The following is a 115,343-nucleotide window of genomic DNA, read 5'->3' on the forward strand; positions in this document are numbered from 1 at the left end:
CCGAACTCAGAAGTGAAACCTCTTAGCGCTGATGGTAGTGTGGCATTTGCCATGTGAGAGTAAGTCATCGCCAGCTTTTAAATCTAAACACCCCTAACCTAATGGTTAGGGGTGTTTTTTATGTTACATTTGTTTTAATTATATGATTGTCATTGATTAAGAAGATGTTATGGATGAAATCTCATCAGAAAAAATTAAATCAAATTTTAAACAAGTAAAAAATATACTATCTAATTCTACCCGTGTACACATTGATCGAGTTGAATATAGGACTTTCGATGAAGGGATGTGTGATGCCATCTATTTTATTTGTAAAAAATCACAAGGTTTGAATTCATTAGAAGCATTTATAATACTGGTTATTCATCAACTTCATTTTTATGAAGAATAGGATATTCTTGAAACAACTACAACAGATTTAAAAAAGATTTTTGATATTTGGCTATTACCTATATTAGAGAAAGCTAATTTTAAAAAACTAACTGAATTAGAAGTACAAGAACAAACACAATGGATAGTGTATTGTATCCAAAAATTGATAAAGAAAAATCAGAATGCGAAAAATCTAAAATATTCTGATCGTTGGGGAATTTATCATAACGGTGTGGAGGTTACTCCAGTTGAAAGTTTTACTTTACCTATTTCTTCAGATATAAAATTAGCATTAGGATTAACAGCAGATTGGAATGAGATAGAGATATTTTATGAAACGTCCGATGAGTATGTGTTTTTCTCATGGTTTACGGGTGCATAATCGGTGAAGAAAGCTATAAATATGGGAAAAACTTTTCATAAATCTTAACGTTTTCTACTTTCCTCCTAAGTTCACAAGCCTATAATGCTTAAGAATCATTCCAAATCTAATAAGGAAATAACATGTCGACTGATCAACAATTTCCAACACCTGCAAACTTAGGTATCGCAGTATATTCAAACAATGCCGAAGCGATTGGTAATACGCCTTTAGTTCGTATCAATCGCTTGATTAAATCAGATGCTACAGTATTGGCAAAAGTGGAAAGCCGTAATCCTGCATTTTCAGTAAAATGCCGTATTGGCGCAGCGTTGATTGCGGATGCGGAAAAACGTGGTGTACTTAAAACGGGTATGCATATTGTTGAACCGACTAGCGGTAATACAGGTATTGCTTTAGCGTTTGTTGCAGCGGCAAAAGGTTATCCTATTACTTTAACTATGCCAGCAAGTATGAGCTTAGAGCGTAGAAAAGTACTGAAAGCTTTAGGCGCAAATCTTGTTTTGACCGAGCCAGCAAAAGGTATGAAAGGTGCGGTGGATGAAGCTGTTCGTTTAACCACTGAAAATCCTGAGCTTTATTTCCTACCACAACAATTTGAAAATCCAGCCAATCCACAGATTCATACAGATACTACAGGTCCTGAAATCTGGAATGCCACAGGGGGTAATGTTGACATTTTAGTGGCGGGTGTGGGAACTGGCGGCACCATTACAGGGATTTCACGTTATTTTGAGCAAGTGCAGAATAAGCCATTGTATTCAGTGGCAGTTGAACCAGCTGAATCACCAATTATTACCCAAACTAAAAATGGTGAGAGCATTACACCTGCACCGCATAAAATTCAGGGGATTGGTGCCAACTTTATTCCTAAAAACCTGGATTTGGACCTGGTTGATGAAGTCCTGCCAGTGAACAGTGCGGATGCGATTGACTGGGCAAGAAAGTGTGCAACGCAAGAAGGAATTTTAGTGGGTATTTCAAGTGGTGCGGCATTGGCGGCAGCGGCCCAGATTGCTGAACGTCCAGAAAATGCAGGGAAAACCATTGTGGTGATTTTACCTGACAGTGGTGAGCGTTATCTATCTTCAGTGTTATTTGAGGGCTTGTTTGACGAGGCTTAATCAGTCGTTGAATATAAAAAAACCATGCCTTTAGCGCATGGTTTTTTTATTGTCCAATTTAAAGTGCTTTCTTTAAAGCCTTTTCATGTCGCTTCACCGATCTTGCATATTTCTTGCCTTTGTGTCGTGTCCAGAAACTGCGTTGATAACCTGTTGGTCCAACATTGTAATAGGCAACGGCTTTTGACCAGTTTCCCGCAGATTTATAGTAGGTCGCAAGGACCTGGGTGCCACAGTTGATATTGACACTTTCATCATAAAGATTGCCAGGACAGGCCTGACGCCAATGACTTGGAATGATTTGGGTCAGTCCCACTGCGCCCGTCGGTGAGCGTGCGGCACTGTTGTAGTTGGATTCCTGTCGAATAATCGCCGCAATTAAAAGTGGCGAAACATCGTAACGCTCTGAGCTTTGAATGATGATGGGCGATACGCGATTGGCGGTACTAGGTGAAACAGAATAAGCGGTTTGTAATCCTGATGAGAGTTGATTGGAACGATTGGCAAATGATCCGCTTAGACTGCTGCATGCAGACAGGGTGATAGCGCTCAGAACCAGACCGATTCTTAAAAGCAGCAAGATGGGTTTTTCAAGAATGTATTGTTGAGTTGTTAGGATTTGCAAAGCAAACAATCAGAAAAATAAAATGATGAGTCATGGTATTAAGCCAAATTGAGGGAGTCAATAGCGATTATTTTATCGTTCTATGTCTATGCGAATTAAACACCAGGGCAATAAAAAAGCCCCGACATCCTGTCGAGGCTTTCTCATATTTGGTTTCTTACCGCCAACTCCTGTCAACGACCACGTCCTGTGCTTCTTGTTGTTCTGAATGAGACTTCCTGTCTCTCTATGATTTGTATATTAGGGGATAAACCTGCTATCAGCTATTCGCCAATCACCGCAACCTGTGTACGCTTTAACCTACAAAATACAGGATTATGGCCAGATAGTTACATTTTATCAGTGGGGGTTGAGGCAAGCAGCAGTATGTCCCGCAGAAAATTATATGCAATGCCCAACGTTTCAGGTTTTTTTAAAGGTGGTCATTACAGGGAGTCTAAAAAAGACTAAAATCAAATCAGACCTGTAGAAAAAGCTGATTTATGTCGGACATTGTCAAAACCCATATCGAATATGGTTCAAAATCGTTTACTGCGATTTTATGGTCTTTATTTTTTGCTGGTTTTGCATCCTTTTCATCGTTGTACTGTGTACAACCCATGATGCCAATTTTTGCAAAATTCTTTCAGGTTACACCGACGCATAGTAGTTTTCCTTTATCCTTTTCTACCGTCGCCTTAGCAATTGGTCTGTTATTCACAGGTTTTATTTCTGATCGTTTTGGACGTAAACCGATCATGGTTTGTGCCTTATTCCTCGTTTCGATTCTCTTATTGATTAGTGCTTCGTTTCCAATTTGGGAGATTTTTCTCAGCACCCGTATTCTCATTGGTTTAGCCGTGAGTGGGGTCGCAGCCGTTGCAATGACTTATATCGGCGAAGAAATTGCGCAGAAAGATATCGGTTTTGCGATGGGATTGTATATCTCTGGCACAGCGATTGGCGGCATGGGTGGACGTTTAATTGCAGGGGTATTGGTTGACTTTATTTCTTGGCAATCTGCAACCTATATCATTGGTTTTCTAAATTTTATTATTGCTTGTCTATTTTATTTATTGTTGCCCAAATCACAGCATTTCAAGCCATTTCCATTCCGATTTTCACGTTTTAAAGCCGCGTTTGAGCAAAATTTAAAAGACTCGAAACTACGAATTTTATTTGCCCAAGGCTTTATTTTAATGGGCTGCCTAGTCACAGTTTTTAACTATATCAGTTACCACTTATTAGAAGCGCCATTTCATTTATCACAAACATGGATTGGTTTGATTTCGATTGCTTATCTTGCTGGAATTTATAGTTCACCGAAAGCTGCGCAATGGGGGTATCAATATGGTCGAGCAAAAGTGCTGCCTTTTTTATTATTTAGCATGATGGTTGGTCTGTTCATTACGCTTATTCCTTCGCTTTGGGCAATTTTACTGGGATTGACGATTTTCACTTTTTCATTTTTTGCTGCACATTCAACTGCAAGTAGTTGGGTCTCCGTTCAAGCGGTACAATATCGGGCAGTAGCTTCTTCGCTGTATTTATTTTGCTATTACATCGGCTCAAGTTTGCTTGGGAGTAGTGGTGGTTTGGTCTGGGAGCATTTTGGATGGATTGGAATTAATTTGAGTGTCGGAGTGGTCTTAGTGATTGGTTTTGCGCTCGCGATACACTTAATGAAGAATGAAAATAAAACGACAATTAAAGTCGCATAAACTTGATAAAAGTCCTGAAAATTTAGTAATTTAAACAAGCACCTATTTGGGTGTAGAGATAATATTAAAATTGGGGGAGATAAGATGGAATTACATAGTCGTGTTTATTATAAGCATCCTGACTCAACAATCATGGGACAATTAGAGGTCTTATTTACCACACATCATGGAGATGAAGAAAAGTTCATTCAGACAGCTTTACTCATCAATCCGCAAGCGGATGAGATTACTCAAGAGCTAGTTGATTTGATTGATTCGATTGAACATGATCTTGCGCCAGAGACATTGCACTATGTTGATGGATTTGCTGTCCTAGATTTTACCCATGGCTCAAATGGCGATGAAAACATTGAAAATATTTTATTATTTTTAAAAGGATTATTACCTGATATTCATGCACAAGCTTGGGGCTGTGGTGATGATGATCCATGGGAGTTTTGGTTCAAATTTGATGGCGATGAGCTTATTCGTGAAGATGATGAACCATTGAATGATCCTGATGAAGATGAAGAAATTAAAGCTTCTATTTATACGTGGTGGCATCAAGATTTACCTTCTGAAATTAAAGAAGGCTTCTTGAACGAAGAAGTATAATTATCAACATTTTATGATGCTATTTCCTCAATAAGTTACAAATACTTTTTGGGGAAATGCTTCTGTTTGTTTTTTGATCTATAAAAATGAATTGAATTCATGCTAAAATGATCGGCTTTCATCTTTAGATGTCTCTCCTCCATCTGCTAGCCGAGATTCGCAAGCCATGTCTACTGCCTATACTATGCAGACCGCGCCAAAAGCGTTGTTTGATTACGACAAATATTGGGCGTCGTGTTTTGAACCCGCACCATTTTTGCCGATGTCACGAGAAGAAATGGATCAACTCGGCTGGGATGCGTGTGACTTTATTTTGGTTTGTGGTGATGCCTATATTGACCATCCGTCTTTTGTATCAGGTGTGATTGGGCGTGTACTTGAAGCACAAGGCTTCCGTGTCGGAATCATTGCACAACCAGATTGGACCAACGCAGAGAGCTTCCGTGTTCTAGGCAAGCCAACCATTGCATGGGGTGTGACCGCAGGGAATATGGATTCAATGATCAACCGTTATACGGCAGATCGTAAAATTCGTTCCGATGATGCCTATTCGCCAAACAATGAAGCAAATAAGCGTCCAGACCGTGCAGCAACAGTTTACTGTCAGCGTTGCCGTGAAGCTTTTCCTGACGTTCCTGTCTTGCTTGGTGGTATTGAAGGCAGCTTGCGTCGTATTGCACATTATGATTATTGGTCTGACAAAGTTCGCCGCTCTATTTTGATGGACTCAAAAGCTGATCTATTGATGTATGGTAATGGCGAGCGTGCGATTATCGATGTGATGCATCGTTTAGCCAAAGGTGAGAAAATCCACGAAATTACAGATGTTCGTGGTACAGCATTTATTATTAATAAGCATAATAAAGCATCTAAAGCCAAATTCGTTGAAATTGCCAGTAATGACGTGGATACCATTGGACGTGTCGATCCAATTATTAATCCTTATGTCATGACTGAAGATATTGATGGCTGTGAAGTTGAAAAAGAAAAAGGTAACTCATTAGCGCAGTATCAAAATTTCCAAAAAGAAATCGTTGCCAATCCAATCGTGCGTGAAGGCGACCAGCTCGATCCAGATACACAGATTGTGCAGTTAAAGCCTGCGCCATCAAAAGCGATTAAACATAAATTACCTCCACGTGAATTGGCCGTGATTCGTTTACCGTCTTTTGAAGCCGTTGCTGATGATCATGTGTTGTATGCCCATGCCAACCGCATCTTGCACCTTGAAACCAATCCGGGTAATGCACGTGCCTTAGTGCAGCGTCATGGTGAGCGGGACGTCTGGATCAACCCACCACCAATTCCTCTGACCACTGAGGAAATGGATTATGTGTTTGATTTACCGTATGCACGTTTACCGCATCCTTCTTATGGAAATGCACGTTTCCCAGCCTTTGATATGATTAAATTCTCGGTCAATATCATGCGTGGTTGTTTTGGCGGATGTACCTTCTGTTCAATTACTGAACATGAAGGTCGTATTATTCAAAACCGTTCTGAAGATTCGATTTTGCGTGAAATCGAAAAAATTCGTGATACGGCACCTCAATTTACAGGCATTATTTCAGACTTAGGTGGCCCAACTGCAAACATGTATCGTTTGCACTGTAACGACCCTGAAATTGAAAAAAATTGTCGTAAGCCATCTTGTGTTTATCCAGGGGTTTGTCAAAACCTACATACCGATCATGCACCTCTTGTTCAGCTTTATCGTAAAGCGCGTGAAATCAAAGGTGTGAAGAAGATTTTGATTGGTTCTGGTCTACGTTATGACCTTGCGGTATTGAACCCTGAATATGTGAAAGAATTGGTACAGCATCATGTGGGTGGCTATTTAAAAATTGCACCTGAGCATACTGAACAAGGCCCATTGTCGAAGATGATGAAACCGGGAATTGGGACGTATGACCGCTTTAAACAAATGTTTGAGCGTTTCAGTAAGGAAGCAGGTAAGGAACAATATCTCATTCCATACTTCATTGCAGCACATCCGGGTACCACCGATTATGACATGATGAACTTGGCGATTTGGTTGAAGAAAAATGGTTTCCGTGCTGATCAGGTACAAACCTTCTACCCATCACCAATGGCCACTGCGACCACGATGTACTACACAGGCAAAAATCCGTTGTCTAAAGTGGCACGTTATACTGAAAATGTCGATATTGTGAAAGGTGAAAAGCGTCGCCGTCTGCATAAAGCATTCTTGCGTTATCATGATCCAAATAACTGGCCTTTGTTACGTGAAGCACTGAAAGAGATGGGGCGTTCGGATTTAATTGGTAATTCGAAGCAGCATCTGATCCCAACCTATCAGCCACAAGGTACGGCTGAAGGTGAATATAAATCTGCACGTAAAAAGAACTCCACTGTTGCAGGTGATTCAGCGAAGCGTGGTCAAGCGCAATCTCAGCCACAATCAGGTCAGAAACGTCCACAAAAAGGGCAAATCTTAACGCAATATACAGGTTTACCGCCACGTGAAACAGGTGACAAAAAACCATTCTCAGGAAAATCAAAACCTAAAGTGAAACCAAAGCGTTAAATCAATAAAAAGAAGGCATCAGTCATGATGCCTTCTTTTTTATATATAAATGGTAGGGTAGTCGCAATCTGGTTATAAAAGTACAATTTATCGAAACATATACTGACAATATCCGCTTGAATATTTGCCTACTGATGATTATAAATATATATGCAGGATGCTTTTACGACTTTGGTCGACGAGTGAAACACGATTAAAAAAATTTAAGTTACACTGCTAAAATGACTTTAACTATCGTTGTTACTGATTAAAAAAATGGCTCAAAGCCAAAATGATTATAAAAAATCTAAAGGGATTCGTTAGAAATGTATTATTTCATAACAATAGTTGGATTGCTGTTGATTACAGCACTTGTGTTTCGACGTCTACATCCTAATCGGCGTCAAGATAGTCCATTAAAACGCCGTGGTATTCTCAATATTTCTGAGCAAATTACCTTGATGCGTTTACAAGCTGTATTACCTCGTCATACGATTTTGGCGCATGTTTCTTTTGATGCGCTATTAACGACAAAATTTGCACATACGCGTCGTAAGTATCAAGGTTTAGTTGCTGATTTTGTTGTACTTGATCAGCAACATCAAGTGCTTGCAATTATTGAGATTGCAGACGAGTCATATGTGAATCGTCTACATCAAAAGCATTATCAAGACAGCTTATTAGAATTAGCCGGTTATCGAGTATTGCGCTATAGCAGTATTCCAACGGAGCAAGAGTTACGTGAGAACTTAGTTCCTGATCTATTTGAACCGATCATGCCTGTTTCAATCACAGCAACCACAATGCCGCAAACGGAACGAGTTATGAAATATAATGTTCTAGCAGCAAAATCATCTTAATTGATTATGGACGTACTGCTGTCACGGTCATTTCAACCAAAACATCTGGCGTATACAGTTTAGACTCTACGCAGGTACGTGCTGGGGGATGACCTTCAGCAATCCATGCATCCCAAACCGCATTCATTGCTGCATAATCTTGTTCAATGTCTTTTAGAAAAATAAGGACAGATAAAATATGCGTTTTGTCTGTACCTGCTTCTGCGAGTAAACGATCGATATTATCTAAAGTTTGTTGTGTCTGTGCAGTAACATCGACACTGGTATCATCTGCCAGTTGACCTGCCAAATGAACTAGATTTCCTGAAATTGCGACTTCGCAATAACGTGAAGTGACATGCAGTCTTTGCACAGACATAATGGTAACCTAATGAAAAAAACATAGGCTGATTGTACTGCATGGCCCCTAACTACAGTGTAATTTTGTATAAATCAGGCAGCAAAGCTTTCCATGCGAACCAGCCTGCGTTGCTGGAAAAATAAAAGGCTTTAATCCTTGCCACAATTTCTCGTGCGCTAAAAGGCTTAGTACAATAATCATCAGCGCCGATTTCTAAACCGACAACCCGATCAATTTCATCATCGCGAGCGGTTAAAAATAATAAAGGTGTTTGATATTTTTGACGTAGTTGTTTGCAGACTTCAAAACCATTGAGATCAGGTAAACCCACATCTAAAATAATAAAATCAAAAGTCTGTTGAGAGAGTAATTCGAGTGCTTGCGTTCCTGTACTTGCCCAACTGACACTCCAACCTTCACGTTCAAGCGCGTAACGTAGTGGTAACACAATTGCGGCTTCGTCTTCAATACAGAGAATTTGTTTTTGATTCATAATAATCAGTAATCAATATTTTCTAATTTTATGATATTAGTTTAACTGAAGTCTGGATCGAGAGAACTAATGTTGAGAATTTTTATAAAAGATAAATAAGAAAAGGACACCTGAAGTGCCCTGTAATATTCGGATTTGATCGTCACGCTAACCACAGGAGCAAATGCTAAAAGCGAGGATTTCTTTAGCAAGGGCAAGCAACAAGGATAATGTTACCGCGCCGACTAGAGTACTGAAAACCGCATAAAAAGCAAACATAAATTTTAGTTTGGGATATGCTTTTGTGTAAAAAAACGCCACTACCACAAAGAAAGTTGAGATTCTTGTTGCATGGGCTGTAATTGATAGACGCCAACACCGACTAAACGGAATTGAAAAGTCGGGTCAATATGCATTTCATTCAGCAGTTGAAAGATGACTTGTGCTAAGTCTTGTTCAGATTGTAGCGCTTGTTTGAAACTTTTACTGTGTTGTAAAACCTGAAAATTTTTAAGTTTAAGTTTTATATTGACTCCCCGAGCAGTTAATTGTTTTTTATTCAGACTACGCCACACTTGCCCAGCTAGGGGCTGCCAAGTGTGATGACATTCTTCAAGTGTATAATCATCATCAAAAGTGGTCTCTTTTGATATTTGTTGGCGTTCTCGCTCAGCTTTGACTGGACGATGGTCAATCCCTTGAGCATATAAATACAGTTGTTTTCCGTATTTGCCAAAATGATGAATAAGTATATTTTCTTCTATTTTTTGTAGGTCACCGAGCGTGTGTAAATTCAGTTGACTTAATTTTTCTTGAGTGACTTTACCGACCCCTGGAATTTTATTGAGAGCTAAATCCTGAATAAAATTGAGTACCTGATGGGGTTTTATCACAAATAAACCATTAGGTTTGTTCCAATCAGAGGCGATCTTTGCCAAAAATTTATTGGGAGCTACACCAGCGGACGCAGTGAGTCCTGTTACTGCAAAAATATCAGCACGAATGTGTTCAGCGACCTCAGTCGCACTCGGAATGTTTTTTAGATTCTCAGTCACGTCTAAATAAGCTTCATCTAATGATAGCGGTTCAATCAGAGGAGTGTATTGTTGGAAAATCTGATGAATTTGAGCTGAGACTTCACGATATTTTTCAAAATTAGGCTCAATCACGATGACCTGAGGGCAGAGTTTTTTAGCTTGCCCCATCGACATGGCAGAGCGTAGGCCAAATACGCGAGCGGGGTAGGATGCTGCAGCAATTACAGCACGAGGGTGGTGTGATGAAATCACCACAGGCAAGTTTTTGAGATCAGGGAGCTCTCTGAGTTCAACCGATGCATAAAAGGCATCCATATCAATATGGATGATTTTGCGCAGTTCACTTGGCATCTACGATGCCTTGTTGTTTTAAAAAGATTCGCCACTGTTTTGGCGATTCTGCATAGACATTTAGATCAACAGGTTTTGGAATACCCTCTATCTTTCCACTTTGGCTATGTTGCCAAAAGAGCCATTTTCGGCCATCTTTTAATTCAGGTTTACCCTCATAATCCCTCACCCATAATGGGGTATTGCTAAAATTACCCATCAAGACAATGTGGTAAAAAGTCTTGGAAATATAAAAAATAGGTTGTTTGCCATAATGTTTATGGAGTTGATCATTCATGATCTGAATTTCTTTGAGTAACTGCTCTTTGGTATAGGTATTAATGCAACTACTGTCATATTCAAGATCAATCACAGGTGGTAAGGCATCTGCTTTCTTTGGCACAGTAGCGATAAAATTTTCAGCCTGAACGGTGCCATCACGGCAGAGACGGTAGAAATGATACGCACCGACATGTAAACCTCTTTCACGTGCTTTGAGCCAATTCTGCTGAAAATTTTGATCTTTGAAATCGCCACCTTCGGTGGCTTTGAGATACACGAATTGGTATTGCATCGGAGAGATCTTTTTCCAGTTAATCTCACCTTGATGATGCGATACATCAAATCCACGGATTGAATAATCTTGTGCTACGGCTTTTTGTTGATAGAACAAACCGAAATAACTCACAAGCCCAAGCATCACTGTTAAAGCGATGCTAGTCACCGTTGGGTAATGTTGAGAGAGCGAGTGCTTCAAGAGTTTCTTTGCCATATTTTATGCTATGCAAGATCGAGTTGCGTATTGGATTTACAGTATTGATCATGCAGAGATTGTACTCGGTTTAGCTTTTAGATTGATCATCTGATGGCTCAATTGTTCCACAAATTTACATGATGTATTGAGAGTAATCCTAGACATTCTCTTATGGAGACTCATCCGTAGTTTCTTTCGGAATCTGCCAAAAGATGATTGCAGTAATGATGTTAATACAACCCAGTGTAATCAATGTGGCATGGAAAGCACTGCTAATCGATGTCGTTGAAAAGTGCTGACTGAATAGATTAATCAATGTGCCTGCCATTGCGACACCAATACTCATAGACAGCATCATAATCATTGATAAAAAACTATTGCCACTGCTGGCATCGTGTTGTGGCAAGTCTTTGAGAGTGAGGGTATTCATGCCTACAAACTGTAGTGAGTTTAATGTACCAAAAATAAACAGATGTAAGACTTTCAACCAAAGTGGTGTAACTGCTGTCATTAATGAGAAGCTCGCAATACATAATCCGACCAAGATGGTATTGGTGAGTAGAAAACGACGATACCCTACACGTTGAATTAATGGACGAATAATTGGTTTCGAAAATAATGAACCCAAGACCAATGGAATCATCATTAATCCTGTAATGAAAGGTTCAAAGCCAAAGGCCACTTGTAACATCAAAGGTAAAATAAAAGGAATAGCATTGCTGCCCAAACGTGCGAAGAAATTACCTAATACACCGATCGAGAAGATTTTGTAACGGAATAAACGTCCATGAAATAGCGCATTTTGATGGGTATGCGCATGGTAGGCATAGCTAACGGTGGCAATTATGCCGATCAACAATAAGCTGATACTCACAAGATTTGAATATTGTGAGGAGGCCATATTTTCAATGCCTAAGGACAAACCGACCATCGCGACCATTAATAAGATAAAACCGCTGAAATCGAAAGTTTTCACTGTCGGCTCTTTTTGATTGGGCATGATCTTAAATGTCATGATCATACCGAGAATACCCATCGGAAGATTAATCAGAAAAATCCAATGCCATGTTGCGACTTCAACTAACCAACCGCCTAATGTAGGTCCCATCAGTGGACCGATTAACCCTGCCAAACTCATGAGACTCATGGCTGAAAGAAATTGGGAGCGTGGAATTAGTTTTAATAAAGCCAAACGACCTACAGGCATCAGTAATGCACCGCCGATACCCTGAATCACACGGAAAAACAACAGTTGCTCTAGGTTTTGCGATAAGCCACATCCCAATGAGGCCAAGCTGAAAATCACCATAGAGCTGAGATAAATATTACGAATCCCAAAACGATCGGCTAACCAGCCACTCAAGGGAATACAGGCTGCAACAGATAATACATAGGCGACAATTACACTATGCATTTGTAATGGATTTTCATTCAGTTGAATCGCCATGGCTGGTATTGCAGTATTCACGATGGTGGTATCTAAGGCTTGCATAAAAAAGCCAATCGAAACCAATATGACCAACCATCGAAATTCAGGCTGTACAGCTTGGTGTGTTGTCGTTGTCATGAGTTCTGACACATAAGAAATCGGTTCTAGTTTAATGCAACCCTATTGGAAATAAAGACCAAAATTGTCAAAGAGTGGTCATGGAACTGACATTAAAGTGTCATCTAACTTGCATCTCAAATCACTAAATTAACCATACAAAATAAGGGTATGGAATTTGATGATGAAATTTAAGATTTCAGTTTTATTGACAACATTGTTGTCTGTAGGGTTGGTTGCCTGTAATGAGAATGATAACGCTACGAGCTCAACAGAGGTTGTAGAAGCAACGCCTGAAACAATTAAGTTAAGTCTGTTAGGGCGTTATGAAACCAAGGTGTTTGTTAAAAGTGCAGCTGAGATTCCTGCGTATGATGCGGCAAGTAAACGCTTATTTGTAGTCAATGCACAAAAAGGTTTAGTCGATGTTTTAGATGCATCTAAACCAGCACAGCCTGTACACATTGCAGAGCTTTCAGCACGAACGTATTTAGCAAATTCTGAAGTAAATAGTGTTGCTGTGAAAAATGGCATTGTTGCGATTGCAGTACAAGCTGAGAATAAAACGGATGCAGGAATGGTGGTGTTTTTTAATGCCAAAGATCTCAGTTTTATTAGCAAAGTGAGTGTGGGTGCTTTACCTGATATGCTGACTTTTAGTCCAGATGCTAAAACGGTTTTAGTCGCAAATGAAGCAGAACCGAATGATGATTATTCGGTTGATCCTGAAGGTTCAATCAGCATTATTGATATCAGCAATATCCAACAACCTAAAGCCAGTGTGGCAGGTTTTAGTGCATGGAATAATCAAAAGTCAGATTTATTTGCCAAAGGAGTAGGTATCTTTGGTCCAAATGCCAGCGTTGCTCAAGATTTAGAACCTGAATATATAACCATTTCAGCAGATAGCAAAACCGCTTGGGTCACGTTACAAGAAAATAATGCAATTGCGAGAATAGATATCGCACAACAGAAAGTCACCGATATTTATCCATTAGGCTATAAAGACCATAGTTTGGTTGAGAATGCTTTAGATGTGAGTGATCGGGATTGTGATCCAAAAACGGATTGTAATGGTGATGGTGTTATTGATACCAAAGATAAAGATAAGGGAATGATCAATATCAAACCGTGGGCAGGTTTAGTGGGGATGTATCAACCAGATTCGATTGCGAATTATCAGGTGAATGGCCAAACTTATTTGGTGACTGCTAATGAAGGGGATTCACGAGCTTGGTTAAAAGATGCTGAGGCATATTTTGGTGGTGATACCAGTAAGGGCTTTGTAGAAGAAATTCGCATTAAAGACCTGTTTAAGAGTAGTGGTTTTACCAATAAAGTCAAAGATGAGTATCCAGCGCATTTACAGAAAATCGCTGTAGGCGTAAAAGGTGCACGATTAAATGCATCAACTTTTGCTTATTGTGGCGCAACGGCAACAGATGCAAAAGGCTGTCGTGAAGATGGTCAATTAGGTCGTTTAAAAGTGACGTGGACCAAAGGATACCAAGTGAATCAAGACGGTACACCAAAACTGGATGCAGATGGTTATCTGGTTTATGACAAACTCTATGCCTATGGTGCACGTTCATTTAGTATCTGGAATACCCAAGGTCAACTTGTTTGGGATTCGGGTAGCGAATTTGAAAAGAAAATAGCAGAGTTATTCCCTAAATACTTTAATAGTGATCATGAAGAAGTCACTTTTGATAAGCGAAGTGCTGCCAAAGGCCCAGAACCAGAAGGTATTACTGTGGGGACAATCGGGAAGAAAACCTTTGCTTTTATTGGTTTGGAACGTATGAGTGGTATCATGGCGTATGACATCACTACGCCGAATAAACCTAAGTTTATTGAATATTTTACTACCCGTAACTTTGTAGAAACCGATATTGCGCAGCAGGGTGATTTAGGACCTGAGGGGTTGATCTTTGTCTCTGCAAAAGACTCCCCAAATGGCAAGCCATTACTCGTGGTTGGTAATGAAGTCAGTGGTTCAACGGCTGTTTACCAAGTTAATCTTCAATAAACTCTTGGCATAAAAAAAACGGATCAATTTGATCCGTTTTTTTTATGTTGAGTATTTTAGACTTCGATACGTGTAGGACTATTCAAATTTTTAATTACATTGGTAATTTGTTCAAGCGAATCACAAATAATCACTTTGGCACGATGTTGAGGAGGTAAAAATCCTTCTTCAACAGCATGATCTAGTTGAGCAATCAAGGCATCATAAAAACGATTTACATTATAAATAATCATCGGTTTTTGGTGCTGATTGAGTTGGCCCCAAGTCGCTATTTCTAAAATCTCTTCAAAAGTACCTAAACCACCAGGTAAAGCAATAAAAGCACTGGCACGTTCTGCCATCAATGCTTTACGTTCATGCATGGTTTCAACAATATGAAGCTCTGTTAATTTATTGTGTGCAATTTCATAGTCCAACATAAACTCAGGAATTACACCGACTACTTCACCACTATGTTCGAGTACAGTATCTGCAACTTGACCCATTAAGCCAATACTTGCCCCGCCATAGACAATTCCAAGACCTTGATTCGCGATGTGTTGAGCAAGTTCGATGGCTTTATCTCGATAAATAGGTTTGTTACCTGTACGAGAACCGCAATATAACGCAATAAGAGATTGGGTGGTTTTTCTGGGAGTAGAAGAAATGGTTTTTTTATCTGTCATTCTAAATACACTATTCATTCGGTTTATTTTCACCTTATCATTTTCATTGTGCTTGTCTAGGTTAAATGACTTTTATGACAGTTTTATGCACACTTTACGTACAAAACAATATCATGAATTTTAGAAAAAATTTGAAAACAACAAGCACATAAAAAAGATGAATTTCACTGCAATCTTGCCTATACTGAAAATCCTTTTATTAATTTATGTACCTCTATGAGTAGTGGTTGTTGTCGCTCCGCTTTGTTCTTATTTCCTAAAAAAAATGTTTTGGCTATTTGTGCCGACCTTTTAAAATTTCAACTACATAACGATATTGCTGATTTTGCAGAGGAGTCACATCAATGATTTTTGAATGGATGTCTGATCCTGCTGCATGGGTTGGCTTAGCTACATTGGTGGTGCTTGAAATCGTACTAGGCATTGATAACCTAGTATTTATTGCAATCTTGGCAGAAAAACTACCACCAGAACAACGTAATGCTGCTCGTAGAGTTGGTTTGATTCTCGCCTTAATCATGCGTCTAGGATTGCTTGCTGCAATTGCATGGGTTGTGACTCTAACTGAACCACTGTTCCATATTTTTGACCATGCCTTTTCTGGTCGTGACCTGATTTTACTGTTTGGTGGTGTGTTCTTACTCTTCAAAGGTACGATGGAGTTACATGAACGAATCGAGGGTCACCAAACACTGAAAGAAGAAAATCCTGTACATGCGACTTTTTGGATGGTGATTGTTCAGATTGTAGTTTTAGATGCCGTATTTTCTTTAGACAGTGTGATTACCGCAGTTGGTATGGTGAAGCATCAAAGTGTCATGATGCTGGCAATGATTATTGCTGTTGGTATTATGCTTTGGGCATCCAAACCGCTGATGGATTTTGTGAATAAGCATCCAACGGTCGTGATTCTGTGTCTTGGCTTCCTGATGATGATCGGTTTCTCGTTAGTGGTTGAGGGCTTTGGTTTCCATATTCCGAAAGGTTACTTGTACGCTGCGATTGGTTTCTCTGTCTTAGTCGAAATCGTGAATCAGACCATGCGTCGCAATCAAGAGAAATTGGTGACGACGACTGATTTACGTTATCGCACAGCTTCTGCGGTATTACGTATGTTGGGCAGTAAAGGTAATGGTAGTGAAGGCCAAAATAAAGAAGCCGAAGATGTTTTAGCGACTCAAGCCTATGCCAAAGAAGTTTTTGACGAAGATAATGGGGTCTATCACAGCGTATTGGTACAGGGTGTTTTAGGCTTATCTGAACGTCCTGTGAAATCGGTGATGACGCCGCGTCCTGAATTAGAATGGTTAGATTTAGACGCTGATCCGGCAGAGTTGAAAGAACGTTTAATGGCAATGACCCATTCGCGGTTGATTATTGCGCGTGGTGAATTAGACAATATTGAAGGTGTTGTTTTAACGCATAAAGTGTTGAATGAATATATTGAAACAGGTGCAATTGATTTCAGTAAACACTTACGTGAGCCTGTGATTGTGCATGAAAATGCACAAGTATTAATGGTGATGGAGCAGTTACGTCAGGCTCCATTACAAATTGCCATCGTTTTAAATGAATACGGTTCTATCGAGGGAATTGCAACGCCGATAGATGTATTAGAGGCGATCGCAGGTGAGTTCCCTGATGAAGACGAATTGGAAGCTGTGGCTGCCAGTTTGGATGATGGTTCAATGTTATTAGAAGGTTCAACGGACATTCGCCATGTATCACTGTTATTAGGTAAAGATCTGGTTGATGAAAGTGAAGAATATTCAACTTTATCTGGTTATGTGTTATTCCATTTAGGTCGTTTACCTGAAAATGGGGAAATGGTTGAAGCTGATGGCTATCGTTTTGAAGTCGTCACAATGGATGGACACAAAATTGAAAAAGTGCGTATTATTGCCAAAGAAAAGTTAGCCGATACATAATTAAGTTTGTTTTAAATAGCCTCTGAGTTTTACCATCGTGATTACGGTCGTTTTGCTCAAGGCTATTTTTATTTGAGTATTGAAATGACATTGACAGAGAATTGTCCATGTGGAAGTGGGCTATATGTAACATGTTGCCAGCCTTTGCATTTGAAACAACAATTTGCTCAAAATGCAGAGCAATTAATGCGTTCGCGTTACAGTGCTTTTGCTTTACAACAGATTGATTATATTTTGGAAACTACCGCTTTGGGGCAGCAAGCCGCTTTGGATCGAGATGCGATTGCAGATTGGAGTCAATCCAATCAGTGGCTAAAATTAGAAGTCGTGCAGCACCAGCCAAAACTGGATAAAACCCATGCCTTGGTAGAATTCAAGGCCCATTATTGTGATAAAAATCAGGGTGACAAACAGGCGCATATTCATCATGAAATTTCACATTTTGTTTTGCATCAACAACACTGGTACTTTCTTGATCCAACCTTGGATCTGCAAATCACTATGAAACAACCCTGTATTTGCGGTTCAGGGAAAAAATTTAAACAATGTTGTGCGCAATTCATTTAAGTTTGCCTTAAAATAGCGCACACTTTGATGCCTGATTTAGGGATGTCGGCAGATGTTACTCACCGTGATTTATATTATTGCCATTACTGCGGAAGCGATGACAGGGGCGTTATCAGCAGGACGACGTAGTATGGACTGGTTTGGGGTAACGCTGATTGCTTGTGTGACCGCTTTAGGTGGTGGTTCTGTTCGAGATGTTTTGCTAGGCCATTATCCTTTAACGTGGGTCAAACATCCTGAATATTTGGTTCTGACTTGTTGTGCAGCGTTTGTCACCATTATTATCGCCAAATGGATGAAGCATTTACGCAGTGTATTCTTATTGCTCGATGCCATGGGTTTAATTGGTTTTACGATTATTGGTTGTCAAATTGCATTATCGATGGGGCATGGTTTTGTAGTTTCTGCCGTGGCAGGCGTGTTAACAGGAGTTTCAGGCGGTATCCTACGAGATATTCTCTGTAATGATGTGCCTTTAGTGTTCCGCCGTGAGTTGTATGCTAGTATTTCTTTTGTTGCGGTGATCTGTTATTGGGTCTGTTTAGAGATCGGATTGCAGCACGATCTTACCGTGATTTTCACCTTAGTATTTGGTTTTACTTTACGTGTAATTGCCATTTATTTTGGCTTGGAAATGCCGAAATTTATTTATAAAGAGGATGATGCTGAGTCTGCTTCTTCAATAGATGAGCATTGATTAATAAATAACAAAGAGAGTAGAGCATTTTAGGTTGAAATACCTCAATTTCCCTTACAACACATCAATTAACCGTTACTTGAATCTTAAATTAAAAATGAATCTTTTATCTGTACAAGAAATGGCTCCTGATGTTATGGAGTTCGATATAGGTCAACAAATAATGATAGGTCTTGATTATTGTCTTGGACGCAATAATAGAGGCAAAAATCTTTTGTTGGGTAGGAATTGGCTATGGATTGCAGCAACTTATAATAGATCGCTTGTTGCTGAATATAATTGGGCTTCAACTTGGATGGAGCAACCCGAATATAACGAAAGTGATGTTATCTATATTGAAGATATCGAGGTAATTGCTGAGCAAGGCAATGCAGCCGCTTTGTATCTATTGGGAGTTTATCATTCTGGTTCAAATGAAGATAAGCAGGTCGATATTGATCTTGCATTGAAATATTATGAGAAAGCCGCACAGCAGCAATTCTATCCTGCTATTAATAATCTTGCAGATAAATATGAAAATGGCACTGGTGTTGCAAAGAATCTAAAAATAGCCTTTGAGTTTTATTCTACGGCAGCCGATCAAGGAATTGCAGCATCTCAGTTTAGTTTGGGTCTTTTTTACTTAAAGGGACTTTATGTCGAAAAAGATGAAGAATTAGCTAGAGAGTGGTTAAAAAAGGCGGAGAAAAATGGCTGGTTTCCCGCATCAGAAATTCTATTGAATATGTTGCATTAAGCTTAACAAGACACCATTTGACGTTTAAACAACAACAAGGGCTTGTCACAAGGCATTCATCCACATAGCATACAAAGCATTGACGATAACAATGATTTTGGATGACTTGCTGAAATGACCAGCCTTGCACATCATGCAACCGAAAACCGCTCCGTAGCCGAATTCACAGAACAAGCTTACTTAAATTATGCCATGTACGTGATTATGGATCGTGCATTGCCGCATATCAGCGATGGTTTAAAACCTGTACAACGTCGTATTGTTTATGCAATGAGTGAGCTGGGTTTAAAATCCACTGGTAAGCCGAAGAAGTCAGCCCGTACTGTTGGTGATGTACTCGGTAAATATCATCCACATGGTGACTCAGCCTGTTATGAAGCGATGGTGTTGATGGCACAGCCATTCAGCTACCGTTATCCATTGATTGAAGGTCAAGGCAACTGGGGTTCACCTGATGACCCTAAGTCATTTGCTGCAATGCGTTATACCGAAGCCAAATTGTCTGCTTATAGTGAATTATTACTGAGTGAGCTTGGGCAAGGAACGAGTGAATGGCAAGATAACTTTGATGGTTCGATGAAAGAACCGATTACTTTGCCTGCAAGGATTCCCAATATCCTACTGAACGGTACGACGGGTATTGCGGTGGGAATGGCAACTGATATTCCACCGCATAACTTACGTGAAGTGGTCAAAGGTACGATTGCGCTGATTCGTAACCCTGAAACCACTGATGAAAAATTAGCAGAATATATTCCAGCACCCGATTTACCGACCAAAGCTGAAATTATTACGCCACCAGAAGAATTACTGAAAATCCAAACTACAGGGCGTGGTAGCTATCGTGCGCGTGCAGTGTATACGGTCGAAAAAAATGAGATTGTGATTACTGAGCTACCTTATCAAGTTTCAGGTTCAAAAGTCGTCACGCAAATTGCAGATCAAATGATTGCGAAAAAGTTGCCTTTGGTGGCAGATATTCGTGATGAATCAGATCATAAAAATCCAACACGCTTAGTCATTGTATTGCGTTCTAATCGTGTAGATGCTGAAACGGTGATGAGCCATTTATTTGCGACCACTGATTTAGAATCAAGCTATCGCGTTAATTTGAATATGATTGGTGCAGATGGTCGTCCTCAAGTCAAATCGATTCGCCGTATTTTGTTGGAATGGATTGAGATCCGTAAGCAAACCGTAACACGACGTCTACAATACCATTTAACTAAAATCGAAAAGCGTTTGCATATCTTGGCAGGCCTTTTAATTGCTTATTTAGATATTGATACCGTGATTCGGATTATTCGTGAAGAAGATCAACCAAAACCTGTTTTGATGCAGCACTTTGGGATTGATGATATTCAGGCTGAGGCAATTTTGGAGCTCAAGCTTCGTCATTTGGCTAAACTTGAAGAAATGGAAATCCGCCGTGAACAAGAAGAACTGGAAGCAAAAGCAGCGATTATTCGCGAGCAACTTGCAAATCCTGAATCATTGAAGAATTTAATTATTGGTGAGTTAAAAGAAGACGCGAAAAAGTTCGGTGATGATCGTCGTTCACCGATTGTGACACGTGCAGATGCGGTACAAATCAAAGAGCAAGATTTAATGCCTGCGGAAACAGTAACTGTGGTCTTGTCAGAAGCAGGCTGGGTGAGAGCCGCTAAAGGTGGTGACGTTGATGCAGCAAATCTAAATTTCCGTGCAGGTGATCAATATTTGAGTCATGCAGTTGGGAAAACTAATCAGAGAGTCTACTTTTTAGATGAAACAGGGCGGAGTTATGCGCTGCCGATTAGTAGTCTCCCTTCTGCACGTGGTTTAGGCGAGCCATTGAGCTCAAAGCTTGCACCAGCCAGCGGCGTGTCATTTATTCAAGTATTTGTTGATGAGGACAGTAATGAGTTACTTGCTGTCAGTTCAAACGGATATGGATTTAAAACGCAAGCGGCGCAGTTAGATACCAATGCGAAAGCAGGTAAAGCCTTTTTGACAGTTGCAGACAATGCAACTGCTTTACCTTTATTGCCAATTCAACAAGCCACACATGTTGCAATTCTCAGTTCATCAGGGCGCTTATTGATCATAGATTTGGCTGAATTACCTGTTCTGAATAAAGGTAAAGGTAACAAGTTGATACAACTTGATGAAAAAGAGCAAATTTTATCCATGACAACACTGAGTTTAGATGAAATAATCCAAGTCGCTGCAGGACAACAACACCTAAAACTGAAAGGGGACGATCTCCAAAAATATATAGGAAAAAGAGCAACAAAGGGGCAACTTTTACCACGGGGATATCAAAAAGCAAATAGACTCCTCATTCAGAGATAAGGCTAGTATTCTGTGATAAAAATACGTTATATATGACAAGGTATTCATATTATTTGAATAGATTGACAGGGCAATTCCAAAAGTTAAAAAAAAGTTTTGTCATGGAAAGTAACGTCGTTACATTTTTAAGGATTACTACTCGGAGATAATGGCATTATGGAAAAGATTTGGTTTGCAGAATACCAAAAGACAGGAATCCCAGAAACAGTTGCGCTGCCTGCTGAAAACACCTCACTTGTTGATATTTTTGAACGCAATTTCCAAAAATTTGGTTCACGTGATGCCTTTATCTTCATGGATAAAGTTTTAACGTATAATGAATTAGAAGTCGCCAGCCGTAAATTTGCCACCTACCTGCAAGGTCTGGGCTTGAAAAAAGGATCGCGCGTTGCGGTGATGATGCCGAACGTATTCCAGTACCCAGTAGTTGCTCTAGGTGTATTCCGTGCAGGCTTAGTATTGGTCAATGTAAACCCACTTTATACTTCACGTGAGCTTGAGCATCAGTTAAATGACTCTGGGGCAGAAGCTCTTGTAATCATCGAAAACTTTGCTAGTGTTTATCAAAGCATTATTGGTAAAACACCAGTGAAGCATGTTGTGGTTGCTTCTGTCGGTGACATGCTCGGTACACTGAAAGGTACGATTGTAAACTTCGTTTTACGTAAAGTACGTAAACAAATTCCAGCATGGAATATTCCTGGCCACGTTAAATTTAATGCAGCGTTAGGTAAAGCGAATCCAAGCAATTATAAACGCCCAAGTTTGACCTTAAGCGATACTGCTGTACTGCAATATACAGGTGGTACGACAGGTGTTTCTAAAGGTGCTGAGTTAACACACCGTAACTTGGTTTCTAACCTATTACAATGTGATGGTATTTTCTCAAGTAAATTTGGCACAGGTGACGGTTCTAAAGATGATCGTATCGTGTGTGCATTACCGCTTTATCACATCTTTGCATTCATGGTGTGCGCGCTTTACGGTATGTATAAAGGTCAAGCGAATATCTTGATTCCGAACCCACGTGACCTACCAGCAGTCGTTGGCGAATTACGTAAATACCAACCTTCTTTCTTCCCAGCAGTAAACACCTTGTTTAATGCCCTAGTGAATAACGAAGAATTCAAACAGCTTGACCATAGCAAATTGAAGATGGCAATGGGTGGTGGTATGGCTGTATTACCATCTACGGCTGCTGCTTGGCAGAAAGTAACAGGTACGATCATTATCGAAGGTTATGGTTTATCTGAAACATCGCCAGTGGCGACTGCAAACCCGCCTGCAACAACAGAGTTTAGTGGTACGATTGGTATCCCATTACCATTGACTGAAGTTGCTTTACTTGATGATGATGGTAACGAAGTGGCATTTGGTGAGCAGGGTGAAATTTCGATTCGTGGCCCACAGGTAATGAAAGGCTACTGGAATCGTCCTGATGAAACTGAGAAAGTCATGACCAAAGACGGTTTCTTCCGTACGGGTGATGTTGGTGTCATGGATTCACGCGGTTATTTCAAAATTGTAGACCGTAAAAAAGATATGATCTTGGTTTCAGGCTTTAACGTTTACCCGAGTGAAATTGAAGAAGTGATTGCGAAGCATCCAAAAGTATTGGAAGTTGCTGCGATTGGTGTGCCAGATGAAAAATCAGGTGAAGTGCCTAAATTATTCATCGTGAAAAAAGATCCTTCATTAACAACTGAAGAAATTATTGCTTATGCAAAACAAAACTTAACAGGCTATAAATGCCCACGTTATGTTGAGTTTATGGATGATCTACCAAAATCAAACGTAGGTAAGATCTTACGTAAAGATTTACGTAAACCAGCTTAAGAATCCCACTTAGCCTCCGTTTAAAATAAGGGAGCTATTGGAAATAAAAAACGCCACAATTGTGGCGTTTTTTTTATTTGGGCTTATTGAGTACTATTTGACTTCATTAACCAACGATCAATATAAGGCCGTCCAATCCCAACAATGCCGACAAATACAAGCATGGTCGCAAGTTGAAAACGTAACCGAATTGGGTCAATTCCATTAAAGCTGAAGTAATTGTCCGCAAAAACGTAGAGAACAACTATCGTTAGCCAATGCCAAAGTGTGAGCCTTTTAATTCCAACCGCATAAAATGCAAGTGTGAGAATCGCGAAAGTCCCCAAAGTTGATTGCCAATTGAGGTTTGCACAAATCACGCTGAGTAGAAATGCGATGATGGGCAACACTACTTTGAGAACGCGGTCAACTAAAAGCTGATGCTCTCGTTGTTGAGCAAGAACATCAAACAATTTGTTTTGATCTTGAGCTGGCATAACATGACCTTGAGATTGAATCAAAGAAAACTACTTTTAAAACTAGCAAAATATATAAAAGCAGTGCTTGTTGAACAAGCACAAATGAAAGTTTGATAAATTATAAGTTATGATAGCATGATCACAAGAACTTCAAATGATGGATATCAGCATGCAAGGTATTAGCGGCATTATATTGATTCTTATCGTTGCGTGTTTATTGCCATATGCTTTTACCTTAATTGCAAAAGCAAAAGGTGGCTTCCAAGCAAAGGATAATCAGAATCCGCGTGATTTTTTGGCGAAAACGACAGGTCTAGCTGCAAGAGCCAATGCAGTACAACAGAATAGTTTTGAAAGTTTACCCTTATTTATCGCTGCAATTTTAATGGCTGAATATATGGTTGTGCCTGAGAAATTTATTCTGAGCTTAGGCTGGGCGTATATTATATTTCGCATTATTTATGGTATCTGTTATTTAGCGAATCTAGCCACTTTACGTTCGATTATTTGGTTTTTTTCAATATTTTGTCCAATTTTACTGTTTGTGATTACGATTAAACTGACCTAAATCGATGTTGAGTATAAAATTCATTAACGCTCAACATATCTAGCATCATTTTTATGGTATTCACGCTATAATCTGTCGGATTTACATCTAAGTTCACAAGATAAACGAGTGTTGATATGAGTTATAGCAATATTCCTGCGGGTAAAGACGCACCAAATGACATCTATGTCATCATTGAGATTCCTGCAAATGCAGCGCCAATCAAATACGAAATCGATAAAGATTCTGATGCGTTATTTGTAGACCGTTTTATGGGTACAGCAATGTTCTACCCAGCTAACTATGGTTATGTACCAAATACATTATCTGAAGATGGTGACCCATTAGACGTACTTGTTGTAACTCCACATCCTGTTGCTGCGGGTTCAGTGATCCGTTGCCGCCCAGTGGGTAAATTAAAAATGGAAGATGATGGTGGTATCGATGCGAAACTCATCGCAGTTCCACATGAGAAGTTATCTCCTCTCTATAAAGATGTGAAAGAATATACAGATCTTCCACCTTTATTGATTAGCCAAGTTGAGCACTTCTTTGCTCACTATAAAGATTTAGAGCCAGGTAAATGGGTAAAAATCAGCGGGTGGGAAGGTGCTGACGTTGCAAAAGCTGAAGTATTGAAAGCAATCGAAGCTGCTAAGAAGTAATTTTCTGAGTAGATTCAGCTAGATTTTATGATTTAAAGTCTAGCTGATAAAAAACCTCCATTCAATTGAATGGAGGTTTTTTATGACTTAAATAAAGCTGTGAATTAGAACAGTTTCACAGGAATATCAAGGAACAAACGCCATTCATTGGTTGAGCCAATGACATTGCTGACATATTGACCAGAAACATTATTATAGGTATCACTTGAACGTAAGTAAGAATAGCGAACACGTAGGCTTGCATCTTTCAATGTACCTGTTTGAACTGTATATTTGACTTGGTTAAAGAGCTCATGTTCTTCAGCTTGGTCAATGATTTTTGAGCGATCTGTTATTTTAGCGATATCAATATCCCAGCCATAAACAAATGCAGTTGTCCAGTTTAGACCAGGTAAACCGTGATTTTTAAAGTTGTAGTTATATTGTAGCCCGACAGATTTTTCATCATTACCATTAAAGTCACCTAAATAGGAATTAGGGACATAGATACTTTGTAAACCATCAGCATTATAGCCATAGTCATATCCAGTATTACCTGTGTTATCTTGATAAGAAAGCATGACATTATGTACATCTTTGCCATAGCCCACTGAAACAGCCCAAATCGAGTTTTTACGGTTTGCTAGATCATCTGTGGTATGTGAATCAGTGAGTGCATCTTTATCCCATTTTGTATGATAACCCATGGCATCAAGTGTTAAGGTACTCTTGTCTTTTAAGCTTTGGGTAAAGTTTACATTAGCATAATGACGTTCTAACTTATCTTGAACATCTAAGCCATAATACGATGAATTGAGTTGATCATTAAATTTATATTTAGCACCCCAAACTACTGCACGATCAAGCCCTTGACCTGTCACATCTTTATCGGTACTAATTTGGTTTGACATTTGGTTTTTTGTGAATTTACCTGCAACCACATTTAGATTTGGAATTTCATTACTTTGAATGAAAACACCTGTGTAATACTCAGGCACTAAACGGGCTTGATTACTTGCCATGACAGGAAGTGTTGACACCTGTGTACCATAAGTCACGGTTGTGTTGGAAATACGTGCTTTCACATTGGCACCACCACGAGCCCAATGATCATAAGCAAATCCACGATCATCTACAGGAATCATTTGATTACCCGTATTATTATTCGCACCAAGCTTGAAAGATGCATCACCTACTAGGCCAACACCAAAGCCAACAACACCCTTTGTAAAGCCTGATTGAAGATCAAAAATGGCAGTTTGCGCTGTTGAGCTTGTATCATTTGTTAAACCGTCTTTTTTATCACGATTTAAAAAGCCTGTGCGGAACAATACTGAACCATTTGCATCCTCAACAAAACCTTTAGCTTCGCTTTGTTCGCTTGCATATGTTGAGGAGATCAATGCGGCATTAATCAAAACCGCTAATGTTAGTTTCTTTGCCTTTGGCATAGGTGGCCTCATAATAAATAAGATCAATTTCGATCAAATCGAAATTTTGACCAATTGTATAAGTTATACATAAAAAATATAGATTTTTATTAAAATATTTTAATTAAATTTACACAAAAACAGGATAAGATTTTTTGTTTTTATTCTTGTATAAAAAATAGTTTAATTAAAATTAAATATTTGTTTTTTATATAAAAAATAAAATATAATTCCTGTAATTAAAATTGATTATTTTTTGATATTTTCTTTTTAAAATATGTGACAATATTAATAATTTCTTTTCAAATTTAATTAGTTATTTTGTAATTGATTAAAAAATGATTGAGTTGATTTGCAAAAAATGACATCCCGATGAGTGGTAAGATTTTTGTATCAAAAAGCGCTCGTTTTTTAGAAGTTGCACTTATGTTGTGCGAATTTTCCTCGCTTTTTAAGCCAATACTTTAAATGTTTAACAATGATCGATTGTCGAGCAGTATTGTTGCGTTATTTTTGTGCGGTTTAATTACTAATCTTATTTTTTGCTTAAAAATGGATTAAAAAATCTATTTTAAAACGCTTAAATAGCCCTTTTTTATTCTCTTTATATATTTCATGACAAAGCGGTGACATCAAACCTAGGTTTTATAGTGCTTTAAAGAAGTTGGCATAGCATTTGCTACTCACATAATGATGCAACTTAAAACATAAATTCAGTCGAATATCCATCATGGGGGAGATCAATATGATGAAATTTGCATGTAAAGCGATCGCGTTAAGTATTTTTGCTGTGACTTCGACTTTTGCTATGGCAGAAGATAAACCTTCATTATATGGTATTACTGCATCGGGCAATGTTTCAGCTGTAACAGATTATCGTTTTCGTGGTGTGACACAATCTTCGAATAATCCTGCGATTCAAGGTGGATTTACATTTTCACATACTTCAGGTGCGTATTTAGCACTTTGGGGTTCAAGTGTAGATTTCGGTATTCCTGGTGTTTCAACTGAAACTGACGCTACATTAGGTTTTACTAATAGTTTTGCCTTAACAGATAAAATTAAACCAACCTACGATGTAGGTGTAATTCATTATGGATATATAGGTTCTAAATCTAATGCTGTAAATGGATATAATGGTAAGAAAGGTTTAGCTTTTACAGAAGTATTTGGTAAGCTGACTTTCCCTGAAACATTATTAGCAGGTGATGCTCTAAGTGTAGGCGTGAATTATTCACCTGATTACTGGGGGAGAACTGATGATTTTTGGTATTTTAACTTAGGTTACTCAGCACCAATTGCAAGCACAGGTTTAACAGGTTTAGCATCTGTAGGGTATAATAAATTAAAAAATAAAGACGCTTTAAGTGTTGTTGCTGGTGGTCCTGGAAAAGATGATAATTATATCGACTATAAAGTTGGTGTAAATTATAACTTCTTAGGTATCCTCGCTGAAGTTGATGTTGTTGGAACAAATGTAAGTACTTCAGGTATGAGCGATAATGCTAAAAAACCTTATGATACGGGTGTTTTATTTAGTTTGACTAAAACATTCTAATTTAAAAAACATTTATAAACCTTTAAAAAGCCAGCAAATTGCTGGCTTTTTTTATTCATTCTTAGAAAAGAAAAACGAAAATTTCATATTAAAAATAGGTGCTAATTATGTGCGTCTCTATATTTAAAGATGCATTTTATTATCACATTTTAATCCTGAGCGGTTGATTGATTAATAGAAAAATAAAATAAATATATTTAAAATATAATTATAATCAATAGTTTATATTTAATTTTAATTTTAATTTAATTTTTACTTTTGGCACAGCATTTGCAAATTTCATGATGATGCAATTTAGAACTTAAATCAGTTGAATATCTAAATCATGGGGGAAATCAATATGATGAAATTTGCATGCAAAGCTACAGTTCTAGCGATGGTATTTACAGCATCAACTTTAAGTTTGGCTGAAGAAACAAAGCTACCATTTCCAGGAACGATTACAGGCAATGTAAACGTAGTATCTAGTTATAATCTACGTGGTATGACAAATTCACCTGAAAGTGATACACCTGCAGTACAAGGTGGGCTTGATTATGCACATGATAGTGGTTTTTATTTGGGTTATTGGTTTTCAACATTGACAGCTGCTTATGCAGATTTTAATACCTCACCGACTTATGTAAAAGAAGAGAAGAAGTCATTTGAAAATGATTTGTATGCAGGATACAAAGGAAAAATCACAAAAGATTTGGGCTATCAAATTGGTGGGACTGTTTATTATTACTATCCAGGCTGGGAATCAACGGGTTATGAAACAATTGTCGGACTGAGCTACAAAGACTTTAATATTACTGCTCAGACATTATTAAATAATGTGACTTTTGGTAATAAAGGTGACACCTATTTCTTGGCAACTTATGCACCTAAATTAGCTGGCGGATTTACAGGTAAAGCACAAGTTGCGGCTTATTATTATGGTGATGATGATGAGTACTTGGCTTACCAAGCTAAAGCAGGAGATGTCACCAAAACTGATTTTGCTTTCCGTCACGCAACTCTTGGATTGTCACATCCTTTAGGTAATACTGGTGCAACTTGGAGTCTAGACTATATCTTCGGTGGCTATACTCGTGATGAAACAAAGCAAAAAAATAAAGTTGTTTTGGGTTTAGGTTACGCTTTTTAAAGACATTTTATTTAATAAAAAGGTTGAGATATCTCTCAGCCTTTTTTATAGGTTTGATTATTTGGAGAAAGTAAATCTTTCTCCAAAATCATTTTCAATACTTATTACATTGTATTCTTTGCCATTTTCTATTTTTCGATAACCCCTTAGAAATACATCTGTTCCTCCCCCCAGCATCTTTTCTTATCGCTCACCATCACTGCTCCTTGAGGGTATACTTATTGGACGGCACCATCAAATATAAATCCATGTGGAATATATAATCCTTTGTGAATTTCTTGTTTAGTTACTTCCATAAAAAATGGATTATTTTTATCAATAATTTTAGTATCCGTTAATACACTGGATGTACGTTGATTATAAAAATCAATAATGTTTAATTCTTGTTGGTGTATGCTAAAAGCATCTTAATACTTTGTAAGTTCAGATTTTTATTTTGCCCTAAGAGAGCATGATACTCTTCAAGTAACAACGATGCTTGTGATGGAGTAATGTCATTAATAATAATACAGTCTTCACCATTACCGAGGGCTGCTTGCCATGCAGAGTCAACCCCATTATAAAAAAACAACACCTCTGCCTTGCTTAATTTGTTGACCTGAGTAACAACTTTGCGATGGAAAAATCAGTGCTTCACCGCCATCCAATAAGGCAGGAACAAAAAATGAAACGTTTCGTACGAATGACGACTTTCAGTCCATGTTCAATGTCGCTAGGTTTTAGTTTTAATAAAGGCAATTTTTGATTCATGTAATTTTCTATCTAGCCTCGATAAGACAAGGCTTCTGTTAAATGGGTTGTTAAAATGATATCGCTTTCGGCTAAGTCGGCTATAGTTCGTGCAACACGAAGTACACGATGATAGGCGCGTGCTGAGAGATTAAGTCGCTGTTGAGCCATTTCGATGATTTTGGTTGAATTTTCATCTAATTGAGCATATTGTTCTAGCAAATTTGGAGAAAGTGCCTGATTCAAACATTGCTGTCTTAACATTTGTTTATCATAAGCTTTCATCACGCGTTGCCGCACAATTGTAGAACTTTCTGTCGGACTTTGATCTTGTAGTTCTTTGGTCTGCAAAGGTGGCACATCAATATGTAAATCAATACGATCTAGTAATGGACCTGAGATACGGTTTTGATAGCGCTGAATATTTTCTGCTGAGCACTGGCAGCGGCTATCTTGGTTAAATGCGTAACCACAAGGACATGGATTCATTGCTGCAATAAATTGAAAATTCGCTGGAAATGTCATTTGTCTTGCCGCACGGGAGATGACGATCTCTTTCGACTCTAGCGGTTGTCTGAGAACCTCCAAAACTTTGCGGTCAAATTCAGGTAATTCATCTAAAAATAATACGCCTAAGTGTGCAAGTGTAATTTCGCCTGGTTTAGGTTGTGAACCGCTGTTATTTACAAAGAACTATGCGACAATATAAGCTAGGGTCAAAGACTTAGACCACCTTTTATAAAGAACTATGCGACAAATTTTATAAAGAACTATGCAACGGAACCTAGAATGAACAATCAATCATGCGACACCGTTAACATCGTACCAGCTCGAAGAAAAATTGGTAATACACGTATCAGTGTATCTGGTTTATATCCTTTTAAAAAAGATTCCGCAGTTGCCTTTGAATCAACTCTTGAACGGGATTTCCTTATTCGATTAGAGGTTGATCCCAATGTTCTTGCTGTTGAGTCTCAACCATTTACCATTGAGTATTTTGATAATGGACAGAAACGAGTTTACACCCCTGACTACCTAGTAACTTATAAGCATAATGATTTTATTCCATTTATTGCACCTAAACTGGTTGAAGTAAAACCTACAGATGAATTGCAACTTAATTTGCATCTATGGAAAGCTAGATATCGTGCTGCCATGAGGGTATGCAAAGAAGAGGGTTGGAAATTTCATATTGCACATGAGGGGCGTATTCGGGACCAGTTATGGTCGAATGCCATGTTTTTACAAAAGTACCGAAAGATGGAATTTCCCCCTGCTGATTCAAAGCACTTATTGGATTATGTGAGAGATCGAGGAGCAGTAACTTTTGAGACTCTATTAGCCAGACATTTTCTTGGAAAATGGGACAGAGCCAATGGAATTAGTCAAATCTGGTATTTAGTTGCTCATGGTTATCTGGTTTGCGATTTAAGTATGCCTTTACAGCCATCTACTGAACTTTGGGTAAATGGGAGTTGTCATGAATGATAGACGTGTGAATATCAAAATAGCTGCTGGGGAGCCGGTTCAGATAAAAGGGATTCCCCATACGATTATTGAAGTCATTGACCTAAAATCGGTTTTTGTTGAAAACAATAATACTGGCAGGAAAAGTATCGCGGCTATCAGTGAATTAAGGCCATCAATAGCTGTGGAACAGTATGAAGATCTAGAGCTCATCGCTGATAAAGACTGGATTGAGGCTGAAAGACGTTTCAACATCATCCGACCTTTCATTGAGGGAGGCGTGAGTGGTCGTAAGGAAGTAGAGTTACGAGCCCAAGAACATGATATTAATCCAGCCACTATCTATAGATGGTTAAAAATCTATAAGGCATATGGAACTATTGATGGATTGCGGCCCAGAAAAGAGGGATTGCCACAAGGCAAGAAGATAATTAATAAACATGCTGAAGCAATCATTGAAAAAGCCATCAAGGATTTATACCTAACTAATCAAAGAATAAGTGTTCAAAAAGTTGTACTTGAAGTGAAACGCTTATGTCATGAATACCATATCCTAGAGGTGCCTCATGCCAATACAGTAAGAAATCGTATTGCAGCGATTAGCCAGAGAGACTCTCTTCGTAAGAGGGGACATAAGGAAAAGGCCGATAACAAATTTACACCTGCCGCAGGGAAATTCCCTCATGCTGATTATCCACTTGCCGTCGTACAGATTGACCATACGCCTGTTGATCTTATTCTGGTTGATGATTTTAGCAGGTGTCCTATAGGACGACCTTTTCTTACGTTGGCAATTGATGTGCGTTCAAGGGTAGTTGTGGGATATTACTTATCATTAGATGCCCCCTCTGTTATGTCTATTGCAATGAGCGTTTCTCAAGCTGTACTGCCCAAAGAGAAATGGCTAGCTTCGCGCAAGATTCAAGCTGAATGGCCTGTCTGGGGAATTATGAACACCATTCATGTCGATAATGGACCTGAGTTTCACTCAGAAACTTTCAGAAATGCTTGTATGGCACATGATATTCGTCTGGAATACCGACCAGTTAAAAAACCACGTTTTGGCGGGCACATTGAACGTTTGATGGGAACATTTGCAACCGATATTCACGCAGTTCCAGGAACAACTTTTTCAAATATTTTTGAAAGAAAAGGCTATAACTCAGATGCGGAAGCAGTTTTCACATTCTCCGAATTTGAGGACTGGCTGATTGATTTTATCTGTAATGTTTACCACAAAAGGAAACACTCTGCTTTAGGTACTTCTCCACTACATGCTTTTGAGTTAGGTATCTTTGGTGATAAAAACACGTTAGGTTCTGGGGCTGCTAGATTGCCTGCAAATGATCATAATTTCTTTCTTGATTTTCTACCAAGTTTTGAAAGGACGATTCAAACAACAGGTGTAACAATTGATGGTCTTGCTTATTATGCTGATGTACTAAGAGGTTGGATTAATGCTGTAGACCCTGATAATCAAAAGGAAAAACGTAAATTTATCTTTAGGCGTGATCCAAGAAATATTAGTGAGATATGGTTCTTTGATCCCGAAATCAAAAATTATTTTAAGGTTCCTTTAGCGGATCAAAGTATTCCACCATTTAGTATTTGGGAACACAAAAAGATTCAGGAACTGAAAAAGGAAACTGGCGAATATCTAAAAGATCATGAACTTGGACAGGCTCTAGCTAAACTTCGGGAGCGTGTTCAGGAGGCAAGTACTAAAACTCGACGGGCTCGCAGATCACATCAGCGCAGTACCCAACATCAACAGAGTGTTAACCCTGCTTCAATTCAGGGCAAAAAACCTCAACAAGAGAGTACGATTTTGGAGCAACAGCTTGAAAACGTATATGGTTTATTGCCTCTCGATGAGCTGGAAAATGATGAGGATATTTCATGAGTAACTATTCACATGTTTTTCAAGAGTTTCGCCCTATTGTGGAACAGTCTAATGAGGACAGACTCTACTTCCTGGAAGAGGACCGATGGATTGGGTATCCAGCAGCCAATGACTTGTTAGACCAATTGAAAGGATTCCTGACACTTCCTAAGCGGAGCCGTATGCCCAACTTACTGGTATTGAGTAAGCCAAATAATGGTAAAACCTCAATTATTAACCAGTTCTTTAAGCTGTATGGGGAGGGTTATGTCAATGCAGAAAATAATGCAGTAAAACCTGTAATCATTGTACAGGCACCTGTTTCCCCTGATGAAAAAGCTCTGTATATGGCTATTCTTGATAAGTTCTGGGTTCCTTTTCGAGAAAGAGATCCCGTTGCGAAGCTACGTTACCAAGTGGTCCATTGCCTTAAACTTTATGAGGTAAAGCTCCTCATTATCGACGAAATGAATTCTCTATTATGTGGCAGTCCGATTAAGCAAAGAACAGTAATGAATGCGATTAAGTATTTGTGTAATGAAACACAGATACCCATTGTTGGGTTTGGTACAGAAGAAGCAATTAGTGTTCTGCGTACTGATCCACAGCATGTCAGCCGTTTTCGTGTGGTTAATTTGCCCTTATGGAAACTAGATAAAGACTTTCAAGCTATGGTAAATAAATTTGAGAAAGTTCTTCCCCTCAAACAGGCTTCAAAACTGGCTGAACCAGCAACAGTAAAATATCTGCATGATATTACAGATGGAAACTTAGGTAATCTGCGAACGATTTTACGGGACGCCGCAAAGAAAGCTGTTGTTTCTGGTCAGGAGTTTATCGACCGTAGCTTGCTAGAAAGTGTGAAATAAGCAATGTGGAGGACTAGGTATGATAAGTGCAACAGAAATCCATTCATGGTTTATTCCCACGGACTTAAAGCAAGATGAGGCATTATCTTCTTGGTTGATACGTGCCGCACTTGACAGTGGTTGTGACCCATTAAGTTTAACTGGAGTACTTTGGCCCAAATGGCGAATCTGGTCTGTAGATGTAGATCGTGGTTTAAGTGCAGAGCAAGTACAGGTATTGATCAATACGACAAAAATTGATGAAAGCCAATTTAATTCTGCTACGCTTCGCAATTTTTTAATTAAATATAATCTGGATAATCAAACTCTTGATGCATGGTACTTGGTATTAGGTACAAGAAACCGTAAGCATCGAGGTGGCTGGCAATATTGTCCTGAGTGTCTATCTGAGGATAATGTTGCCTATTTCCGTCTGCCTTGGCGTTTTGCCTGGCATACAGGTTGTATAAAACATAATCAGCATTTACATGATCAATGTCCTCATTGCCATAATGCTATTCAACCTAGACGTCTTGAAGCCCCTGATCAGGTTATGACTTGCTGTTCAATATGTAAAAAAAGTCTATTGGAGGTTAATAAAAGCCTTGTGGATTGTCATGCCTTGGCATTCCAAAAAATCTTTGATCAATTCCTGGAACAAGGCTGTGCAACCTATCAAGACAAGTTGATTTCAGTAACTGATTGGTTAACGGTGATTAAGTTATTTTCACAATTTATTAGAAAAGCTTTAGCTGGCTCAGTAAATGGAAAAGGATGGGCTTTTCTTGAACAACTCAGAATTCAGGTGCCCCATCCTGAGCTTATATCGAATGGATTGGCTGTTAACCAACTTCCAGTTACCGAGAGAGAACGGCTATTTTCCTGTATTTATCAATTACTCATTATTCCCCAGGAAAAGTTTATTGAAACAGCAAAATCTTTAAATATGAACAGGTCTTCATTTTGGGATAAGAGAAACCAGTTGCCAGCCATATTAAGGCCTGTTGAAGAACAATTAGGCTCGATTTATCGGAACTACCCTCCAAAGAGAGCATTGGTAGCTACCTTTAAACCTAAAAGTAAGGAGACTGTAATACGCAAGTTTTTAAGATTAAAAAGAAAACTAGGGTAACTTTTGGGGGGACAACACCATGCCTCAGTGTGATGAATGTGGTGATGCGGTTGAAAAGATACACCGACTTTATAAACAGCGTAACTATTGCCATAAGTGCTATGTACGAGTTTTTAAAAAACAGGATTGTCCGTCGTGTGGTAAAAGTTCCAGATTATATAAAGCTGATAACTTGGCCGTTTGCCAACAATGTGAAACCAATAGACCTTGCATTAGATGTCAGCGTATTGATTACCCTATAGGAAAAATAACGGAGCAAGGCCCTGTTTGTAATAGTTGTTCAGTTTATTTTAGAGAGTTTCAAGCTTGTGAACGGTGTGGTGTGACATCACAACGCTTATCTCGTATCAGCCGTTTTGGAGATAATTTAAGAGTTTGCCCAAAGTGTGCAACCCGTGATTACCAGACATGCCAAAGTTGTAGAAGATATAGGTTGATTGAACAGGATGTTGTGTCAGGCAAAATGCTTTGTAAGAAATGTTTGACCTGTCCACCACTTCAATGTCTAACTTGCCAGCAACAGATTCCTGCTGGATATGGGAAATACTGTGAATTATGTACATGGCGAAGAATATTGGGGAATAGGATTAAGGAACTGGTTAATACATTAGTAAATCCAAGCCTCAAAGGTTACTTTAAAGATTATATGAATTGGCTTGATCATGAGGTTGGACCGCATAAGGCTGCATTACTAATTCGTAAACATATTCATTTTTTTGAAAAGACCAGTGATCTTTGGGGAGATCAGATCCCAGACAATGACTCTTTATTACATAGACTAAGAACAAGTGGTTTACGCAAATATGAGCTGCCCATCCGGTGGTTGGTTGCAGTACATCACCTGCATATAGATACCCAATCTAAAGGCCACTGTTCTGAATTTGACCAACTGAGAAAACTGGCGAACTCATGTCCTGGTTCATCGCTTTCAGCCCAAATTCTTCAGAACTATTATCAGGTTTTAATAAATAAAATGGATTTAGGGAAAACGAGTATACGTTCTGCCCGTTTAGCCATGAAACCAGCATCTGCTTTAATGCTGTTGGTAAGTCAATCACGATTAGATTTACCAACAATGTGGCATGTAAAATATTACTTATTTAAGTCCCCTGGACAAGCTTGCGCTATTGTTGGCTTTCTTAATTTTTTAAACAAGAATTATGATACGAACCTTGATACGTCATGGGTACTAGATGAAAAAATAACAGAAAAAAGTAATATGAAGAAACTGGAAAAACAATTGTTGGCCATCATGAAAGCCCCAGAGGAAAATTTTAATGAACTAGAGTGGATAAAGTTAGGATTGATGTATTTTCATAATTTGGATAAATCCTTTTTTAATCAAATGGATAGTATTAATTATAGGGGGCTGAATGATGGCTTTGAAGTGAGGTTTGGTGATCAGCAATATTGGATACCTAAATTGCTTGTATAACTGGACCATATAACGCTAATGTAGCTACATAAAGTTAAAACTGAATTTTGGGCTTCCAGAGGGTATGTATGGGGCAATTAGGTCATGAATATTGTGTTCATAATGGATTCAATAGGTCTCATGCAGGGAAATATGTTTATTCACTTGCTACGTTTATATCTTGGATATTGATTTACTTTTTACTGAAGTTCTTGGGTGGATTGTCTCCTTATTGGAATGTCATCATTTCTAGTGCTATCACTGCTTTATTATTTCTTACTTTTTATTTTCTATTTGATAAATGGATATGGAAAACAGGTTTATTTTTCAAGATTCTGAAATATCCTGATATTTCGGGAGAATGGTCATGTAAAGGTATCTCTGATTACCAAGAAGAAAATTCTGAAATGATTAAGCACAATAGAGAGTGGATTGGAAAAGTAACAATTTTACAAAGTTGGGATAAAGTAAGAATCAGATTAGAAACAGAATTTTCCACATCTGACAGTATTTCTGCTGCAATTATTTATGACGAAATTGAAGAATACAAAGTTCTTTATAGTTATGAAAACAAACCAAAAGATTTAGATCATGAAGAGTTACGTATCCATCGAGGATTTGTAGAGCTGACACTTCATAAAGACAATAAAAGTGCCAGTGCTAAATATTATAATGTTACTGGTCGAAGAACCATGGGAACAATGTTATGGGAAAAATTAGATAACTAATGGATAAGAGCCAATGGTTTCGTCATATAGGTAACCCAAATCTTTACGTATTTCCGTAACGAGTTTATCTAAGGCAATGCTCATTGTTGTGAGAGAGGTTTCTTTCTGATAACTATCAAATATTTTTCTGGTCATATCAGGTGTATATAAGCTATTTCTATAGTTTGGGTTATGATACAGATAATCAAAAAATCTTTTTGTTTCAAGAACTATTGCTAAAGCATTTGTTCTACCTTTCTTTAAATTTTCTAGATTGGAATGATACATAATAGAGGCTAGATCAAAACTACTTAAGTAAATTACTTTGCCCTCTTCAACTAAATCGGCTTTTATTGTTTTACAAAGGCGGATAGATTTTTTCAATCCTCCATCAGCATAGTATTTACATTTGTAATCTATATAAAAAATATGCTTGAAAGGTAAGTTCATCAATGTAGTAGGAGTTTTATTATCTAGAATATTGACTCCTCTTAAATAAAGGTGCTTTTGTTGTTGGTACTCATATGTTTCTACCCAATGAGAGGGTACAACATCTACATCCCGAGGAAGTGATCCACCTGTTAAAGTTATAGATTTAGCACCAGTAGTATCAATTGTTACGGCAGGATATGCTTGTCTTAATTCATAAGTGCACGCGTTCCTGAGTTCTCTTAATATTTTTATATCATCATGACGTAAAGTACCTAAATAACCCTCTGTACGATAATGTGATTTGTTAAGTACAAGTAAATCAACATCACTTACACCTTTGATATGAATATTTAGGGGAACTGACCCTTGTAATCTGTATTCTGTGACAATGTTATGATTATTTAGTAGCCTAGGCTCTAATTGTTTTTCAATTCTTTTAGCAGTTTCAATACTGATTTCTGTGTAACGTTTACTAACTTCTTGCATTGCTCCTACTGCATAACGGATAGATGGTTTGTCTGATACAATCTGCCATTTTTCTATTGTACGTTTTAATTCATCAAACTCATTAAATGAAGTTACGCCTGCTGTTACACTATCAAAAGCATTGTATGTAAGGTCAGTACCTTTTCGTCTTTTCTCTAATCTGTTCAATCTTTTATAAAAATCAATTTCAGACATTGTGAAACTCAAAAAATAGTAGTTATGGTTAAAATAATTATACCTTAATAATTATTTTAAGGTTTTAATAAATAAGGTTTTATTGTCATAAATGCTCAAATTTAAGATGGGAAGTAAGATAATTTTTAAGTATAAAGTTTGAGAATGTTTGTAGTCTTTTGTAGTGCATCCAATAGTCAAATAAATAATTGTGAAACCATGAAGACACATATCACATTGATATTTATATAAAAATATTATTTGTGATTGGAGGTGATTTTTTTAATTCTATTGATTATTGTGACTCACTACGGAGTTAATTGTCTTTAAGTATTTGTTTTTAATTGTTTTATTCTTTTAATTATTTTTATTTGATTAGGTGTTGACCTTACCATAATTGGAAAGAATAGAGTTGCTACATCAAGGGTAATGATGTACCTGATATGAAAGAATAACTTCCGAGCTTATTACCCATTATTTTTTCATAATTGTAGTAAGAGGATAACTCCATGAAACACTTTGTTCCAATGTTAATGATCGGTGCGATTGTATTTAGTGCGGGGTGTTCCTCTTCTGACGCTCCAAAGGAAAATTCAATGAGTGAGAATAAACATGAAAGCCATTCAATGCACCATGATATGAATGGTTCAGCTAAAACAGATAATCCATCTACAAATGCCTATATGGAAGTAAATACTCGTATGCACAGCGGAATGGGTATTGATTTCACGGGAAATGCAGATACTGACTTTATGTTGGGTATGATTCCTCACCATCAGGGTGCGGTTGATATGGCAAAAGTAGTTCTTCAATACGGTTCTGATCCAGAAGTGCGTCAGCTTGCCGAGAACGTTATCTCTGCCCAAGAGTCAGAAATCAAGATGATGAATGAATGGTTGGCAAAAAACAAAAATCATTCTGGCAGCAAAAATGAAGATAGCCCATCAACTCAAGCATATATTAAGATCAATGATGAAATGCACGCAGATATGATGGTTCCATTTACAGGAAATGCTGATGTTGATTTCATGAGAGGCATGATCCCCCATCATCAAGGTGCAATTGATATGGCAAAAGTAGTTCTTCAATATGGTTCTGATCCAGAAGTACGCCAGCTTGCTGAAGATGTTATCTCTGCCCAGGAATCAGAAATCAAGATGATGAATGAATGGTTAAGTAAACATAAGTAGATACTTCTCTATTCGATATTCTTTTAAATGAGGGGCTTTTTAAAGCCCCTTGTTTTATCTATAAATTTGATGAATTGAGGATTATGTTATATGCCAAAAATTATAGTTATTCCGCATGAAAAGATTTGTCCAGAGGGTGCGGAACTTGAAATTGAAAGCGGAAGTAATTTATGTCGAAGTTTATTGGATCATGGCATTCCCATAGAACATGCCTGCGATTTATCAGGTGCATGTACAACATGCCATGTTGTTCTGAAAAAAGGGTTCGACAGTTTAGAAGAAATGGATGATGTAGAGGCGGACTTACTGGATCGTGCCTGGGGGCTTACGGCCCAATCAAGACTATCTTGCCAGGTTAAGGTCCAAGATGAAAACTTGGAGGTAGAAATACCTAAGTACACAGTCAATTATATATCTGAGGGACATTAATTTTACTTTTAATGCTTGACCTTACAATTATGGCAAGGTTTATATTAAACACATCCTGAATAGTAATAGTGGAGTTAAATATGGAATTTCATGTTGAAGATATGACTTGTGGTGGCTGTGCCCGTGGTGTAACCAGAGCAATTCAAGCAATAGATGCCAATGCAAAGGTCATCACCGAACCACCCAATCGTAGTGTAAAAGTTGAAACAACTGCAACACAGCAGCAAATCGTTGAGGCTTTAACCGAGGCTGGTTTTCCTCCTCGTTAAAAACGGACGAAATGATAAAGCGACTCTCTATTGAGTCGCTTTTTTGTGGGCAATGAATTATAAGCTCAATATTTAGGAATGTTTGTGATGTTAAATTAGCAGTTATTTGACAATGTAAGTATCTAAAAGAAATGACATATTTTAGTTCATAGTTATAAATATAAAAAATAGGGAGAAGTAAAATTAATTTTACTTCTCCCTATATCCTATTGCTATTTCTTTCGGGTTAAAGGTGAAACGGAAAGCAGGTCGTTATGATGGTGAACGTCCTTTATTTCATTGTGAGGTTCTTGCAAGCCTTCAAGAATCGGACAGTCGGGTCTATTATCACCAGCACAACAGTCGATTAAGTCCTTGAGGGTATTCGCCATTTGCTGTAGGTCATTGATACGTTCTTCCAGCTTTTCACTATGACCCTGAGCAAGGCGTTTGACATCAGCACTCTGTCTACCGCGGTTATTCCATAAATCAAGTAAGTCTGATATTTCTGCTACTGAAAAACCGAGTTCACGACTTCGCTTGATAAACTTTAAACGTTCAACATCATTTGCTGAGTAAGAGCGATAACCTGCATTATTACGTCCCGCAGCAGGAATTAGGCCAATCTGCTCATAATAACGAATCATCTTGGCGGTAACTCCCGAAGCTTTAGAGACTTTACCAATGTTCATCATATCCTCCTTAGCCTTGACTGACGGATGGTGGCTGGAATCGACGTAAACGTAATGCATTGCCAAGTACAAATACACTGGACAAAGCCATTGCTCCTGCTGCAAAGATTGGGGACATCAGTATTCCATAGGCTGGGTACAATATACCAGCAGCAACAGGAATCAACATGGTGTTATAGGCAAATGCCCAGAATAAGTTCTGGTGAATATTACCAATCGTTGCTTTGGACAAGGCAATCGCATTGGCAACACCTTGTAAGTTTCCTGACATTAACACGACATCGGCAGATTCAATTGCAACATCTGTACCTGTACCAATCGCAAGTCCGACATCAGCTTCAGCCAAAGCGGGTGCATCGTTAATCCCATCACCCACAAAAGCGATATTGCCGTATTTTGCTTTCAGCTCTTTAACCGCACTGACTTTACCCTCTGGTAGAACTTCAGCAATCACTTCATCAATACCCAATTGTTTGGCAATTGCCCGAGCAGTACGAGCATTGTCACCCGTCACCATTGCTACCTTGAGACCTAATTGGTGTAGAGCCTTAATCGCTGCTGGCGTTGTGGTTTTGATTGGGTCAGCAACTGCAATAATTCCTGCCAGTTCACCATCGACAGCAACATAAAGTGGTGATTTACCCTCATCACCCAGACGCTGAGCTGTGGCAACAAATGGAGCAACATCAATACCAAGTTGAACCATATAACGGTCTGCACCAATATTGATTTCTTCATTACCATTGATGGTTGCACAGACACCCATGCCTGTGACTGAATCAAACGTATCAACTTTAGGTAAAGTCAGGTTTTCACTTTTTGCCGCATCAACAATTGCTTTAGCAATCGGATGTTCAGAACGGGATTCAACAGCCGCAACCATGCCTAGGACATAATCACGCTCAAAGAATTGAGTCACTTCAAAGTCAGTCAGTACGGGATGACCCTCTGTTAATGTCCCTGTTTTATCGACTGCAACAACTTTGGCATCCTTTAACAGTTGTAAGGCTTCGCCTTTGCGGAACAGTACTCCCAACTCTGCACCACGACCTGTACCGACCATAATTGAGGTTGGTGTCGCCAATCCCATTGCACAAGGACAGGCAATGATCAACACTGCCACCGCATTAACCAATGCAAAAGTTAAGGCTGGTGATGGACCAAAAATCAGCCAGACCAGGAATGTAAGCACTGCGGCAATCATCACCGCAGGTACAAACCATAAGGTCACTTTATCCACCACAGCCTGAATCGGCATTTTAGAACCCTGTGCCTGCTCAACCAAACGAATGATTTGAGCCAGCATAGTTTCGCCACCCACCGCCACAGCGGTAAAAGTCAACGTGCCATTCTGGTTAATGGTACCGCCCACTACATCACTGCCGATGCCTTTTTCCACAGGGATTGGTTCACCTGTAATCATGGATTCATCGACAAAGCTTTTTCCATCCGTGACTTGACCATCAACAGGGATTCTTTCCCCTGGTTTTACAATGATAATGTCACCTGCAACCACTTGGTCTATTGCAATATCCACCATTTGACCATTGCGTAAAACATGGGCAGTTTTGGCTTGTAAGCTGACTAAACGCTGGATTGCTTCAGAGGTTCGCCCTTTGGCTTTTGCTTCAAGGAAACGACCCAGTAAGATTAATGCGACAATCACCGCAGCCGCTTCGTAATACACATTCACCGTTCCTGATGGGAGGATGTTTGGTATGAATGTGGCAACAATAGAAAACAAATATGCTGCTGATGTTCCCACAGCGACCAAAGAATTCATATCAGGAGCTAGACGGAATAATGCAGGAAAACCTTTCTGATAGAATCTTCGTCCTGGAATAACCAAAACCAGTGTGGTCAGTATGAATTGTAAATACCAGCTATTCTGCATCCCAATAGTTTGATCAATCAGTTGATGTACACCAGGGATAAGGTGAGATCCCATTTCCAGAATAAATACAGGTAAAGCCAACAGGGAGGCGAGAATCAAATCACGTTTAAGTTCAGCACGTTCCTGATCTTTTTTCTCAAGCTGCTCTGTCTGGTCAGGAATAGAAGCCTGAATTTCTGTGGCATCGTAACCAGCTTTATCAATTGCGGCAATCAAGGCATCGACATTTGCTGTACCACTGACCGTTGCACGCTCAGTTGCAAGATTGACATTGGCTTCTTTTACACCTGCAACGGCTTTAAGGGCTTTTTCGACACGACCTACACAACTGGCACAGGTCATGCCTTTAATTGATAATTCAATATTATTTGCAGGCACGTCATAGCCTGACTGTTCAATGGCATGAACCAGTACCTGACGATCCACAGGCTGATCAAGTACAATATCTGCACGTTCTGTCGCCAGATTGACCGAGGCTGACTGTACACCATCAACTTTTTTGAGGGCTTTTTCAACACGTCCAACACAACTGGCACATGTCATACCTTCAATTTTTAATGTAACTTTCATATTATTAGAAAGCTTATTTGTTGCTGTTCCCATAAGATATACCTATAGAGCTTATCCAGTTGCTAAGAGCATAAACCTTGCCATTATGGAAAGGTCAAGGGTAGAATATGTAAACATCTATATTTTCGCTAATGACTGGAATTTAAGTATAAATATGAGTTTTAAAGATCACCCTACAGAATTATCTCAAGAGGAGATTATGTCTTTAGCTGAAACATTTCGGCTATTGGGTGATGCTTCACGACTTAAAATTCTACTTTTTTGTATGCGTGGACCTAGTTCAGTAGGTGAAATCAGTGATGCCCTTGATTTATCCCAGTCCTTGGTCAGTCACAATCTACGTTTATTGCGTTCAGCCCGTTTAGTCAAAGGTGAACGTCAAGCTAAACAAGTCTTTTATGAAATAGATGATATTCATGTAAGTCAGGTTCTATCGGATATGGCTAAGCATATTTCAGAGTAATGTAGCAAACACTCATTTTCTTCACTCCTTTTTCTTCTTAAAAATATATACATATGATCATTTATTCATATTTGCTATTCAAGTAGCAATATTTAAGTTATTTTAGCACTAAACATATGAATGATTAAACATATGTTAATTTGTTATGTATTTTTAAGGCTGATCTATTGATCTTCCAATTATTGGAAACTCTAGCATACAGGCAACTGCTACAGAAACCTTATTGAGAGCGTGTTGTAGCATTGCATGAAAGGTAAGCACCATGAAAAAACAAATTACAGTAATTGCTGTTGCAGTGGGGGTGGCTATATCTGGTGGTTTGCTCTACACAGCAACGAATAAACCAGATGCACCCAATCCACAAGCTGCCGCAGCTCAAATGCCAGTCCCTCAAGTTCCTGTTGCGGAAGTGATTACACGGGAACTTAACCCAACCGCAGAATATACAGGCTACTTATCAGCACCACAAAGCGTTGAAATCAAGTCCCGTGTTGGTGGTGTCATTAATAGTGTTAGTGTTCCCGAGGGCAGTTATGTTCGTAAGGGACAGGTATTATTTAAAATTGATCCTGAACCTTTTCAGGTTGCTCTGAATACAGCCCAGGCACGACTGAAAGCAGCAGAGGTTCAGTACAGCCAGGCTGTTCTGGATTTTAATCGAGCAAATAAACTGGTCGAAAGTGGTGCCGTCTCCAATAAGGTTTATGACGATGCACTGGCAACCAAAAATAACCGCCAGGCTCAGGTACAGGAAGCTCAGGCAGCCGTCAGTGCAGCGAAGCTCGATTTATCTTATACCAATATTACAGCACCGATTTCAGGACGTATTGACCGTGTTCTTGTCACCAGTGGCAACTTGATTGCAGGTGGAAATACAGGCAATGCCACAGCCTTAACCACCATCGTTTCCGTCAATCCACTGTATGTTTATTTTGACCTTGATGAAAAAACCTTTCTCAATCTAAAGGGACAAAATAAATCTGGACAATTCAACTTGCCAATCGAAATGGGATTGGCAAATACAGAAACTTATCCTTATACAGGGAAATTAAACTTTGTAAGTACTCAAATTGACCAGCGTACAGGGACGCTACGGGTTAGGGCATCTATTGCCAATGATTCAGGTGAATTAGCACCAGGTATGTTTGCCAGAGTTAAGCTGACCACTGGAAATAAACAGTCCACCATTCTGATAGATGATCAGGCGGTGGGTACAGATCAGGGCAATAATTTTGTTCTGGTTCTTGGTTCGAATAATACGGTTGAATTTAGACCTGTAACACTTGGCTCGGTCTTTGATGGATTGCGGATTATTAGCAGTGGTCTGCAAACTGGCGATAAAGTCATTATTAAGGGACTGGTTCGTCCAGGAATGCAGGTCAAGCCAAATATCATTCCAATGCAAGCCCCTGTTCCGTCTGAAAATGCTGCTCAGGGGAAATAAGCCATGAAGAACTTCCCCCATTTCTTTGTCAATCGGCCAATATTTGCGGTCGTGATCTCTGTGCTGATCGTCATTCTAGGTGCTTTATCACTGTTTAAATTACCATTGAGTGAATACCCGGCAATTACACCCCCAACTGTACAGGTCATCGCAAGTTATCCTGGTGCCAATCCCAAAATCATTGCCGAAACGGTTTCTTCCCCCTTGGAACAAGTCGTGAATGGTGTTGAGAACATGTTGTATATGAGTTCTCAAACCGCAGCCGATGGCAAGATGGTACTGACCGTTACCTTTAAACAGGGTACTGACCCTGATAAGGCACAGATACAGGTGCAAAACAGGGTTTCTCGCGCATTGCCACGCTTACCTGAAGAAGTTCAACGAATTGGTGTTGTAACTGAAAAAACTTCCCCCGATGTTCTCATGGTCATCAATTTGGTGTCATCCAACAAGAACCATGATCCCCTGTATTTATCCAACTATGCACTCTTGAATGTTCGTGATGAGCTTGCACGTTTACCAGGCGTTGGAAATATAGAAATTTTCGGTGCTGGTGAGTATTCGATGCGTGTCTGGATTGATCCTGAAAAAGTAGCTGCCCGTGGTTTAACGGCCAATGACGTGGTTGCCGCCATTCGTGAACAAAACATGCAGGTTGCTGCAGGTTCTGTTGGTCAACAGCCAAATACAACATCCGCCTATCAGGTGACGGTTAATACGCTGGGACGTTTAACCACTGAAGAACAGTTCAGTGAGATCGTAGTCAAGGCTGGGGATGCTGGACAAATCACCCGTCTAAAAGATGTTGCACGAGTTGCACTGGGTTCTGATGCCTATAATATGAGAGCTTTATTGAATGGTAAACCGGCTTCTGCCTTACAAATCTTTATGACCCCAGGTGCTAATGCGCTGGATGTTTCAAATGAGGTCCGTAAAACGATTGCAAAATTGAAGAAGGGTTTCCCTGAGGGTATGGATTATAAAATTCCCTATGATCCGAATATTTTCGTAAAAGCTTCTTTAAAATCAGTCATTACTACCCTGTTGGAAGCCATTGCACTTGTTGTCATTGTTGTCATCCTCTTCCTGCAAACATGGCGCGCATCCATTATTCCTTTAATTGCCGTTCCAGTTTCCCTAATTGGTACGTTTGCAATTATGTATTATTTTGGCTTCTCCCTAAATACCCTGACATTATTCGGGCTGGTTCTCTCGATTGGTATTGTAGTTGATGATGCAATTGTAGTAGTGGAAAACGTTGAACAGCATATTAAATTAGGCGAATCGCCAAAAGAGGCGGCTCGTAAAGCAATGTCTGAAGTCACAGGACCAATTATTGCGATTACTGCGGTTTTATCTGCTGTATTCATTCCCTCGGCATTTCTTACAGGATTACAGGGTGAGTTTTATCGCCAATTTGCTTTGACTATCGCTATTTCAACTATCTTATCTGCAATCACCTCTTTGACACTTTCACCAGCTTTAGCAGGCATATTACTTAAACCTCATCAGGCTGGAGATAGAAAACGTGATTTGACTGAGCGCTTATTCGGCTGGTTCTTTAGAAGATTCAATCGATTCTTTGATAAGGCATCAGACAAATATGTGGACGCAGTACGCAAGAGTATACGTTTAAGTGCCATCATGCTCATCTTGTATGTAGGTTTCCTTGGCCTAACCTGGTTAGGTTTCAATAAAGTGCCGCAAGGGTTTGTTCCTGCCCAAGACAAATATTATTTGGTTGGTATTGCCCAATTACCTACAGGTGCATCTTTAGACCGAACAGAAGCTGTGGTTAAACAGATGACGCAGATTGCTTTGAAAGAGCCTGGCGTCGAAAACGTTGTGGCTTTCTCAGGACTTACGCCAAGTGGTCCAGTCAATGTACCCAACTCTGCCTTAATGTTTGCCATGCTTGATCCTTTTGAAGCCCGCCAAGACCCATCATTGTCAGCACAAGCAATTGCTGGAAAATTAATGGGCAAATTCAGTCAGATTCCTGACGGATTTGCGGGCATCTTTCCACCACCACCAGTACCTGGCTTAGGTTCTATGGGCGGATTCAAGCTACAAATTGAAGATCGGGCTGGTTTAGGCTTTGAAACACTGGCACGTGTACAGGGCGAGATTATGGCGAAAGCCTCTCAGACGCCTGAACTTGTCGGTATGCTTGCGAGTTTCCAGGCAAATGCTCCACAGATTGAAGTTGATATTGACCGTGTAAAAGCGAAGTCACAAGGTGTACCACTGACCGATATTTTTGAAACACTACAAATCAATCTGGGGTCAATCTATATCAATGACTTTAATCGGTTTGGTCGTACTTATCGTGTAATTGCTCAGGCAGATTCCCCATTCCGTATGCAACCAGAGAATATTAATCTGTTAAAGGTGAGAAATGCAGCGGGAGACATGATTCCACTTTCGACCTTTGTCACGATTAAGCGTAGTTCTGGCCCCGACCGTGTTATGCACTATAACAGTTTCCCATCAGCCGATATTAGTGGTAACGCTGCACCAGGTTATTCATCTGGTCAGGCAACTGCCGCAATTGAAAAAATTGTGCAGGAAACATTGCCACAAGGCATGACCTATGAATGGACCGATCTGGTCTATCAGGAGAAGAATACAGGCAATACTGCGGTCATGGTTTTTGCTCTGGCAATTATTTTGGCGTTCCTTTTCCTTGCAGCTCAATACAACAGTTGGTCAATGCCTTTTGCAGTATTACTTATTGCACCAATGGCCTTGTTATCTGCGATTGTGGGTGTTTGGGTAACTGGTAGTGATAACAACATCTTTACCCAGATTGGCTTTGTTGTTCTGGTGGGACTTGCTGCAAAAAATGCCATCTTAATTGTGGAGTTTGCCCGAGCCAAAGAGGATGAGGGTTTGAATCCTTTTGATGCGGTACTTGAAGCAGCCCGATTAAGATTACGCCCAATTCTGATGACCTCAATTGCATTTATTGCTGGTGTGATACCACTGGTATTAGCCACAGGTGCTGGTGCAGAAATGCGTCATACAATGGGTATCGCTGTTTTCTCTGGAATGCTAGGCGTGACGATCTTTGGTTTACTGTTTACACCAATTTTCTATGTCGTCATTCGTAATTTTATTCTGCGTAGAGAACAGGCCAAAGCAATCGTACAGGAGGGTTCAAAATGAAAAATTTAACACTTCATTTAAACCGATACACTTTCCTCAAGAAAATGAGTGTACTAACCATTGCCACTATTCTTGCAGGATGTTCAATGGCACCAATATATGAGCGACCTGTCTCTCCTATGTCGGAACACTATCCAACAGGAGAAGCTTATCCAGGGCGGCAAGTGAACAATGGAAAGCAAACAGTCGCAGCCGATATTGGCTGGCGTGACTTTTATACCGATCCTGTCTTGCTCCAACTCATCGATCATGCATTGAAAAACAATCATGATTTTAAGGTGACAGCTTTAAATGTTGAGGCGATAGAAGCACAGTATCGTATTCGTCGTGCTGACCGTTTACCACATGTGAGTGTTACCGCAGAGTCAGCCAGTCAGCGTTTACCGTCTGATCTTGCTTATAACCCCCGCATGTATCAGGTTGGTGTTACTTCGGTCGCATGGGAAATCGATTTATGGGGCCGAGTACGCAGTCTGAGTGATCAGGCTTTACAGAACTATTTGGCTTCTAAAGAGGTCCAGACAGCATCACAGTTAAGTCTGGTATCCGCAGTTGCTAATGCTTATCTGGTCTATAAGGCCGATCAGGAAACGTTAGGTTTAACCAAGGCGACTTTGGCGACACAGCAGAAATCCTATGACTTGACCAGGAAACTTGTTGATGTTGGTAATGCAACCCGATTTGACTTACGTCAAGCTGAAATAGGACTGCGCACAGCACAAATCAATTATGCAAAATTCTTGCGTATTACTGCACAGGATCGTAATGCTCTGGTGTTACTTCTGGGTTCGCCATTAACACAGGAACTTGCGGTCCAATTGGACCAGTCCCCAAAAATTCCTGATCAGGTTGTCATACAGGATATACCAGTTGGTTTACCATCGGATCTACTTCAACGTCGTCCAGACATTCGTGCCGCAGAACATAAGCTTCAGGCTGCGAATGCAAACATTGGAGCAGCCCGTGCAGCATTTTTTCCATCCATTACCCTAACGGGTTCGGCGGGTACGGCAAGTTCCAGTCTGGATAATCTATTTAATGCAGGTACAGGTGCATGGAGTTTTATGCCCAAGATTAACTTGCCCATATTTAGTGCAGGTTTAAATCAGGCAAATCTGGATCGCTCACATATCATGAAGCAGATTGAAGTCATCAACTATGACAAATCTATTCAAACAGCTTTTCGTGAAGTTGCTGATGGGCTGGCTGGCAAATCTACGCTAGATGAACAGATCAAATCGCAGCAGCAAATGATTGCGGCCAGCCAGGATGCTCATAAGTTGGCAACCTTACGTTTTGATGCTGGTGAAGATAATTATCTCGCAGTCCTCGACTCACAACGAACACTGTACGCATCTCAGCAGGCACTTATACAGACCCGCCTGGAACGCCTGAATAATCAGGTCAACCTCTACAAGGCATTAGGTGGAGGCTGGAATGAACATACCGTACAGATTGAACGTAAATCTTTGAAATAGCACATCGATGGAGTTCATCTTTTGATGGAAAGAGATGAATTCCTGAAAAGATGAAACAGAATATGAGGTCATGTAAATGAAATTTATTATCCATGATATAGAAAACTTCCCATTTGTTGAGTTTAAGCAAGATCAGGCAGTTCCAGGCTATTCACCTCAATGGCAGTTGGAAATGCAGGAGTTCCTGGAAATGAGTAGTCCGTTTGTGATTGTTTATGATCAATTATCAATGCAAGAAACACCTGAAGACTTTAAACAACGTGGTCTTTGGCTTAAAAACCATAAAGATGAACTTAATCAGTTGTGTAAGGCAATTATCTGCATTGAACCTGATCAGGAAAAAAGAGTTGCCATCAGAAAGATGACGGAAATGGCTGTAAAGGCATTTGGCATACCTTATGAAATCGTCGATACCAGGGAAGATGCCGAACGGATCGCTGATGAACTTACTCAAGTCTAAGGTGAATGTGATGAACATTATTTATATCAATCAATTGAAGCAAGATTTTGATGGTCAAGAGGAAAAATCAAAGCCTTTTTTCATGACATTCTTACTCATTCTTATGACGTTAGGATTAGCTTCAATTTCGCATGCAAAAGCACCGATCAATACAGCTTTGGAAACCGTGGAGAGCTATCTTAATATCTGGAATGGTACGCAGCCAGATGACCTGACTAAAGTTCTTGACCCGAATGTTGAGTATTTCAATACAAGTAATGAAGAAACCCGTAAAGGTACAGCATCTGTAATTGAGGTACCCAAGTTTTTATTAACAGTCATTCCTGATCGGAAGATGACGCTTACATCCCCGCCACTCATTGTTGGTGATAAGGTTGCTGTCGAATGGCAGCTTCAGGGAACCCTCAATAAAAAAGACCAGTCTGGTAAAAAAGACGCAAAAGTAATCACTTTTAAAGGTGCTTCATTTTTTGAGGTTAAAAATAATAAGATTACATACATCGGTGATTACTACAACAATCATCCATTGCGTAGTCAGTTAGAGCCATAATCAGGAATGCTATAAAATGTCTTCGCACAACCATACACAAGATCACAAGCATAAACACTCTGAACATGATCATTCTGGGCATAAGCATAGTCATGGTAACGGCCATAAACACAACCATGATCACTCAGGACACCATCACGGTCATGGTGGTCATCATCATGATCACGACCACAGCCATATCCCGAGTAATAAAAAAATTCTGACCATAAGTTTTTTACTGATTACCATTTTTATGGCAGTGGAATTTATAGGTGGTTTTATTACCAATAGTTTGGCCTTGATTTCGGATGCTGGCCACATGCTGAGTGACTCTGTTGCACTTGGTATTGCACTTGCAGCAGTCTTTATCGGTCAAAAACAGATTACCAAAAATAAAACATACGGCTATCAACGCTTTGAAATACTGGCTGCTGCATTGAATGGTATTACACTGGTTGGTATCGCACTGTACATCTTTATTGAGGCAATTCTACGGTTCCAGCAGCCACAACATATTGAAGTACAAGGGATGTTGATCGTTGCCAGTATTGGATTGCTGATTAATATCATTGTTGCAGTAATGATTTTTAAAGGTAGTGATACCGAACACGACTTGAATATGCGAGGTGCTTACCTGCATGTACTCAGTGATTTGTTAGGTTCTATTGGCGCAATTGCTGCTGCGCTATGTATCTACTTCTTTGGATGGGCCTGGGCAGATACTTTAGCCAGTGTTCTAGTTGCAATACTTGTTCTTCGCAGTGGATATTCAGTTGTAGTAAAGGCTTCGCATGTTTTAATGCAGGGTACACCAGAAAAATTTGACTTGGCAGAAATCAAAGAAACCATTCTTCAAGACCAGCGAATTCAAGGTGTACATGATTTACATATATGGAGTCTGACAAGTAAACGTTATATTTTATCCTGCCATATTGTTGTAAGTGAAGAAATGAGTATGCAGGAAGTGCAGATACTCTTACATGATCTGGAGAATGTCATACAAAATCTAGGTATTGAGCATGTCACTATTCAGGCTGAAACATCACTCAACAATCACGATGATATTCATCATTGCATTATTGAAAATATACCAAAGGATTCAGAACACTGAGTTTAAAAAGGTTAAATATTCCTAATATAGGTGCTTATCTAGTCACAAGTGGTACCCAAGTTTAATGGCACTTAAAAGTGCCATTAAACTATATATAATTCAATTTGATATGTAATAAAATTACCCATAGGAAAGAATTATGGAATAGGCTAAAAGAAGATGGTCACAATTGTAAGATTCGAAAATTATTTTTCCTCCTTTTCCTCCTTTTCCTCCTTTAACTTGATATTCGTAATTCCAATTTTTCTTAGAGCATTCAATAACGTTGATTCACCCTCTGACAAGCCAGCAGATTTTGAATGTCTAAAAACAAATAATTGAGTAACCAAATTGGAGCCTAGGAGAGTTGTCGTATAAGAGCCCTCTGACAAAGGCAGGCTCTCCATGAGCCCAGAAATATACTGCTCAAATTGTTCTACGGTTCTTGACCTAAATATTAGACCAGCATGCCCACGCTCCTTGAGAACACTTTCCCCATCTACAGTTGAAACGTAAGTCGCTGGTTGTATATCGAAAAGATAAACTGGAGGGCAATTTACAAGAGATAATCGGATGACCAATGCTCCACGAAGTGCTGTTTTATTTGAGTTTGCATAACACCAATTTTTATAAGTTTGTTTTTCTCCATCTGTAATATCTTTATTATTTAATGTTTCTGAATTAACGAAAAAAGCCATGAGAGTGGGTTTATCGCTGTAATCAAACTCTTCCTCAAAAGTATAATAGTGGACTGCATTGACAATACTGGGATTTAACGAGCGTGCCTTTAAACATGCATTCCATAGGCCCATGATTCTTCCATGATATGGAGCTTCAAACTCTGTATCTCCATTAGTGGTCGGGTTAATTTGGACATTTAGAACTTCCTTAGAGCTATCAGGTTCTCCTGTACCAACTGTATTGGTTTCTTTAGTATTTTTCTTTCTCTGTGGTTGGGTGATGGTTCTTTCATACTTTGTTTTACTTTTTTCCCCGATAGGGCCTGAACCTAACCATGTAAATTCATGACCTAAAATAACCGATTGTAATAATGGTTTGCGCCCTCCTTGATCTTCAGATACGTTAATCTGACCAGGACCTAGTTGCAACTGAGGAGGATTAGGTGAGTTGACATCTACAGGTTTCTTAATGCGGTGAATTACCTTTGGAACACGTCTGATAAGTGTTTGATCAGGTAGTTCTATTCCAAGAATTGTCAAGGCTAAAAAAGCATTGGTGTCAGGAATACAAAAACCTGAAACCCTAATTTTTCTCGTTTCCTTATGCCACGGCATTACTTTAGGGTATATATGGTTTCTTTGGATAAAATCATCATGTTTTGCAATACTGCTAAATAAGATTCTTACGGCATCTTGGGTATATTCGCTATATTTATAGTAGGCAATAAATACATGATCATCTGATGTGAGACTATCACCTATAAGGATAGTCCATGTATTTTCTTCTTCTGGATGAGGGGTGTAGAGCCTTTCATGTCTTTCGACCTCATCATATGTTGTTAGAATTCTAGGAAGTTCTGTAGAGAGGCCATATCCTCTCACCAGAAACTCAAAACAAGGTACGAGAAGCTCCTTATATTCCTGATCCTTTAAAGAGAAAGAAATACAATTTTCACGTTGGCTTGGGTTAATATAAAACTTATTCCTGTCTGAGAAGAAATGATCTATTTTTCCTGTCTTTTCATCTCGCTTATATGCTTGAACAAAGGTATGTTTAAAATTTGTATGATCAATATCAAATTCCCGTATTTCCAAAGGAAGATAGTCAACTAATCGTTCATGGTGCCAAACTGTTCCAATAGGCCAAGACATCAAATCTGTTATATTTGCATCAATAAAAATAAAATTATCTGTGGGTGTGTAATCTTCCAGAAGTTCCCTAAAAGCCACATGAACTTTAGGTTGAGCATTTCTACGATCAGCTTTTGCTAACGCCCCATACCACCAAACCATTAAGAACTTTTCAGCATTGGATTCAAGGACTTTGAATGCGGGTGATTTTTTATCTGAAGAGTTATCAGTATTTTCTTCATTAGAATGATTGTTCATGATCAACCTCTCTATTGGTAATATTATCGAATAATCAATTCTTCTTATAAGTTCAGTTCGGCTGTAGGGATATATTGCCCATCTACCCAATCGTAAAGCTGGATATCGCAAATACCATTCAAGCGATGTCCCAAGACCATTGCAAAAACTGAGGGTGCTTTAATAAAGAGGTGTAATTTAGATAACTTATTTTCGGATTTAAATGAAACTAAAGCAGATTTTGCCTCTCTCACAGCAAGATTTAGAGTCTCCATATTATCAATGGCATGAGAGCTTTCTAAATTCAATCTAGGCAAGCTCTTTACTTCATTAATCGTAGAGTCAATGTCTTTACCTATAGCTGTAGGAAATCCGATAGCGACTATGGCTTCAGTTTCACCCTGTGGTTCAACAGCTTCGATTTTAGTAAAAAATTGTCCCTCTTTCTGTTTATGGTCATCAGTGCGATAAATGAGGCCATTATGTTCTATTTCGAGTAGGAAATTACGTGTGGCACTAAAAACATAGCCAAGCATACATGCAGTGGACATTCTTTGTTTGCCATCTATAAGGAGGGTTCTACGGTCACCACTGTTATGAATGAAATCCCCAATCGATACTGCTTTTTTGATTAGGCTGTTCCAGTCGCTGGAGGTTTTTTGAGCACGATCAGGACCATTGAAATCACTAATATCTAAGTTTAAGTCTTGATACTGACTGGATGATGCTGAAAGATTAATTTTAATAGGATCTAATAGCCACTGGCTTCTATCTTCTTCAAGAGCATGGCAAATAAAATTTTCAAAGTCTTTGCGATATATTGGACCAAAAGAAGAACGAGAAATCAGGTTTTTAAACTGATCTTTTAGTTGTTTGACCTGACTCCTGAGCAGTTCAATATTTATTGTGTCTTGAATTTCACTTAGAAATATAGACTCACTATTCTCAGAATTAAAAGTTATGAAACCAACATAATCAAGAGCAAATTCAGCTAAAGAGAAATCAATTTTTTTACCAACACACCAATCAAGGTATTCCGAGCGCCCATTCACTGAAACTGAAGAGTCGTCATCATAAGAAGATCCAACCCCTCTTAATCGGTCTATTTTTGAAATTAATGGTGAGATAGCGGTGTTATAACTTGGGCATACTAAATTAAACCAAATAAAGTTTTTTGGGTGGGTATCAAAAAGACTTTTAAAACGCCTTATTTCATCCCAAAATTCCGTAGCCGTTAAGGAGTGATTTTTTGCTTCATACATTACATGTAATGACTTTTCCGAAGAAAAATAACAAACTTCTATATCACTTAATGCTTCACTCACTATATGGCTAAATGCACTTTGTGAAAGCCATAGCGGTAAGCTCCTTAATACAAATGCATCCTGATATTCAAATCCTACTCGTGCAATCGCACCACCAGTTGATTGTTTTTCTAACAGACTCGCACTCATTATTATCTCTCTAAATCTAGGGTGGATCGGTAACAGGAACCATCTGGTAGGTAGGTGTGAGCACTGCCATCAAGATGATTGTTTTTTAAATGAAAAATCAGTAAGACTACAAAATTTGCACCCACTTTTGGATCGGACACCAATTCCCTCATGGTGTGATGGTCTTTACTGCTGGGTTGTACACTGAAGAGAGGATGGCTATGCCATTCACCTAAATAGTTAAATTTTTGATAATTATTGTTTGTTGATTTATGAAAAAGACGGATTGCTTTAATAGCATCCGTAATTCCACGTACAAAGGATGCTATCGTTCCACTCTTTTGAATAGTTAATGAGTTAACTCTAAAATGGTTTGTACCAATATGCTCACCCATTAAAACACCGCCACATTCGTGGGTTCCAGACTTCAATAGGGCTTTTACCAGTAAAACTTGTATGTCAGTAGGAATGGATATTTTCAGCATCAGTATTAACCTTTCATCGGTTCAGGCTCTTCAATAGAATTGCCATTTTCCCTTTCAAATATTTCTTTATCCGTAGGAGATTCTGCTACTAAAGCACCCGAACAGTCGATAGGACGAGTATCAAAAGGACATTGAAACATCCAATATCTACGGAACCCTATTAAATATGCTGAATATGGATAAGAGGATTGCTCATCAATTGTACATAAAGTATCTAATGTGAACTGCGTCATAGATGCTGCAAGAGCTGTTACATCTGCATCTGATGCTATATATGTTTGGTTTTGTGTTTGAAAGCCGTAATTATTAACTTTGCCCTCTGGAATTGGTTCCAACGTTTGTAAGACACCATAAATATGATTGCGAAGTTCTAAGGGGGAGGCATCTAACGTTGGACGACTACGGGCCATCATTGCTCCACCACCGCCACCAAAAATTTCACCCCATACCATGGGAATGTGTTTTCTTTTAGCAATTGCAGCTAATGTTAAGAACGTATGGGTATTTGCTGTCGCATCAACAATCAGATTACATGTGGCAATGGCATTAGCGATATTGGAATTTAAATGAGGATTTTCCTGTCCACCAATTTGCATTTCATACGTTTCAACTTGTATGTCTAATGCTGTTCGTTTTAATGCTCTTTCAACAGCATAGGTTTTAGCAAAGCCAACATCTAACCAGTTGAGTTCATTACGGACAAGATTGTGGGGGAGCAGAATATCATCATCAATAAGTAGAAAGTTTTTACAACCCGACCGTGCCAGTGAAATTGCAATTTTACTTCCTAACGATCCAAGACCTACTATTGCTACCCTTATATCATTGAGATGGCTAAATTGTGCTGGCAATCTTTGGCTCTGATCATCATGTAGATTAATAGCAGGATAACTTACGAAAAGTGGTGCTGTATTATTAACCAAGAATAGTTCCAAGTTACCCTTTATGTCATATAACAATATAGGCTGTATGGAACTTGTGAATTCCTCCTGAGCAGGCCATAAATTGCCTAAAAAGGATTCTAATGAAACTCGGTCATTTACGGATTCCTTTAATTGAGGAACAGAATCAATTCGTATTGCCCATCCAGACAATTCAAATCTTTCATTAGAAAATGATGGTACGATGTCAGGTAGAGGTTTGTTCTGAATATTTGTTGGAACAATAACGGTTTTGTCTCGAAAGCTTGAGATGGCAATCTTAAAGTCCATTTTCTCGGAATCACTACCCAAGAGTATGTGACGTAACATAGGTGTTTCAATGAACCTTTCTGAAACACTTCTTAATTTTTGACCTATTGTTTCAGAATGCCTAGATGGTACAGGTTCTACATTCATCTCCAATACAGTCATTGCATCTGTTAATAAAAGAAGCTGGGCACTTCTAACTAGATCCACTCCACTGATATTGGTATTCCAATTATCTGGGCCATATTCTAGACACAGCACTCCTGAACCACCATACTGGTGCAAGATACTCCATCTTTCACCAGATTTTTGTGGGCGTATATATGCTGGTAGCTCTGGGAAAAGCTCTGGATATACTAAAACACCATTAAAATCTATAGTTCCTATCTTTAGAGAGAAGTTCAAATGCAGTTCATTTGTGTCTGTTGAGTTCCATTCCTGAATCTTAAAACTATTTTTCTCTTTCTCAAGATCAGTCAATAACTGCCGTTCTTGAGCTAGGCGTTCTAATGGTGTTTTTAGCAGTTCCATTACGCAAAGCCTCCTGGTTTATTTGGATAAACAGGGGTTGATGGAAATGTTAATCCCGCACCTAGAGCAGAACGGATTAAAGAGCTGGCCATATCAGCAGAGTTTGCACTTTTGTGTGAAGCCGAACGTGGAAAACGATTACCCAGAACCTGCCGCCATAGGGCTAATGCTTTATCATCATCTGTTTCATTTAAGGCGTTTCGTGCAATAGCAGCTTGTTCTTCTACCTTTTCAAAAAAAGTTTTGAACTCATCTGCTGTAACCGCAGAAAAAACATTATTGCCTGCAACACCAGGATCTTCTAAATGTGGAATTATGCCTAGTGACGCATAAATCCCATAAGAATCCCTGATCGTTTCTAAAAGATAAACAAACAACTTTTCATAGTTGGATTCGTAGTAATTCATATGCTTGGCAACCAGGCATTCTAAAATGAATCCTTTTGGTCTTTTTAAATCAGACAAGTTCTCACGACGCCACCATTTAAATAGCTTCACAAGAGGCTTAAATCGACCATTTGCATTTTTATTCACCTCAACAGTCCACTCGGTATGAGCTGGAGGGTTGGTAACTAGCCATTCTTCAAGATGAATGTCTGGAATCAGATAGCCGCCATATCCATCTGAAATGATAGGGACAACATCCATATCAACTTTTTTCAACTTAACATTTACTGAACGACGGTTAACGGTAAGATCGGTATATCCAATATCCTTTAATGCCGTATGTACTGCATCAAGGACAATTTGAGGGTCATCATTAATTGTGTGATTTGTAAGGGCAATAATATCTACATCTGGCCTTTGTGTGATTCCGCCTATGGTAGTCGGACGTACTGCCGTATTTCTTTTATAAGAACCTGATAAGAATGTATGCACATGTACTTTGCTGAATTCATTATGCACTTTTAAAGCATCACGAAGCGTATTATGTGCGCTTGAACAATCATTAACCGTTGTTGTAGAGGGTTCAATATCGGAAAGTAGGTCAAGAAACTGCTGTTGAGTTGTCATAATTCTCTCTGAGCCCATGTACTAAAATGGGGCATAAAATTAAGTGCGATCAGAAAAATTAAGTAACCTACTACTGTGAACTTTGTTGCATAGCAGTAGGTTATTTAACCTTGTTTACGATATTGAGTTTGAGTTATCAGGATCATCCGATTTTTTATTACGGATAGTATCCTTTTCTTCTTTCAATGGCCGAGTTCTGGGAAATTTAAAATATCCAGTTGGATGGACAATAATTTTTCCAGATTTATGGCGATAAGATTTACAAAACACGAAGTCTTGATTTTCGGTAGGCATTGTTAGCCCTCCTATTTTGGCGGCTCGTTTTTCAGGGCGCATACCAAAATAAGCGGGTAAATCTTGAGATTTACGGGCCTAAATGTTAGAATGGGGTTCTGACAGCCAGATCTAACATGAGGTATGCGTAGGGCTTAGAGCCATATGCCTTTCCTGTGTGAAAATCTATCAAGCCGACTCTACCCAATAGAGTCGGCTTTTTAATTTATGAAACCATCTCAATAGTCTCCATTGAATCTAGGTCAAAATAATATAGTTTTTTAAAGTCATCTTCATATAAGTCAAATAATTGAGATAACTCACTAATGACAGATGTTGATGTTTTTTTTGCATCTATTGCGTAGTCAAAGAGCATGGAAGCTACTCTATATGTCGGTTCTCGATCCAATTCATTTGGTTCAACTTTACGATAACCACGCATAGCCATCTGCCGCCATAAATTGGCACTTTGACTTGAAGTTATAGTTCCTAACTCTGACGCCCTATAGATTAAGGCCGCCATTGAGGTTTTCCATTCCTTTTTAAGTCTTAGATAATGAGCTAAATTGGTTGAACCTAATTGATCAATAATTTTTTCTTCTGGCATTAAGAATTCGGCAGCAAAGTCATTTGCTTCTTTTTCCATGAATTCAGATGGCTCTTCATGGAGGACCAAATGCCCAAGTTCATGTGCTAATGTGAAGCGTATTCTGTCATTTGGCTGGTTTGCATTTAGAAATACGCATGGAGACACGCCATGCATTTTTAAGGATACGCCATCAACATTGTTATCTTTAAAGTCGCATAAAAAGACTAAAACCCCTGCATCTTCCACAGTGGCAGTTAGGTTTTCAAGAGGTTCATTTCCTAGCACCCACAATGATCTAAGCTTTTTAGCCGCTTCTTGAGGGGTGTTTACATCTATGCCAATTTTAAAAGTTGGTAAGGAGTTTTTTCTTTTTGGTACATTTGTGAGCAATTCTAATGTTTGTACATGGCCCATTTTTAACATCATTTCAGCATTCATACGGCTCAATGCTTTAGCTGTGGTAGAGCTTTTTTTTCTGTATGCATGCAAACTAATCGGCAGTGCATTTAGCTTTTCAATATGTTCAAAAAATCGTATAGGGAAATGTAGGGCATTAGATAGATTTTGGATAACTTCATCGGAAGGTTTTAAGTCCCCACTTTCAATTTTAGATAATGAAGCCTGAGTAATAGACTGTCCCATTCCAGCAATTAGTTCAGTTTGACTAAGGCCACGAAAGTTTCGTGCAATACTAAGCATATCAGGATTGAAATGAGTCATATTCACCTCCAAGATCATTGACTTACAGATCAAGTTAAATGAATAATAACTGAACAGTAAAGAGTATGCAAATTTTTCTACAAATTATTCCTAAAATGTTTCTATTTTTAATAACCACTATATATAGTGGTAGTTCTTTGAATTTTGATACCATATATTGTATTTTATTGTTTTGCAATCTTAAGAAGATAAATTGAAATGGCTCTACTTGATTTAGTGGTTTTGAGAGTTATACGATTAGACAATTAAATTTGTAGTACGGTTGGTTTGAGAAAGGGGAATATCCTGTTCTAACTATCTTTATTCATATTTCTTAGTAAAGTATCATACTTAAGAGATTGAAAAATATAATATTCAGTTGAAAACGATATCGATTGTTATCTTAGGTATCTAACATATCCCATTCGTCACCTAATACCCAACGTAGAGCTGACAATTTACCGTTAATCATACCCCATTCAAAGTCATTCCAAGGGCCAACATCTTCACATGTCTCTTTAACTTGTTTGGCAGATTTGATTGCACCTTCAAGAATATCTTCGTGAATAAAATGATTACCATAGTGTTTCGTACCTTTAGGAACAATTTCTATCTCACCTTCATTTATTTTCCAGATTAGATTTTGATGACGGTTATACCAAATTTTATCCACTAGCTCGTCTAATACATCGAGAATTTCTCTTAAACCCCGAGTTTCTTCTGTAAAGTCATATTCAAACTCTATTTCAGCTAAGTAATTATTATCAATCTGGTTGATTGCGGATGCTAAGTTGTTAAAATAACAAGTATTACCATTGAAAATATTTTCAAAATCAGTATGAGGCTTTCGATGGTCTTTGGCAGAAAAGTCGTTATGATTATGTGTTATGAAAAAACAACTATCTGCCGTATTGACACCTAATGAAAATTCATAAAATTGCTCAATAATTACAGCATCAGCTACTGAGTTTTTACTGATATGGAATGGAGCTTTTTTATCTAAGCCTCGTTGAATGGCTGCAATCTTTGAGCGCTCGCTAATACTTATTTTTTCCGCTGATTCAATTAGTCTCTCAACTCTGTTAATGGTTGCATAGTTAGCATCAGTCAAAAGAGGAAGTCTTGCATTTATATCGTTTAGTACTTCAATGGTTTGAGCTTTATTTTTTTTTGCAAACTCACTTACAACTGCTTTGACTTGTTTAAATTCTTGAGATAATCGTTTTGCTGTTTTGTTTGCGACCTCTTCTTTGTTTCTTTCATATTCTTGAGCTACTAAGTCAATTACGACTAACTTTGCTACTTTAGTACGAACAAGTTCTTCCAATGCAGAAACTAGTGGTAATTCTTGTTTCTTAGTAGAAATATCTAAAAAAACACACGTATCAAGAAATATATAAAACATACTGCCTCATTGATTATTAAAAAGTTAAATTTATTGACCCTCATTAATGTGCTTATAGGTAATTCTATAAATACATCTAAAGTAACATTTTCTATAGAGGCAATATATATTGATTTATTTTGCGTTCTAAGCGTTCAATTTCTATCTTGCACTTTTGGTAATAAGAATCGTTAGGGATATTACTCTTAGCGATATTTAATGATATGGTTGCGTGCTCTATATCTCCATCTGCTAAATAAGCATATATTTTTTGTAACTCACATAGGTGCATAGATTTCCCGAGTTTATGAGCTAAATCTAAGCACGTTATAGATTCTTTGGTTTTATTTTTAATTCTGGCTAATATTTTACCTTTAGTAAATTGGAGTTCTGAGTGATTAGGATCAATGTTAGTAGCTTTATTGATTTTTTCTAATGCTGGTAGAAAATCTTTATATATAAATAGAGTGTTTGAATACTTCTCTAATAACCAAATATTTGTTGGATCCTCATCTATCGCTAATTCATAGTATGAAATTGCTTGTTCTTTATTACCCTCATTAAAGAATTTTCTAGCTGCCCGTGCAAACCTACTTAAATAAGCTTTTTGATCATTATCTGATATTTCTACTTCAATATGTTTTAAAAACTCTATATATCTTTTTTGGATTGTTTCTAGATCTTTTTGAAGAGGATGTGTTTGATCATTAAAATTTACAGTTCTATCTTTACAAAATTTCATAAAATCATTGTTGAAAGTAATCTGAAGTTGGCCATCAATACTACTAAGTTGACAAATCCCTTTACTACCTTCTAATGTGCTCTGAGCTAAAGAAAAAGTTAAATTAGCTTTATCAGAAGCTAATTGCATAAAATATTGATCATGATCAGGACCAAAATAGGTTAAGAGAAGTAAAAAGTGCTTTTCTTTTTCATTAAATCTTTCCCAAACATCAGAAAACAAGAACATCCCTAAGTCTTTTTCCTGTAATCTTTTCACTTTATCTAATGCGCTATTAAGTGAGCTTTGTAGTTCATTTGCAAATTGAATGAAAACATTCAAAATCAATGGTTTATTATTGAGTTCTCGAGTGATTTTTTTTAAAGTAGGTATGCCAGCCTTTTTTATTGCATCAATATTTAATATATCTCCTCTTTTTTGAATATATTCTACACCTTCTTCATCGGACCATTTAGTTGTTTCAATTGGTCTTGCTTCAAGTCTTTCTGTACGACGAGAAGTAAGAATTACTCTTCCAGCATAACGGGAAAGTAAGTGTATTTGTTTACCTAGATTAATAATATCATCATCATTTTCAGCCATAGTTTCTGTATTATCTAAAATAATGAGATGCTCATTTTTTTTAATCTTCTCTTTTTCAAGTAAGCCTTTTAATTTTTGAATAATAGTTTCTGCATCTTTTTGATACCAACTATTGTCAAGTTTGACTTCTAATAGTTGTGCTATATGTAAAGCGACATCTGCAACGCCTAGATTGTTGTTCGTGAGTGATTCTAAACCATGTATTCCCCAACGAGTCTTTTTTGCTGTGTAAAAAGTAATAACACTGGGTTTCCATTCGACCTCAATAGAACCTTCAAGGACACGATGCATAAATTCTAAAATGAGAGTTGTCTTTCCAATGCCACCATCACCATATACAAGACATCGTTTTGAGTCTTCTGGATCATTAAACCAGTCAATAAGCTCAGTGATTTCTTTTTTTCGTCCTGTAAAGTCAGCTACTGATATAGCTCTCTCTGGTAAAAAAATTAGCGGATTCCAATCATTATATTCATATACCTCATAAGTTTTTTTTGTAGAAATATTAAAAATTTTATTTGGTACTTCATAAGATTGATCGGTAGCGTTTGTTAAGGATGTTTGAACTTTAGCAGTAACATGAATCATCCCATTATTAGTTTTTTTGATTTTTCTGTAACACGTAGGATTTCCATCAAATAATCTTAATGTTTGAATAGGAGTAGAGATATTAAAATTTTTAGGAAAAAATAAAAAATCGTCGCCTTTACTTTCTGGTAGATAAACTTTTAATTTTTCTAAAATATATTCAATAATATCGATATCTAAAAATAAATTAGTTGATGAAATACCATGACCAAAGATACTTTCATTTCGATCTTCAACATATGTATGTAAGATATTTCTTAAAGATATTTCTTTGATTTGTAGCCATTCTACTAATGCAGGTTCGTTTGAAATATCTTTATCTTCAAAGTAGAATCTAGCTAAAGAGCTGTTTTTCAATTTTGCTATCTGTGTTAGAGAGTTACTTATAAAATCAACGCATGTTCCATCGGCCGGTTGAGATAGCTCAATAAAACTAATATCAATTTTTGACATGTTTTCAGAACTTTCTTTAGCTAAAATATTTATATATTCTGCATTTGAAATACAAATATGTTGAATAAGCATTCTAAAAATACTCAGACTTACTTCAGCAATATTTTTTTGTGTTTTTAATTTACGTGCTGCTTTAATATTATTTAAAAAGATATTATACATTGCAAGATCCAAATATATAGTTAGTACTTTGATATTGTTTTAAATTATATTAAATTATTTTTTATATTCAATGATTTATTTCAAATAAAGATTACTGTAAAGATAAAACCTGTAATTTATCGCATAGTTGTTTGGAATGTCGCATAGTTGTTTGTAAATGACAACCGCCTCCAACTAATGCAATCGCTGACGCAGTATGGTGTGGTGCACGGAAGGGGCGTTGTCCAAAAGTATGTTGAGCATTTGCAACCGAATAAATACTTGCGACTTCTAAATTTTCTTGGGCATTGAGTGGTGGCAAAATAGAAGGTAGCCGAGAAGCCAGTAATGTTTTACCTGTACCAGGTGGACCTTTGAAAAGTAAAGAATGTCCACCCGCTGCTGCTATTTCTAGTGCACGACGTGGACGTAATTGACCTTTGACATCTGCAAGATCAAATTGATACTGAGTAGTAGTTAAATTTTCATGTTTGGGTGATGCTGATAAATGAGAAGTGCCCAAAAAGTGTGCACATACATCTTGTAAATGATTGGCAGCATAAACTTCAAACTGCGGAAGTTGATTGGCTTCTTCTAGATTATTAGTAGGTACCCATAAGCGGTGTTGGGCTTGTTGGCAAGCCATCGCAATTGGCAATATTCCAGTAACAGGGCGTAAATGTCCATCTAATGCAAGTTCACCAATAAATTCAAAGCCGTCAGTACAATTTTCAGGAAGTTGACCTGAAGCAATTAAAATTCCTAGTGCGATCGGTAAATCTAGGCGGGAGCCATCTTTAGGAAGATCTGCAGGTGCTAAATTAATCGTTAAACGTTTGGTTGGAAACAAGAAACCACTGTTGATAATTGCTGATCGAACACGATCTTTACTTTCCCTTACAGCGGCTTCTGCTAAACCTACAATGGTTAAGGAGGGGAGTCCTGAACTGATATGAACTTCAACTTCGATTTGAGGGGCATGTAAACCTAATAAACCCCTCGTGTAAATTTTTGCGAAAGACATTTTATTATTGTTCCATCATGGTGCTTTATTTTTAATCATTTTTTGTTGATCTCTGCGCTAAACTGGTGCTTATTTTTGATCTTGCACCATTTTTTCTAGGGTGCTCATTTGCTGTTGTAACGCAGCGAGGCGTTGGTTTGCCAAATTTAGCGCTATTTTCTGGCGCTCCAGCTCTTGTTTAGAGACTAAATCTAATTTTTCGACGCTTTCATTGAGCAAAGCACGTAAATTTTTTTCTAAATCTTTTTTAGGTTGATCAACTTGTTCAAGAATGGCTTGTAAAAGAGTTTCAATCATGAAGCGCTCAATAGGTTATATGTATTTGTAGGCAAGTGTACCATTGCTTGTAGTAATCCCATAGCCCTGTTCAACGCATTGATGCCATCGATATCTAAATTCAGTTAAACAGGAGCAAATGAAACTTATTTTCGATTGAATATCTACATCTTGACGTCCAAATAGGTTATAAAGAAAGCTCTTGCTGATGGTTTGAAAATCCCCAACCTTCAAATATTGGCATGAAAATTGAACATAAAACCTTACTGGTGAAAATAAGCCGAAGGAAAACACACATGAAGCTTGTAACTGCAATTGTAAAACCATTCAAACTCGATGATGTGCGTGAAGCACTCTCTGATATTGGTGTTCAAGGGATTACCGTAACTGAAGTAAAAGGTTTTGGTCGTCAAAAAGGTCATACTGAACTGTATCGTGGTGCAGAGTATGTCGTTGATTTTTTACCGAAAGTAAAGATTGAAATTGCGATTAGCGATGAAATGGTCGATGCGGTTATTGAATCTATCACTCGTGTTGCAAGCACTGGGAAAATTGGTGACGGTAAAATCTTTGTCACGAATTTGGAACAAGTCATCCGTATTCGTACTGGTGAAACTGGACCAGATGCTGTCTAAATTGGCACAAAGTTTGCTGAGTTAGAATTAAGAGAAATAGCTCACAAAATAAGGTTGGGGGACACGAATGAAAAAAATGCTTATGGCGCTCAGTCTATCTGGCGCACTCTTAGGTGGTTCAGCGATGGTTTGGGCAGAAGATGCTGCATCAACACCAGTTGCTGAACAAACTGTAGCAGCGTCTGATACGGCGGCTGCATCAACTGTGACTGTCGCAGCAGAAGCTCCTGCTCCTGTAGAAGCCACTCCAGCTCCTGCACCAGTTGCAAAAGTTGATACAGGCGATACAGCTTGGATTCTCGTTTCAACAGCACTGGTTCTGTTGATGACTATCCCTGGTTTGGCTCTATTCTATGGTGGTATGGTTCGTAAGAAAAACGTACTCAGCACCATGATGTTTAGCCTTTCTGCGGCAATTCTAGTCAGCTTAATTTGGGTTATCGTTGGTTATTCGCTTGCATTCTCTGGTTCAGGCGCCTATGTCGGTGACTTTGCCAAATCAATGCTAAATGGTGTGGCATTTGATGCCTTAAGTGGAACTATTCCAGAAAGCTTGTTTGTTATTTTCCAAATGACTTTTGCGATTATCACTGTTGCAATTATTAGCGGCTCGATTGCTGATCGTATGAAATATTCAGCATTCATGGCGTTTATTGCAGTTTGGGTAATCTTGGTTTATGCACCAATTACTCACTGGGTTTGGGCTGCTGATGGCTGGTTATTCAAAGCAGGTGCTTTAGATTTCGCTGGCGGTACAGTTGTACACATCAACGCAGGTGTAGCTGGTTTAGTGGCTGCGTACATGTTGGGTAAACGTGCTGGTCTAGGTCGCGAATCAATGGCACCGCACAATCTTACGCTCACTGTGATTGGCGCAAGCTTAATTTGGGTAGGTTGGTTTGGCTTTAACGGTGGTAGTGCTTTAGGTGCTGGCGCTCGTGCAAGTATGGCAATTCTTGTAACTCAAGTTGCTGCTGCTGCCGCTGCATTCTCTTGGTTGATTGTTGAACGTCTCGTTCGTGGTAAGGCTTCAGTACTTGGTGGTGCATCAGGTGCGGTTGCTGGTTTGGTTGTAATCACTCCTGCTGCTGGTTTCGTTGGTGTGGGTGGTGCATTAATCATGGGTTTAATCGGTGGTGTAGTGTGCTTCTGGGGGATTACAGCACTTAAACGTCTGCTTAAAGCAGATGATGCATTGGATGCTTTCGGTCTACATGCAGTTGGTGGTATCGTTGGTGCGATTCTTACTGGTGTGTTCTACAGTGATGAAATCATTAAAGCTGCTAACGTTGCGCTTGCTCCAACATTTGCAGGTCAATTATGGGTGCAAGTTGAAGGTGTACTCGCAACGATGGTATATAGCGCAGTAGTAACTTTCATTATCCTTAAAGTGATTGATCTTGTGATTGGTATCCGCGTAAGTGCTGATGATGAGCGCATGGGTCTTGACCTTAGCCAACATGGCGAGCGTATCGAATAATTCATTATTCTTTGAAGTTTAAAAAACAGCCGAATAAGGCTGTTTTTTTATGCCTTTGGTGTGCTAGTTCAGCAATTGCAGAAACTTTGCTACACTTAAGCAAAGTGAGTAAATAATCGCACCATTATGCATTGTCCATTTTGTAACGCTGCTGATAGTAAAGTCATCGACTCTCGCCTTGCGGCTGAGGGTTGTCAAATCCGTCGTCGTCGAGAATGCACGATTTGTGGTGAGCGGTTTACCACCTTTGAAAGTTATGAAATGGTGATGCCGCGGGTCATTAAATCTGATTCAAAAAGTGAACCATTTGACGAAGCAAAATTGCGCCGCTCATTGATGCATGCTTTACAGAAACGTCCAGTAACCCAAGAGCAAATTGAAACGGTTTTAAGTGATATACAATCACAAATTCGACGTTTAGGTGAGCGAGATGTGAAGTCGAGAACCATTGGTGAAATTGTCATGCAGGCATTGTTTGCGCTAGACCATGTTGCCTATGTTCGTTTTGCCTCTGTTTATCAAGATTTCCAAGATGTTGAAGCATTTCGTCGTCAGATTGAGCAAATGCAACAACGTGAAAATGAAGCATAAGTTAGAGAAATCATGTCTGAGTTCACGCAAAATCATTTATCCCAAGATCAATATTGGATGCAGCAAGCAATTGAGTTGGCTCGACTAGGGCAATATTCAACCAAGCCGAATCCTAATGTGGGTTGCGTTATTGTCAAAGATGGGCAGTTGATTGGAGAGGGTTATCACCCTAAAGCGGGTCAACCCCACGCAGAAGTTTTTGCACTTCGCCAAGCGGGCGAACATGCTAAAGGCGCGACAGCTTACGTGACTTTGGAACCATGCGCACATTATGGTAGAACGCCGCCTTGTGCAGAAGCATTGGTTAAAGCTCAGGTGAAGAAAGTCGTGGTCGCTTGTTCAGATCCTAACCCATTAGTCGCGGGAAAAGGCGTTCAAATTTTAAAAGCAGCGGGTATTGAAGTTGAAACAGGAATTTGTGTAGAAACTGCAAAAACGCTCAATTTGGGCTTTTTAAAAGCGATGTCTACGGGTTCACCGTATGTGCGTTTGAAAATTGCATCAAGTTTAGATGGCCGTACTGCAATGGCTTCAGGAGAATCAAAATGGATTACTGGAGCAATCGCTAGACAAGATGTACAACATTGGCGTGCAATTTCGGGTGCTGTGATTACAGGGATTCAAACCGTTTTAGCCGATGATTGTGAATTGAATGTACGTGCATTGGACGGTATTGAGCTAAGTACCGTGGTTCAGCCGAAGCGTATTGTATTGGATCGCCAAGGACAGTTACCACTTTCAGCGAAGATTTTGAAAAATCCTGAAACAGTGATGGTGATGACACCATTTCGTCAAGAACTTGCTGATTTAGGCGTGATACAATTGGCGCCGCAACCCTTAAGTCAATTATTACAAACTTTAACTCAGCAGTATCAAATTTATGATGTTTTGGTTGAAGCGGGCGCAACTTTATCAACGGCTTTTTTACAGCAAGGTTTAGTTGATGAAATGATCAGTTATGTTGCACCGACTTTACTTGGTCAATCTGCTCGTGCAATGTTCAATGCTGAATTGAGTACAATGGCAGAACAATTGCGTTTTGATTTAGTCGATGTAACCCAACTTGGGCAAGATATTCGCCTAAGATTGCTCCCTATCCAAGAGATGATATGAATCCAGAACCATCGGTTTATCACAAGCGTCGTCATGCAGCACGTACGACTGACGAATATCTTTTTCATCAGCTAGTACCTTATTTAGGCAATAAGCGTCGACTGCTTCATCTCATTTTGGAAGCACTTGAGATTACGGGCACACTGAATAGTAAGAAAAAGAATCCACCGATTTTTGCTGATTTCTTTGCAGGGAGTGGCGTGGTCTCACGTTTAGCACGTCAAAACGGCTATCGTGTTATTGCAAATGACTGGGAACCGTATAGCCATGCATTGAACAACGCGATTTTAGCCTGTGTTGATGCACCCGCATTTAAAGAATTAGGTGGCTATCAAAAAGCGATCGACTATTTGAATCGATTGCCAGAAGTCAAAGGCTGGGTGACACATAATCTTTGTCCACGTAATGACGATGTGTATGATCCTGCTCGTGACCGTTTGTTTTTCAAACGCCGCAATGGGATGCGTATTGATGCAATTCGTCAACAGATCGCAACTTGGCAAGCACAAGGTGCAATCAATGATGTGGAAATGAGTGCTCTATTGGCACCACTTTTATATTCAGCAAGTTTTGTTAGTAATACCAGTGGTGTATTTAAGAGCTTTCATCAGGGTTGGGGTGGTCGAACTCAAACGGCGCTAGAACGAATCGAGTCATTAATATGGCTTACACCGAGTCGTTTCTGTGAGATTGGAGATCCCAAACGACCTGCGGCTGAAATGTGGTGTGTCGATGCACAACATTTAGCTAACCAAATGAGTGGTTTCGAAGTTGATGTTGCCTATCTTGATCCACCTTATAATCAGCATGCCTACAGTAGTAATTACCATGTTCTCAATGCCCTGACTTTATGGGATCAAGTGGATTTACCATCACCTGATACCAAAGGCTTTAAGAGTGGAATTGATCGAGCATGGCGTAAAGAGCGCCCAAGTCCTTATAACTCTTCTAAATATGCCAAAGAAGCTTATGAAAAGTTATTGGAAACAATTAATGCACGCTATATTTTGACTAGTTATTCGACTGATGGAAATATTGAGCCTAAAGATTTGCTGACTGCTAATTTAAAGCGCGGCAAAGTGACTTTGCTAACTCAAGATGTACCGCGTTATCGAGTGAGTAAACAGCGTCAATCAGAACGTGCACGTGTGCTTGAGTTTATTGTGATTACGGATACCCATGCGAAGTCTGGCCCGCCATTACGACAACTTTTAGGGCAGTTATATCATTTTGCTGAGTTAGGTGGTGTTGATACGACAGGCAATAGTACTCAGCTTGCACTTTGGTAAATTAAAGTAGACACCATTTTTGGATAATGTGGTGTCTATTTTCTATTTTTTTCACTTTCTTGTTAATACATATAATTTTATAAAATAAATGATTGTTTTTACATGAATTGTCATTGAATTTAAATAAGTTTTTCTGAATAACTATTTACCTTTAAATTAATTAAAAACAATTGCTTATATACTTTTATTGCGTGGCTTAATCTTTTTTATTTACAAAAAATATTTTACTATTTGGTTGAAAAACTACCAGAAGAATATTGCTCATTTTCGAAAATGAATATATTTTGCCGAGCTTTATTTCAGGTCATGCCTATACGCAGCACTGACCAAGAGAGGTTGTGATGAGTCGCTCGGAACCCAGCTTGTTGGGGCAATGTATAGCTGAATTTTTTGCTACCGCAGTTTTTTTATCTTTTGGTATTGGTGTCGTGGCTGCGCTTAAACTTGCAGGAGCAAGTCTAGGGCTATGGGAAATCAGCCTTGTATGGGGCTTGGCTGTAGCATTGGCTGTTTATCTATCTGCAGGTATTTCTGGAGCTCATCTCAATCCTGCCGTTACGATTGCATTAGCACTGTTTGCTGGTTTTGATAAACGTAAAGTTCCTTTCTATATTATTGCTCAAGTTTCTGGTGCTGCTTTAGGCGCACTATTGGTCTATGGTTTGTATAGCAATCTATTTATGGATTATGAGCAAACACACCATATGGTACGGGGGAGTGTAGAGAGTTTGGAGTTGGCTGGAATTTTCTCAACCTATCCACATCATTTATTGTCTATTGGACAGGCGTTTATGGTGGAAATGTTTATCACTATGTTATTACTTTGGCTCATCATGGCGATTGGGGATGATCATAATGGTTTGCCACGTGGTGCTTTAGCACCAATTTTGGTGGGATTATTAGTTGCTGTCATTGGCGCTTCTTTTGGTCCATTAACAGGCTTTGCTATGAATCCTGCACGCGATTTTGGTCCAAAAGTTGTGGCCTATTTTTCAGGCTGGGGTTCAATTGCTTTTACGGGCGGTCGTGATATTCCTTACTTTATTGTGCCTATCTTTGCACCGATTGTTGGCGCTTGCTTAGGGGTATTAGGCTATAAATTATTTTTTAGCCATTTCTTGTTAAATAATACGGTTGAGCTTAAACAGGCAGCCAATAAACGTGTCTCTGAAATGCAATAATTTAAGGTTAAAAATGATAAAAGGCGATTGATGAATCGCCTTTTTTATTGCAGGTATTTGAACTTGGAGTCCCTTGTTATCTATAAGGCTTTGCTTTATGGTATTCGATTCACTATGGCATATATTGCATAAGATTAGGTTAGAACTCCCATGTTTACAGGCATTATTGAAAGTTTAGGTAAGGTTGAGAGCTTACAAAGTGTAGGCGGTGATGTACGTCTACGTATTCAAACTGATTTGGATATGTCTGATGTACATTTAGGTGATTCAATTGCGACCAATGGAATTTGTCTCACAGTGATCGAGTGGGGAAGCAATTGGTATGCTGCAGATGTGTCTCGTGAAAGCTTAAATCGAACGACTTTAGGTCAATGGAAAGTAGGTCAATCCGTCAATGTCGAAAAAGCAATGTTGCCAACAACACGTTTTGGTGGACATATTGTGAGTGGACATGTTGATGGTCTAGGAGAAATTACAGTCGTTCGAGAAGACGCGCGTTCATTATATTTTGAAGTAACAGCACCTGTTGAATTGGCAAAATATTTAGCTGAAAAAGGTTCTGTAACTGTCGATGGAATTAGTCTGACCATTAACCATCTACGTGGCAATATTCTGAGTTTGAATCTCATCCCTCATACTGCTGAGCGTACCAATATTGGCACATGGCAGGTTGGAAGCAAAGTAAATCTGGAAGTAGATGTATTGGCTCGTTATATTGAGCGTCTATTGCTGGGTGATAAAGCAGCGGAACAAAAAACTGAGTCAAACATCAGTATGGCATTTTTGGCTGAAAACGGTTTCTTAAAATAAAAAATGAAACATAAAAAAGCCCAGTTTAAACTGGGCTTTTTTATTATTTTTCATCTGAAAATTGACTATTTTTGAGGATGTATTCTATTTCGTCTTGCGCAATCGCATGTAATTTTGCTCTAAAAACTGTGACCGCTTGTTCAATCATACTTTCAGCTTCTAATTCCAGTCGGACACGCACACTTTCAAGCTCAGATAGGATTTGCTGGTCATCAATCTGAACACGTTGCCCTTGAGCATAATCAATACTTGGTTGTTCAGGATTTGGTTGATAACGTTCAGTGTGTTGTGCAATTTCTTGATCAATGTGTTGTCGAAGGGCAACAAGATTTTCCGTTTGTTGCTCGAACTGATTTAACTCATCTGCTTGCAGTTGCGCTGCATAAGCAGCTTGGGCAGCACGTTTTTCTGCCAGAGCTTTTTCCAAAGCCAATTGTCTGCGAACGCGTGCTTGTTCAATTAACTCAGCCTTTAAATGTGCATAAGCTTGATCAATACGTTGTTGAGAGCGTAGCTGAGCTTTTTCTTCGAGTTGTATCCATGTTTGGATTTGTGTTTGTGGTAACAGTAGATCACAGATACGAGCTAAATCTTCCTGATAGGTCTGACGTACAGTTTCAGGTGTATTTAACCAACGTTTTTTAAAATCTTGACCTACATTTAATGCCACGCGACACTCCTTATACGATGCTATGGTTTACAGACTTATAATTTAAATGTGCGTGGCTCAATGCCTAAACGACGATACATCTTAAATTTCTCTCGCCCGATCTGTTTTGCAGTTTCATTATTTTCAATAATTTCGATAATGTGGCGAAAATCTTGAGTTTGTTCAAGTGCATGATTGTTAAAATTAAATACAATCCAATCATTCGATGGCGGTAATTCAGCTGAAATACACACTGGACTATTCAACTGATCAATTCCATGAGCAATAAAGCTACTTGAATCAAAACTCCATAGCTTGTTATCCAACTCATTTTGTAAATTTGAATCAACACAATACCACCAAATCTGTGGGTGCTGATTCAGAATTTTTCGACATAAACGGCAAGCACTTTCAACTTGCCGCTCAACGCTGTTTTCAAACAAATAAAAACTAACTTGTGCCATAGATTAGTTATTCGTTTCAACACGATTCGCTAAAAACTGCATCAGTAATGGTACTGGGCGTCCAGTTGCACCTTTAGCTGCACCAGATAACCATGCTGTACCAGCCACATCAAGATGTGCCCAGCGGTAATCACGAGTGAAACGTTCAAGGAAACATGCTGCGGTTATTGCACCACCATAAGGACCACCAATATTGGCAATATCGGCAAATGGTGAATCAAGGAGTTCTTGATATTCTTCCATCACAGGCATACGCCATACACGGTCGAGTGATTGTTCGCCAGCAAGTTGTAATTCTTGTACTAGTTCATCATCTGGAGAGAATAGCCCACTGACGACTTTGCCTAGCGCAACAACACATGCACCTGTAAGTGTCGCAATATCAATCACAAGCGCAGGATTAAAACGTTTGATATAAGTGAGGGTGTCGCATAGAACCAAACGGCCTTCAGCATCCGTATTCAAAATTTCTACAGTTTGACCACTCATGGTCGTCACAATATCTCCAGGGCGTGTTGCATGACCTGAAGGCATATTTTCTGCTGCTGCGATCGCACCGATAACATGAATTGGGAGTTGAGCTTCGCAAAGTGCTTGCATCGTACCTAATACAGAGGCAGCACCACACATATCGAATTTCATTTCATCCATACCTAAGCCTGGTTTCAATGAAATACCGCCTGTATCAAAAGTAACGCCTTTACCGACAAGTACGATAGGTGCTTGATCAGCTTTCGCGTGATATTCAAGTGTAATAATTCTGCCTGGTCGATCAGAGCCTTTACTTACAGCAAGAAAAGCATTCATCCCTAAATCAGCCATTTGCTGTTCGTTAAGGATAGTGACTTTTAATAGGTCAGGGTATTGTGCTGCAAGTGCAATCGCCTGATCTGCAAGGTATTCAGGGAAGCAAATATTTCCAGGGCGATTGCCTAAATCTCGAGCATAGTTTTGTCCAGATTGAACTGCGTGAATGAGTTTTAATTGAGCATCATCAAGTACAGTTTCATTTGCAACTAAATTAATGGTTTCTAAGATGAACTCATTTTTTTTCGATTTAAATTCATCATAAGCATAGGCTGCTTGAGTTAAACCTAAGGCAAATAGGTAATGTAAATCAGTTGGTAATGCGCTGAGATCTACAGTGATTTGTCTAAATTTATTTTGTGATGATTTGATAATCGTTTGTGCGAGTTTTGCTAATTTTGTCGCTTTCAATTCAGCACTTTTGCCTAAACCGAGTAAATGTGCATTGGCTTGTACAGCGATATTGGTAATCAGGGCAATATTTTCATTAAAACCAGCTTTGAATTGTGTAGCATTCAGAACATCTTCTAGATGATTGATTTGATAACTATTTAAGTTTTGTTGTAATTGTTCTGAATCAACCAAAATCCACAAAGATTCACTAGACGACTGTGTTGGGAATGCGGTATGAAGGGTAAATTTCATTGTTTGTATAGAACCTAAGCAGCGAAAAAGAAAGATAAGTCCATTAAACACTTTCAGATATGAGGTTGCAATCCGCAACAAGCGATAGGTTTTATATTTTTAACATTCGGGTAAACTAGCACTACCCCTCGATTGGTCTATTTTTGGAAGCATTACTTTGATTATTCGGCGTTATCTCGTCAAACAAGTGGTCTCCACCTCTTTGGTTGTGACTGCTTTGCTCACTTTAATTATTATGGGTGGGCAGTTAATCAAGATTTTTGGGCGAGCTGCACAGGGTCGTTTAGACGCTAGTGTGTTGCTGAGTATCATTGCTTATCGTTTGCCAGAGTTTCTAACTTTAATTTTGCCATTGGGTTTCTTCATTGGACTCATGCTGGTTTTTGGTCGTCTATATGTTGACCATGAAATGGCAGTTTTAAATGGCAGTGGTGTTAGCCGTAATCAATTGGCCAAACTTTTATTGCCGATGACATTTGTTTTTTTGATTGTTCAAGCAATATTAATGTTTTGGGGTTCATCATCTGGAATTCGTGCTTACGAAAGCTTGATGCAAACACAAGCAGTGCGAGCAGGTTTTGATTTGGTCCGACCTAAAGAATTTATTTCTTCAGGTCCTTATACTATTTATGCAGGTTCACTTTCTGAAGACCGAAAAAATTTAAAAGATATTTTTTATTATCAGAAAGCCGATCGTGAAGATAAACCAGATGTGATGATTTTAGCCAAAGAAGCGACACGTGTCGAAATGGCAAATGATACGGCGAATGTCGTTGATTTGGTTCAAGGTCGTCGTTACGAAATTTATCCGAATCAGCCTCGATATACCCAAGCAGAATTTCAATCTTATCGCTTACGTTTAGAGAATGATAAAGACGTTAAGTTTGAAAGCGATGATGTGGAAGCCTTGCCGATGAGCAAGCTATGGCAAAAGCGCGATGATCCTGTGATTCGGAGTGAGTTGGGTTGGCGGATATTTGGCCCCTTGGTTATGGTGATTGCACTCATGTTGACCGTGGCCTTGTCTGAAGTCAGTCCACGGCAGGGACGTTATTACCGCCTGATTCCTGCCATTTTCATTTTTGCCAGCCTGATTGTATTGATGATTGCGATTAAAACGCGGATTAGTAAGGAACAACTGGATATCTGGGCTTATCCTGTCGTATTAATGATTTATGCTATTGCGGCGGCAATTTTTGCACGGAAACAAAAGTTAGCACCAAAACTTAAGAAAAGTATTCAGCGAGTGGGGTTGTAATGTTAGCACGTCGAATAGTCGCCAAACATGTGACAAAAACTACAGTCCTTGCGATGCTGGGCACAACGCTCGTGTTATCTTTTTTACAAATATTATTCACTTACTTAGGTGAGTTAGGCTCGCTGAAACCCACTTATAATGCATGGCAAGCTTTCCTATATGTGATATGGGGTGCACCGAGTTATTTATATGAAATTTTACCTGTGGCAGCATTAATCGGCTCTGTCTTAGGCTTAGGCGCACTCGCATCGAATAGTGAACTCATCGTCATGCGTTCGGTTGGTATCAGTTTGTGGCGTATAGTGGGTTGGGTGATGCGCTCAGCTTTACTCTTAATTGTATTGTCTTTTGTATTGAGTGAATGGGTGATTCCTTATACCAATGAAAAAGCACAGAGTATAAAAAGCCAACGTAGTGTTGCTGCACTGGGTGAGGTAAAAGGCTATTGGTCGCGTGAAGGTCAACGTTTTATCTATATTGATTATGCGAATTCCCAAGGTCAATTGCGTAATATTCAAGCGATTGATTTTGATCAGAACTATCGATTGCAGTCCTTTGTCACTGCTGAAAAAGGCCAGTTTTTAAAAGATGGTCAGTGGACTTTAGACAAATCACATCAGGTTGATTTACTTGCTCAAGGGAATGCGATTAAAACGGATCACGAGCAACAAGCGTTAGGATTGGCTTTACAACCTAAATATGTACATATGGTGACTTTGGACCCAGATGATTTATCTCCAAGTCAATTGATTAGTTTTATGCAGTATTTATCAGAATATAGCCAAGTTCCAAAGACCTATGAGTTAGCCTTTTGGAAAAAAGTCACGTCTCCATTTGCACTGATTACGTTGGTTCTTATTGCCTGCTCATTTATTTTTGGTCCATTGCGTCAGCAGTCGATGGGTTTTCGCTTGGTTATCGCACTTTTCACTGGGTTAGGGTTCTTTTATTTACAAGACTTTTTAGGTTATGCAAGTCTGGTCTATTCGCCATCTCCAGCGTGGTTTGTCTTGCTGCCAATCCTGTTGATGTTTGCGGCAGGGAGTTATTTGCTCTATCGTGCACATTAGAGGTCTGAATAGTTTGAATTGATAATCATTATTGATTAAAGCGTCTGCAAGATCATGGAGAAATTTGTCAAATTTCGGTAGACTATGCCGATCAAATGATAGACAAACAGAGAGTCCATTATGACGGATGCAAATGCTGGCAAAATTCCTCACGTTCTTGTAATTATGGATGGTGTAGGACATCGTGAAGCAGTTGAGGATAATGCATATTTAGCAGCACAAACACCAAATCTGACTGCGATGAAAGCAAAGCATCCAAATAGTTTGATTTCAGGTTCTGGCGAAGATGTAGGCCTACCTGATGGACAAATGGGCAACTCTGAAGTTGGTCATATGAACTTAGGTGCAGGTCGTGTTTTATATCAGGACTTTACACGGATTACTAAAGATATTCGGACAGGTGCTTTTTTTGAGCATGAAGTGTTAGTTGATGCGGTTGAAAAAGCCAAAGCAGCGAATGGTGCCATTCATGTCATGGGGTTGTTATCACAAGGTGGTGTACATTCGCATGAAGATCATATTGTGGCGATGTGTGAACTTGCATTAAAACGTGGCGCAACCGTATATCTACACGCTTTCCTTGATGGTCGTGATACCCCTCCACGTAGCGCAAAACCTTCATTAGAAAAATTCGATGCTTTATTTGCTCAGTATCCAAATCAAGGTCGTATCGTTTCGATGATTGGCCGTTATTTTGCAATGGATCGTGATAACCGCTGGGATCGTGTTGAACTCGCTTATCGTTTAATGACAGAAGGCGAGGCAGTCCGTGTTGTAAACTCAGCTGTAGAAGGTTTAGAGCAAGCCTATGCAGCAGAAGAAAATGATGAGTTTGTTCAAGCAACACGTATTGGTGAAATTGCCAAAATCCAAGATGGCGATAGTGTGGTTTTCATGAACTTCCGTGCTGATCGTGCGCGTGAAATCACCCGTGCCTTTGTTGAGAAAGATTTTACTGGGTTTACGCGTAAAGTCGTTCCAATTTTATCTAAATTTGTGATGCTAACACGCTATCAGGCAAGTATTGATGCACCAGTTGCATACATGCCAGAAGAGCTTAAAAATTCCATCGGTGAATATTTATCTGGTTTGGGCAAAACCCAATTGCGTATTGCTGAAACAGAGAAATATGCGCATGTGACATTCTTTTTCAGCGGTGGTCGTGAAGATGAATATCTAGGAGAGAAACGTATTTTGATTCCTTCTCCGAATGTCGCAACCTATGATCTAAAACCAGAAATGAGTGCTTATGAAGTCACTGATGAGTTAGTAAATGCTATTAATTCGGGTGAGTTTGACCTTCTGGTTGTCAATTATGCCAATGGTGACATGGTCGGACATACTGGTGTATTTGATGCAGCAGTGAAAGCGGTTGAAACTGTTGATACGTGTTTAGGTCGTGTCTATGAAGCAGTAATGGCAAACAAAGGTCATATGTTAATTACAGCGGATCATGGTAATGTAGAGCAAATGCAAGACTACGACAGTGGACAAGTTCATACACAACATACCACTGAATTGGTGCCATTTATTTATGTGGGCCCAACTCAAGCAACGATTGCAGAGGGTGGTGTATTGGCTGATGTTGCACCAACATTGCTTCATTTGATGAATATTCCAGTACCTTCCGACATGCAAGGCAAGAATTTAATTACTTTAAAATAAGGTGAACTTATGACCCAACACAACAACATTTATCGAGGATTGTTTGCGAGTTTGTTGATGTGTTGGGGATCACATACGTTATCTGCACCTATTACACATGCCTCAGGATGGGGGGAAGAGACTACAAGTCGAAATGCTGAAGTGCCACTTGAATCTATTCAGCAATTTGTACAGATTTATGGGATTGTGAAAGATAACTACGTTGATAAAAAAACAGACGATGCACTTTTTCAGCAAGCAATCAAAGGGTTAGTGAGCGGTTTAGATCGTTATTCGCGTTATTTATCCGCCGAAGAATACCGCCAGCTTATTCAATACACTGAAGGTGATCTGGCTTCTGTTGATTTCAATTTAAATTACGATGCTCATACTCGTTTATGGCAAATTCAAGACCTAAAATCAGGATCTGATTCTAGTAAGTTGGGTTTGCGTAATGGGCAAGCCATACTCAAAGTCGATAATCAAGAATTAAAGAGTTTAAATCAGGATCAAGTACAAGGTCTGTTGTACGGCTCGATAGGCAGTACCGTACAAATACAACCAGAAAATAATAATAGTACGGTGATTTTGGTTAGAAATAAAAAGGTTGAGACAGATATTGAACCTGTTTTACTACATAATCAGGTGCTTGTACTTAAAATTAGAGTGTTTCAACAAGATACAGCGAATGAAATTAAACGTTTAATCGAAGAATATAGTACAACTAAACTCAAGGCTGTCGTTCTTGACCTGCGTAATAATCCAGGAGGTTTATTGTCGGCTGCTGTTGAATCAACAGATTTATTCTTGAATCAAGGATTAATTGTGACGACAAAAAGTCGTTCAGAAGGAGATCAACAATTTCAGGCTTTACCCTCAAATGAATTTCAAAATATAAAATTAGGCATCTTAATCAACCATCGTTCAGCCTCGGCAGCTGAAGTATTCACCGCAGCATTAAAAGAACATAAACGTGCGTGGGTTGTAGGTGAAAATAGCTATGGAAAAGGTGTGGTACAGAAATTATTTCCATTACCAAGTGGTGCAGCACTGCAAATGACGGTCTCACATTATTACACGCCCAATGGGAACATGATTGAAGGTCAAGGGATTCAACCGAATCAAAGTTATCCGTTGTTACCTGAAATGAAAGAAGATAGTTATTTGGAACACGTCACAGATTTGGTTCTAAAAAGTAAAATTTAATTAAAAATAAAGCCCCTATTTAGGGGCTTTATTTTTAAGACTATTCATCATCTTCTGTATCTAAACCAAATTTTTTCAAACGATAACGTAAAGAACGGAAAGTCATTCCTAATTTCTTAGCTGCTAACGTTCTATTCCAGTGAGTTAGATTTAGTGCATTGAGAAGAATCTCTTTTTCAATATTTTCTAAATAGAGCTCCAGTCCTTCAGATGGTAGCTTTTTAGAACCCATAGGGCTAGTGCTTACCGCATGATCATTTTCATCTTGTGTTGAAAATGAGACTGTTGGCGTTGCAATAGGACTACGTAGAGGAGCTGTTTGTAGATGAGCTAGATCAATGGTTTCATCATCACTGAGCGTAATTGCACGTTCAATAATATTTCGAAGCTCGCGTACATTACCTGGAAAATATTGTTGCAATAAGAATTGTTCAGCACGAGAAGAAAGGGTTTTGACAGGGACTTCCCATTCTTGGCTGATTTTCTGAATAAAGTGATTTGCTAACAATAAGATATCTTGCCCACGTTCACGTAAAGGAGGTAATACAATATCCATGACGTGAATGCGGAAGAATAAATCTTGTCTGAAACGACCTTGTTGTACTAGTAATTCAAGATCTTGATGACTCGCACTGATGACCCGGAAATCAACATCAATTTCTTGATCTGAGCCGACAGGGCGAATTTTCTTTTCTTGTACAGCACGAAGCAGTTTTACCTGCATACTTAAGGGTAATTCAGCGATCTCATCTAAGAATAAACTACCACCATGTGCGGAAAGAATTAAACCTTGTTTGTCTTGGGTTGCGCCTGTGAAACTGCCTTTTTTATGACCAAATAGTTCGCTTTCCATTAACTCTGTTGGAATAGCTCCACAGTTGATCGCAATAAAAGGTCCTTCGCTACGGTTACTCAGACGATGAACTAAATTGGCAACAACTTCTTTTCCTGTCCCTGATTCACCGGTAATAAAGACAGGGGCTTGAGATCGAGCAATTTTCTTTAAAGCAATTCGTAATTGCTGAATGGGCGTAGATCGACCAATGAGCAGTTTATTTTCTAATGCGCTTTCAGCAGCTTCTTGTTCAGGCTGTGGTCGATTCAATGCTTTTTGAATCAATTGATCTAAATGAGTTTGATTGACAGGTTTACTGACAAAATCAAAAGCACCTGCTTTTAATGCAGCAATTGCAATATCCATATTGCCATAGGCTGTCAGTACCGCAATCGGTGTGTTGGGATAGTTCTGCGTTACATGTTTAACTAAATCGAGACCATTGCCATCTGGAAGGTTCAGGTCTGTTAAACAGGCATCATAATGAAATTCGGTAAAGAATTTTTTTGCTTGCTCTACACGATAGGCAAGATGGGTTTTAATCCCCATTCGTGCAAGCGTCATTTGCATGAGGAGACATAAGTCTTCTTCATCGTCTACTAGCAAGACGAGTGGTTGTTTAGTTGCCATTTCCCCGAAAACCTAATCTGAATCAATGAATTTTTGAGCATTCAATCCTGAAACATGCTCCTTGTTGTCGCTCTACATAGGTGAGCTTTGCATGATTTGCCTCACAAAAGCTGTGAGATAGGTACAATCCTAAACCAGTTCCTTTAATTTCGGTACTAAAAAATGGCTTGAATAGCTGAGAAATATCTCGTTTTGCGACACCCGTACCAAAATCAATCACATCAATACAGGTTCGGCCCTCTTTTAAATGTACCTGCACCTCAATATGTTCGGCATCTGCGGCATTATGCCTCAAAGCATTACGAATCAGGTTAATTAGAACTTGGCGTAATTGTTTCTCATCAAAAAGAATATTAATGCGTTCTGCAAGATTGAGTTTAATCATATGTTTCGCATCGACTAAATCTTCATTCAATAGGCTCTCAAAAAAATCAGCCAATTGAATGACTTGTGGCTCAGTTGGTTTGTTGCGCACCATGCCTAATGTATCTTGCACAATATTATCAATACGTCTAGCTTGTTTGCTAATCATACGACAGAGCATTTCTTGTTGATGACTGTCACTTTCTTTAAATAATTCATTGGCCTGTACAATCGCCGCTAAAGGGTTGCGAATTTCATGTGCAATACTGGCTGAGAGCTGTCCTAAAGCCGCTAGTTTCAATTGCTGGACTTGTTGGTTTAGTTTCTGTGTATCTTTTAAAATCAATAAAATAAGGGCTTGTTCAGGCACAATCAGATGTTTAACTTTGACATTAACGGTATATGGACTTTGCTGCGATTCAAAACTAAATTCCTCACCATCTTTTAAGTCGCTGAGCTGAATCAATTCAAATAGATCTGGTTGCCATTTGATTAAAGGCGTTTTCTCTGTGGATATCGAAAAATGAACACCCAGTAGGGTATTGGCGGCGGGATTGCTCAGTACAATATGGTTGCTTTCATCCAGCACCAGATAGCCATCCTCAATTTGTTCGAGAATATAACGGTTAATATTCTGGAGTTGATGGATCTCGATAGATTGGTGGAAAGTTAAGGTTTCCAGAATTTTAAATCGTTGCACCGCAATACGGCCAATCGCATGCACCACAAAAAATAGAAAGGCAAGGAGAGCGCTATTGCCGAGATGATTTAAATTATTGTAGTCAAAAAAGTTGCCCAGAAAACGCTGATAAATCACCATAATTACCGCAAACAGCGTCACGATTAAGGACAATTGGGCATTCAGTAAAATGGCAGAGGAAAAAATGATGATGACGTAGAGCAGGCTCAACTGGAGGTTTGGCCCGCCTGCTGAAAATGTAATTAGGCTCAGGCAAATCACGTCTATAATAAAAATAAAAATGAGCTGTTTGCTGATTTGTAATGGAACTATTTTTAGTAAAAAAAGCTGAAAAATATTAAAGCTGATATAACAAATCAGAGTGTAAAAATATAAAAATGGATAATCATAATTGGTAGCAAGCTGCTCTGCGGTAAGTAAGTAAATCAGGATTAGACTGATTGAAATAATCAGTCGATATCCACTATACCAAATTCCGAGCCGATAAACGGTTTGGGACACTGAGGACGCAATTTTTCCCAACATAAGCGATCACTTAATATGATTAAGGTTTAATGAGACCATAACGGATGGCGAGATGGGTTAACTTTACATCACTATCAATTGCTAGTTTTTCGAAAATGCGGTAACGATAAGTATTTACGGTTTTAACACTAACAAATAATTTGTCGGCGATTTCTTGAGCACTAATACAATTAACCACCATCATTGCGACTTGCATTTCACGCTCAGAAAGTGCGTCAAAAGGTGATTGTTGCGTATCTGAAAGATAAGAACTCGCAAGCTGTTCAGCAATATCTGCACTGAAATATTTACCACCTTGCATCACTTTATTGATTGCACGTACCATTTCTGAAATAGGCGCGCCTTTTGTAATATAGCCTTTTGCACCTGCTTTTAATAACAACGATGGATAAGGTTCTTCCGCTAAACCACTGACAGCAATCACTTTAGTCTCAGGTGCTGTTTGTAAAAGGCGACGTGTTGTTTCTACGCCACCAATTCCTGGCATATTGACATCTAAGAGTACAACCTGAGGATGCTTTAATCGAACTAAAGCAATCGCTTCTTCTCCAGATTCAGCTTGTCCAATGACTTCTACATCTGGGTGGTCTTCCAACATACGACAAATGCCTGTACGTACGAGTTCATGATCATCAACAACGAGAACAGTGATCAAGAAGACCTCCTTTTTTCAAAAAAACGATTTTTTTGTTACATAAAGAAAAATGAGCTTGCAATCAAACGACAAAATTAGCAATCCTATTCTCCATGTTTAGAGAATAGTTGTACACAATTGTGTCTATAAAAGCTTTACCCGATTTGTTCAAATGTAAGGCATAATGTTATTAAGCGCAAATGTGCAGCGTCCCGAGTTGAGTATTGTGTCGTGAAAAATTCTAAAAAATCTATCATGCATGCCTTGAGCATGTCTATTTTGTTGGCGCTTAGTTCAACAAGTTATGCTGAGCTGGTTGTAAACAACAATCCAGCCTCTACAAGTGCGAATAGTTCTTCAGCTTCGTTAAATTGGTCTGCAAGTGATGCAAGCCAATTGATGCAAGATGATGATTCATTAGAGATCAGCCCGCAAGGTTCAACTTCGGTTACAACCACTTTACGAAGTGGTGGTTCTGCAAGTATTAGTTCATCTGCAACGCCACAAAAAAGCAGACAGATTCGAGATACCTCTTATTTCAGTAGCCAACCCGCTGTAAATGCACGTGCAGCCTTGGTGATGGATGCACAAACGGGCGAAGTACTGTTTAGTAAAAACAGTAATATGTCGGTACCGATTGCCTCAATTACCAAATTGATGACGGCTGTGATTACCGCAGATGCACGGCTGAATATGTCGGAAGAAATCACGCTACAGCAAATTGACTTTGCGGGTGCAGGTGGAAAGAATTCAAGTTCGACCTTGAAAGTAGGCGATACCATGAATCGAGCGGAACTTTTGTTATTCGCTTTGATGAAATCAGAAAATCCTGCTGCGGCAGCATTAGCAAGGACTTACCCAAGCGGACGTTCAGCATTTATTGCTGCAATGAATGCAAAAGCAAAACAATTAGGAATGACCTCAACCCGTTATGCAGAATCAACAGGTTTAGATCCTCATAATGTTTCTTCCGCACGTGATCTTGGTATTTTGGTGAGTGCTGCTTCTCAGTATGGCTTAATTCGTCAATTTTCCACCACGCCAACCTATGATTTTAATTTAGGTTATCGTGTGCTTAAGTCAAATAATACCAATGCCTTAGTGCGTAATGGTGGTTGGAATATTAATCTATCTAAAACAGGATATATCGGTGAGGCTGGGCGCTGTGTGGTCATGCATGCAACTGTTAATTCACGTCCTGCTGTAGTCGTGCTATTGGGGGCTTCAACTTCTCAAGCACGTACCAATGATGCAACCAACTTATTAACTTGGCTGAGTACTTTACCGAAAAGAATTTAATTGCTTACGAACGTAAAGCTCCTCATATGAGGAGCTTTTTTATATAACGTAACGACATTTTATGACGTAAAAAATGCTTTATCACTTTTATTTTGAGTAATTTTTGTTAGATTAGCATTTCAGACATTAATATTTATTTTGATTTCAAAAAAGCTAAAATTGGGGAAATAAGATGGCGACTTATGTGATTCGTGCCAAGTATTTTGGTTATAACGATGAAGTTTTCTACGTAGCTGGCAATCGTATTGCTAATGTTTTTGATAATAAGCAACAGGCTGAATTAGCTTATAAAAAACTTGAGATAGATGGAGCGCGTGATTTTGCATTATATGAAGTTGAATCTCTTTTTGATGCTGATGAAGCATTATTGCAGCAATTAGATGACTTCGTATATTCACGTTGTGGTGAACATATTTGCGAAGAAGGGGATATTTCTGACGATGTATTACCTGCAAGTTTAAGTGACGATGATACCTTTGAATTTATTCAGCTTGCTGGAATGCAAAAATTCCAATTGGTTGAATTCGAAAATGAAGTCAAGTTTTATGGTTTATGGTCTGTAAAAAAACAACAATGGGTGGAGGAGCATGATGAATGCTTTGCGGGTTTAATATATTCAGAAAGTTTAGATGCTTTTAAATCTAAAGTTGAGCATATTTTTGCTGATTATGATTATTCAGCAATTGAAATAAAAGGCAGCTTGGATGAACTTTCAGCCCAACCGATTTTATTGCAAGCAATGATTAGTACACAATCTGGTTTAAGTTATGATGAAGCAAAACAAACTCTTGTCATTGATGCTTGGCAAGATGAAGCATTGTATGCTGTGAATTCGCTATTGAAGCAACCTTTGTTTGAAATTAAAGAAATTAATCTAGAAGAAATTCAAAAAATTGAAAAAGACTTAGCAAAACAATACAGCTATGATGAAGATTATGAATATGAAGAATAAAATCATGTTCTAGTTAATAAAAAACCAGTTGCTTGCAACTGGTTTTTTATTACTAAAAATTTATTCTTACATATTTGAAAGAATAGAATCTTTAACTTGATTCATCGTTGCATCGATGGATAACATCACAGCATCCGCACATTGTTTGATTGCTGTATCTGGATCTTTCAAACCGTTACCTGTCACAGTACATACGATCACAGAACCTTCAGCAATTTTACCTGCTTTGATGTCACGAATAGCACCACCGATAGAAGCAGCAGAAGCTGGCTCTACGAAAACACCTTCATACATAGAAAGTAAGCGTTGAGCTTCAAGAATTTCGCTATCTTGAAGTTCATCAAACCAACCTTTCGAATCACGTACAACTGCTTTTGCATGATTCCAGCTTTGTGGGTTACCAATACGAATTGCCGTTGCGATCGTTTCTGGGCTTTCGACTGGAGCACCACGTAAGAATGGCGCTGCGCCAGAAGCTTGATAACCGACCATAGTCGGTAAACCTTCTGGTTTAGGGCCTGTGAATTGATCTGTTGCAGCATCATAGATAACGGATTCAAATTGATCAGCAGGTTGATTTGCAACTGCTTCGGTATAACCCATCCAGTGAGCCGTGATATTACCTGCATTACCAACTGGTAAGCAGTGATAGTCAGGTGCACGGCCCAATGCTTCTACAATTTCATAAGCAATCGTTTTTTGGCCTTGCAAACGGTAAGGGTTGATTGAGTTTACGATCGTCACAGGCGCTTGATCTGCAACTTCTTTTACGAGGCGCATACCATCATCAAAGTTACCACGGATTTGCATGGTGATCGCACCATACATCATCGCCTGAGCCATTTTACCCATTGCGATTTTGCCTTCAGGAATCAAAACGAATGCTTTGATTCCTGCACGTGCTGCATATGCTGCTGCTGCTGCAGAAGTATTTCCAGTAGATGCACAGATAATCGCTTTTGAACCTTCTTCAACAGCTTTTGTTACAGCCATCGTCATACCACGGTCTTTAAATGAACCTGTTGGGTTAAGACCTTCGTACTTCACATAGATTTCAACGTTTTTGCCAATAATACGTGGAATATTCTCAAGTTTAATAAGAGGAGTATTTCCTTCACCTAGAGAAATTGCACGTGTAGTTGCAGACACAGGTAAACGGTCACGATAACGATCTACAAGACCAGTATAACGATTGGCATTCGACATGATGGTGTTCCAATATGAGGTAGAGCTGGGAGAGGGAATGCATTTTCCCTCAACCTGATTAACTATCGAGCGATTCTAAACGAATTCTTACGATTTCGCCACGAATAGCTGGTAATGCTTGAATTTGAGCAAGTGCTTCATCCATTTTTGATTCAACAATTGGGTCTGTCAAAATCACGATAGGAATCAAATCTTTCAAGCGAGATTGCTGCATGATCGCATCGATGCTGATACCAGCACGGCTAAGGATGGTGGTTATATCAGCGAGTACGCCCGTTTGGTCTTCAGCATTTAAACGGATGTAGTATCCAGTCGTCATTTCTTCACGACTCAGGATAGGCATGTTCGTTAGTGCTTCAAACGCCAATTGTGGAATCGTTCCTGCACCATCTTCGGTATAAGAAATATCACGTACGATATCAATCACATCAGCAACAACTGCAGAAGCCGTTGGACCAGCACCAGCACCAGCACCATAGTAAAGCGTTGGGCCTACAGCATGTGCTTGTACCAATACTGCATTTTTAACACCGTTCACATTGGCAATCAGTTGTTCTGCTGGAATCAGTGTAGGATGAACACGTAACTCAATACCATTACTTGCACGACGTGCAATACCCAAATGTTTGATACGGAAGCCAAGTTCTTCAGCATATTTCACATCTTGTGCTGTAATTTTGCTAATGCCTTCTGTGTAGACCTTATCAAACTGTAATGGGATACCAAAAGCACATGACGCCAAGATAGTGAGTTTGTGCGCAGCATCAATGCCTTCTACATCAAAAGTTGGATCTGCTTCAGCATAACCGAGTTCTTGAGCTTCTTTGAGCACATCATCAAATGCACGGCCTTTTTCGCGCATTTCAGTCAGAATGAAGTTTCCTGTACCATTAATGATACCTGCAAGCCATTGAATATGGTTTGCAGCTAGACCTTCACGAATGACTTTAATAATTGGAATACCACCAGCAACCGCTGCTTCATAAGCGATTTGAACAGCATTATCTTCAGCTGCTTTAAACAACTCATTACCATGTTCTGCAAGTAGTGCTTTATTGGCAGTGACAACTTGCTTGCCATGTTTGATGGCTTCCATGATAACTTCATAGGCAGGATGAATACCGCCCATCACTTCGACTACGACATCAACATCAGGTTGACGTACGATGTCCATGAGATCATCACTTTGTTTGATCCCTTCGAGTTGTAAATCTGGACGTGGACGGCGTGTGCCTACATGTGTAATTTGAATTTCGCGACCGGTACGGCGTTTAATTTCAGCAGCATTTTCTTGTAATAATTTAAGGGCTCCACCACCTACAGTACCAAGACCGAGTATCGCCAGACGAACTGGTTTCACGTCACACTCCATTTTATTCAATCATTTTAATGAAGCTTGATCATAGCTAAAAAAGTGCGCAGACACTAGGGCTAAGATCATCTTTAATCTGTCGCCCGAGTCGTGGTGAGGTGGTGTAGAGAATGTTTTATTTTTCTAGGCGTTTAATGATTTCATCTGGAGTCATGTATCCACCTAAATAAACACCTTCAACATTATAAATTGCAGGTGTGCCATTCACGCCCATATTTAAGCCTAATTGATATTGATCACGAACTGGATTTTTACATTCTGCTGATGCAACTGGTAAGCCTTGCGCAGCTTGATCGAATGCAGCTTTACGATCTTGACTACACCAAATCGCTTGCATGGTTGGCATAAATTGCTCTCCACGTGGCCATGCGATGTAACGAACCTCAATGCCTTTCGCATTAATTTCGGCAAGATGTTCATGTAGTTTGTGACAATAAGGACAGCTTGAATCAGTGAATACATAAATGACGTGTTTCGCTTTACCCCCTTGTGCTGGATAAACAATTAAATCTTCAGTTTTGAGTGCTGCTAAATGCTTTTTATTTTCTGTAGCTTGTAAAGCTTCACTCACATTTTTTAATTGTTTTTCACCAAGACGAATGACATCACCTTGAATGATATATTGCCCATCACTGGTCGCATAAACTGATCCCATGCCTTCTAAGCTCACCCAAAATAAATTTGGAACCTCAGTTTTTTTAATGGCAAGAATTTTGGCATTAATATTGGCGGTTTTAAAATGTTTTTCTAAAGTAGAAACCAGACGTTGTTGTGCATTACGTTCATTTAAAGTTGATGCTTCACCCGTGGCTGGTGCACTCGCCGTCAGAGCATCAGGCTTTTGTGCTGAATTTTCTTTTGAACAAGCGCTGATCAAAAGTGTTGAGGTTAATGCACATGCAATGAACAACTGAGACCGAGTAAACAACATAAACAACCTTTCATACTGTATTTATAAGCTTGCCCAAGCATACCAAAAATTTAAATTGAGTTCGTTAAATCTTGCTGATGCCATGTGAATGAAATCATGTTGATTGATAAAAGGTAGTTTTATCCTCTTGGATGGTATTTGTTATGTAGTTCTTGCATCCGATGCTGAGCAACATGCGTGTAAATTTGAGTAGTTGATAAATCACTATGGCCAAGTAACATTTGCACAACACGTAAATCAGCACCATGATTGAGTAAATGTGTTGCAAACGCGTGTCGTAAGGTATGCGGGGATAGTTCAGCGAGAATATTCGCTTGTAGTGCATAACGTTTAATCGCATACCAAAAATTTTGCCGACTCATGATGCCGCCATGTTGCGTCAAAAATAAATAATCCGTACTACTTTTATAGAGCTGAGGTCGTGATTCGGCGAGATATTTTTCGATCCACTCACAAGCATGTTGTCCGAGAGGGACGAGGCGTTCTTTATTGCCTTTACCTGTAATACGAAGAAAACCCTGTTTGAGATTAATCAATTCCAAACGTAAATTAAGTAGTTCTGATACACGTAAGCCACAGGCATATAACACTTCAAACATTGCTCGGTCACGGAGACCAAGCGCCGTATTGACATCGGGTGCATTGATTAATGCTTCTACATCTTGTTCTGATAAATCTTTAGGTAAAGCACGTCCAATTTTAGGAGAACGATGGTTTGCAACGGGATTATCATCCCTGAGTTTCTGTTCTCTCAGAAATTTATAAAATTGACGTAAAGCAGACAAGCAACGTGCAATAGAGCGTGGGCTTTTGCCTGCTTTAGTGAGTGCAATTAATACATCAGCAATATCATCACTGGACCATTGCGTTAATGTCACATTTGGATGTAACTCATCACATTGAATAAGATCTGATAGATAGGCATTACGTGTATGTGGACTCACGGTTTGCGCCACTAAATAATCACGAAAACCGTGTAAAAAACTGAGATGTTCTGGAATTGTGACTGCAGTTGGAATACGAGGTTTTTTATTTAACATAATCAGAAAAGTCCTTCATTCAACTGCACTGTAAAAGAAAAATGAATTGTTGTCGATCTGTCACAGAAGCGAATGCCATTGAGATTGTTTTTGGTAATTATTCTCATTTGCCTGTATACTCTTGGAGAAAAGAGTTTAGGGTTAGAAGCGGTGCGATTGTCAGCATTAAAAGTCAAGCAAACGGCGATGATTACTAAAGTGAATCGCTTAGTCGATGATACCGAACAGCCAGACCTTGTGGCTATTCGTTTAGAGAGTTTAGGCTTTGTGCCTGGTACACAAGTACAGGTGATTACCAAAGGTATTTTTGGTGGCGATCCGATTCTAATCCAAATTGGTTTTACTCGTTTTGCATTACGTAAAACTGAAGCCGATAAAATTGAAATCCAATTTGAAGGAGCACCTGCATGAGTGATGCGTTACGTGTTGCCCTTGTGGGAAATCCAAACTGTGGTAAGACTTCTTTATTCAATCACTTAACTGGAACACGCCAGAAAGTTGCCAATTATGCAGGAGTCACCGTAGAGCGTAAGGTTGGACATTTTCAGTTGCCTTCAGGTCGAAATGTTCGAGTACTTGATTTGCCTGGAACATATAGTTTGCAAGCAACAAGCCCTGATGAAGAAATCACGCGTGATGTGTGTGAAGGTAAAATTGCTGAAGAAGGGCAGCAAGATGCATTTTTATGTGTTGTTGATGCGACTAATTTAAAGCTTCATCTCGGATTAGTGCTAGAAATTATTGAGTTAGGGCGTCCGATCCTTGTTGTGTTAAACATGATGGATGAAGCACGTCGCCGTGGAATTCAAATCAACACTCAAAAATTATCAGAGCGATTGGGCGTTCCCGTGGTTGAGACAGTCGCTGTGCGTAACTCAGGTATTGAGAACTTACTGCACGCATTAGATCAACAAAAATATACAGTGCCCCATACCGAACTCAGTGGTTTAACGGGTGAGCATCATCAAAAGATCCAAATTATTTTTAAAGATGTGGTGAACTTTGTTGATCAGGAAGATAAGCGAACCGATTTTCTCGACAAAATATTTTTGCATCCTGTATTGGGCTTATTAAGCCTTGCTGTGATGATGTTTATTGTGTTCCAAGCTGTATTTGCTTGGGCAGCTCCATTTATGGATGGGATTGAAAGCCTTTTCGGATGGTTAGGTACGACACTTGGTACCTATATTTCGCAGCCTTTGCTCCATAGTTTAGTCGTTGACGGGATTATTGCCGGTGCAGGTGGCGTTGTTGTGTTCTTGCCCCAAATTTTGATTCTGTTCTTCTTTATTTTAGTGTTGGAAGAGTCTGGGTATTTACCACGCGCAGCTTTTTTGCTCGACAAATTAATGTTTAAAGCAGGCCTCAGTGGTCGTGCGTTTATTCCGTTACTTTCAAGCTTTGCGTGTGCAGTGCCGGGTATTATGGCAACCCGTAGTATTAGTGATCCGCGTGATCGTTTTACCACGATTATGGTTGCACCATTAATGACTTGTTCAGCACGATTACCCGTCTATGCCTTATTGATTGCTGCTTTCATTCCAAGTCAAATGGTATGGGGGATTTTTAATCTACAAGGTTTGGTACTCTTTGGCTTATATATGTCGGGTATTGTCAGTGCTTTGTGTGTTTCGATTGTGATGAAATTTCTACAAAAAGATAAATCACAACATGCATTATTACTTGAGTTACCAAGTTATCGTATTCCTGATTTAAAAAGTGTCGGGATTGGATTATTAGATCGCGCCAAAATCTTCTTAAAACGTGTGGGTGGAATTATTTTTGCTCTTTCGATTTTACTTTGGTTCCTATGTACTTTCCCGCAAGCACCAGATGGTGCGACACAGCCTGCAATTGATTATAGCTTTGCAGGAATGTTAGGTCACTTGATACAACCAATTTTTGCCCCAATTGGTTTCAACTGGCAGATTTGTATTGCATTGATTCCAGCGATGGCAGCACGTGAAGTAGTCGTTGCAGCATTGGGTACGGTCTATGCTTTATCTGGCGCTGATGATGATGCAGTGGCACAAGGTTTATCACATTTAATCAGTATGGATGGCACGGGTTGGTCATTGGCTACAGGTTTATCTTTATTGGTCTGGTTTATTTATGCGCCACATTGTTTGGCAACCTTAGCAACGGTACGCCGTGAGACGGGTTCATGGAAATATGTCGCAATCATGGCAACGTATTTGTTCGGCTTAGCTTATCTAATGTCTTTTTTCACCTACCAAATTGCATCACGCATTTGGGGCTAAAAGGAGTCGCATATGTTTGAGTATTTGATTGTTGCTGTATTAGTGTTATGGAGTGCTTTTGTCGTTTTTAAGAAAGTATTCCCTAAAACCGCAAGTTCAAGCTTTCTTAGCTTATCGAATCTCTGTCAGCGTTTGGGTTGGTACCGTTTGGCAACATGGTTAAAACCTAAAATTGTGGTGGGTTGTGGCGGAGGTTGCGGCTGTGCTGTCGATGATAACAATGAACCCAAGAAACAGGAAATCATTCAAGCGGTCAAATGGCGTTAAAAGATAATGATTGCTCATATTCTAGGGTATGGGCAATTTTTTAATAATCAAAGAACTAAAATAAAGAGTCACAGAATGAATCAACTAGAAAATATAGAAATAAAAGTATTGAGCCTTAGACATAAGTTAATTTTGTTTGGTTTCATCGTGTTGCTGAATATTTTTGCTATTCTGAATTGGTCGGAAACTCATCATTTAAAAGCAATTTTATCTTGCTTAGGTTCTAATCTCTGTTTTATGTATTTATGGTTAAGACCTGAGATTATTCATTTTCAGCTACGAAATGCCACAGCCAAGAAAATTGATGGGATAATGTATGTTGCGATCATCTTATGGGTATTTTCTTATTTTATTCCTAATTAATTGGGAATGGTGAGCATTTTAGTCAAAGCCCTACAGAGAACGATTGTTGTTGTCACTGCGTTATCTTTCTTCATTCAGAATGACTAAATCTCGCGAAACGTATTTTTATCTAAAAATTTTGCGCTATACGGCTCATATCACAAATATCTTTTGAATGTGAACAATTCCCTATACAAGATATAGATTCACTTTTACGCACTGACACAAAAAAGCCTGAATAAAACGAAAACTGAAAAAGCATTTAAAACAGTAAAGTGCTAACATTTTTGCCATTCTGTAATCTGCAAAAAAATGGGGCAAAAATGTTAATACAACGTGGTGGATTAAAAGTTGTAGCTGGCTTAGGGATTTCGGGAGTGTCAGCAGTCAACTTCCTACATGAACAAGGCTACCAAGTTGCAGTAACGGATTCTCGGGAAACACCGCCAGGGCATGATCAAATTCCTACCGGTGTTCGTACCAGTTTTGGAAAGTTGGATACAGAACTTTTATTACAAGCAGAAGAAATTATTCTTAGTCCAGGACTTGCGCCGCAATTGCCAGAAATTCAACAAGCAATTGAACAAGGTATTCCTGTTGTTGGTGATATTCAAATACTACGTCGTGCTACTGAAGTTCCAATTGTTGCAATTACAGGATCAAATGCAAAAAGCACAGTAACGACGCTGATTGGGTTAATGGCACAAGAAGCTGGTCGAAAAGTCGCTGTAGGCGGGAATTTAGGACGTCCTGCATTAGATTTGCTCAAAGATAAGCCAGAGTTAATTGTTTTAGAGTTATCTAGTTTTCAGTTAGAAACAACCTCAAATTTAAATGCAGAAGTCGCAGTTGTTTTGAATATGAGTGAAGATCATTTAGATCGTCATGGTGATATGCTCGGTTATCACAAGGCCAAACATCGAATCTTCCAAGGCGTGAAAAAAGTGGTGTATAACCGCGATGACAATTTGAGTCGTCCGCTTGTACCTGATGTTACACCAATGCAAAGTTTTGGTTTGAATGCACCTGATTTAAATCAATATGGCGTGCTTCGTGATGCTGATGGCACGATGTGGTTAGCGCGTGGCAGGGCACGTTTGATGAAAACCTCTGATATGTATATTCAAGGTATGCACAATGTTGCTAATGCACTCGCATGTTTGGCGCTGGGTGAGGCGATTGGTTTAGATACTGAATCCATGTTGGAAACACTTAAGCACTTTAAAGGTTTAGAGCATCGCTGTGAATATGTGAAAACAGTTTCTGGGGTGCGTTACTATAATGACTCTAAAGGAACCAATGTAGGTGCAACCCTTGCTGCAATTGATGGTTTAGGTGCTGCTATTGAAGTGAAACATGGCAAACTAGCATTAATTCTAGGGGGACAAGGTAAAGGTCAGGATTTCAAACCATTACGAGATGCGATTCAAAAATATGTAAAATCAGCGATTCTGATTGGTGAAGATGCAGCTGTGATTGAACAAGCTATTCAAGGTACCACTGTAATCCAACACGCAACGAGTTTATCGGAAGCTGTAGCTCTCGCACAGAAATATACTCAGGCTGAAGATGTCGTTTTACTATCACCAGCTTGTGCAAGCTTTGATATGTTTAAAAGTTATAATGATCGTGGACATCAATTCGTGGCATGTGTAAATGCCCTGAATGAAAATAAAAATTAGGAACTGATCTATGGCTGATTTAGCCCAAAATACGGTACAAAAGATTTCACAATTATTGAGTCGGTTGCCCAAGCTTCCTGCGGAAATGACAGCACGTAATATTCTCATTTTTTGCGTCATTTCTTTGCTGTGTTTCGGTTCGGTCATGGTGGCATCCGCATCGATGCCATATGCCGAATATATTCATGAGAATCCATTTTATTTCTTAATTCGTCATGGAATTTCGATTGTTGTTGCTGCTGTGGTGGCATTCTTAACCTATAGAGTTTCCTTGAACTTATGGTTTAAAAATGCTTTTCCATTATGGCTTGTGACGATGGTACTACTATTGGCAGTGTTGGTCGTTGGTTCGGAAGTAAACGGTTCACATCGTTGGATTAAGCTCGGTGGTTTTACTTTACAACCGACGGAAATTGCGAAAATCGTAATGGCAATTTTTACCGCTGACTATGTTGTTCGCCGTGCTAAAGAAGTTCGAACGCATTGGAAAGGCTTATTGCGACTAAGTGGCGTCATGGCTTTGACAGTTGGATTTATTGTTGCAGAGCCCGATCTCGGTGCAACGGTTGTTATTGTCCTCATGATGGTTGGTGTGTTTTTCTTGGCAGGTGCACCAGCAACACAATTCCTAATTATGTTAGGAGCAATCCTTGCAGGGATTACGGCACTTATTTTATTTGAACCATTCCGTTTCCAGCGTTTAATTTCCTTTACGAATCCTTGGGCTGACCCATTAGGTGTCGGTTATCAGTTATCAAATGCGTTGATGGCATTTGGACGTGGAGAATGGATTGGAACGGGTTTAGGACACAGCGTACAAAAGCTTTCCTATCTTCCAGAGGCGCATACAGACTTTATGTTAGCGGTTCTTGGCGAAGAATTTGGCTTTGTTGGCGTCACCTTGGTGATGGTATTGTCCTTTACGATGTTAGCGTGCTGTATTCGAATAGCACATCGTGCTCTGCAACATAACTACTTACGCGCAGGTTATTTAGCATATGGCATTAGTATTATTTTTCTGATGCAAATTTTGGTAAATGCTGGCATGAATATGGGCTTAATGCCGACTAAAGGTTTGACTTTGCCGTTTATTAGTTATGGTGGTACATCGTTGATGATGTGTGCAGCCATGATCAGTTTGATTTTGAAAATTGATGCATCAACGCAAGAGTTAAATCCTGTGAAAGAAGAATCAAACTTCTAGTCAATCAAGCCTAAAAGTTTTACAGAAGCCCTTTGCCATGCCTAGGGCTTTTTTATTGCCTATAGGTATATTCCAGCCAAATGAATGCCTTTTGGAATTAAAGCAATATTCCATTGTTGCACCGCTTGTTTGAGCATGATTCGGGGCTGGTCAAGTTCAATATCAGGCTGACCTAGCGCTAAAATCGCCTGCTGTAGCAGTTCTGGAGCTTTAGAAGTGTCTAATGCTCGCGCCATATTCTGCTTTGACAGTTTTTGTCCCTGATCATTCATGGCAAGCGGGAGGTGCATATAACTCAAAGTCGGATAGTTTAGCAGCGAACCGAGCCAGATTTGGCGAGTGGTATTATCCAGTAAATCTGCACCACGAACCACATGGGTAATCCCCTGTAAATAATCATCGACCACGACAGCCAATTGGTAGCTAATAATGTCATCTCGACGTTTTAGGACAAAATCGCCGAGATCATGTTGCAAGTTTGAGCATTGTTTGCCTTGTAAACGATCATTAAAACAAATGAGCTGATCAGCGACCTTAAGACGAATCGCCTGCTGGCTGAAATCAAGATGGAGGTCACGACAAGTACCTGTATAGATATGATTGGAACCCAGCATTTTACGTGTACATTGACAGGCATAAACCGCCTGAATTTGTTTAAGCTGTTCAAGCACCTGTTCATAAATCTCTAAACGATCTTTTTGGCAAATAATTTCTGCATCGGGTTCAAATTCAAAGGCATCAATACAAGATCGGATATGGTTTTCACTATTGGGATAGATACGAGGAATATCGGTATCTTCAATTCGAACTAGCCATTTGCCGTGGTTGGCTTTGGCATCACAGTAACTTGCGACTGCGGTGAGTAGGGAGCCAAAATGCAATGGGCCAGTTGGAGAGGGGGCAAATCGTCCGATGTAAGGCATAAAGATTTTATGGTTGTGTATTTCAATCCTTCTCCAGTCCCTCCTATAAAGGAGGGGAAATACTCGAATATCATAAATCTTTCAATTCGTAGTATTCCTCCCTTTTCAAAGGGAGGTTGGGAGGGATTATTAACCGTTATTTTGCTTTTCTTTGATTTCAGCCAAAGTCTTGCAATCGATACATAAAGTCGCTGTTGGACGTGCTTCTAAACGGCGTAAGCCAATTTCGATACCACAGGTTTCACAGAAACCGTAATCTTCGTTTTGAATTGTTTCAAGTGATTGTTCGATTTTACGAATGAGTTTGCGCTCACGGTCACGTGTACGTAATTCAATCGCAAATTCTTCTTCTTGCGTTGCTCTGTCGTTGACGTCAGGAAGAGCAGTTGACTCATCTTGCATTGTGTTCAATGTACGATCAACTTCAGACATTAACTCAGCTTTCCATGCATTTAAAATTTGGCGGAAATGCTCAAGCTGTCCTTCAGACATATATTCTTCATTTTTCTTCGGCTGATAAGGTGCAATTCCAAATAAGCTGGCAGTTGTACCACCTTCTGAAGCTTTTGGTTTGGTTTTACGTACGCGTTTCACAGCCGATTTTTGATCGTCGATCACTTCTGTCTGTTCGTCCAAGACTTGATTTTGGTTGTCATTCGCCATATAGGGCATTCCTCATCTTACACGTACTATCTATACGCAAAAAATATGGTGATATGCAAGTGTTTTTATAGAAACCTAAGATGGTTTTTCCCATCAAGGGTCGACATCATATAGAGTTTTTCAGCAAGATGGTAGTCATTCCCGTCCAGATTTTGTGAGAAAACGAGAATGTAATTTGTAATCAAAAGTTTAGTCATATCCCAAGACTTCAGAGCTATTCATTCGCTGTGAAGTTGATAAACGATAGACCTGAGTTTCGATTTCTCCGTTTGCTTTGAGTTTAATAAAGCGGTAACCCGGATGTTCTTCATCAAGTGCGAACTTATCACTTTTAGGTTTGAATTGTATGCAGGTTGATGGCGTTGATAAAAATTGAATATCTTGCCATGTGTTAATAGAATCTTGGTGGACATGACCACAGATGATGGCTTTGATATTTGAAAAAGGTTGAATGGTTTCGAGTAAATCAGATGAGTTCTTTAGTTTATGTTGATCAATCCAAGCAGATTCCATCGCAAAAGGATGGTGATGGCAGGCAATCATAATATGACGATCATGATGTTTTTTTAATAATTCTGTTAATTGTTCAAGGCCAGCCTCTGCAATTTTGCCATCAATTCTTGTTGGCTGTGCACTATTGAGTAAGATAATGCTCCAATCGCCAATTTCTACGACAGTAGGTTGATGCGGATCTGCTCCATGAAAAGGGAAGTGAGATACATCATCATGATTGCCAGGCGTCTGAAAAAAGGGAATACCTATACTCTGCATATGCTTAAGATAGCGATCATAAGTCACAGTTGTTGGGTTTTGTGCTAAATCTCCAGTATGCACAATCATATCGATCTGCGGATGTTGTTGGCGCATCAAGTCAATTACTGCATGAAAGCTTTGTTCAGGGTGCATCCCGACAAACTCTAAATGCGGATACTCCAATAAATGAGTATCAGTAATTTGTATTATCACAAAATCTTTTTGTGATAATTTTGAGACTTGAAAAGTCACCGTCTTATCCCCTTTCAGATTTATTGTCGTTGTATATGTTGACTAAGCCATTGTAATGCCATGATGACAGGGGCATTCTTCAAGCGATTATTTTTGAATAACATGGTGATTTCAGCGTAATCAAACAAATGGAGTTGAATATCTTCTCCTTCATCTGGAACGCCAAAGATGCCACCACTGCTTGGTAAATCAACTTCTGCAGCATATAAATGAAAAAACTCAGCGCATGCACCAGCAGAAGGATAAAAACTGAATAAATGCTGCAATTCATTAATTTCGCAGCCTGATTCTTCTAGACTTTCACGACGAATACAGGTTTCTGGAGATTCATTTCCATCCAGTACACCCGCAATGATCTCAAGTTGCCATGCTGACTCGGAGTCATTTAATGCACCAACTCGGAATTGTTCAATAAGTGCGAAACGTTGTTGCTGATTGTTATAAAGTAAAACGCCAGCAGCTTCTGGACGATGTATAAGTTCACGCTGAATAATTGGTGAATATTCAGATCGATGAAATAGTCGGTGCGTAAGATTCACTTTCTCAACTTGAATGAATCCTCGGAATAAAAACTCCCGAGATTCTATCGTAACGTCGGATGCTGAATAGCTGGCGTGGTCAAGAATATTCATCTTCAATCAGGATGAGATTGTACATATCTCATCCTAACCGAGATTGATTCGTGGGCAAATCTTTTTTTAGTCGATTTACAGCTTGTGGTACAATTTTAGACCATGTTCCTGATAAGCGGTTTTCATTGCATTGAGACCTGCTTCAACATCCTTTTCAGCATCATTTGATTGCTTGGCATTGTGCTGATTTTGTGCATAATCTCGCACATTCTGCGTGATTTTCATCGAGCAAAATTTTGGTCCGCACATAGAACAGAAATGTGCAGATTTGTGTGCTTCTTTGGGTAAAGTCTCATCGTGCATGCTGCGTGCTGTATCAGGGTCTAAGCTGAGGTTGAACTGGTCATCCCATCGGAATTCGAAACGTGCTTTCGACAATGCATTATCACGAACTTGAGCACCCGGATGACCTTTGGCTAAGTCTGCTGCATGTGCTGCAATTTTATAAGTGATAATGCCGTCTTTGACGTCTTTTTTGTTTGGTAAACCTAAGTGCTCTTTCGGTGTGACATAACAGAGCATTGCAGTACCGTACCAGCCGATCATTGCAGCACCAATTGCAGAGGTAATATGATCATAACCCGGTGCGATATCAGTGGTGAGTGGACCAAGTGTGTAGAAAGGTGCTTCTTTACATACTTCAAGTTGTAGATCCATATTTTCTTTAATCATATGCATAGGCACATGACCGGGACCTTCAATCATCACCTGAACATCATGTTCCCAAGCACGGTGTGTCAATTCACCTAAGGTTTTAAGCTCACTGAATTGAGCCTCATCATTTGCATCTTGAATACAGCCTGGACGTAAACCATCACCTAAGCTAAATGAAACGTCATAGGCTTTCATGATTTCACAGATTTCATCGAAATGCGTATACAAGAAGTTTTCTTGATGATGCGCAAGACACCATTGCGCCATAATTGAACCGCCACGAGACACAATACCGGTGAGACGATTTGCGGTCATAGGCACATAGCGTAATAACACACCTGCGTGAATAGTGAAATAATCGACGCCTTGTTCAGCTTGCTCAATCAACGTGTCCTTAAAGATTTCCCATGTGAGGTCTTCGGCTACACCATCGACTTTTTCCAGAGCCTGATAGATTGGTACTGTGCCGATTGGAACAGGTGAGTTGCGGATAATCCATTCACGGGTCTCATGGATGTTTTTCCCTGTCGATAGGTCCATGATCGTGTCGGCGCCCCAACGCGTTGCCCATGTCATTTTAGCAACTTCTTCATCAATCGATGAACCTAGAGCGGAGTTCCCAATATTGGCATTAATTTTTACTAAAAAGTTGCGACCAATGATCATTGGTTCAATTTCAGGATGATTAATGTTGGCAGGAATAATTGCACGACCTGCGGCAACTTCTTGACGCACGAATTCAGGTGTAATTTCTCTTAAATTCTGAGCACCAAAGTTTTGTCCTGCATGCTGACGCATGTCTACGCCGTCACCTTGGCGTTGATTTTCACGAATTGCAATATATTCCATTTCAGGCGTAATAATGCCCTGTTTCGCATAATGCATTTGCGTAACATTTTTCCCTGCCTTAGCTCGACGAGGGTTTTGAATATGAGCAAAACGAATGTCAGCAGTACGAATATCTTTTAAGCGAGCCTGACCAAAATCAGAACTTAAACTTGAGAGTACATCGGTATCATCACGTTCTTCAATCCAAGTTTGGCGGACAGAAGGTAGACCTTGATTTAAATCAATTTGGACATCAGGATCGGTATAAACACCCGATGTGTCATAAACCATAACAGGAGGATTATATTCACCCCCTAAACCTGTCGGCGTTTCTGTCAAGCTAATTTCGCGAAATGGAACTTGGATATCGGGGCGAGAACCTTCAACATAAACCTTGCGTGAAGCAGGTAAAATACGGGTTAAATCTTTAGCATCTTGCTCATGTTGAGCAGAAATATCAGCAGAGGGAAGATTCGTTAATTGGTTCATGGCATGATCCTTATGTATTACATTAACGAATCAAGCACGAGCAAAAACGATAGCGCATTTATCTCTTTGATAAATAAAGGCGAGGCTTTTGTTGGGCTTGATTCCTACGCAGGTGTTAACCTGATCAGGTTCAACGGTACTCATCTTTAAATCTTGCGATTAAGATAATCTCAGCAGTTAATTAACTGCGCTCCGTCAAGCTAGGTATTTAGACTAACAGATTTTTAGATTTTTGTTTTATCAATTCGCAGCAATCGACTTTTGGCTCAGCTATGTTATTGTCATAAAAGTTTCATCATTGCTGTGTTTTAATCACCAATCATTTTTCCATGTGTCTAGTGGAGGCATACTGTGAGTCCAAGTAATCCTGTGTTAAGTCACCATATTTCTTCACAATTTAATGAAGACTTACAAGATGTACATACCAAATTTATGACCATGGGTGGCTTAGTAGAGCAGCAGGTTGCAAATGCAATTCATGCTTTATTAGACACAGATGAAAATTTGGCGATTGATGTTCAATTTAAAGATAATGTTGTTAATCAATATGAGCGTGATATTGATGAAGGTTTGACCTTGATTCTCGCCCGCCGTCATCCTGCTGCAATTGATTTGCGTATGGTCATTGCGATGAGCAAAGCAAATACAGATTTAGAGCGGATTGGTGACGAAGCTTCAAAAATTGCTCGTATTGCGCAAAATTTATGTGAAGAAGGTGAGTCTCCACGCGGTTATATGGAAACACGCCATATTGGTAACCAAGTGCGTGTTATGATTCATGATGCTTTGGATGCTTTCGCGCGTTTAGATGTTGATCAGGCTTTAAAAGTGGTGATGGCAGACGTGGATATTGATCGTGAATATCAGTCTGCAACACGAACTTTGATGACCTACATGATTGAAGACCCACGCCATATTACTCGTGTGATTAATGTGATGTGGGTATTGCGTTCGCTTGAGCGAATTGGCGATCATGCCCGTAATATTTCAGAGCAAGTTATTTATATGGCAAAAGGTATGGATGTACGTCATACCAGTATTGAAGAAATTGAACAAAAAGTGAATCAAAAATAATCACCAAATAAAGATTCAAAGCTGCTACATAATGAGCAGCTTTTTTTATTGCCATACGTTGCATAAAGTCATCGGAAATGAAGTAATCATTAGGTGAATTTTAAGAGTAGTCATCCAATAATTTCTCAAAATCCTAAGGCATTTTTTATTGTGGGGTTAGCGTAATTTGAATAACGTTGCTGGGCAATTGATTGACCTAATATAACCGTGAATATGATTTTTATATAAATTGATATCATACAAATAAAAAAATCCCAGACTTCGGGGGAAAGTCTGGGAGAGAAATATTATGTGTTACTTGAGATATCGAACTATCTCTTTTTGCTTCTGGTATTCAATATAAGCGGAGAGTGTTAATCTGTCATGTAGACAACTGTGTATACTCTGTAAACCTTTATTACTTATGTAAATGTCACGTAAAAAGAGAGCTATATTTAGCTCTCTTTTATTCAGTGGTGTTAGTTGAAACGATTTACTTTTGTTCCGTCCAACCTTCTGCTTTTTCAACACTTTCGTCATTGTTGAAGAACTTCTCGCGTTGCTCTTCAAGAAACTTCTTCGCATCGGGTTCAAATACATTGAGGCGTTTTTCGTTAATGAGCGTGGTTTGGTGTTTTAACCATTCTTGCCAAGCCTGTTTTGAAACCGTCTCAAAGAATTCTTGACCTTTTGCACCTGGGAATGGTGCAAAGTCTAAACCTTCAAGCTCTTGTTTATATTTGCGGCAAAATACTTGTCTCGTCATGATTTATCCTTAAGCGTATAACTGTTCTAGGCGAGTGTGTGCACGAGTAATGGCTGCTTCAACTTGTTTTGGCGATGTCCCGCCGATATGATCACGCGCATTTACAGAAGCTTCTAAAGTCAAAGCTTTGTCAAATACATCTGCTTCAATCAGATCAGAGAATTGTTGAAGCTGTTCTAATGTCAATTCAGATAAATCTTTTTCTTCAGCCACACCAAGCGCAACTGCTTTACCTACAATTTCGTGTGCATCACGGAAAGCAACACCTTTCTTCACAAGATAATCAGCAAGGTCAGTTGCTGTAGAGAAACCACGAAGCGCTGCTTCACGCATAATTTCAATGTTTGGAACGAGTGCAGGCACCATATCTGCAAAGGCCATTAAGCAACCACGAACGGTATCAATTGCATCAAACAAAGGCTCTTTATCTTCTTGGTTGTCTTTGTTATATGCCAATGGTTGACCTTTCATTAGTGTTAATAAACTAATCAAATCACCAAACACGCGACCTGATTTACCACGTACTAACTCAGGAACATCTGGGTTTTTCTTCTGCGGCATAATTGAAGAGCCTGTGCAGAAACGATCTGGAATGTTGACGAACTTGAATTGAGCCGAAGTCCATAAAATCAGTTCTTCAGACATACGTGATAAATGCATCATGATCAATGATGCAGCAGCGTTAAATTCAATGGCAAAGTCACGATCAGAAACAGCATCAAGCGAATTTTCAGAAACAGCTTCGAAACCCAATAATTCGGCTGTATATGCGCGATCAATCGGGTAGGTTGTTCCGGCTAAGGCTGCTGAACCGAGTGGCATGCGATTAACTCGCTTGCGACAATCTTGAAGGCGTTCAGTATCGCGAACCAACATCTCAAACCAAGCCAATAGGTGATGACCAAATGTTACTGGCTGAGCTGTTTGTAAATGAGTAAAACCAGGCATAATCGTATTGGTATTTTTGCTTGCCAGACTGAGTAGGCCTTTTTGTAAGCGTAGTAATAGACCTAAAATGTCATCAATTTCATCGCGTAAATATAAACGGATGTCAGTTGCAACTTGGTCATTACGGCTACGACCTGTATGCAATTTTTTACCTGTGATGCCGATACGTTGAGTCAAGCGAGACTCAATGTTCATGTGTACGTCTTCTAAATCAATACGCCATTCGAAATTACCTGCTTCGATTTCAGCTTTGATTGTATTTAAACCTTGGATAATATCATCACGCTCAGCCTCGGTCAGTACACCAACTTTAGCAAGCATGGTTGCATGTGCAATCGAACCTGCAATATCTTGTTTATAAAAACGTTGGTCAAATTGAACAGATGCGGTAAATTCTGCAACAAATGCATCTGTTGCTTCAGAGAAGCGACCGCCCCACATTCCAGAGGTTTGATTAGGGCTTGCTGAAGAAGAGGATTGAGAAGATGTGGTCATGGCGGCTCAGTAAAATAAAAAAGAGTATAGCAAATCCAAACGTAGTTGCTGAAATTCGACGCAAGAAGTTATCGAAAACACGTCAAATGAGTCCAGCAGGGTCCTATTTTTTTACGAAAATTGGGCAATGGCAACACTTATTGGAATTAATTGTAGCAAGTAATGTTTTGGCAATGGTGCTTGCACTTGCAGAAGCTCGTTCTTGGCAAGCAGTGGAAAGTATCCGAGTTTTTCAATACATGCTGTTTATTAACTGGATAATTTTATCGTTTTCTGCTTTTGTTGACTATTTTCAAGAGTTTTTTGCTAAATTTAGTCAGAAAATGGCGTTAATTTTAGGTTTTATTTTTCTTCAACTTATTGTTTTACTTACCACGTGTGTCATTAATATAATTCAATATTGGGGTTCATCAACAAATAATTTTTCTGAAGATATCTTATTTCAAGGTGTAAGTCTGCATTTGGGGTATGGCATCTTGCTTGGTGCTTTCTGTTTGCGTTATCTCTATATGCGAGAGCAATGGATGAATCAGCAATATAGTGAGCTGAATGCGCGGATTCAAGCCATGCAAGCACGTATTCATCCTCACTTCTTATTTAATAGTTTAAATAGCGTCGTGAGTTTGATTTCAATTGATCCTGACAAAGCAGAAAACATGTTGATTAACTTGTCACGATTATTCCGCGCCAGTTTTCAAGAATTGAAATTGGTGAGTTTGGCTGAAGAAATTGACTTGTGTCAGCAATACTTAAGTATTGAAAAATTACGTTTAGGAGAGCGTTTAAAGGTAGAATGGAATATACAGGCGACGTCTTTAGAATTAAAACGAGTCACGATTCCATTATTAACATTGCAACCTTTGCTAGAGAATAGTATTTTTCATGGGGTAGAAAAAGTTTTACAGCCCTCAACCATTAGCGTATTGGTTGAAATATTGCAAAATCAAGTCAGTATAGTCATTACTAACCCTTATTCTCACGATACAATAAAATCGAGACAAGGGAATGGTATTGCAATAGACAATGTGAAGCAACGTCTAAAAGCCTACTACGGACAGACAGTGAAGTTTCAGGTTTATGGGGGAGTATCGTTATATACCACGGTGGTAAGTTATCACTATCGAGTAAAATAATAAGTTAAGTTAACCATAAAAAATGACGGATGAAGTTAACGGTGACAAGGAGGAGAGGATGAAAGTTCTGATTGCTGATGATGAACCTCTCGCAGTAGAGCGTTTGTCACGTTTAGTGACCCAAATGGGTCATGAGGTGATTGCGACGGCGCATCATGGGCAGGATGTGTTAAACCATATTGAAAATGATTCGCCCGATGTTGTTCTATTAGATATTCAAATGCCTGGAATGAACGGATTGGAGTGCGCTGAGCAGATCAGTCATCTTAGCCCTCGTCCAGCTATTATTTTTTGTACGGCATATGATCAACACGCATTGGAAGCGTTTAAGTTTCAAGCACAAGGATATTTGCTCAAGCCTATTGCACAACAAGATTTACAACAGGTGTTCAATAGTCTGACGCAACTTACACAAGCACAAATGACTGGTTTACAACAACAAGACGATATGTACGATACTAAAACTCAACGCCATCAAATTGCTGCGAAAACTTATCGCGGGGTCGAACTAATTCCAATAGAGAATATTTACTATTTTCTAGCAGATCAGAAATATGTCACTGTGCGTCATCGGAATGGCAGTGTATTAATTGATGAAACTTTAAAAGATCTAGAATCTGAGTTTTCAGATCGTTTTATTCGAATTCATCGTAATGCTTTAGTTTCTCTTGATTATTTAGAACGGTTGGAACTGATTGCGGCGGGTCAGTATCAGGTTAGATTACGTGAGCTGGATGAACGCTTATCTGTAAGTCGCCGTCATTTACCAAGCTTAAGAGAATGTATGCATCAATTATAAAATATTGAGCTTAAGTCAGATGAAAAATCAGTTTTTGCTTGCAATTTTAGGTGAGCAAGTTAAGTTTGAAACAATTGTTTTGATCCATGCTTAACTTGAATTTATGAAGACCTTAAAAATTGCGACTCGACAAAGCCCTCTAGCACTTTGGCAGGCGGAGCATATTCGCTCCCGTTTAAATGCGCTTTATCCAGATTTAACGGTTGAGTTGCTTAAGTTTGTGACGCAGGGTGATAAAATTCTAGATACACCTTTGGCAAAAATTGGTGGTAAAGGATTATTCGTTAAAGAACTGGAAGCTGCTTTGTTAGAGGGTCGCGCTGATTTGGCGGTCCATTCAATGAAAGACGTGCCAATGCACTTACCCGAAGGTTTAACGCTCGCTGTGACTTGTGAGCGAGAAGACCCACTTGATGCCTTTGTTTCGAATCATTACCAAAGTTTTGATGAGTTACCTCAAGGTGCCAAAGTAGGTACATCTAGTTTGCGTCGCAAATGCCAGATTTTACAAATACGTCCTGATTTAGAGATTATTGACTTACGTGGCAATGTGGGGACGCGTTTATCAAAACTTGATGATGGTTTATATGATGCGATCATTTTAGCCAGTGCAGGATTAAAGCGTTTAGGTTTGGCAGATCGAATTCGTCATTGTTTAGCGCCTGTTTTAAGTTTACCTGCTGTTGGTCAGGGTGCATTGGGCTTAGAGTGTCGTGCAGATGATGTAGAATTATTAAAAATCATTCAACCATTACAGCATGAAGAAACCTCAATTTGTGTGCGTGCAGAACGTGCGTTTAATGCCTATCTAGAAGGTGGTTGTCAAGTTCCAATCGCAGGATATGCAACTTTAGCCAATGATCAGCTCAGCATAGAAGGTCGTGTGGGAAGTGTTGATGGAAAAATCTTACTAAAACAACAATTGGTTGGAACTTTAGAAGATGCTGAACAATTAGGTGAACAACTTGCACAATGCTTATTGGAGCAAGGTGCGGGTGAATTGTTAAAAGCGCTTTATTAATGCTTTTTATTAATACGCGCCCTGAAGATCGTGCTGTGAACTTAACGCAAGCATTGTTGGAAGTGGGTCATCAGGTTCTCAATCTGCCATTGTTGGAACTTGTAGCTGAACCTTTTTCGGGGCATTTACGTGAACTGTATCAGCAACTTGAGCAGGTGCAAGTTATTGTTGTTGTCAGCCCGACCGCTGTTGATGTTGGTATGCAATATTTACAACAACAAAAGATATCCTTAGATCAAATTAAGCATGTGCAATGGATCGCAGTGGGTCAAGCAACTGCCCAAGCACTCGCAAAATTTGATATAGACAGTCACATCCCTGAGGTTGAAAATTCGGAAGGTATGCTAGAGCTTCCAATATTAAATCAACAAGTACATTTGGATAAAGTTGCTTTTTGGCGTGGTCTTGGGGGACGGCAGTTTATGATGCAGCAGTTGCAACAGCAAGGTGTCGAGATTCTTAATTTTGTTCTTTATCGTCGCCAATGCCCAATTCAAAGTGTTACGCTTTTTCCAAAAATTTTAAAAAAAATAATGCCAAGTCAACCTGTTATGGTGTTGATTAGTAGTGAAGCGAGTTGGAATAATTGGCAGCAGCTTTGTGGTCAAAATAATATAGATGCGAAATGGATATATTTGGCGCTAGGTGAGCGTTTAGCACAGCTACTCAAAAATGCACGGTTGCAAACACATCAAGAGATTAACATTATTCAGCTTGATAATTTATCTATATCAGAGATTATTCAACGTATCGGTGCTTGGCAAGGACGTATATGAGAAAGATTGTTTACCTGATTTTATTACTAAGTTTATTGTGGTTAGCCAAACTTAGTTATGACGTAGCACAATATTCTCAGATCGTTCCTCAACTCCAGCAACAGCTTACACAGCAGCAGCAACGTTATTCTTTGCTGAATGATCAATTTGTCGCTGTGCAGCGACAATTACAAGATGCTCATTTATCTGACCCTTCAGAAGCTTCGAGCTTACCCAGTATGGTCACGGGTGTAGCTCCTGTTATATTAATCAAACAGCAATTACAGTTAGTTCAATTCGCAATAGATCAACAACAGTTCATTTATGCGATTGATCAATTAAATCAAGTACAGCAGCATATTGTCCAATATACGGTTTCTCCTGCTTTACAGCATAGTTTGATGAAAGCGATCGAACAGGATAAACAAGCTATTCAACATTATGTGCTTATGCAAACCCAACAGCAGCAACAGATTGATACTTTATTGCAGCAATTGGATCAAAAGCTTTTACAAGAAGTGCATAACCCAACTATTAAAATGCAAAAAGCTGAAGCCTCTTCATGGTGGTCTTGGTTCAAATTTGAAAAGGTGCAGCGTACACAGCCTGATTTAATCAATCGCCATCTCATTTTAAAAGAAGCTCAGTTACGTTTACTTCTTGCTTCACAAGCCTTACATCAAGGACAAGCATCTGAGTATCGCAAATCCGTTCAAGAGGTAATTCGATTATTCTTAATTTTACCTGATCAAAACAGTCAAATGATCAAGCAAAAATTAGAAAAGCTGTTAAATCTTTCAGTTATTCCGACACCTAAATTAACGACCCTTGGTTTACTGGGGTAATGTAATTATGAAACAACTGGTGTTCATTTATTTACTTGTAAGCCTATTATTTTTTGCTATGTTTGCCATGCTGAGCTATGGCTACGGTAATGGCTATGTTTATATTTACTGGCGCGATTGGCAGTTCCAAAGCAGTTTATGGGGCTTAATCGCACTTTTTATTGTGATTAGTTTATTCGCACAGTTGTTATGGTTTGTGAGTCGCAGATATTTTGCGCGAGAACAGCGTAAGAAAGAAAATATTTTACAATTTAAAGATCTACATCCATATGAGCAGCTCGGTATAGTCTGGCTGCTTGATGCGGCAAAAGAACAGCAGGGATTTATTGAGCGTGTTTTTGCTCAATCAGGATTGCTGAGTAATATTGTTGATGCACAATTTGATTATAAAAATGGTGACTATCAACTCGCTTTGCAGAAACTAGAGAAATCAGCACCGATGGCCTTTGAGCTGGCAGAACTACAGCGGATAGATATTTTCTTAGAACAACATGAAACAGAAAAAGCATTAACCCATCTAGAATTCCTTGCACAGCATCAACTTTCACCTTGGTTGGCTGAGATTGAAACTGCTTATCAACAACGCATTACTGTTTTGTGGGGCAAACTTGCCTTACAACAGCCTTGGTTGTTTTTACAATCAATTCAGCATGGTTTATTAAGTGCAGAACATCGAGATCTCTGGTTGCAACAATTACTCATACAGTTTGATCAAGCATCTGTGGATGACTTAGCTGCACTGCAACAGCGGTATATTGCTCTAGAGAATGAAATTCAAGCACGACCATATAGTAGTAAGGTTTTGTGGTTAAAATTATTGGCACGTATGCCAGAAATGGGATTGCAGCATGAGGATCTTGCATTGCATTTATTGCAGGAAAATTTCGATCCAGAGGTTTTTTATCTTTGGTTCCAACAGCAACTACTGAAGCAAATTCCCGATTATAGCTATGTTGAGCAACGTATTATTCAGCTAGAACAGCGTTACACGAGTGTTCCAATGTTGACCTTTGCAAAATGGCATATTTATGTTGCAACTCAACGTTTAGAAGAAGCTGAGCAGTTATTAACTTTATATCCTGATAATATATTAATGAGCTATTTGCGGATTAAATCAACGCTTGGAGATAATCTGGATTTGATCAGGCAGTTGAATTTAATCTTTGAAAATGATGTTAATTTTTTAAACTTTAAGATATGAGTGAGATATGAAAGACCTGTCTGTCTATCCTGTTGTACATCGACAAACAATTGCTTGGGGTGATATGGATGCTTTTGGGCATGTAAATAATGTGCAGTATTATCGCTATATTGAGAGTGCACGAATTGCTTATTTAATGGCATTAAATATATTTGATCAAGATATAGTGACGGTGGTAGCCTCTAGTCAATGTAAATATTTAAAGCCAGTATTTTATCCTGATGTGCTGCATATTGGTGCACGTATTGAGGAGCTCAGAAATAGTGCTTTTCGAATGCATTATAGTTTATGGAGTGAAACACAAAACCAAATCGTTGCAACAGGAGAGGCAGTGATGGTTTGTGTTGATAAAGTAACCTCCAATAAACTAGCTATTCCTGAATTGATTAAACAAAATATTATTGCTATTGAACAAAGTGTTGGAAATAATCTTGCATTAAAATAATTTTATAAAGACTATTATGTCTATATTTATTTTGAGTGCGTTAATCTCATATAACTTATCTTTTTATTTTGTGAATTAATTCATAGATAGTCTAGATTTGTTATATGAAATTCAACCTATAGAAAGCATCAAAAATTAAGGTAAAATTAATATTCATCAGGTTCTAAAAATTATTTCATCATTTTAAAAAAATTTAATACAATTGATTTAATCAAATGCACTTAAGTTTTTTTGTTTTATTGTAAATATAAGATGATTTATGGTTATATTGTGATTAAGTTGACTAATTTAATATTGATTATTTAATTGTATATAAATTACTATGGAAATAGAATTTTTGAATTCTTTTTTATTTTGAGTGATATATTTCTTTTGAGTTGGAGTGGTTCTAATGAAACCAGATATTAGTGATTTATCTGTAGAAGACTTAAAACGGTTACAGGTAGAAGCGGAAGCTTTAATCGCAAGCAAAAAAGATCAAGCAATTGAAGATGCTTATAATGAAATTATTGCAATAGCTGAAGCAGTTGGTTTTAGTGTTGAAGAGTTATTAGAGTTAGGTGAGCAAAAGCGTAAGAAGACAACGCGCAAAGCAGTAGAACCACGCTACCGTAATAAAAATAATACAGAAGAAACTTGGACTGGTCGTGGTAAACAGCCACGTTGGTTAGTTGCTGAATTAGAGAAAGGCGCAAAACTTGAAGATTTTCTAATCTAAGCAAGTTTTACTCGTCATCGTTCTGTCATACGATGATTCTATGCTTCATTAAAGCCAAGCTTAAAAAGCTTGGTTTTTTTATATGAGAGAATTGGCGATGTTGAAAAAGTATGCATAATGTCATTCAGGGGCGAGTGTCTCTAAAAGGATGATAATTTGTGCATTTGGTAAGGGTGGAATGAAGAAAAATACCAAACAATGGAAGTGGTGGGTTTTCGCCATTTTTGCATTTTTAATTTTTATTATTTTACAAATTCCAGCAACATGGTTAATTGCGAAATTTTCTAAAGATAATCAAATCTTACATAATGTTAGCGGCAATATTTGGCAGGGACAAGCGGATTGGCAAAAAGGTCAGTTACGTGGTTCTGTACATTGGAAAACACGTCCTTTAGATTTATTAATGTTGCGTCTTGGCGCAAATCTCGATATTCACAGCGGGAATACCCAATTTAATGGTATTTTTGGTTACGGTTTAGGTCAAAAGATTTTGATCAAAGATTTGCAAGGTGAAATTGCACCTGAGACTTTAAAGTATTTTGCCAATTGGCAGTGGCCTGAGAATTCAATTCAACTTAAAGATGTACAGTTTAATTATCAAAAAGAAAAAGGTTTTACTGCAACTGAAGGTAAATTGCACTGGGGTGGTGGTGAATTGAATTATACCTTTGGTCAACGCCAAGATCGTATGAATATGCCTTCATTGACTGCGGAAATGAAAGATGAAAATGGGCAATTGCAAATAGATGTTCGGGATCAGCAAAGTCAGAAAATGGCGAATCTAAGTTTAGACCCGAATCTTATGCTCGATGTTCAATTAACACAGCGGATGTTATTAAATGTACCATCTTATCAAGGTAAGGCGGGACTCGACACTTACGTCATTAGTTCTCGCCAACCATTGTTGCAAGGTGGTTTTTAATGAAAACAATAGCACAAAAACTACAGCAGTTTCGTTGGCAGCAATTCGATAAAACAAGTGCTTTTATTCTGGCTTTACTCATTTTATGGTTGTGTTGGAAGTTAGCTTCTTTATTCTGGTTGGTTGTGGCTCCACCTCAGCCGATGCAGTTTGATCGTGTTGCATTGGGTTCACAACAGGCGCAAGTTCCTAATATTAGTTCTTTTGCACTATTTAATGAACCTGCTACCACGACAGCACAAGATAATGTCAATGTGGAGTTGCAGGGCGTATTGTTGGGTTATCCAAGCTATTTGTCATCGGCGGTTATTAAGTTAAACGATACTGCTGAACGTTATCGTGTTGGTGAAACCATCGGTTCAACTTCCTATCAACTAGCGGAAGTGTATTGGGACCATGTCATTCTAAAGCAGGATAATGGTGCAACACGAGAAGTTAAATTTAAGGGTTTAGATAATGGTTTATACCAGCCAATTGCCCCTGTATTAAACCCTCAAGCTGCAACACCTCAAACATCTGCGCCTGCTCAAAACTCATCACAATCTGCGCTGGGACAAGCGATCCAACAAATGCAGGAAAATCGTGAGCAGTATTTAAAAAATATGGGAGTGAGTGGTGGTTCAGACGGTTACGAAATCTCAGATCGAACACCAACGAATTTAAAAAATACCTTGGGTTTGCGGTCTGGTGATCGTATTCTATCGATCAACGGTCAGACAGTCGGGCAGGGTCTTAGCGAAGTGCAATTATTAGAGCAAGTACGTCGTGAAGGACATGCCAAAATAGAAATAAAACGTGGTGATCAAGTGATGACCATACAACAAAGTTTTTAGTGATAACACGTCATCACATTAGTTAGGAATAAGTGCAGGTTATGGCTTTCTTGAATCATCAACGTCCACTTTGGGCACTACTTGCTGCCGCGCCTTTGGTTGCGACCATCAGTACCAATGTGCAAGCACAAACATGGAAGATTAATCTGCGTGATGCGGATTTAACGGCATTTATTAATGAAGTTGCTGATATTACGGGTAAGAACTTTGCTGTTGATCCTCGTGTGCGCGGGAACGTTACAGTTATTTCCAATAAACCTCTCAATAAAGATGAGGTCTATGACCTATTTTTAGGCGTGTTGAATGTTAATGGTGTGGTTGCACTTCCATCAGGTAATACGGTCAAGTTGGTTCCTGATAGCAATGCTAAAAACTCAGGAATTCCTTACGATGCTCGAAGTCGTGCAGGTGGGGATCAAATTGTTACTCGTGTCATTTGGTTGCAAAACACGAACCCAAATGATTTGATTCCTGCGTTACGACCATTGATGCCGCAATTTGCACATTTGGCTGCTGTGGCTGGCACCAATGCTTTAATCGTTTCAGATCGTGCGACGAATATTTATCAACTTGAAAATATTATCCGTAATTTGGATGGTACAGGGCAAAATGATATTGAAGCGATCAGTTTGCAATCAAGTCAGGCTGAAGAAGTTATTGGTTTGCTCGAAACCATGAGTGCAACAGGTGCCTCGAAAGATTTTATTGGTTCGCGTGTGCGAATTATTGCAGATAATCGAACCAATCGTATTTTAGTTAAGGGTGATCCTGATTCACGCAAACGTTTACGCCAGATGATTGAAATGCTCGATGTTCCATCGGCAGATCGCTTGGGTGGTTTGAAAGTATTCCGTTTAAAATATGCGAGTGCCAAGAACTTAGCTGAAATTCTACAAGGTTTAGTCACAGGACAGTCAGTTTCGTCCTCATCAAATTCTAGTGCTAGTAAATCGAACTCAATTAGCAATCTAGTTTCAAATAATCAAAATTCGGGTTCATCGGCGGGAACTTCAACTTCTTCAATTTCCACGCCGTCAATTAATCTTAACAATAGCAGTAATAATAGCCAAAATAGTGGTGTTACAAGCTTTAATAGTGCTGGTGTGAGTATTATTGCAGATAGCACTCAAAATGCTTTGGTTGTTAAAGCTGATCCGCAATTGATGCGTGAAATTGAGGCAGCCATTCAGCAGTTAGATACTCGACGTCAGCAAGTCTTGATTGAGGCTGCCATTATTGAAATTGTAGGTAGTGATGCTGATCAACTTGGTGTGCAATGGGCATTAGGTGATCTCAATAGCGGTGTTGGATTAATTAACTTTTCGAATGTCGGCTCTAGTATTTCTAAGCTCGCAGCAGGCTATCTAACAGGTGGGGCAGCAGGTGCTGGTTCCGCACTCGGTACAGGTTCATCCATTATTTTGGGTGACTACAAAGAAGGTGCGAATGGCTCTCGTAAATTATATGGTGCTCTCATCCAAGCGCTAAAAGAAAATAAAAAATCAAATTTATTGTCTACACCATCCATCGTGACT

The 115,343-nt window shown here is 39.0% G+C and carries 104 protein-coding genes, 1 rRNA gene, 4 pseudogenes and 1 riboswitch (1 of these 110 running past the window's edge); of the genes and pseudogenes, 67 read left to right on the top strand and 42 right to left on the bottom strand.

The genetic code is table 11. The annotated features are described in order from the left end of the window. From rrf to cysK, 4 genes are all read left to right on the top strand, one after another. Positions 1-76 (top strand): 5S ribosomal RNA (gene rrf / locus M5121_RS15980); the annotation flags it as partial. 93 nt (positions 77-169) lie between these two features. Then, a complete protein-coding gene (locus tag M5121_RS06060; RefSeq protein WP_249570645.1) occupies positions 170-391 on the top strand; it encodes a hypothetical protein in 222 nt (73 codons plus the stop codon). Between the two features lie 144 nt (positions 392-535). After that, a complete protein-coding gene (locus M5121_RS06065; RefSeq protein WP_249570646.1) occupies positions 536-754 on the top strand; it encodes a hypothetical protein in 219 nt (72 codons plus the stop codon). Positions 755-876: 122 nt separating this feature from the next. Beyond that, the gene (cysK, locus tag M5121_RS06070) at positions 877-1,878 is read left to right on the top strand and encodes a cysteine synthase A (RefSeq protein ID WP_249570647.1); all 1,002 of its coding nucleotides are present in this window, start codon (positions 877-879) and stop codon (positions 1,876-1,878) included. Between the two features lie 58 nt (positions 1,879-1,936). On the opposite strand, the gene M5121_RS06075 is transcribed toward cysK, so the two are convergent. Further along, a complete protein-coding gene (locus M5121_RS06075; protein ID WP_004674211.1) occupies positions 1,937-2,503 on the bottom strand; it encodes a lytic transglycosylase domain-containing protein in 567 nt (188 codons plus the stop codon). Between the two features lie 329 nt (positions 2,504-2,832). Here M5121_RS06075 and M5121_RS06080 point away from each other — a divergent pair. The 5 genes and pseudogenes from M5121_RS06080 to M5121_RS06100 all read left to right on the top strand — a co-directional run. Beyond that, positions 2,833-2,972, top strand: a pseudogene (locus M5121_RS06080) (MerR family transcriptional regulator); the annotation flags it as partial. Positions 2,973-2,985: 13 nt separating this feature from the next. Next, positions 2,986-4,203, top strand: coding sequence for an MFS transporter (locus tag M5121_RS06085; RefSeq protein WP_249570648.1), 1,218 nt, complete (start codon positions 2,986-2,988; stop codon positions 4,201-4,203). Between the two features lie 84 nt (positions 4,204-4,287). After that, positions 4,288-4,797 carry a hypothetical protein gene (locus M5121_RS06090; RefSeq protein WP_249570649.1) on the top strand — a complete coding sequence of 170 codons (510 nt, stop codon included), beginning with the start codon at positions 4,288-4,290 and terminating at the stop codon, positions 4,795-4,797. Between the two features lie 166 nt (positions 4,798-4,963). Beyond that, entirely contained in the window at positions 4,964-7,345 is a 2,382-nt protein-coding gene (locus M5121_RS06095) for a YgiQ family radical SAM protein (protein ID WP_249570650.1), read from the top strand. Between the two features lie 305 nt (positions 7,346-7,650). Then, positions 7,651-8,184, top strand: a complete 534-nt coding sequence (locus M5121_RS06100) for a DUF2726 domain-containing protein (protein ID WP_005218803.1) — start codon at positions 7,651-7,653, stop codon at positions 8,182-8,184. Between the two features lie 4 nt (positions 8,185-8,188). Here M5121_RS06100 and M5121_RS06105 read toward each other — a convergent pair whose 3' ends face one another. The 5 genes and pseudogenes from M5121_RS06105 to mdtD all read right to left on the bottom strand — a co-directional run bounded on the left by M5121_RS06105 (position 8,189) and on the right by mdtD (position 12,684). Then, positions 8,189-8,542 carry a RidA family protein gene (locus tag M5121_RS06105; protein WP_178882881.1) on the bottom strand — a complete coding sequence of 118 codons (354 nt, stop codon included), beginning with the start codon at positions 8,540-8,542 and terminating at the stop codon, positions 8,189-8,191. Positions 8,543-8,663: 121 nt separating this feature from the next. Further along, positions 8,664-9,020 (bottom strand): annotated as a pseudogene (locus M5121_RS06110) (response regulator); the annotation flags it as partial. A 296-nt stretch (positions 9,021-9,316) separates the two neighbouring features. Next, complete coding sequence (dinB, locus tag M5121_RS06115; RefSeq protein WP_249570691.1) at positions 9,317-10,372, bottom strand: DNA polymerase IV; 1,056 nt, start codon at positions 10,370-10,372, stop codon at positions 9,317-9,319. A 1-nt stretch (position 10,373) separates the two neighbouring features. Beyond that, a complete protein-coding gene (locus M5121_RS06120; RefSeq protein ID WP_249570651.1) occupies positions 10,374-11,135 on the bottom strand; it encodes a glycoside hydrolase family 25 protein in 762 nt (253 codons plus the stop codon). A 151-nt stretch (positions 11,136-11,286) separates the two neighbouring features. After that, on the bottom strand, positions 11,287-12,684 hold the full coding sequence (gene mdtD, locus M5121_RS06125; protein ID WP_249570652.1) for a multidrug transporter subunit MdtD: 1,398 nt from the start codon (positions 12,682-12,684) through the stop codon (positions 11,287-11,289). A 163-nt stretch (positions 12,685-12,847) separates the two neighbouring features. On the opposite strand from mdtD, the gene M5121_RS06130 reads away from it, so the two are divergent. Beyond that, positions 12,848-14,692, top strand: a complete 1,845-nt coding sequence (locus M5121_RS06130) for a choice-of-anchor I family protein (protein ID WP_249570653.1) — start codon at positions 12,848-12,850, stop codon at positions 14,690-14,692. A 56-nt stretch (positions 14,693-14,748) separates the two neighbouring features. Here the strand turns inward: M5121_RS06130 and M5121_RS06135 are convergent, their stop codons facing one another. After that, positions 14,749-15,375 carry an LOG family protein gene (locus M5121_RS06135; RefSeq protein ID WP_087536517.1) on the bottom strand — a complete coding sequence of 209 codons (627 nt, stop codon included), beginning with the start codon at positions 15,373-15,375 and terminating at the stop codon, positions 14,749-14,751. A gap of 326 nt (positions 15,376-15,701) precedes the next feature. On the opposite strand from M5121_RS06135, the gene M5121_RS06140 reads away from it, so the two are divergent. From M5121_RS06140 to M5121_RS06165, 6 genes are all read left to right on the top strand, one after another. Next, positions 15,702-17,285, top strand: coding sequence for a TerC family protein (locus M5121_RS06140; RefSeq protein ID WP_178882884.1), 1,584 nt, complete (start codon positions 15,702-15,704; stop codon positions 17,283-17,285). 84 nt (positions 17,286-17,369) lie between these two features. Beyond that, positions 17,370-17,852, top strand: coding sequence for a YchJ family protein (locus M5121_RS06145; RefSeq protein WP_005163214.1), 483 nt, complete (start codon positions 17,370-17,372; stop codon positions 17,850-17,852). 52 nt (positions 17,853-17,904) lie between these two features. Continuing rightward, positions 17,905-18,549 (top strand): trimeric intracellular cation channel family protein, encoded by a 645-nt coding sequence (locus M5121_RS06150; protein ID WP_241335769.1) that lies wholly within the window; start codon positions 17,905-17,907, stop codon positions 18,547-18,549. A 34-nt stretch (positions 18,550-18,583) separates the two neighbouring features. Continuing rightward, positions 18,584-19,285, top strand: a complete 702-nt coding sequence (locus tag M5121_RS06155) for a tetratricopeptide repeat protein (protein WP_249570654.1) — start codon at positions 18,584-18,586, stop codon at positions 19,283-19,285. Positions 19,286-19,399: 114 nt separating this feature from the next. Further along, entirely contained in the window at positions 19,400-21,619 is a 2,220-nt protein-coding gene (gene parC / locus M5121_RS06160; RefSeq protein WP_249570655.1) for a DNA topoisomerase IV subunit A, read from the top strand. Positions 21,620-21,775: 156 nt separating this feature from the next. After that, complete coding sequence (locus tag M5121_RS06165; protein WP_178882886.1) at positions 21,776-23,455, top strand: AMP-binding protein; 1,680 nt, start codon at positions 21,776-21,778, stop codon at positions 23,453-23,455. Positions 23,456-23,538: 83 nt separating this feature from the next. Here the strand turns inward: M5121_RS06165 and M5121_RS06170 are convergent, their stop codons facing one another. Continuing rightward, positions 23,539-23,931, bottom strand: coding sequence for a hypothetical protein (locus tag M5121_RS06170; RefSeq protein WP_087547845.1), 393 nt, complete (start codon positions 23,929-23,931; stop codon positions 23,539-23,541). A 151-nt stretch (positions 23,932-24,082) separates the two neighbouring features. Here M5121_RS06170 and M5121_RS06175 point away from each other — a divergent pair, with 151 nt between their 5' ends. Further along, entirely contained in the window at positions 24,083-24,481 is a 399-nt protein-coding gene (locus M5121_RS06175) for an MAPEG family protein (RefSeq protein ID WP_249570656.1), read from the top strand. A 116-nt stretch (positions 24,482-24,597) separates the two neighbouring features. Beyond that, the gene (gene ppa, locus M5121_RS06180; protein ID WP_046737873.1) at positions 24,598-25,125 is read left to right on the top strand and encodes an inorganic diphosphatase; all 528 of its coding nucleotides are present in this window, start codon (positions 24,598-24,600) and stop codon (positions 25,123-25,125) included. 104 nt (positions 25,126-25,229) lie between these two features. On the opposite strand, the gene M5121_RS06185 is transcribed toward ppa, so the two are convergent. Then, positions 25,230-26,555, bottom strand: coding sequence for an OprD family outer membrane porin (locus tag M5121_RS06185; RefSeq protein WP_249570657.1), 1,326 nt, complete (start codon positions 26,553-26,555; stop codon positions 25,230-25,232). Between the two features lie 724 nt (positions 26,556-27,279). On the opposite strand from M5121_RS06185, the gene M5121_RS06190 reads away from it, so the two are divergent. Together M5121_RS06190 and M5121_RS06195 are read left to right on the top strand one after the other, a co-directional pair. Continuing rightward, on the top strand, positions 27,280-28,092 hold the full coding sequence (locus tag M5121_RS06190; RefSeq protein ID WP_004674244.1) for a TorF family putative porin: 813 nt from the start codon (positions 27,280-27,282) through the stop codon (positions 28,090-28,092). 340 nt (positions 28,093-28,432) lie between these two features. Then, positions 28,433-29,221, top strand: a complete 789-nt coding sequence (locus M5121_RS06195; protein ID WP_249570658.1) for a TorF family putative porin — start codon at positions 28,433-28,435, stop codon at positions 29,219-29,221. Positions 29,222-29,597: 376 nt separating this feature from the next. Here M5121_RS06195 and M5121_RS06200 read toward each other — a convergent pair whose 3' ends face one another. Together M5121_RS06200 and M5121_RS06205 are read right to left on the bottom strand one after the other, a co-directional pair. Then, positions 29,598-29,795 carry a hypothetical protein gene (locus tag M5121_RS06200; protein ID WP_249570659.1) on the bottom strand — a complete coding sequence of 66 codons (198 nt, stop codon included), beginning with the start codon at positions 29,793-29,795 and terminating at the stop codon, positions 29,598-29,600. A gap of 188 nt (positions 29,796-29,983) precedes the next feature. Continuing rightward, positions 29,984-30,625 (bottom strand): annotated as a pseudogene (locus M5121_RS06205) (ATP-binding protein); the annotation flags it as partial. 114 nt (positions 30,626-30,739) lie between these two features. Here M5121_RS06205 and M5121_RS06210 point away from each other — a divergent pair. The 6 genes from M5121_RS06210 (at position 30,740) to M5121_RS06235 (ending at position 37,421) form a co-directional block, all read left to right on the top strand. After that, a complete protein-coding gene (locus tag M5121_RS06210; RefSeq protein WP_001064759.1) occupies positions 30,740-31,438 on the top strand; it encodes a heteromeric transposase endonuclease subunit TnsA in 699 nt (232 codons plus the stop codon). Further along, positions 31,431-33,320 carry a TnsB C-terminal domain-containing protein gene (locus M5121_RS06215; RefSeq protein WP_000999878.1) on the top strand — a complete coding sequence of 630 codons (1,890 nt, stop codon included), beginning with the start codon at positions 31,431-31,433 and terminating at the stop codon, positions 33,318-33,320. Before M5121_RS06210 ends, M5121_RS06215 begins: the two co-directional genes overlap by 8 nt. Then, positions 33,317-34,168: a TniB family NTP-binding protein gene (locus tag M5121_RS06220; protein WP_000073961.1), complete on the top strand. Its 852-nt coding sequence runs from the start codon at positions 33,317-33,319 to the stop codon at positions 34,166-34,168. The genes M5121_RS06215 and M5121_RS06220 overlap by 4 nt, the downstream gene beginning before the upstream one ends. 19 nt (positions 34,169-34,187) lie before the next feature. Then, positions 34,188-35,279, top strand: coding sequence for a TniQ family protein (locus M5121_RS06225; RefSeq protein WP_000622362.1), 1,092 nt, complete (start codon positions 34,188-34,190; stop codon positions 35,277-35,279). Between the two features lie 19 nt (positions 35,280-35,298). Further along, positions 35,299-36,714 carry a hypothetical protein gene (locus M5121_RS06230; protein WP_004777765.1) on the top strand — a complete coding sequence of 472 codons (1,416 nt, stop codon included), beginning with the start codon at positions 35,299-35,301 and terminating at the stop codon, positions 36,712-36,714. 68 nt (positions 36,715-36,782) lie between these two features. Continuing rightward, on the top strand, positions 36,783-37,421 hold the full coding sequence (locus tag M5121_RS06235; RefSeq protein ID WP_000530048.1) for a Cap15 family cyclic dinucleotide receptor domain-containing protein: 639 nt from the start codon (positions 36,783-36,785) through the stop codon (positions 37,419-37,421). On the opposite strand, the gene M5121_RS06240 is transcribed toward M5121_RS06235, so the two are convergent. Next, the gene (locus M5121_RS06240) at positions 37,410-38,513 is read right to left on the bottom strand and encodes a nucleotidyltransferase family protein (RefSeq protein WP_001289337.1); all 1,104 of its coding nucleotides are present in this window, start codon (positions 38,511-38,513) and stop codon (positions 37,410-37,412) included. The genes M5121_RS06235 and M5121_RS06240 overlap by 12 nt on opposite strands. A 488-nt stretch (positions 38,514-39,001) precedes the next feature. On the opposite strand from M5121_RS06240, the gene copM reads away from it, so the two are divergent. The 3 genes from copM to M5121_RS06255 all read left to right on the top strand — a co-directional run bounded on the left by copM (position 39,002) and on the right by M5121_RS06255 (position 40,380). Beyond that, positions 39,002-39,682 carry a CopM family metallochaperone gene (gene copM / locus M5121_RS06245; protein ID WP_000680279.1) on the top strand — a complete coding sequence of 227 codons (681 nt, stop codon included), beginning with the start codon at positions 39,002-39,004 and terminating at the stop codon, positions 39,680-39,682. Positions 39,683-39,772: 90 nt separating this feature from the next. Then, positions 39,773-40,111 carry an ISC system 2Fe-2S type ferredoxin gene (gene fdx / locus M5121_RS06250; protein WP_001124186.1) on the top strand — a complete coding sequence of 113 codons (339 nt, stop codon included), beginning with the start codon at positions 39,773-39,775 and terminating at the stop codon, positions 40,109-40,111. A gap of 80 nt (positions 40,112-40,191) precedes the next feature. Continuing rightward, the gene (locus M5121_RS06255) at positions 40,192-40,380 is read left to right on the top strand and encodes a heavy-metal-associated domain-containing protein (RefSeq protein ID WP_000394310.1); all 189 of its coding nucleotides are present in this window, start codon (positions 40,192-40,194) and stop codon (positions 40,378-40,380) included. A gap of 212 nt (positions 40,381-40,592) precedes the next feature. Here M5121_RS06255 and cueR read toward each other — a convergent pair whose 3' ends face one another. After that, positions 40,593-41,051, bottom strand: coding sequence for a Cu(I)-responsive transcriptional regulator (cueR, locus tag M5121_RS06260; protein ID WP_001020605.1), 459 nt, complete (start codon positions 41,049-41,051; stop codon positions 40,593-40,595). 10 nt (positions 41,052-41,061) lie between these two features. Continuing rightward, on the bottom strand, positions 41,062-43,548 hold the full coding sequence (locus M5121_RS06265) for a heavy metal translocating P-type ATPase (protein ID WP_000536249.1): 2,487 nt from the start codon (positions 43,546-43,548) through the stop codon (positions 41,062-41,064). A 121-nt stretch (positions 43,549-43,669) separates the two neighbouring features. Here M5121_RS06265 and M5121_RS06270 point away from each other — a divergent pair, with 121 nt between their 5' ends. The 7 genes from M5121_RS06270 to M5121_RS06300 all read left to right on the top strand — a co-directional run bounded on the left by M5121_RS06270 (position 43,670) and on the right by M5121_RS06300 (position 52,168). Next, positions 43,670-43,978: an ArsR/SmtB family transcription factor gene (locus M5121_RS06270; RefSeq protein ID WP_000008556.1), complete on the top strand. Its 309-nt coding sequence runs from the start codon at positions 43,670-43,672 to the stop codon at positions 43,976-43,978. 262 nt (positions 43,979-44,240) lie between these two features. Continuing rightward, on the top strand, positions 44,241-45,422 hold the full coding sequence (locus M5121_RS06275; RefSeq protein ID WP_004777767.1) for an efflux RND transporter periplasmic adaptor subunit: 1,182 nt from the start codon (positions 44,241-44,243) through the stop codon (positions 45,420-45,422). Positions 45,423-45,425: 3 nt separating this feature from the next. Continuing rightward, positions 45,426-48,590, top strand: coding sequence for an efflux RND transporter permease subunit (locus M5121_RS06280; protein WP_004777768.1), 3,165 nt, complete (start codon positions 45,426-45,428; stop codon positions 48,588-48,590). Then, entirely contained in the window at positions 48,587-50,068 is a 1,482-nt protein-coding gene (locus M5121_RS06285; protein WP_005060895.1) for an efflux transporter outer membrane subunit, read from the top strand. The genes M5121_RS06280 and M5121_RS06285 overlap by 4 nt, the downstream gene beginning before the upstream one ends. A gap of 76 nt (positions 50,069-50,144) precedes the next feature. After that, positions 50,145-50,528, top strand: coding sequence for a hypothetical protein (locus M5121_RS06290; RefSeq protein WP_005060897.1), 384 nt, complete (start codon positions 50,145-50,147; stop codon positions 50,526-50,528). A gap of 10 nt (positions 50,529-50,538) precedes the next feature. Next, a complete protein-coding gene (locus M5121_RS06295) occupies positions 50,539-51,078 on the top strand; it encodes a nuclear transport factor 2 family protein (RefSeq protein ID WP_007479719.1) in 540 nt (179 codons plus the stop codon). Between the two features lie 16 nt (positions 51,079-51,094). Beyond that, positions 51,095-52,168 carry a cation diffusion facilitator family transporter gene (locus tag M5121_RS06300; protein ID WP_000094607.1) on the top strand — a complete coding sequence of 358 codons (1,074 nt, stop codon included), beginning with the start codon at positions 51,095-51,097 and terminating at the stop codon, positions 52,166-52,168. Positions 52,169-52,353: 185 nt separating this feature from the next. Here the strand turns inward: M5121_RS06300 and M5121_RS06305 are convergent, their stop codons facing one another. The 11 genes and pseudogenes from M5121_RS06305 to M5121_RS06350 form a co-directional block, all read right to left on the bottom strand. Continuing rightward, complete coding sequence (locus M5121_RS06305) at positions 52,354-54,216, bottom strand: hypothetical protein (protein WP_004777775.1); 1,863 nt, start codon at positions 54,214-54,216, stop codon at positions 52,354-52,356. Between the two features lie 44 nt (positions 54,217-54,260). Beyond that, entirely contained in the window at positions 54,261-55,649 is a 1,389-nt protein-coding gene (cap4, locus tag M5121_RS06310) for a CD-NTase-associated endodeoxyribonuclease Cap4 (RefSeq protein ID WP_001276481.1), read from the bottom strand. 2 nt (positions 55,650-55,651) lie between these two features. Beyond that, positions 55,652-56,113 carry a Mov34/MPN/PAD-1 family protein gene (locus tag M5121_RS06315; protein WP_000913090.1) on the bottom strand — a complete coding sequence of 154 codons (462 nt, stop codon included), beginning with the start codon at positions 56,111-56,113 and terminating at the stop codon, positions 55,652-55,654. A 5-nt stretch (positions 56,114-56,118) separates the two neighbouring features. After that, positions 56,119-57,831, bottom strand: a complete 1,713-nt coding sequence (locus M5121_RS06320; protein ID WP_000421732.1) for a ThiF family adenylyltransferase — start codon at positions 57,829-57,831, stop codon at positions 56,119-56,121. After that, positions 57,831-58,862, bottom strand: coding sequence for a cyclic AMP-AMP-AMP synthase (locus M5121_RS06325; protein WP_008942238.1), 1,032 nt, complete (start codon positions 58,860-58,862; stop codon positions 57,831-57,833). Before M5121_RS06325 ends, M5121_RS06320 begins: the two co-directional genes overlap by 1 nt. A gap of 96 nt (positions 58,863-58,958) precedes the next feature. Then, the gene (locus M5121_RS15905; RefSeq protein WP_001141891.1) at positions 58,959-59,138 is read right to left on the bottom strand and encodes a hypothetical protein; all 180 of its coding nucleotides are present in this window, start codon (positions 59,136-59,138) and stop codon (positions 58,959-58,961) included. 205 nt (positions 59,139-59,343) lie between these two features. Continuing rightward, positions 59,344-60,426, bottom strand: a complete 1,083-nt coding sequence (locus M5121_RS06330; RefSeq protein ID WP_000148671.1) for a helix-turn-helix domain-containing protein — start codon at positions 60,424-60,426, stop codon at positions 59,344-59,346. Between the two features lie 382 nt (positions 60,427-60,808). Beyond that, complete coding sequence (locus tag M5121_RS06335) at positions 60,809-61,810, bottom strand: PIN domain-containing protein (protein ID WP_249570660.1); 1,002 nt, start codon at positions 61,808-61,810, stop codon at positions 60,809-60,811. A gap of 91 nt (positions 61,811-61,901) precedes the next feature. Further along, complete coding sequence (locus tag M5121_RS06340; RefSeq protein WP_000282330.1) at positions 61,902-64,316, bottom strand: tetratricopeptide repeat protein; 2,415 nt, start codon at positions 64,314-64,316, stop codon at positions 61,902-61,904. A gap of 163 nt (positions 64,317-64,479) precedes the next feature. Beyond that, a pseudogene (locus M5121_RS06345) lies at positions 64,480-65,319 on the bottom strand (YifB family Mg chelatase-like AAA ATPase); the annotation flags it as partial. A 69-nt stretch (positions 65,320-65,388) separates the two neighbouring features. Next, positions 65,389-65,616, bottom strand: coding sequence for an accessory factor UbiK family protein (locus tag M5121_RS06350; RefSeq protein WP_087536529.1), 228 nt, complete (start codon positions 65,614-65,616; stop codon positions 65,389-65,391). A gap of 275 nt (positions 65,617-65,891) precedes the next feature. On the opposite strand from M5121_RS06350, the gene glnK reads away from it, so the two are divergent. From glnK to M5121_RS06385, 7 genes are all read left to right on the top strand, one after another. Then, on the top strand, positions 65,892-66,230 hold the full coding sequence (gene glnK / locus M5121_RS06355) for a P-II family nitrogen regulator (RefSeq protein WP_000780326.1): 339 nt from the start codon (positions 65,892-65,894) through the stop codon (positions 66,228-66,230). 67 nt (positions 66,231-66,297) lie between these two features. Next, positions 66,298-67,710: an ammonium transporter gene (locus tag M5121_RS06360; RefSeq protein ID WP_249570661.1), complete on the top strand. Its 1,413-nt coding sequence runs from the start codon at positions 66,298-66,300 to the stop codon at positions 67,708-67,710. Between the two features lie 126 nt (positions 67,711-67,836). Beyond that, positions 67,837-68,301, top strand: coding sequence for a transcriptional regulator NrdR (gene nrdR / locus M5121_RS06365; protein WP_004659444.1), 465 nt, complete (start codon positions 67,837-67,839; stop codon positions 68,299-68,301). Positions 68,302-68,313: 12 nt separating this feature from the next. Then, a complete protein-coding gene (ribD, locus tag M5121_RS06370; RefSeq protein ID WP_249570662.1) occupies positions 68,314-69,414 on the top strand; it encodes a bifunctional diaminohydroxyphosphoribosylaminopyrimidine deaminase/5-amino-6-(5-phosphoribosylamino)uracil reductase RibD in 1,101 nt (366 codons plus the stop codon). Continuing rightward, positions 69,411-70,703 (top strand): DNA adenine methylase, encoded by a 1,293-nt coding sequence (locus tag M5121_RS06375; RefSeq protein ID WP_004659442.1) that lies wholly within the window; start codon positions 69,411-69,413, stop codon positions 70,701-70,703. The genes ribD and M5121_RS06375 overlap by 4 nt, the downstream gene beginning before the upstream one ends. A 341-nt stretch (positions 70,704-71,044) precedes the next feature. Beyond that, complete coding sequence (locus M5121_RS06380; protein ID WP_249570663.1) at positions 71,045-71,884, top strand: MIP/aquaporin family protein; 840 nt, start codon at positions 71,045-71,047, stop codon at positions 71,882-71,884. Between the two features lie 150 nt (positions 71,885-72,034). Continuing rightward, positions 72,035-72,694 (top strand): riboflavin synthase, encoded by a 660-nt coding sequence (locus M5121_RS06385; RefSeq protein ID WP_249570664.1) that lies wholly within the window; start codon positions 72,035-72,037, stop codon positions 72,692-72,694. Between the two features lie 43 nt (positions 72,695-72,737). Here the strand turns inward: M5121_RS06385 and blhA are convergent, their stop codons facing one another. From blhA to M5121_RS06400, 3 genes are read right to left on the bottom strand one after another with little or no spacing between them, the layout of a single operon-like run. Further along, positions 72,738-73,364, bottom strand: coding sequence for a cell division protein BlhA (gene blhA / locus M5121_RS06390; RefSeq protein ID WP_249570665.1), 627 nt, complete (start codon positions 73,362-73,364; stop codon positions 72,738-72,740). A gap of 35 nt (positions 73,365-73,399) precedes the next feature. After that, positions 73,400-73,807 carry a DNA polymerase III subunit chi gene (locus M5121_RS06395; RefSeq protein ID WP_046738933.1) on the bottom strand — a complete coding sequence of 136 codons (408 nt, stop codon included), beginning with the start codon at positions 73,805-73,807 and terminating at the stop codon, positions 73,400-73,402. A gap of 3 nt (positions 73,808-73,810) precedes the next feature. Then, entirely contained in the window at positions 73,811-75,259 is a 1,449-nt protein-coding gene (locus tag M5121_RS06400) for a leucyl aminopeptidase (protein WP_249570666.1), read from the bottom strand. Positions 75,260-75,416: 157 nt separating this feature from the next. Here M5121_RS06400 and lptF point away from each other — a divergent pair, with 157 nt between their 5' ends. The 4 genes from lptF (at position 75,417) to M5121_RS06420 (ending at position 80,437) form a co-directional block, all read left to right on the top strand. Then, positions 75,417-76,517, top strand: coding sequence for an LPS export ABC transporter permease LptF (gene lptF, locus M5121_RS06405; protein ID WP_249570667.1), 1,101 nt, complete (start codon positions 75,417-75,419; stop codon positions 76,515-76,517). After that, positions 76,517-77,587 carry an LPS export ABC transporter permease LptG gene (lptG, locus tag M5121_RS06410; protein WP_249570668.1) on the top strand — a complete coding sequence of 357 codons (1,071 nt, stop codon included), beginning with the start codon at positions 76,517-76,519 and terminating at the stop codon, positions 77,585-77,587. The genes lptF and lptG overlap by 1 nt, the downstream gene beginning before the upstream one ends. 120 nt (positions 77,588-77,707) lie before the next feature. After that, complete coding sequence (gpmI, locus tag M5121_RS06415; protein WP_249570669.1) at positions 77,708-79,252, top strand: 2,3-bisphosphoglycerate-independent phosphoglycerate mutase; 1,545 nt, start codon at positions 77,708-77,710, stop codon at positions 79,250-79,252. 9 nt (positions 79,253-79,261) lie between these two features. Continuing rightward, complete coding sequence (locus M5121_RS06420) at positions 79,262-80,437, top strand: S41 family peptidase (RefSeq protein WP_249570670.1); 1,176 nt, start codon at positions 79,262-79,264, stop codon at positions 80,435-80,437. A 40-nt stretch (positions 80,438-80,477) separates the two neighbouring features. On the opposite strand, the gene M5121_RS06425 is transcribed toward M5121_RS06420, so the two are convergent. The 3 genes from M5121_RS06425 to gacA are packed head-to-tail and all read right to left on the bottom strand — an operon-like array spanning position 80,478 to position 84,145. Beyond that, the gene (locus tag M5121_RS06425) at positions 80,478-81,902 is read right to left on the bottom strand and encodes a sigma-54-dependent transcriptional regulator (RefSeq protein WP_249570671.1); all 1,425 of its coding nucleotides are present in this window, start codon (positions 81,900-81,902) and stop codon (positions 80,478-80,480) included. A 22-nt stretch (positions 81,903-81,924) separates the two neighbouring features. Then, on the bottom strand, positions 81,925-83,490 hold the full coding sequence (locus M5121_RS06430; RefSeq protein WP_249570672.1) for a sensor histidine kinase: 1,566 nt from the start codon (positions 83,488-83,490) through the stop codon (positions 81,925-81,927). Between the two features lie 19 nt (positions 83,491-83,509). Next, positions 83,510-84,145: a response regulator transcription factor GacA gene (gene gacA, locus M5121_RS06435; RefSeq protein WP_005163158.1), complete on the bottom strand. Its 636-nt coding sequence runs from the start codon at positions 84,143-84,145 to the stop codon at positions 83,510-83,512. Between the two features lie 210 nt (positions 84,146-84,355). On the opposite strand from gacA, the gene pbpG reads away from it, so the two are divergent. Continuing rightward, complete coding sequence (gene pbpG, locus M5121_RS06440; protein WP_249570673.1) at positions 84,356-85,423, top strand: D-alanyl-D-alanine endopeptidase PBP7/8; 1,068 nt, start codon at positions 84,356-84,358, stop codon at positions 85,421-85,423. A 172-nt stretch (positions 85,424-85,595) separates the two neighbouring features. Continuing rightward, a complete protein-coding gene (locus tag M5121_RS06445) occupies positions 85,596-86,375 on the top strand; it encodes a hypothetical protein (protein ID WP_249570674.1) in 780 nt (259 codons plus the stop codon). A gap of 66 nt (positions 86,376-86,441) precedes the next feature. Here the strand turns inward: M5121_RS06445 and thrC are convergent, their stop codons facing one another. The 4 genes from thrC to xerD all read right to left on the bottom strand — a co-directional run bounded on the left by thrC (position 86,442) and on the right by xerD (position 90,924). Continuing rightward, positions 86,442-87,581 (bottom strand): threonine synthase, encoded by a 1,140-nt coding sequence (thrC, locus tag M5121_RS06450; protein ID WP_249570675.1) that lies wholly within the window; start codon positions 87,579-87,581, stop codon positions 86,442-86,444. Between the two features lie 58 nt (positions 87,582-87,639). After that, on the bottom strand, positions 87,640-88,941 hold the full coding sequence (locus M5121_RS06455) for a homoserine dehydrogenase (RefSeq protein ID WP_005163149.1): 1,302 nt from the start codon (positions 88,939-88,941) through the stop codon (positions 87,640-87,642). Positions 88,942-89,068: 127 nt separating this feature from the next. Beyond that, positions 89,069-89,884, bottom strand: coding sequence for a DsbC family protein (locus M5121_RS06460; protein WP_005163146.1), 816 nt, complete (start codon positions 89,882-89,884; stop codon positions 89,069-89,071). A 119-nt stretch (positions 89,885-90,003) separates the two neighbouring features. Continuing rightward, positions 90,004-90,924, bottom strand: coding sequence for a site-specific tyrosine recombinase XerD (gene xerD, locus M5121_RS06465; RefSeq protein WP_178883043.1), 921 nt, complete (start codon positions 90,922-90,924; stop codon positions 90,004-90,006). Positions 90,925-91,074: 150 nt separating this feature from the next. On the opposite strand from xerD, the gene M5121_RS06470 reads away from it, so the two are divergent. From M5121_RS06470 to ftsW, 6 genes are all read left to right on the top strand, one after another. Beyond that, entirely contained in the window at positions 91,075-91,335 is a 261-nt protein-coding gene (locus M5121_RS06470; protein WP_034600743.1) for a FeoA family protein, read from the top strand. Continuing rightward, complete coding sequence (feoB, locus tag M5121_RS06475; RefSeq protein WP_249570676.1) at positions 91,332-93,185, top strand: ferrous iron transporter B; 1,854 nt, start codon at positions 91,332-91,334, stop codon at positions 93,183-93,185. Before M5121_RS06470 ends, feoB begins: the two co-directional genes overlap by 4 nt. 12 nt (positions 93,186-93,197) lie before the next feature. After that, on the top strand, positions 93,198-93,452 hold the full coding sequence (locus tag M5121_RS06480) for a DUF6587 family protein (protein ID WP_249570677.1): 255 nt from the start codon (positions 93,198-93,200) through the stop codon (positions 93,450-93,452). A gap of 75 nt (positions 93,453-93,527) precedes the next feature. After that, complete coding sequence (locus M5121_RS06485; protein WP_087536563.1) at positions 93,528-93,815, top strand: hypothetical protein; 288 nt, start codon at positions 93,528-93,530, stop codon at positions 93,813-93,815. A 302-nt stretch (positions 93,816-94,117) separates the two neighbouring features. Further along, positions 94,118-95,476 carry a UDP-N-acetylmuramoyl-L-alanine--D-glutamate ligase gene (murD, locus tag M5121_RS06490; protein ID WP_005163127.1) on the top strand — a complete coding sequence of 453 codons (1,359 nt, stop codon included), beginning with the start codon at positions 94,118-94,120 and terminating at the stop codon, positions 95,474-95,476. Positions 95,477-95,486: 10 nt separating this feature from the next. Continuing rightward, complete coding sequence (gene ftsW / locus M5121_RS06495; protein WP_249570678.1) at positions 95,487-96,680, top strand: putative lipid II flippase FtsW; 1,194 nt, start codon at positions 95,487-95,489, stop codon at positions 96,678-96,680. A 59-nt stretch (positions 96,681-96,739) separates the two neighbouring features. On the opposite strand, the gene gluQRS is transcribed toward ftsW, so the two are convergent. The 5 genes from gluQRS to thiC form a co-directional block, all read right to left on the bottom strand. Beyond that, the gene (gene gluQRS / locus M5121_RS06500; RefSeq protein ID WP_249570679.1) at positions 96,740-97,603 is read right to left on the bottom strand and encodes a tRNA glutamyl-Q(34) synthetase GluQRS; all 864 of its coding nucleotides are present in this window, start codon (positions 97,601-97,603) and stop codon (positions 96,740-96,742) included. Between the two features lie 129 nt (positions 97,604-97,732). Then, entirely contained in the window at positions 97,733-98,266 is a 534-nt protein-coding gene (dksA, locus tag M5121_RS06505) for an RNA polymerase-binding protein DksA (RefSeq protein ID WP_005163120.1), read from the bottom strand. Positions 98,267-98,455: 189 nt separating this feature from the next. Further along, positions 98,456-99,271, bottom strand: coding sequence for a 3',5'-cyclic-AMP phosphodiesterase (cpdA, locus tag M5121_RS06510; RefSeq protein ID WP_249570680.1), 816 nt, complete (start codon positions 99,269-99,271; stop codon positions 98,456-98,458). 20 nt (positions 99,272-99,291) lie between these two features. Next, complete coding sequence (locus M5121_RS06515) at positions 99,292-99,903, bottom strand: NUDIX domain-containing protein (RefSeq protein ID WP_005163115.1); 612 nt, start codon at positions 99,901-99,903, stop codon at positions 99,292-99,294. Between the two features lie 75 nt (positions 99,904-99,978). Further along, positions 99,979-101,874, bottom strand: coding sequence for a phosphomethylpyrimidine synthase ThiC (thiC, locus tag M5121_RS06520; protein ID WP_087536548.1), 1,896 nt, complete (start codon positions 101,872-101,874; stop codon positions 99,979-99,981). Between the two features lie 84 nt (positions 101,875-101,958). Further along, positions 101,959-102,079, bottom strand: a riboswitch (TPP riboswitch). Positions 102,080-102,225: 146 nt separating this feature from the next. On the opposite strand from thiC, the gene phoU reads away from it, so the two are divergent. After that, the gene (gene phoU / locus M5121_RS06525; RefSeq protein WP_087536549.1) at positions 102,226-102,948 is read left to right on the top strand and encodes a phosphate signaling complex protein PhoU; all 723 of its coding nucleotides are present in this window, start codon (positions 102,226-102,228) and stop codon (positions 102,946-102,948) included. A gap of 472 nt (positions 102,949-103,420) precedes the next feature. Here the strand turns inward: phoU and M5121_RS06530 are convergent, their stop codons facing one another. Then, on the bottom strand, positions 103,421-103,693 hold the full coding sequence (locus tag M5121_RS06530) for an oxidative damage protection protein (protein WP_004773983.1): 273 nt from the start codon (positions 103,691-103,693) through the stop codon (positions 103,421-103,423). Between the two features lie 9 nt (positions 103,694-103,702). Next, positions 103,703-105,136 (bottom strand): argininosuccinate lyase, encoded by a 1,434-nt coding sequence (gene argH / locus M5121_RS06535; RefSeq protein ID WP_034602814.1) that lies wholly within the window; start codon positions 105,134-105,136, stop codon positions 103,703-103,705. On the opposite strand from argH, the gene M5121_RS06540 reads away from it, so the two are divergent. The 11 genes from M5121_RS06540 to gspD form a co-directional block, all read left to right on the top strand. Beyond that, positions 105,127-106,269: a sensor histidine kinase gene (locus M5121_RS06540; protein ID WP_249570681.1), complete on the top strand. Its 1,143-nt coding sequence runs from the start codon at positions 105,127-105,129 to the stop codon at positions 106,267-106,269. The genes argH and M5121_RS06540 overlap by 10 nt on opposite strands. 58 nt (positions 106,270-106,327) lie before the next feature. Then, the gene (locus tag M5121_RS06545) at positions 106,328-107,068 is read left to right on the top strand and encodes a LytR/AlgR family response regulator transcription factor (protein WP_087545162.1); all 741 of its coding nucleotides are present in this window, start codon (positions 106,328-106,330) and stop codon (positions 107,066-107,068) included. Between the two features lie 103 nt (positions 107,069-107,171). After that, entirely contained in the window at positions 107,172-108,089 is a 918-nt protein-coding gene (gene hemC, locus M5121_RS06550; protein WP_249570682.1) for a hydroxymethylbilane synthase, read from the top strand. Then, positions 108,089-108,865: a uroporphyrinogen-III synthase gene (locus M5121_RS06555; RefSeq protein WP_249570683.1), complete on the top strand. Its 777-nt coding sequence runs from the start codon at positions 108,089-108,091 to the stop codon at positions 108,863-108,865. Before hemC ends, M5121_RS06555 begins: the two co-directional genes overlap by 1 nt. After that, entirely contained in the window at positions 108,862-109,689 is an 828-nt protein-coding gene (locus M5121_RS06560) for a hypothetical protein (protein WP_249570684.1), read from the top strand. Before M5121_RS06555 ends, M5121_RS06560 begins: the two co-directional genes overlap by 4 nt. 7 nt (positions 109,690-109,696) lie before the next feature. After that, positions 109,697-110,890 (top strand): heme biosynthesis protein HemY, encoded by a 1,194-nt coding sequence (locus M5121_RS06565; protein ID WP_249570685.1) that lies wholly within the window; start codon positions 109,697-109,699, stop codon positions 110,888-110,890. 7 nt (positions 110,891-110,897) lie between these two features. After that, positions 110,898-111,335, top strand: a complete 438-nt coding sequence (locus M5121_RS06570) for an acyl-CoA thioesterase (protein ID WP_249570686.1) — start codon at positions 110,898-110,900, stop codon at positions 111,333-111,335. Between the two features lie 391 nt (positions 111,336-111,726). Then, on the top strand, positions 111,727-112,053 hold the full coding sequence (locus M5121_RS06575) for an H-NS histone family protein (RefSeq protein ID WP_005163077.1): 327 nt from the start codon (positions 111,727-111,729) through the stop codon (positions 112,051-112,053). Positions 112,054-112,231: 178 nt separating this feature from the next. Continuing rightward, positions 112,232-112,975, top strand: coding sequence for a type II secretion system protein N (gspN, locus tag M5121_RS06580; protein ID WP_005218647.1), 744 nt, complete (start codon positions 112,232-112,234; stop codon positions 112,973-112,975). Then, complete coding sequence (locus M5121_RS06585; protein ID WP_005163074.1) at positions 112,975-113,808, top strand: type II secretion system protein N; 834 nt, start codon at positions 112,975-112,977, stop codon at positions 113,806-113,808. Before gspN ends, M5121_RS06585 begins: the two co-directional genes overlap by 1 nt. A 41-nt stretch (positions 113,809-113,849) precedes the next feature. Continuing rightward, on the top strand, positions 113,850-115,343 hold the 5' portion of the coding sequence (gene gspD, locus M5121_RS06590) for a type II secretion system secretin GspD (protein ID WP_249570687.1). The gene runs 765 nt beyond the window's last position; the window shows 1,494 of its 2,259 coding nt (coding positions 1-1,494); it begins with the start codon at positions 113,850-113,852; its stop codon lies off the right edge, out of view.

The organism is Acinetobacter sp. ANC5681 (assembly GCF_023488045.1).
Lineage (GTDB): Bacteria > Pseudomonadota > Gammaproteobacteria > Pseudomonadales > Moraxellaceae > Acinetobacter.

What these genes read in the sequence shown, in the direction of transcription:
- M5121_RS06585 (WP_005163074.1), top strand. Translation starts at nt 112,975, where the DNA reads ATGAAAACAATAGCACAAAAACTACAGCAGTTTCGTTGGCAGCAATTC.
- M5121_RS06140 (WP_178882884.1), top strand. Translation starts at nt 15,702, where the DNA reads ATGATTTTTGAATGGATGTCTGATCCTGCTGCATGGGTTGGCTTAGCT.
- M5121_RS06530 (WP_004773983.1), bottom strand. Translation starts at nt 103,693, where the DNA reads ATGACGAGACAAGTATTTTGCCGCAAATATAAACAAGAGCTTGAAGGT.
- M5121_RS06575 (WP_005163077.1), top strand. Translation starts at nt 111,727, where the DNA reads ATGAAACCAGATATTAGTGATTTATCTGTAGAAGACTTAAAACGGTTA.
- M5121_RS06570 (WP_249570686.1), top strand. Translation starts at nt 110,898, where the DNA reads ATGAAAGACCTGTCTGTCTATCCTGTTGTACATCGACAAACAATTGCT.
- M5121_RS06420 (WP_249570670.1), top strand. Translation starts at nt 79,262, where the DNA reads ATGACCCAACACAACAACATTTATCGAGGATTGTTTGCGAGTTTGTTG.
- M5121_RS06335 (WP_249570660.1), bottom strand. Translation starts at nt 61,810, where the DNA reads ATGTTTTATATATTTCTTGATACGTGTGTTTTTTTAGATATTTCTACT.
- M5121_RS06185 (WP_249570657.1), bottom strand. Translation starts at nt 26,555, where the DNA reads ATGCCAAAGGCAAAGAAACTAACATTAGCGGTTTTGATTAATGCCGCA.
- M5121_RS06060 (WP_249570645.1), top strand. Translation starts at nt 170, where the DNA reads ATGGATGAAATCTCATCAGAAAAAATTAAATCAAATTTTAAACAAGTA.
- feoB (WP_249570676.1), top strand. Translation starts at nt 91,332, where the DNA reads ATGAGTGATGCGTTACGTGTTGCCCTTGTGGGAAATCCAAACTGTGGT.
- M5121_RS06540 (WP_249570681.1), top strand. Translation starts at nt 105,127, where the DNA reads ATGTGGTCATGGCGGCTCAGTAAAATAAAAAAGAGTATAGCAAATCCA.
- fdx (WP_001124186.1), top strand. Translation starts at nt 39,773, where the DNA reads ATGCCAAAAATTATAGTTATTCCGCATGAAAAGATTTGTCCAGAGGGT.
- M5121_RS06515 (WP_005163115.1), bottom strand. Translation starts at nt 99,903, where the DNA reads ATGAATATTCTTGACCACGCCAGCTATTCAGCATCCGACGTTACGATA.
- M5121_RS06385 (WP_249570664.1), top strand. Translation starts at nt 72,035, where the DNA reads ATGTTTACAGGCATTATTGAAAGTTTAGGTAAGGTTGAGAGCTTACAA.
- M5121_RS06330 (WP_000148671.1), bottom strand. Translation starts at nt 60,426, where the DNA reads ATGACTCATTTCAATCCTGATATGCTTAGTATTGCACGAAACTTTCGT.
- M5121_RS06360 (WP_249570661.1), top strand. Translation starts at nt 66,298, where the DNA reads ATGAAAAAAATGCTTATGGCGCTCAGTCTATCTGGCGCACTCTTAGGT.
- hemC (WP_249570682.1), top strand. Translation starts at nt 107,172, where the DNA reads ATGAAGACCTTAAAAATTGCGACTCGACAAAGCCCTCTAGCACTTTGG.
- M5121_RS06275 (WP_004777767.1), top strand. Translation starts at nt 44,241, where the DNA reads ATGAAAAAACAAATTACAGTAATTGCTGTTGCAGTGGGGGTGGCTATA.
- copM (WP_000680279.1), top strand. Translation starts at nt 39,002, where the DNA reads ATGAAACACTTTGTTCCAATGTTAATGATCGGTGCGATTGTATTTAGT.
- ftsW (WP_249570678.1), top strand. Translation starts at nt 95,487, where the DNA reads ATGGCTGATTTAGCCCAAAATACGGTACAAAAGATTTCACAATTATTG.
- M5121_RS06085 (WP_249570648.1), top strand. Translation starts at nt 2,986, where the DNA reads ATGTCGGACATTGTCAAAACCCATATCGAATATGGTTCAAAATCGTTT.
- ppa (WP_046737873.1), top strand. Translation starts at nt 24,598, where the DNA reads ATGAGTTATAGCAATATTCCTGCGGGTAAAGACGCACCAAATGACATC.
- M5121_RS06395 (WP_046738933.1), bottom strand. Translation starts at nt 73,807, where the DNA reads ATGGCACAAGTTAGTTTTTATTTGTTTGAAAACAGCGTTGAGCGGCAA.
- lptG (WP_249570668.1), top strand. Translation starts at nt 76,517, where the DNA reads ATGTTAGCACGTCGAATAGTCGCCAAACATGTGACAAAAACTACAGTC.
- M5121_RS06175 (WP_249570656.1), top strand. Translation starts at nt 24,083, where the DNA reads ATGCAAGGTATTAGCGGCATTATATTGATTCTTATCGTTGCGTGTTTA.
- M5121_RS06315 (WP_000913090.1), bottom strand. Translation starts at nt 56,113, where the DNA reads ATGCTGAAAATATCCATTCCTACTGACATACAAGTTTTACTGGTAAAA.
- thiC (WP_087536548.1), bottom strand. Translation starts at nt 101,874, where the DNA reads ATGAACCAATTAACGAATCTTCCCTCTGCTGATATTTCTGCTCAACAT.
- M5121_RS06300 (WP_000094607.1), top strand. Translation starts at nt 51,095, where the DNA reads ATGTCTTCGCACAACCATACACAAGATCACAAGCATAAACACTCTGAA.
- M5121_RS06130 (WP_249570653.1), top strand. Translation starts at nt 12,848, where the DNA reads ATGAAATTTAAGATTTCAGTTTTATTGACAACATTGTTGTCTGTAGGG.
- M5121_RS06445 (WP_249570674.1), top strand. Translation starts at nt 85,596, where the DNA reads ATGGCGACTTATGTGATTCGTGCCAAGTATTTTGGTTATAACGATGAA.
- mdtD (WP_249570652.1), bottom strand. Translation starts at nt 12,684, where the DNA reads ATGACAACGACAACACACCAAGCTGTACAGCCTGAATTTCGATGGTTG.
- M5121_RS06295 (WP_007479719.1), top strand. Translation starts at nt 50,539, where the DNA reads ATGAACATTATTTATATCAATCAATTGAAGCAAGATTTTGATGGTCAA.
- M5121_RS06095 (WP_249570650.1), top strand. Translation starts at nt 4,964, where the DNA reads ATGTCTACTGCCTATACTATGCAGACCGCGCCAAAAGCGTTGTTTGAT.
- M5121_RS06225 (WP_000622362.1), top strand. Translation starts at nt 34,188, where the DNA reads ATGATAAGTGCAACAGAAATCCATTCATGGTTTATTCCCACGGACTTA.
- M5121_RS06165 (WP_178882886.1), top strand. Translation starts at nt 21,776, where the DNA reads ATGGAAAAGATTTGGTTTGCAGAATACCAAAAGACAGGAATCCCAGAA.
- M5121_RS06340 (WP_000282330.1), bottom strand. Translation starts at nt 64,316, where the DNA reads ATGTATAATATCTTTTTAAATAATATTAAAGCAGCACGTAAATTAAAA.
- dksA (WP_005163120.1), bottom strand. Translation starts at nt 98,266, where the DNA reads ATGGCGAATGACAACCAAAATCAAGTCTTGGACGAACAGACAGAAGTG.
- M5121_RS06100 (WP_005218803.1), top strand. Translation starts at nt 7,651, where the DNA reads ATGTATTATTTCATAACAATAGTTGGATTGCTGTTGATTACAGCACTT.
- M5121_RS06380 (WP_249570663.1), top strand. Translation starts at nt 71,045, where the DNA reads ATGAGTCGCTCGGAACCCAGCTTGTTGGGGCAATGTATAGCTGAATTT.
- M5121_RS06280 (WP_004777768.1), top strand. Translation starts at nt 45,426, where the DNA reads ATGAAGAACTTCCCCCATTTCTTTGTCAATCGGCCAATATTTGCGGTC.
- gluQRS (WP_249570679.1), bottom strand. Translation starts at nt 97,603, where the DNA reads ATGCCTTACATCGGACGATTTGCCCCCTCTCCAACTGGCCCATTGCAT.
- M5121_RS06195 (WP_249570658.1), top strand. Translation starts at nt 28,433, where the DNA reads ATGATGAAATTTGCATGCAAAGCTACAGTTCTAGCGATGGTATTTACA.
- M5121_RS06105 (WP_178882881.1), bottom strand. Translation starts at nt 8,542, where the DNA reads ATGTCTGTGCAAAGACTGCATGTCACTTCACGTTATTGCGAAGTCGCA.
- murD (WP_005163127.1), top strand. Translation starts at nt 94,118, where the DNA reads ATGTTAATACAACGTGGTGGATTAAAAGTTGTAGCTGGCTTAGGGATT.
- M5121_RS06375 (WP_004659442.1), top strand. Translation starts at nt 69,411, where the DNA reads ATGAATCCAGAACCATCGGTTTATCACAAGCGTCGTCATGCAGCACGT.
- M5121_RS06170 (WP_087547845.1), bottom strand. Translation starts at nt 23,931, where the DNA reads ATGCCAGCTCAAGATCAAAACAAATTGTTTGATGTTCTTGCTCAACAA.
- M5121_RS06325 (WP_008942238.1), bottom strand. Translation starts at nt 58,862, where the DNA reads ATGGGCTCAGAGAGAATTATGACAACTCAACAGCAGTTTCTTGACCTA.
- M5121_RS06120 (WP_249570651.1), bottom strand. Translation starts at nt 11,135, where the DNA reads ATGGCAAAGAAACTCTTGAAGCACTCGCTCTCTCAACATTACCCAACG.
- M5121_RS06090 (WP_249570649.1), top strand. Translation starts at nt 4,288, where the DNA reads ATGGAATTACATAGTCGTGTTTATTATAAGCATCCTGACTCAACAATC.
- M5121_RS06430 (WP_249570672.1), bottom strand. Translation starts at nt 83,490, where the DNA reads ATGTTGGGAAAAATTGCGTCCTCAGTGTCCCAAACCGTTTATCGGCTC.
- M5121_RS06425 (WP_249570671.1), bottom strand. Translation starts at nt 81,902, where the DNA reads ATGGCAACTAAACAACCACTCGTCTTGCTAGTAGACGATGAAGAAGAC.
- M5121_RS06210 (WP_001064759.1), top strand. Translation starts at nt 30,740, where the DNA reads ATGAACAATCAATCATGCGACACCGTTAACATCGTACCAGCTCGAAGA.
- M5121_RS06190 (WP_004674244.1), top strand. Translation starts at nt 27,280, where the DNA reads ATGATGAAATTTGCATGTAAAGCGATCGCGTTAAGTATTTTTGCTGTG.
- M5121_RS06265 (WP_000536249.1), bottom strand. Translation starts at nt 43,548, where the DNA reads ATGGGAACAGCAACAAATAAGCTTTCTAATAATATGAAAGTTACATTA.
- M5121_RS06230 (WP_004777765.1), top strand. Translation starts at nt 35,299, where the DNA reads ATGCCTCAGTGTGATGAATGTGGTGATGCGGTTGAAAAGATACACCGA.
- cysK (WP_249570647.1), top strand. Translation starts at nt 877, where the DNA reads ATGTCGACTGATCAACAATTTCCAACACCTGCAAACTTAGGTATCGCA.
- M5121_RS06565 (WP_249570685.1), top strand. Translation starts at nt 109,697, where the DNA reads ATGAAACAACTGGTGTTCATTTATTTACTTGTAAGCCTATTATTTTTT.
- M5121_RS06285 (WP_005060895.1), top strand. Translation starts at nt 48,587, where the DNA reads ATGAAAAATTTAACACTTCATTTAAACCGATACACTTTCCTCAAGAAA.
- M5121_RS06480 (WP_249570677.1), top strand. Translation starts at nt 93,198, where the DNA reads ATGTTTGAGTATTTGATTGTTGCTGTATTAGTGTTATGGAGTGCTTTT.
- M5121_RS15905 (WP_001141891.1), bottom strand. Translation starts at nt 59,138, where the DNA reads ATGCCTACCGAAAATCAAGACTTCGTGTTTTGTAAATCTTATCGCCAT.
- M5121_RS06320 (WP_000421732.1), bottom strand. Translation starts at nt 57,831, where the DNA reads ATGGAACTGCTAAAAACACCATTAGAACGCCTAGCTCAAGAACGGCAG.
- thrC (WP_249570675.1), bottom strand. Translation starts at nt 87,581, where the DNA reads ATGTCGAATGCCAATCGTTATACTGGTCTTGTAGATCGTTATCGTGAC.
- M5121_RS06555 (WP_249570683.1), top strand. Translation starts at nt 108,089, where the DNA reads ATGCTTTTTATTAATACGCGCCCTGAAGATCGTGCTGTGAACTTAACG.
- cueR (WP_001020605.1), bottom strand. Translation starts at nt 41,051, where the DNA reads ATGAACATTGGTAAAGTCTCTAAAGCTTCGGGAGTTACCGCCAAGATG.
- argH (WP_034602814.1), bottom strand. Translation starts at nt 105,136, where the DNA reads ATGACCACATCTTCTCAATCCTCTTCTTCAGCAAGCCCTAATCAAACC.
- M5121_RS06560 (WP_249570684.1), top strand. Translation starts at nt 108,862, where the DNA reads ATGAGAAAGATTGTTTACCTGATTTTATTACTAAGTTTATTGTGGTTA.
- M5121_RS06290 (WP_005060897.1), top strand. Translation starts at nt 50,145, where the DNA reads ATGAAATTTATTATCCATGATATAGAAAACTTCCCATTTGTTGAGTTT.
- M5121_RS06305 (WP_004777775.1), bottom strand. Translation starts at nt 54,216, where the DNA reads ATGAACAATCATTCTAATGAAGAAAATACTGATAACTCTTCAGATAAA.
- M5121_RS06545 (WP_087545162.1), top strand. Translation starts at nt 106,328, where the DNA reads ATGAAAGTTCTGATTGCTGATGATGAACCTCTCGCAGTAGAGCGTTTG.
- cap4 (WP_001276481.1), bottom strand. Translation starts at nt 55,649, where the DNA reads ATGAGTGCGAGTCTGTTAGAAAAACAATCAACTGGTGGTGCGATTGCA.
- M5121_RS06485 (WP_087536563.1), top strand. Translation starts at nt 93,528, where the DNA reads ATGAATCAACTAGAAAATATAGAAATAAAAGTATTGAGCCTTAGACAT.
- parC (WP_249570655.1), top strand. Translation starts at nt 19,400, where the DNA reads ATGACCAGCCTTGCACATCATGCAACCGAAAACCGCTCCGTAGCCGAA.
- ribD (WP_249570662.1), top strand. Translation starts at nt 68,314, where the DNA reads ATGTCTGAGTTCACGCAAAATCATTTATCCCAAGATCAATATTGGATG.
- M5121_RS06400 (WP_249570666.1), bottom strand. Translation starts at nt 75,259, where the DNA reads ATGAAATTTACCCTTCATACCGCATTCCCAACACAGTCGTCTAGTGAA.
- M5121_RS06135 (WP_087536517.1), bottom strand. Translation starts at nt 15,375, where the DNA reads ATGAATAGTGTATTTAGAATGACAGATAAAAAAACCATTTCTTCTACT.
- M5121_RS06215 (WP_000999878.1), top strand. Translation starts at nt 31,431, where the DNA reads ATGAATGATAGACGTGTGAATATCAAAATAGCTGCTGGGGAGCCGGTT.
- M5121_RS06240 (WP_001289337.1), bottom strand. Translation starts at nt 38,513, where the DNA reads ATGTCTGAAATTGATTTTTATAAAAGATTGAACAGATTAGAGAAAAGA.
- M5121_RS06220 (WP_000073961.1), top strand. Translation starts at nt 33,317, where the DNA reads ATGAGTAACTATTCACATGTTTTTCAAGAGTTTCGCCCTATTGTGGAA.
- xerD (WP_178883043.1), bottom strand. Translation starts at nt 90,924, where the DNA reads ATGTTAAATAAAAAACCTCGTATTCCAACTGCAGTCACAATTCCAGAA.
- M5121_RS06270 (WP_000008556.1), top strand. Translation starts at nt 43,670, where the DNA reads ATGAGTTTTAAAGATCACCCTACAGAATTATCTCAAGAGGAGATTATG.
- M5121_RS06350 (WP_087536529.1), bottom strand. Translation starts at nt 65,616, where the DNA reads ATGATTGAAACTCTTTTACAAGCCATTCTTGAACAAGTTGATCAACCT.
- gpmI (WP_249570669.1), top strand. Translation starts at nt 77,708, where the DNA reads ATGACGGATGCAAATGCTGGCAAAATTCCTCACGTTCTTGTAATTATG.
- M5121_RS06255 (WP_000394310.1), top strand. Translation starts at nt 40,192, where the DNA reads ATGGAATTTCATGTTGAAGATATGACTTGTGGTGGCTGTGCCCGTGGT.
- M5121_RS06150 (WP_241335769.1), top strand. Translation starts at nt 17,905, where the DNA reads ATGTTACTCACCGTGATTTATATTATTGCCATTACTGCGGAAGCGATG.
- nrdR (WP_004659444.1), top strand. Translation starts at nt 67,837, where the DNA reads ATGCATTGTCCATTTTGTAACGCTGCTGATAGTAAAGTCATCGACTCT.
- glnK (WP_000780326.1), top strand. Translation starts at nt 65,892, where the DNA reads ATGAAGCTTGTAACTGCAATTGTAAAACCATTCAAACTCGATGATGTG.
- M5121_RS06145 (WP_005163214.1), top strand. Translation starts at nt 17,370, where the DNA reads ATGACATTGACAGAGAATTGTCCATGTGGAAGTGGGCTATATGTAACA.
- M5121_RS06235 (WP_000530048.1), top strand. Translation starts at nt 36,783, where the DNA reads ATGGGGCAATTAGGTCATGAATATTGTGTTCATAATGGATTCAATAGG.
- M5121_RS06460 (WP_005163146.1), bottom strand. Translation starts at nt 89,884, where the DNA reads ATGTTGTTTACTCGGTCTCAGTTGTTCATTGCATGTGCATTAACCTCA.
- gspN (WP_005218647.1), top strand. Translation starts at nt 112,232, where the DNA reads ATGAAGAAAAATACCAAACAATGGAAGTGGTGGGTTTTCGCCATTTTT.